97 protein-coding genes and 2 pseudogenes (2 of these 99 cut by a window edge) are annotated in these 115,343 nt (G+C 47.3%); 27 read left to right on the forward strand and 72 right to left on the reverse strand.

Annotated elements, in window-relative coordinates:
* The 4 genes from gpAD87_RS20830 to gpAD87_RS20845 all read left to right on the forward strand — a co-directional run.
* Positions 1-540 carry the 3' portion of an iron-hydroxamate ABC transporter substrate-binding protein gene (locus gpAD87_RS20830; RefSeq protein ID WP_064640354.1) on the forward strand. It extends 408 nt beyond the left edge of the window, so 540 of the gene's 948 nt are visible here — the last part of the coding sequence; its start codon lies off the left edge, out of view; its stop codon occupies positions 538-540.
* A 202-nt stretch (positions 541-742) separates the two neighbouring features.
* Positions 743-1,177 (forward strand): MarR family winged helix-turn-helix transcriptional regulator, encoded by a 435-nt coding sequence (locus gpAD87_RS20835; RefSeq protein ID WP_064640356.1) that lies wholly within the window; start codon positions 743-745, stop codon positions 1,175-1,177.
* Between the two features lie 71 nt (positions 1,178-1,248).
* The gene (locus gpAD87_RS20840) at positions 1,249-2,970 is read left to right on the forward strand and encodes an ABC transporter ATP-binding protein (RefSeq protein ID WP_064640358.1); all 1,722 of its coding nucleotides are present in this window, start codon (positions 1,249-1,251) and stop codon (positions 2,968-2,970) included.
* Entirely contained in the window at positions 2,963-4,789 is a 1,827-nt protein-coding gene (locus gpAD87_RS20845) for an ABC transporter ATP-binding protein (RefSeq protein WP_064640360.1), read from the forward strand. The genes gpAD87_RS20840 and gpAD87_RS20845 overlap by 8 nt, the downstream gene beginning before the upstream one ends.
* Positions 4,790-4,889: 100 nt before the next feature.
* Here the strand turns inward: gpAD87_RS20845 and gpAD87_RS20850 are convergent, their stop codons facing one another.
* Positions 4,890-6,446, reverse strand: coding sequence for an ATP-binding protein (locus gpAD87_RS20850; RefSeq protein ID WP_064641088.1), 1,557 nt, complete (start codon positions 6,444-6,446; stop codon positions 4,890-4,892).
* A gap of 274 nt (positions 6,447-6,720) precedes the next feature.
* On the opposite strand from gpAD87_RS20850, the gene gpAD87_RS20855 reads away from it, so the two are divergent.
* Entirely contained in the window at positions 6,721-7,056 is a 336-nt protein-coding gene (locus gpAD87_RS20855; RefSeq protein ID WP_064640362.1) for a hypothetical protein, read from the forward strand.
* 63 nt (positions 7,057-7,119) lie between these two features.
* Here the strand turns inward: gpAD87_RS20855 and mglC are convergent, their stop codons facing one another.
* From mglC to gpAD87_RS20885, 6 genes are all read right to left on the reverse strand, one after another.
* The gene (gene mglC / locus gpAD87_RS20860) at positions 7,120-8,139 is read right to left on the reverse strand and encodes a galactose/methyl galactoside ABC transporter permease MglC (protein WP_064640364.1); all 1,020 of its coding nucleotides are present in this window, start codon (positions 8,137-8,139) and stop codon (positions 7,120-7,122) included.
* A 14-nt stretch (positions 8,140-8,153) separates the two neighbouring features.
* A complete protein-coding gene (locus gpAD87_RS20865) occupies positions 8,154-9,659 on the reverse strand; it encodes a sugar ABC transporter ATP-binding protein (protein ID WP_064640366.1) in 1,506 nt (501 codons plus the stop codon).
* A 65-nt stretch (positions 9,660-9,724) separates the two neighbouring features.
* Positions 9,725-10,786 carry a galactose ABC transporter substrate-binding protein gene (locus tag gpAD87_RS20870; protein ID WP_063567849.1) on the reverse strand — a complete coding sequence of 354 codons (1,062 nt, stop codon included), beginning with the start codon at positions 10,784-10,786 and terminating at the stop codon, positions 9,725-9,727.
* 121 nt (positions 10,787-10,907) lie between these two features.
* A complete protein-coding gene (locus gpAD87_RS20875; protein WP_197521453.1) occupies positions 10,908-12,086 on the reverse strand; it encodes a sugar ABC transporter substrate-binding protein in 1,179 nt (392 codons plus the stop codon).
* Complete coding sequence (locus tag gpAD87_RS20880; RefSeq protein ID WP_082935204.1) at positions 12,076-13,890, reverse strand: cache domain-containing sensor histidine kinase; 1,815 nt, start codon at positions 13,888-13,890, stop codon at positions 12,076-12,078. The genes gpAD87_RS20875 and gpAD87_RS20880 overlap by 11 nt, the downstream gene beginning before the upstream one ends.
* Positions 13,887-15,506 carry a response regulator gene (locus gpAD87_RS20885; RefSeq protein WP_064640367.1) on the reverse strand — a complete coding sequence of 540 codons (1,620 nt, stop codon included), beginning with the start codon at positions 15,504-15,506 and terminating at the stop codon, positions 13,887-13,889. Before gpAD87_RS20885 ends, gpAD87_RS20880 begins: the two co-directional genes overlap by 4 nt.
* A gap of 324 nt (positions 15,507-15,830) precedes the next feature.
* Here gpAD87_RS20885 and gpAD87_RS20890 point away from each other — a divergent pair, with 324 nt between their 5' ends.
* The gene (locus gpAD87_RS20890) at positions 15,831-16,100 is read left to right on the forward strand and encodes a hypothetical protein (RefSeq protein WP_064640369.1); all 270 of its coding nucleotides are present in this window, start codon (positions 15,831-15,833) and stop codon (positions 16,098-16,100) included.
* A gap of 66 nt (positions 16,101-16,166) precedes the next feature.
* On the opposite strand, the gene gpAD87_RS20895 is transcribed toward gpAD87_RS20890, so the two are convergent.
* Positions 16,167-17,093: a tyrosine-type recombinase/integrase gene (locus tag gpAD87_RS20895; protein ID WP_064640371.1), complete on the reverse strand. Its 927-nt coding sequence runs from the start codon at positions 17,091-17,093 to the stop codon at positions 16,167-16,169.
* A gap of 170 nt (positions 17,094-17,263) precedes the next feature.
* Between gpAD87_RS20895 and gpAD87_RS20900 the strand changes: the two genes are divergently transcribed.
* Both gpAD87_RS20900 and gpAD87_RS20905 read left to right on the forward strand, forming a co-directional pair.
* On the forward strand, positions 17,264-17,464 hold the full coding sequence (locus gpAD87_RS20900; RefSeq protein WP_062320808.1) for a cold-shock protein: 201 nt from the start codon (positions 17,264-17,266) through the stop codon (positions 17,462-17,464).
* Between the two features lie 74 nt (positions 17,465-17,538).
* On the forward strand, positions 17,539-17,811 hold the full coding sequence (locus gpAD87_RS20905) for an HU family DNA-binding protein (RefSeq protein ID WP_053783990.1): 273 nt from the start codon (positions 17,539-17,541) through the stop codon (positions 17,809-17,811).
* 271 nt (positions 17,812-18,082) lie between these two features.
* Here gpAD87_RS20905 and gpAD87_RS20910 read toward each other — a convergent pair whose 3' ends face one another.
* From gpAD87_RS20910 to gpAD87_RS21000, 19 genes are all read right to left on the reverse strand, one after another.
* The gene (locus gpAD87_RS20910) at positions 18,083-18,883 is read right to left on the reverse strand and encodes an ABC transporter ATP-binding protein (RefSeq protein WP_063567845.1); all 801 of its coding nucleotides are present in this window, start codon (positions 18,881-18,883) and stop codon (positions 18,083-18,085) included.
* 60 nt (positions 18,884-18,943) lie between these two features.
* Positions 18,944-20,080, reverse strand: a complete 1,137-nt coding sequence (locus tag gpAD87_RS20915; protein WP_082935205.1) for an ABC transporter ATP-binding protein — start codon at positions 20,078-20,080, stop codon at positions 18,944-18,946.
* 4 nt (positions 20,081-20,084) lie between these two features.
* Positions 20,085-20,921: an ABC transporter permease gene (locus gpAD87_RS20920; protein WP_063567844.1), complete on the reverse strand. Its 837-nt coding sequence runs from the start codon at positions 20,919-20,921 to the stop codon at positions 20,085-20,087.
* A gap of 1 nt (position 20,922) precedes the next feature.
* On the reverse strand, positions 20,923-21,933 hold the full coding sequence (locus gpAD87_RS20925) for an ABC transporter permease (RefSeq protein ID WP_064640373.1): 1,011 nt from the start codon (positions 21,931-21,933) through the stop codon (positions 20,923-20,925).
* Between the two features lie 89 nt (positions 21,934-22,022).
* Positions 22,023-23,834 (reverse strand): ABC transporter substrate-binding protein, encoded by a 1,812-nt coding sequence (locus tag gpAD87_RS20930; protein ID WP_064640374.1) that lies wholly within the window; start codon positions 23,832-23,834, stop codon positions 22,023-22,025.
* A 203-nt stretch (positions 23,835-24,037) separates the two neighbouring features.
* Positions 24,038-24,724 carry a response regulator gene (locus gpAD87_RS20935; protein WP_064640376.1) on the reverse strand — a complete coding sequence of 229 codons (687 nt, stop codon included), beginning with the start codon at positions 24,722-24,724 and terminating at the stop codon, positions 24,038-24,040.
* Complete coding sequence (locus gpAD87_RS20940) at positions 24,724-25,941, reverse strand: sensor histidine kinase (protein ID WP_197521454.1); 1,218 nt, start codon at positions 25,939-25,941, stop codon at positions 24,724-24,726. The genes gpAD87_RS20935 and gpAD87_RS20940 overlap by 1 nt, the downstream gene beginning before the upstream one ends.
* A gap of 54 nt (positions 25,942-25,995) precedes the next feature.
* The gene (locus tag gpAD87_RS20945; RefSeq protein ID WP_064640380.1) at positions 25,996-26,502 is read right to left on the reverse strand and encodes a DUF1453 family protein; all 507 of its coding nucleotides are present in this window, start codon (positions 26,500-26,502) and stop codon (positions 25,996-25,998) included.
* Positions 26,503-26,690: 188 nt separating this feature from the next.
* Complete coding sequence (locus tag gpAD87_RS20950; RefSeq protein WP_063567838.1) at positions 26,691-27,335, reverse strand: Vat family streptogramin A O-acetyltransferase; 645 nt, start codon at positions 27,333-27,335, stop codon at positions 26,691-26,693.
* A gap of 105 nt (positions 27,336-27,440) precedes the next feature.
* Entirely contained in the window at positions 27,441-29,426 is a 1,986-nt protein-coding gene (locus gpAD87_RS20955; RefSeq protein WP_064640382.1) for a CotH kinase family protein, read from the reverse strand.
* A 226-nt stretch (positions 29,427-29,652) separates the two neighbouring features.
* Entirely contained in the window at positions 29,653-34,011 is a 4,359-nt protein-coding gene (locus gpAD87_RS20960) for an alpha/beta hydrolase fold domain-containing protein (protein ID WP_231952694.1), read from the reverse strand.
* 64 nt (positions 34,012-34,075) lie between these two features.
* Positions 34,076-35,626: an extracellular solute-binding protein gene (locus gpAD87_RS20965; RefSeq protein ID WP_197521455.1), complete on the reverse strand. Its 1,551-nt coding sequence runs from the start codon at positions 35,624-35,626 to the stop codon at positions 34,076-34,078.
* A 135-nt stretch (positions 35,627-35,761) separates the two neighbouring features.
* Positions 35,762-38,131, reverse strand: coding sequence for a DUF4962 domain-containing protein (locus gpAD87_RS20970; RefSeq protein ID WP_064640386.1), 2,370 nt, complete (start codon positions 38,129-38,131; stop codon positions 35,762-35,764).
* A gap of 34 nt (positions 38,132-38,165) precedes the next feature.
* Positions 38,166-38,933 carry an SDR family NAD(P)-dependent oxidoreductase gene (locus tag gpAD87_RS20975; RefSeq protein ID WP_063567834.1) on the reverse strand — a complete coding sequence of 256 codons (768 nt, stop codon included), beginning with the start codon at positions 38,931-38,933 and terminating at the stop codon, positions 38,166-38,168.
* Between the two features lie 30 nt (positions 38,934-38,963).
* On the reverse strand, positions 38,964-40,802 hold the full coding sequence (locus tag gpAD87_RS20980; RefSeq protein ID WP_064640387.1) for a cache domain-containing sensor histidine kinase: 1,839 nt from the start codon (positions 40,800-40,802) through the stop codon (positions 38,964-38,966).
* On the reverse strand, positions 40,799-41,836 hold the full coding sequence (locus tag gpAD87_RS20985) for a response regulator transcription factor (RefSeq protein ID WP_064640389.1): 1,038 nt from the start codon (positions 41,834-41,836) through the stop codon (positions 40,799-40,801). The genes gpAD87_RS20980 and gpAD87_RS20985 overlap by 4 nt, the downstream gene beginning before the upstream one ends.
* Positions 41,837-41,878: 42 nt before the next feature.
* Positions 41,879-42,757 carry a carbohydrate ABC transporter permease gene (locus gpAD87_RS20990; protein WP_064640391.1) on the reverse strand — a complete coding sequence of 293 codons (879 nt, stop codon included), beginning with the start codon at positions 42,755-42,757 and terminating at the stop codon, positions 41,879-41,881.
* A gap of 12 nt (positions 42,758-42,769) precedes the next feature.
* Positions 42,770-43,687 (reverse strand): ABC transporter permease, encoded by a 918-nt coding sequence (locus tag gpAD87_RS20995; protein WP_063567852.1) that lies wholly within the window; start codon positions 43,685-43,687, stop codon positions 42,770-42,772.
* A 56-nt stretch (positions 43,688-43,743) separates the two neighbouring features.
* The gene (locus tag gpAD87_RS21000) at positions 43,744-43,953 is read right to left on the reverse strand and encodes a tautomerase family protein (RefSeq protein ID WP_064640394.1); all 210 of its coding nucleotides are present in this window, start codon (positions 43,951-43,953) and stop codon (positions 43,744-43,746) included.
* Between the two features lie 280 nt (positions 43,954-44,233).
* On the opposite strand from gpAD87_RS21000, the gene gpAD87_RS21005 reads away from it, so the two are divergent.
* Together gpAD87_RS21005 and gpAD87_RS21010 are read left to right on the forward strand one after the other, a co-directional pair.
* On the forward strand, positions 44,234-44,812 hold the full coding sequence (locus gpAD87_RS21005; protein ID WP_063567826.1) for a TetR/AcrR family transcriptional regulator: 579 nt from the start codon (positions 44,234-44,236) through the stop codon (positions 44,810-44,812).
* A gap of 80 nt (positions 44,813-44,892) precedes the next feature.
* Positions 44,893-47,079 carry a YhgE/Pip domain-containing protein gene (locus gpAD87_RS21010; protein ID WP_064640396.1) on the forward strand — a complete coding sequence of 729 codons (2,187 nt, stop codon included), beginning with the start codon at positions 44,893-44,895 and terminating at the stop codon, positions 47,077-47,079.
* 126 nt (positions 47,080-47,205) lie between these two features.
* On the opposite strand, the gene gpAD87_RS21015 is transcribed toward gpAD87_RS21010, so the two are convergent.
* The 7 genes from gpAD87_RS21015 to gpAD87_RS21045 all read right to left on the reverse strand — a co-directional run bounded on the left by gpAD87_RS21015 (position 47,206) and on the right by gpAD87_RS21045 (position 51,811).
* Entirely contained in the window at positions 47,206-47,544 is a 339-nt protein-coding gene (locus tag gpAD87_RS21015; RefSeq protein WP_082935206.1) for a DUF4190 domain-containing protein, read from the reverse strand.
* Positions 47,545-47,719: 175 nt separating this feature from the next.
* Positions 47,720-48,475: an amino acid ABC transporter ATP-binding protein gene (locus gpAD87_RS21020; protein ID WP_064640399.1), complete on the reverse strand. Its 756-nt coding sequence runs from the start codon at positions 48,473-48,475 to the stop codon at positions 47,720-47,722.
* A 62-nt stretch (positions 48,476-48,537) separates the two neighbouring features.
* Positions 48,538-49,197: an amino acid ABC transporter permease gene (locus tag gpAD87_RS21025; protein ID WP_064640401.1), complete on the reverse strand. Its 660-nt coding sequence runs from the start codon at positions 49,195-49,197 to the stop codon at positions 48,538-48,540.
* 109 nt (positions 49,198-49,306) lie between these two features.
* Complete coding sequence (locus tag gpAD87_RS21030) at positions 49,307-50,077, reverse strand: amino acid ABC transporter substrate-binding protein (RefSeq protein ID WP_064640403.1); 771 nt, start codon at positions 50,075-50,077, stop codon at positions 49,307-49,309.
* Between the two features lie 131 nt (positions 50,078-50,208).
* Complete coding sequence (locus gpAD87_RS21035) at positions 50,209-50,766, reverse strand: DUF4825 domain-containing protein (RefSeq protein ID WP_064640405.1); 558 nt, start codon at positions 50,764-50,766, stop codon at positions 50,209-50,211.
* Positions 50,763-51,455: a permease prefix domain 1-containing protein gene (locus gpAD87_RS21040; RefSeq protein ID WP_064640407.1), complete on the reverse strand. Its 693-nt coding sequence runs from the start codon at positions 51,453-51,455 to the stop codon at positions 50,763-50,765. The genes gpAD87_RS21035 and gpAD87_RS21040 overlap by 4 nt, the downstream gene beginning before the upstream one ends.
* Complete coding sequence (locus tag gpAD87_RS21045) at positions 51,452-51,811, reverse strand: PadR family transcriptional regulator (protein ID WP_064640409.1); 360 nt, start codon at positions 51,809-51,811, stop codon at positions 51,452-51,454. The genes gpAD87_RS21040 and gpAD87_RS21045 overlap by 4 nt, the downstream gene beginning before the upstream one ends.
* 299 nt (positions 51,812-52,110) lie before the next feature.
* Here gpAD87_RS21045 and gpAD87_RS21050 point away from each other — a divergent pair, with 299 nt between their 5' ends.
* Positions 52,111-52,545, forward strand: coding sequence for a hypothetical protein (locus gpAD87_RS21050; protein ID WP_064640411.1), 435 nt, complete (start codon positions 52,111-52,113; stop codon positions 52,543-52,545).
* A gap of 48 nt (positions 52,546-52,593) precedes the next feature.
* Here gpAD87_RS21050 and gpAD87_RS21055 read toward each other — a convergent pair whose 3' ends face one another.
* Together gpAD87_RS21055 and gpAD87_RS21060 are read right to left on the reverse strand one after the other, a co-directional pair.
* On the reverse strand, positions 52,594-54,099 hold the full coding sequence (locus gpAD87_RS21055) for an alpha-glucosidase/alpha-galactosidase (RefSeq protein WP_064640413.1): 1,506 nt from the start codon (positions 54,097-54,099) through the stop codon (positions 52,594-52,596).
* A 231-nt stretch (positions 54,100-54,330) separates the two neighbouring features.
* Positions 54,331-55,290, reverse strand: a complete 960-nt coding sequence (locus tag gpAD87_RS21060; protein ID WP_064641096.1) for an AraC family transcriptional regulator — start codon at positions 55,288-55,290, stop codon at positions 54,331-54,333.
* Between the two features lie 227 nt (positions 55,291-55,517).
* On the opposite strand from gpAD87_RS21060, the gene gpAD87_RS21065 reads away from it, so the two are divergent.
* Positions 55,518-56,123, forward strand: a complete 606-nt coding sequence (locus gpAD87_RS21065) for a histidine phosphatase family protein (protein ID WP_064640415.1) — start codon at positions 55,518-55,520, stop codon at positions 56,121-56,123.
* Positions 56,124-56,370: 247 nt separating this feature from the next.
* Here gpAD87_RS21065 and gpAD87_RS21070 read toward each other — a convergent pair whose 3' ends face one another.
* The 8 genes from gpAD87_RS21070 to gpAD87_RS21105 form a co-directional block, all read right to left on the reverse strand.
* A complete protein-coding gene (locus gpAD87_RS21070; protein WP_064641098.1) occupies positions 56,371-58,713 on the reverse strand; it encodes a rhamnogalacturonan lyase in 2,343 nt (780 codons plus the stop codon).
* A 797-nt stretch (positions 58,714-59,510) separates the two neighbouring features.
* The gene (locus tag gpAD87_RS21075; RefSeq protein WP_064640417.1) at positions 59,511-61,664 is read right to left on the reverse strand and encodes a glycoside hydrolase family 6 protein; all 2,154 of its coding nucleotides are present in this window, start codon (positions 61,662-61,664) and stop codon (positions 59,511-59,513) included.
* Positions 61,665-62,214: 550 nt separating this feature from the next.
* Complete coding sequence (locus tag gpAD87_RS21080) at positions 62,215-63,306, reverse strand: efflux RND transporter periplasmic adaptor subunit (protein WP_082935207.1); 1,092 nt, start codon at positions 63,304-63,306, stop codon at positions 62,215-62,217.
* 93 nt (positions 63,307-63,399) lie between these two features.
* Entirely contained in the window at positions 63,400-64,764 is a 1,365-nt protein-coding gene (locus tag gpAD87_RS21085) for an ABC transporter permease (RefSeq protein WP_064640419.1), read from the reverse strand.
* A complete protein-coding gene (locus tag gpAD87_RS21090; protein ID WP_064640421.1) occupies positions 64,761-65,465 on the reverse strand; it encodes an ABC transporter ATP-binding protein in 705 nt (234 codons plus the stop codon). Before gpAD87_RS21090 ends, gpAD87_RS21085 begins: the two co-directional genes overlap by 4 nt.
* 234 nt (positions 65,466-65,699) lie before the next feature.
* Positions 65,700-66,857: a hypothetical protein gene (locus gpAD87_RS21095; RefSeq protein WP_064640423.1), complete on the reverse strand. Its 1,158-nt coding sequence runs from the start codon at positions 66,855-66,857 to the stop codon at positions 65,700-65,702.
* On the reverse strand, positions 66,854-68,317 hold the full coding sequence (locus gpAD87_RS21100; RefSeq protein WP_064640425.1) for a sensor histidine kinase: 1,464 nt from the start codon (positions 68,315-68,317) through the stop codon (positions 66,854-66,856). Before gpAD87_RS21100 ends, gpAD87_RS21095 begins: the two co-directional genes overlap by 4 nt.
* Positions 68,314-69,027, reverse strand: coding sequence for a response regulator transcription factor (locus gpAD87_RS21105; RefSeq protein WP_064640427.1), 714 nt, complete (start codon positions 69,025-69,027; stop codon positions 68,314-68,316). Before gpAD87_RS21105 ends, gpAD87_RS21100 begins: the two co-directional genes overlap by 4 nt.
* Positions 69,028-69,234: 207 nt before the next feature.
* Between gpAD87_RS21105 and gpAD87_RS21110 the strand changes: the two genes are divergently transcribed.
* Together gpAD87_RS21110 and gpAD87_RS21115 are read left to right on the forward strand one after the other, a co-directional pair.
* The gene (locus gpAD87_RS21110) at positions 69,235-69,711 is read left to right on the forward strand and encodes an RNA polymerase sigma factor (RefSeq protein ID WP_064640429.1); all 477 of its coding nucleotides are present in this window, start codon (positions 69,235-69,237) and stop codon (positions 69,709-69,711) included.
* A 204-nt stretch (positions 69,712-69,915) separates the two neighbouring features.
* Positions 69,916-72,726, forward strand: a complete 2,811-nt coding sequence (locus gpAD87_RS21115) for a chitinase N-terminal domain-containing protein (RefSeq protein ID WP_442950726.1) — start codon at positions 69,916-69,918, stop codon at positions 72,724-72,726.
* Between the two features lie 95 nt (positions 72,727-72,821).
* Here the strand turns inward: gpAD87_RS21115 and gpAD87_RS21120 are convergent, their stop codons facing one another.
* The 5 genes from gpAD87_RS21120 to gpAD87_RS21140 all read right to left on the reverse strand — a co-directional run bounded on the left by gpAD87_RS21120 (position 72,822) and on the right by gpAD87_RS21140 (position 77,057).
* Positions 72,822-73,235 carry a hypothetical protein gene (locus tag gpAD87_RS21120; protein ID WP_064640431.1) on the reverse strand — a complete coding sequence of 138 codons (414 nt, stop codon included), beginning with the start codon at positions 73,233-73,235 and terminating at the stop codon, positions 72,822-72,824.
* A gap of 228 nt (positions 73,236-73,463) precedes the next feature.
* Positions 73,464-74,270 carry a phosphonate ABC transporter, permease protein PhnE gene (gene phnE, locus gpAD87_RS21125; RefSeq protein WP_064640432.1) on the reverse strand — a complete coding sequence of 269 codons (807 nt, stop codon included), beginning with the start codon at positions 74,268-74,270 and terminating at the stop codon, positions 73,464-73,466.
* Entirely contained in the window at positions 74,267-75,136 is an 870-nt protein-coding gene (phnE, locus tag gpAD87_RS21130) for a phosphonate ABC transporter, permease protein PhnE (protein ID WP_231952695.1), read from the reverse strand. The genes phnE (gpAD87_RS21125) and phnE (gpAD87_RS21130) overlap by 4 nt, the downstream gene beginning before the upstream one ends.
* Positions 75,133-75,933, reverse strand: a complete 801-nt coding sequence (phnC, locus tag gpAD87_RS21135) for a phosphonate ABC transporter ATP-binding protein (protein WP_024628881.1) — start codon at positions 75,931-75,933, stop codon at positions 75,133-75,135. The genes phnE (gpAD87_RS21130) and phnC overlap by 4 nt, the downstream gene beginning before the upstream one ends.
* Positions 75,934-76,106: 173 nt before the next feature.
* Positions 76,107-77,057 carry a phosphate/phosphite/phosphonate ABC transporter substrate-binding protein gene (locus gpAD87_RS21140; RefSeq protein WP_411836508.1) on the reverse strand — a complete coding sequence of 317 codons (951 nt, stop codon included), beginning with the start codon at positions 77,055-77,057 and terminating at the stop codon, positions 76,107-76,109.
* Positions 77,058-77,342: 285 nt separating this feature from the next.
* On the opposite strand from gpAD87_RS21140, the gene gpAD87_RS21145 reads away from it, so the two are divergent.
* Entirely contained in the window at positions 77,343-78,989 is a 1,647-nt protein-coding gene (locus gpAD87_RS21145; RefSeq protein WP_064640436.1) for a bifunctional metallophosphatase/5'-nucleotidase, read from the forward strand.
* Positions 78,990-79,361: 372 nt separating this feature from the next.
* Here gpAD87_RS21145 and gpAD87_RS21150 read toward each other — a convergent pair whose 3' ends face one another.
* From gpAD87_RS21150 to gpAD87_RS21160, 3 genes are all read right to left on the reverse strand, one after another.
* Positions 79,362-80,372 carry a Gfo/Idh/MocA family protein gene (locus gpAD87_RS21150; protein WP_064640438.1) on the reverse strand — a complete coding sequence of 337 codons (1,011 nt, stop codon included), beginning with the start codon at positions 80,370-80,372 and terminating at the stop codon, positions 79,362-79,364.
* 62 nt (positions 80,373-80,434) lie between these two features.
* Complete coding sequence (locus gpAD87_RS21155; protein ID WP_064640439.1) at positions 80,435-81,277, reverse strand: sugar phosphate isomerase/epimerase family protein; 843 nt, start codon at positions 81,275-81,277, stop codon at positions 80,435-80,437.
* A gap of 50 nt (positions 81,278-81,327) precedes the next feature.
* Complete coding sequence (locus gpAD87_RS21160) at positions 81,328-81,861, reverse strand: carbohydrate-binding family 9-like protein (protein WP_231952696.1); 534 nt, start codon at positions 81,859-81,861, stop codon at positions 81,328-81,330.
* 295 nt (positions 81,862-82,156) lie between these two features.
* Between gpAD87_RS21160 and gpAD87_RS21165 the strand changes: the two genes are divergently transcribed.
* The 3 genes from gpAD87_RS21165 to gpAD87_RS21175 all read left to right on the forward strand — a co-directional run bounded on the left by gpAD87_RS21165 (position 82,157) and on the right by gpAD87_RS21175 (position 85,368).
* Entirely contained in the window at positions 82,157-83,062 is a 906-nt protein-coding gene (locus tag gpAD87_RS21165; protein WP_064640442.1) for a helix-turn-helix transcriptional regulator, read from the forward strand.
* A 628-nt stretch (positions 83,063-83,690) separates the two neighbouring features.
* Positions 83,691-84,224: an RNA polymerase sigma factor gene (locus gpAD87_RS21170; RefSeq protein WP_064640444.1), complete on the forward strand. Its 534-nt coding sequence runs from the start codon at positions 83,691-83,693 to the stop codon at positions 84,222-84,224.
* On the forward strand, positions 84,211-85,368 hold the full coding sequence (locus gpAD87_RS21175; RefSeq protein WP_064640446.1) for a DUF4179 domain-containing protein: 1,158 nt from the start codon (positions 84,211-84,213) through the stop codon (positions 85,366-85,368). The genes gpAD87_RS21170 and gpAD87_RS21175 overlap by 14 nt, the downstream gene beginning before the upstream one ends.
* Before the next feature lie 550 nt (positions 85,369-85,918).
* Here the strand turns inward: gpAD87_RS21175 and gpAD87_RS33000 are convergent.
* The 5 genes from gpAD87_RS33000 to gpAD87_RS21195 all read right to left on the reverse strand — a co-directional run bounded on the left by gpAD87_RS33000 (position 85,919) and on the right by gpAD87_RS21195 (position 88,382).
* Complete coding sequence (locus gpAD87_RS33000) at positions 85,919-86,023, reverse strand: YvrJ family protein (protein ID WP_082935209.1); 105 nt, start codon at positions 86,021-86,023, stop codon at positions 85,919-85,921.
* 297 nt (positions 86,024-86,320) lie between these two features.
* Complete coding sequence (locus tag gpAD87_RS21180; RefSeq protein WP_064640447.1) at positions 86,321-86,629, reverse strand: hypothetical protein; 309 nt, start codon at positions 86,627-86,629, stop codon at positions 86,321-86,323.
* A 238-nt stretch (positions 86,630-86,867) separates the two neighbouring features.
* Positions 86,868-87,461 carry a ZIP family metal transporter gene (locus gpAD87_RS21185; protein WP_197521456.1) on the reverse strand — a complete coding sequence of 198 codons (594 nt, stop codon included), beginning with the start codon at positions 87,459-87,461 and terminating at the stop codon, positions 86,868-86,870.
* A gap of 116 nt (positions 87,462-87,577) precedes the next feature.
* Complete coding sequence (locus tag gpAD87_RS32640) at positions 87,578-87,958, reverse strand: helix-turn-helix domain-containing protein (RefSeq protein ID WP_082935210.1); 381 nt, start codon at positions 87,956-87,958, stop codon at positions 87,578-87,580.
* Positions 87,951-88,382 carry a sigma-70 family RNA polymerase sigma factor gene (locus tag gpAD87_RS21195; RefSeq protein WP_064640451.1) on the reverse strand — a complete coding sequence of 144 codons (432 nt, stop codon included), beginning with the start codon at positions 88,380-88,382 and terminating at the stop codon, positions 87,951-87,953. Before gpAD87_RS21195 ends, gpAD87_RS32640 begins: the two co-directional genes overlap by 8 nt.
* Before the next feature lie 492 nt (positions 88,383-88,874).
* Here gpAD87_RS21195 and gpAD87_RS31565 point away from each other — a divergent pair.
* Positions 88,875-90,205, forward strand: a pseudogene (locus gpAD87_RS31565) (IS3 family transposase).
* 91 nt (positions 90,206-90,296) lie between these two features.
* Here the strand turns inward: gpAD87_RS31565 and gpAD87_RS21205 are convergent.
* Positions 90,297-90,605, reverse strand: coding sequence for a hypothetical protein (locus gpAD87_RS21205; protein WP_064640447.1), 309 nt, complete (start codon positions 90,603-90,605; stop codon positions 90,297-90,299).
* 364 nt (positions 90,606-90,969) lie between these two features.
* On the opposite strand from gpAD87_RS21205, the gene gpAD87_RS21210 reads away from it, so the two are divergent.
* Entirely contained in the window at positions 90,970-91,149 is a 180-nt protein-coding gene (locus tag gpAD87_RS21210) for a hypothetical protein (RefSeq protein WP_064640452.1), read from the forward strand.
* Positions 91,150-91,297: 148 nt separating this feature from the next.
* On the opposite strand, the gene gpAD87_RS21215 is transcribed toward gpAD87_RS21210, so the two are convergent.
* On the reverse strand, positions 91,298-91,567 hold the full coding sequence (locus tag gpAD87_RS21215; protein WP_197521457.1) for a hypothetical protein: 270 nt from the start codon (positions 91,565-91,567) through the stop codon (positions 91,298-91,300).
* Between the two features lie 552 nt (positions 91,568-92,119).
* On the opposite strand from gpAD87_RS21215, the gene gpAD87_RS21220 reads away from it, so the two are divergent.
* Entirely contained in the window at positions 92,120-92,719 is a 600-nt protein-coding gene (locus tag gpAD87_RS21220) for a hypothetical protein (RefSeq protein WP_064640454.1), read from the forward strand.
* A 713-nt stretch (positions 92,720-93,432) separates the two neighbouring features.
* On the opposite strand, the gene gpAD87_RS21225 is transcribed toward gpAD87_RS21220, so the two are convergent.
* The 5 genes from gpAD87_RS21225 to gpAD87_RS21245 all read right to left on the reverse strand — a co-directional run bounded on the left by gpAD87_RS21225 (position 93,433) and on the right by gpAD87_RS21245 (position 98,977).
* A complete protein-coding gene (locus gpAD87_RS21225; RefSeq protein WP_064640456.1) occupies positions 93,433-94,461 on the reverse strand; it encodes a LacI family DNA-binding transcriptional regulator in 1,029 nt (342 codons plus the stop codon).
* Positions 94,462-94,714: 253 nt separating this feature from the next.
* Positions 94,715-96,058, reverse strand: a complete 1,344-nt coding sequence (locus gpAD87_RS21230; RefSeq protein ID WP_064640458.1) for an ABC transporter substrate-binding protein — start codon at positions 96,056-96,058, stop codon at positions 94,715-94,717.
* A gap of 70 nt (positions 96,059-96,128) precedes the next feature.
* Positions 96,129-96,962, reverse strand: a complete 834-nt coding sequence (locus gpAD87_RS21235) for a carbohydrate ABC transporter permease (protein WP_053784043.1) — start codon at positions 96,960-96,962, stop codon at positions 96,129-96,131.
* 12 nt (positions 96,963-96,974) lie between these two features.
* On the reverse strand, positions 96,975-97,865 hold the full coding sequence (locus tag gpAD87_RS21240) for a carbohydrate ABC transporter permease (RefSeq protein ID WP_064640460.1): 891 nt from the start codon (positions 97,863-97,865) through the stop codon (positions 96,975-96,977).
* An 11-nt stretch (positions 97,866-97,876) separates the two neighbouring features.
* A complete protein-coding gene (locus gpAD87_RS21245) occupies positions 97,877-98,977 on the reverse strand; it encodes a Gfo/Idh/MocA family protein (protein ID WP_064640462.1) in 1,101 nt (366 codons plus the stop codon).
* Between the two features lie 643 nt (positions 98,978-99,620).
* Between gpAD87_RS21245 and gpAD87_RS21250 the strand changes: the two genes are divergently transcribed.
* Positions 99,621-101,612 carry a DUF4832 domain-containing protein gene (locus gpAD87_RS21250; protein ID WP_064640463.1) on the forward strand — a complete coding sequence of 664 codons (1,992 nt, stop codon included), beginning with the start codon at positions 99,621-99,623 and terminating at the stop codon, positions 101,610-101,612.
* A gap of 138 nt (positions 101,613-101,750) precedes the next feature.
* On the opposite strand, the gene gpAD87_RS21255 is transcribed toward gpAD87_RS21250, so the two are convergent.
* Positions 101,751-102,314 (reverse strand): TetR/AcrR family transcriptional regulator, encoded by a 564-nt coding sequence (locus gpAD87_RS21255; protein ID WP_064640464.1) that lies wholly within the window; start codon positions 102,312-102,314, stop codon positions 101,751-101,753.
* Positions 102,315-102,489: 175 nt separating this feature from the next.
* Between gpAD87_RS21255 and gpAD87_RS21260 the strand changes: the two genes are divergently transcribed.
* Entirely contained in the window at positions 102,490-103,506 is a 1,017-nt protein-coding gene (locus tag gpAD87_RS21260) for an NADP-dependent oxidoreductase (protein ID WP_064640465.1), read from the forward strand.
* A gap of 59 nt (positions 103,507-103,565) precedes the next feature.
* Here the strand turns inward: gpAD87_RS21260 and gpAD87_RS21265 are convergent, their stop codons facing one another.
* From gpAD87_RS21265 to gpAD87_RS21285, 5 genes are all read right to left on the reverse strand, one after another.
* Positions 103,566-105,407, reverse strand: coding sequence for an ABC transporter ATP-binding protein (locus tag gpAD87_RS21265; RefSeq protein WP_064640466.1), 1,842 nt, complete (start codon positions 105,405-105,407; stop codon positions 103,566-103,568).
* Positions 105,388-107,151 carry an ABC transporter ATP-binding protein gene (locus gpAD87_RS21270; RefSeq protein WP_064640467.1) on the reverse strand — a complete coding sequence of 588 codons (1,764 nt, stop codon included), beginning with the start codon at positions 107,149-107,151 and terminating at the stop codon, positions 105,388-105,390. The genes gpAD87_RS21265 and gpAD87_RS21270 overlap by 20 nt, the downstream gene beginning before the upstream one ends.
* A gap of 312 nt (positions 107,152-107,463) precedes the next feature.
* Positions 107,464-108,363: a hypothetical protein gene (locus gpAD87_RS21275; RefSeq protein WP_064640468.1), complete on the reverse strand. Its 900-nt coding sequence runs from the start codon at positions 108,361-108,363 to the stop codon at positions 107,464-107,466.
* A gap of 337 nt (positions 108,364-108,700) precedes the next feature.
* Positions 108,701-109,435 carry a nuclease-related domain-containing protein gene (locus gpAD87_RS21280; protein ID WP_064640469.1) on the reverse strand — a complete coding sequence of 245 codons (735 nt, stop codon included), beginning with the start codon at positions 109,433-109,435 and terminating at the stop codon, positions 108,701-108,703.
* A gap of 249 nt (positions 109,436-109,684) precedes the next feature.
* Entirely contained in the window at positions 109,685-110,578 is an 894-nt protein-coding gene (locus tag gpAD87_RS21285; RefSeq protein ID WP_064640470.1) for an NAD(P)-dependent oxidoreductase, read from the reverse strand.
* A gap of 196 nt (positions 110,579-110,774) precedes the next feature.
* On the opposite strand from gpAD87_RS21285, the gene gpAD87_RS21290 reads away from it, so the two are divergent.
* The 4 genes and pseudogenes from gpAD87_RS21290 to gpAD87_RS21300 all read left to right on the forward strand — a co-directional run bounded on the left by gpAD87_RS21290 (position 110,775) and on the right by gpAD87_RS21300 (position 114,534).
* Positions 110,775-111,911: a GerAB/ArcD/ProY family transporter gene (locus gpAD87_RS21290; protein WP_064640471.1), complete on the forward strand. Its 1,137-nt coding sequence runs from the start codon at positions 110,775-110,777 to the stop codon at positions 111,909-111,911.
* Positions 111,912-111,984: 73 nt separating this feature from the next.
* Positions 111,985-112,884, forward strand: a pseudogene (locus gpAD87_RS32825) (spore germination protein); the annotation flags it as partial.
* Between the two features lie 70 nt (positions 112,885-112,954).
* On the forward strand, positions 112,955-113,374 hold the full coding sequence (locus gpAD87_RS32830) for a spore germination protein (protein ID WP_269453518.1): 420 nt from the start codon (positions 112,955-112,957) through the stop codon (positions 113,372-113,374).
* Positions 113,371-114,534 (forward strand): Ger(x)C family spore germination protein, encoded by a 1,164-nt coding sequence (locus tag gpAD87_RS21300; RefSeq protein WP_064640472.1) that lies wholly within the window; start codon positions 113,371-113,373, stop codon positions 114,532-114,534. Before gpAD87_RS32830 ends, gpAD87_RS21300 begins: the two co-directional genes overlap by 4 nt.
* A gap of 148 nt (positions 114,535-114,682) precedes the next feature.
* Here the strand turns inward: gpAD87_RS21300 and gpAD87_RS21305 are convergent, their stop codons facing one another.
* Both gpAD87_RS21305 and gpAD87_RS21310 read right to left on the reverse strand, forming a co-directional pair.
* Positions 114,683-115,012, reverse strand: a complete 330-nt coding sequence (locus gpAD87_RS21305) for a hypothetical protein (protein WP_064640473.1) — start codon at positions 115,010-115,012, stop codon at positions 114,683-114,685.
* Between the two features lie 193 nt (positions 115,013-115,205).
* Positions 115,206-115,343, reverse strand: the 3' portion of a protein-coding gene (locus gpAD87_RS21310) for a hypothetical protein (RefSeq protein WP_064640474.1). The gene runs 234 nt beyond the window's last position; 138 of the gene's 372 nt are visible here — the last part of the coding sequence; its start codon lies beyond the right edge, outside the window; its stop codon occupies positions 115,206-115,208.

A 115,343-nucleotide genomic window follows, 5' to 3' on the forward strand; every position in this document is an offset into this window, starting at 1 on the left:
GTACACGTCTTCAATCTGGATGATGGCACTTGGCGCGACCACCTGAAAGACATTGGTAAACTGGTCAACCGCGAGAAAGAAGCAGAGCAATACATTCAGGATTATGCAACTGAAACGGATGAAGTGAAATCCCTGATTCACGATACAATCGGTGACGGTACCGTAATGGCTATCCGTGTTACCGCCAAAGAACTGCGTGTATTCAGTACACGCCGTCCAATGGGCCCAATTTTGTATGAAGATCTGGGGTTAACTCCAGCTAAAGGCATTGAGGAATTCGATTCGTCCAAACCGTATCAAGTTGTTTCACGTGAAATACTGCCGGACTTTGATGCAGATGCAATCTTCGTTGTCGTGAACTCGGATGATGAAGCTCAGAACATGTTCAAAGAACTGCAAAACAATCCGATCTGGCAAGGACTGAAGGCTGTCAAAGCAGGTCATGTCTACCCAATCGGTGCTCAACCTTGGTTGGACTATTCTTCAATCGGCAATAAAATGGCCATGGATGAAGCCAAAGAAATGTTTTCTAAGAAATAAATGATCCTTACCCACGACATATAAAAAAACACCAAAAAACCTCTCTTTGTAGATAAGAACAGAGTCAGCTAACATGCTCTCTTCATCCACTCAAAGCAGAGGTTTTTTTGAATCCATTTTAAAAAAATCAAAATCACTTGACGATATGTCAAATGAAACTTATCATTTAGTTAGTCGACTAATTAAAAGGATGGAAGCGCTTATGAAATCAGATCGAGATGAACGGTTAATGGGACAGTTATCAGAACTCGTCAAGCTACAGCGTTACAAGGTTCATGAGAAGCTTGTCAACCACCCTGAGTTATATCCTGGACAACCGCCGCTGCTATTCCAGCTCGAACGGGAAGATGGTCAGACCCAGAAACATCTGGCCGAACAGCTTCGCCGTGCCCCTGCAACGGTAACGGTAATGCTGAAACGCATGGAAAGCTCGGGGTTTATACGGCGTGAAGCCGACCCGAAGGATCTGCGCAGTCTGCGTGTCTATCTGACCGATCAAGGCCGTGCTGCGCTTAAGGAACTGAGAGAAGTATTCCAGGAGCTTGATCGCCAAGCACAGAAAGATTTTACACCTGAAGAATCGCAACTCATGGCAGCGCTCGCCCAGCGTATGGTTCAGAATCTGCGAGAATATTAATTGAGAATTCATCTGTCTTCATCAATATTTGCAACATGATTATTTCATAACGAATGAGGTGATTTTTCCCATTGTGGACGTTAAAACGATTTCTTACCCCGTATAAGTCAGCAGCTATTCTTGCTCCGTTGCTCATGGTCCTTGAGGTTGCCATGGATCTGCTTCAACCCAAGCTGATGTCCAGCATTGTGGATGATGGTGTTCTTGCAGGGAACCTGTCCCACATTATGACTACAGGTTTGTTTATGCTTCTTTTTGCGTTAATCGGATGGGTTGGCGGTGCAGGATGTACGCTGTTTTCAAGCAAAGCTGCCGTTGGATACGGCACCGATCTGCGCCAGGAATTGTTTGATCATATCCAGAAGTTCTCGTTCCGTAATCTGGATACCTTCCAGGAAGGCTCGCTTATTACTCGCCTGACGAGTGATATCACCCAGATGCAGACCTTTGTACAGATGCTTCTGCGTATGTTTATCCGTTCGCCGATGCTGATCATCGGCAGTATTATTATGGCGTTTACGATCAGTGTCAAACTGGCGCTCATTCTCATTTTGTCCGTGCCGATTCTGTTTATCATCTTATATATCCTGATATCCGCTTCCTATCCGCTGTTCGCCAGCGTTCAGAACAAACTCGACAAGGTGAACGCGGTTCTTCAAGAGAATCTGGCCGGCATTCGTGTCGTCAAAGCTTTTGCACGCGCACGTCAGGAGAAGAAGCGTTTCCAGCAAGCCAATGAAGACTATACCCATACGGCAGTGAAAGCTTGGCGCATCGTATCGCTGAATGCACCGGTATTAAGCCTGATGCTGAATGCGACCATTGTAGCGGTGCTGTGGTTTGGGGGCTTTCAGGTGGTAGGAGGCGATATTGCCGCCGGGGATTTGATTGCTTTTATCAACTACGTAACGGTTGTACTCTCGTCGCTCACTTCAATCGGCATGATGATGATGAGCTTCTCCCGCGCCAAGGTATCTGCAACACGCATCAACGAGGTGCTTCACACCCAGCCTGATATTCAATCGGGAGATGATATGTCTCGTAAAGGAGCAGGTCAGGTGGAATTCAAGGACCTATATTTCCGCTATGACGGAGAACATACCCTCTCCGGAATTACACTGACGGCTCGGCCGGGAGAAAAAGTGGCCCTGCTCGGATCTACAGGATCAGGTAAAACCTCACTTGTACAGCTGATCCCCCGCTTGTATGATGCCTCACAGGGTGAAGTGCTCGTGAATGGAGTGAACGTGCGTAACTGGGATCTCCAGGATCTTCGCAGCCGTGTGTCCATCGTATTACAGGAATCCATCCTGTTCAGTGGCAGCATCCGGGATAACATCTGCTTCGGCAGACCTGATGCAACGGAAGCTGAACTACGTGCCGCAGCTCAAGCGGCGGCGGCCGATGATTTTATTATGAATCTGAAAGATGGATATAACACGGAGTTGGGCCAACGTGGGGTCAATCTCTCAGGTGGGCAGAAACAGCGGATTTCTATTGCCCGTGCCCTGCTCATGCAACCGGAGGTTCTGATTCTGGACGACAGCACCAGTGCCGTTGATCTGCGTACCGAAGCAAGCATTCAGAAGGCGTTGCATTCACTAATGAAAAATAGTACGACCTTCTTGATTGCACAACGGATCTCTTCTGTAAAAGATGCAGACTGTATTTACGTGCTTGATGAAGGAGAGATCGTGGCAAGTGGTACACATGAACATCTCATGGCCCATTCGCCACATTACCAATCCATCTATTATTCGCAGCAACGGAAGGAGGATGTTCAATTTGGCTAAAAACGCTTCTTCCTCCAACCATCAGACCGTTGTCCCACCGATGATCGGAAGACCCGGGCCACCCGGCCGAGGTCCGGTTCCCAAAGTAAGAGCCAAGAACGCCCGGCACGCGATCATCCGAGTATGGTCATACATGGGACGTCATCGTAAAGGGGTTATCACCGCTCTGATACTGACGGCTCTTGGAACGTTACTTAATCTGGCAGGACCTTATCTGCTCGGCCGTGCGGTCAATGAACATATCGTTCCCAAAATTACGGACGGTCTGCTGAAAGACTGCATGTTATTACTGACCGTATACGTTCTCGGCTCATTCATGATGTGGGCTCAATCCTATGTCATGATCGGTGTCTCTCAACTGACTGTGAAGGATTTGCGCCATGCTCTATTTTCACGGCTGCAGCAGCTGCCGATCAGCTTTTTTGACAAAAATCAGAGCGGAGATCTGATGAGCCGGGCTACCAATGATATCGATAACGTGTCCACGACGCTGAATCAAAGTGTAACTCAATTGATGTCCAGCGCCATCTTGCTGGTTGGCTCCCTGTCGATTATGTTAGCCCTGGATGTCCGTCTGACACTGCTCAGTCTGGTCACGGTTCCACTGATTACGATCGCCACTCGGCTGATCGCTTCAAGAACACGCAAACATTTTACCGCCCAGCAAAAGTTGCTTGGTGAGCTTAATGGCTACGCTCAGGAAACCATTGCCGGACAAAAGGTGGTTGCAGCCTATAATCGTCAAGAGCAGGCACAAAAACATTTTCAAAATTTGAACGAAAAGCTTCGCACATCCAGTACCCAAGCTCAGAGCGTATCTGGTCTGGTTGGGCCAACGATGAATGTTATGAACAATATCGGCTTTGCCATACTGGCAGCCGTAGGTGGATGGATGGCTTATCATGATCTGACGTCCATCGGGCTGATTGTAAGTTTCCTTGCTTACTCCCGCCAGATTGAGCGGCCCATCAATGATTTGGCGAATCAGTACAACCTGATTCAGGCAGCTATTGCAGGTGCTGAACGTGTATTCCACATTATTGATACACCAAGTGAATACGTGGAAGAACAGAAGAAACAACTGCAGCAGATTCAGGGTAAAGTTGTATTTGAAGATGTATCCTTTGGGTATAACTCCGAGAGGGAAATCCTGAAAAAGGTAAGCTTCACCGCCAAGCCAGGCGAGATGATTGCACTTGTGGGCCCGACTGGAGCGGGTAAAACGACCATCATCAACCTGCTGCCGCGTTTTTACGAGATTACGGGCGGACGGATTACCATTGATGGCTGTGACATCTCCGAACTGGAGAAAGACCAGCTAAGGCGCGAACTTGGCATTGTGTTACAGGATGCCTATCTGTTCTCCGGCACCATTCGTGACAATATTGCCTACGGCAAACCGGATGCAACGGACGAACAGATCCAGCAAGCAGCGAATTTGGCAAACGCCCACTCCTTCATCCGCAAATTATCGCAGGGCTACGATACCCCGATCATTTCCGGTGGCAGCAATCTGAGTCAGGGACAGCGCCAACTGTTAACCATCGCTCGTGCCATTCTTGCTGATCCGTCAATTCTTATTCTGGACGAAGCAACCAGCAGCATCGATACACGCACCGAAATGCAGATTCAGGAAGCGATGCGCACCTTGATGAAGGATCGCACCAGCTTTGTCATTGCCCATAGGTTAAGCACGATTCGTGAGGCCGATCAGATTCTCGTCATTGATGACGGCAAAATTGCCGAACGAGGCAGCCATGATGAGTTGATGCAACAGCAAGGTTTCTATTATCAGTTGCATCAGGGACAGCTTACCTAATTGGGTTCTTGTTTATGATTGATCAAAACACAGCACCACAAACAAAAACGCCGCAAACGGTTCTTCTCGAACCCGAATGCGGCGTTTTTGTTTGTTGGAATTATGCTCCCATAGGTAAATGAAGGGTGAATGTAGAGCCAATCCCCATTTCACTATGAACGGTAATTTTGCCATGATGATCCTGAGCGATTTTCTGACAGAGTGCCAGTCCAAGTCCGGTACCTTCCTCCTTGGTCGTATAAAATGGATTAAAGATCGTCGCCAGAGAGTTCTCCGGGATGCCACTGCCCGTATCGGTGATTGAGATAAGCGCTTTCTCTCCATCATGTAACAGATCAATATGCACTTCACCCGGATCTTCCATCGCTTCAAAAGCATTACGAATCAGATTAATCAGAACCTGTACGATCTTGTCCCGATCCATATTGACCACAATCGGCTCGCTAGTCATCTCCAGTGTAATTCGATGCCCGCGTGACGCTGCATCCGATTCGGTTAATGACATGACCCGTTCAAGACAGAGCTCCACTCGTTCAGGTTTCATGTGATTGGTGTGTGGTTTGGAGAACTGTAAAAACTCTGCCGTCAGCTCTGTTACACGTGTGATCTCACCCATGATAACTTCATACCACGGGGCGATATTGAATGCCTGTCCTCGTGACAGCTGCAGGAATCCACGAATGGCAGTTAGCGGGTTACGAATTTCATGAGCCATGCCAGCCGCTAGTTCACCTACAGCCCGGAGCCTTTCGGAACGGAAGACCTCCTCTTCGTTTTTCAACCATTTATTACGCTGCTTCTGGAACAGCCTGTCCTCCGCCACCGTAATAAAGTGCTGTAACGTCTCAGACATTCCCGGATACAAGGAAATACTGTAGTTCACCTGCAAACCCCGCAACTCCCCTGACAGCAGTGACGTCATGCGTTCTTCAATATTTTGTATTTCAGGCAATATGACGGCATAGCGATCTCCTGCATAGCGGGATATACCGTATGCATCCGAAAACTGTGTTGTAATACTCTCGCCTGTATTTCTGATTACGCTACACCAGTTGTCTTCGACCTCTTTGTCGAACCCGTTGAAATTCTGAATATTCAGGATAATCAGTAGAAAGGAGCGGTGCTCCTTCACCGTTTTATTAAGGGCTTCCATGTAACCATCGTAATTCAGCAACCCGGTGAGCGGATCATGGAGGGTGAGAAAGTGGTTTTTCTCCCGAAGCCTGCGCTTCTCTGCCTCGCTGTTAATCAAAGTATGATATAAAAATATAATGACAATCGCAGTTAACATGTCAAACAGGGACACTAACAAATTATATGTATCAATTGGTACATACGAAAGCCGAATCACGGTATATTCAAACACAATCAACATTGAAATGGGTAACGTCTGCGTAACACGTTGTTTATCTTGAATCATCGACATGATGAGCAGGTAATACAGCATATTGCACCAGTTCAGTTCACTGAAATAGTGGAATATACCAAGAAAAAGCCAATGGATATTACGCAGTGCAGGATAACGTTTCTCCCCATATATACTTGCTACAAATAACACACCAGCACATATCATTAACGCGAGATGGGGAGTAAGCCCTAGAAAATAAGAGGACAGGATAACAAGCAGACATCCCAGCGGGAAAATAAGCATTTTCATCGTGTAACTTAGCAAAAGGCCTCGCCCCCTTTGACATTTTACTCACATCAATACCTCAATTACATGTATTATATCGATTATGTTTAGCTAATGTTGTCGATTAGTGGAAGCTTGTCAAATTCACATGAATGTATAAATTTATAATTAAAATAGGACAAACGGTTTATAGGAAAACGGAGATTGCGAAACTATCATACATCACATTGATCAATACTGTGTTACAATACATTAATGGATTTATTTAGGATAAAACCTTGGTTATGGAGGGATAAGCATGATACAACAAAGAAAACCTTTGGGCATCGGGACACTTTCTCTGCTGGTGCTCGCAATGGGGTTGGCCTTTAATTTTCCCTGGGGCACAGAAAAGGTACAGATCAGCCACTATTTGTTTAATCTACTGAACGTGCCTATCTATAGTAATGGAGACCAGGGACTTCACCTTCCCTTTGTGGCGGCGGCAATCTTCTGGATACCTGCTGTAATTATCGCTAGCAAGTATCGTTCGCACTATGGTACAAAGGTAGCCTTTAACGTAGCCGCGTTTATGCTGCTTCTATGCATCGTTGGTCCTGTGGTTAATATGGTGGACAGGTTTGTAAATTCATAAAATAAAGAAGCCAGCACTCTTGAATGACAAGAGTGCTGGCTTCTTTGATTCAATTCTACACTTCTATTTTTTCGCCATATACTTGCGGATATCAAATGCCACAGCAGCCACAATAATCAACCCTTTAATAATCAGCTGCCAGTAAGGACTTACACCGATAAAGGTCAGACCATAGTTGATGACTCCAAAGATCAGCACCCCTGCCATGACTCCGGGCACCGTACCAATACCACCCGCAGTGGAGACGCCCCCCACGACACAGGCCGCAATCGCATCCAACTCATACATATTGCCGTAATTGTTCGTTGCCCCGCCCGTACGTGCGGCTTCCAGCACACCGCCCAGTCCATACAATGCACCTGCAATGGCATACAACGCAATCAGGTTGCGGGCTACATGAATACCGGACACATGCGCAGCCTGAATGTTGCCACCGATGGCATACATGTTCTTCCCGAGGCGGGTCTTGTTGAAGACGACCCAGCAGATCAGCGCAACCGCTACAGCAATTAATACGATATACGGAATGGAATAACCACCGCCAAGATCAATGTAACCGGAACCAATAACGGTAAAATCGGGTCTCAGTCCTCCAATGGGTTGTGACTGATTCGGCTCTGTATCAAAATAAATCGAATTCAGACCGTATACCGCAACCATCGTACCCAGAGTCGCGATAAACGGTGGAACATGTAATTTGGCTACAATGATGCCGTTGACGAGACCCACTGCCAAGCCTGCAATGATCCCGACGATCATGGGCGCCCACACCCATAAATGTGGCAGATCAGGAAAGAACCGATTGGCATATTCATCAATTTGCAGCATGGATGCGGATACCACAGCCGTTAGCCCAACGACCCGCCCTGCCGATAAATCGACCCCGCCCGTTACGAGGATAAACGCCGCCCCCAGCGCAATGATGGCCCGTGTGGAGGACTGTTGTAATATATCCCGAAGTGTAGAGAAAGCAAGAAAATGCGGATCGGCAATGGCAATGCCGATGACGAGCAGGATCAGCACAATAAAGATCGCGCGCTGCGCCACATACTGTTTCACCTGATTGATAACCTGTGTATTCATATGTTCCCTCCTGACTAAGCCATCCGCTGCTGTGCGGCCAGCCTCATGATATCCTGCTCTGTTGCCTCGGCTCCGTCCACAATTCCGGTGAGCCGTCCTTCGCTCATGACCATAATTCGATCCGACATACCCAGCAGTTCGGGCATCTCCGAGCTGATCATAATAATGCTTTTGCCCTGGCGGGCCAGTTCCGTAATAATGGTGTAGATTTCAAATTTGGCACCTACATCAATCCCACGTGTTGGTTCATCGAGCAGTAGAATTTCCGGGTCAGTTAACAACCATCTAGCCAGAAGTACCTTCTGTTGATTACCACCGGAAAGGTTGCGAATCAGCGTGTTAACTGAAGGCGTTTTAGTTCTAAACTTCTGCGTTTGCTCGCGTGCCTCATCACGGCCTTTCTTCTCATCTAACAGACCAATCCGATTTTGGTATCGTCCGAGACTCGCAATAATCGTATTTTCATATACAGACAGCACCGGAAAAATTCCCGTGACTCTTCGTTCTTCGGTCAGCAGGGCAATGTTATGACGCTTTGCTGCGGCAGGTGACTTGATCTTTACCTTGCGCCCATGAATGGAGATCGTCCCTGAAGCAAGCCCGCGTAAGCCAAAAAGTGACTCAATCAATTCCGTCCGCTGTGCCCCAACAAGGCCGCCGATTCCAAGCACTTCACCTTTCCTCAATTCAAACGTCACATCCCGGAACGAATTCGGCTGGCTGGAGGTTAAGCCTTCTGCCTTCAAAATCACTTCTCCAGGTACGTTCGTGCGTTCCGGGAACCGTTCATCCAAATCACGTCCTACCATGCGGGTAATGATCAGGTCGGTCGTTAAATCGGCAGCATCCCAGGTACCGACCACAAAACCATCCCGCATAATCGTGACCTCATCCGAGATCGTCAGAATTTCCTCCATCTTGTGCGAAATGTAGATAATAGACACCCCGCGACTGCGCAGCTGATTAATAATGGCGAAGAGCTGGTCTACTTCCTTGCCCGTGAGCGAGGAAGTTGGCTCATCCATCACGATGACTTTGGATTGGAAAGAGACCGCTTTGGCGATTTCCATCGATTGTATTTTGGAAACGGATAAAGTCCCCGCCTGAGCCTTCGGATCAATGTCCAGATTCAGGTCCTTGAACAGAGCCAGTGTATCGGAATACATTCTTCTCTCATCCACCAGCAATCCCCTCATCGGAAACCGTCCCAGCCAGATGTTCTCCATCACCGGACGGTGTGGCACCGGGTTCAGTTCCTGATGAATCATCGATATTCCATGCTGAAGCGCCGCCTTCGAACTCGGAATCTCCACCTCATTGCCGTCCATCCGAATCGTCCCTTCATCCGGGCGATACATACCGAATAGACATTTCATTAGCGTGGATTTGCCCGCTCCATTCTCTCCCATCAGCGCATGAACGGTACCCGGCTTTACTCTCAATGTGACCTGACTCAGTGCCTGCACACCCGGAAATGCTTTGGATATTCCGTCCATCTCCAGCAGGTAAGGTGCTTCCATCTTTCATCCTCCCCTTCGGCAAAAAAAGGACGCCATCTCATGACGGACGTCCCTGTTTGCTGCTGTTATTGGGCGTCGGCAATGTTGTCTTTCGTAATTTTTTTGTAGGCAATCCAGACGTATTTGCCATCCGTAATGTCATAACCCGTATTTTCCTTCGTTGGCGTCTCACCCTTCGCGAGTACGGAAGCGAGTGCAACCGTTGCTGCGCCCTGGTTCTTGGCATCATTCAACACCGTGCCCAGCATCGTTCCGTCCTGAAGGGCCTGAATGGCCGGAGCCGTTGCATCGACGCCGACAACCGGCATCGTTTTGCCGTCTTTGAAGTATCCCGCTGCTTTCAACGCTTCAATGGCTCCAAGTGCCATGTCATCATTGTTAGCCAATACCGCTTCAATCTTGTCTCCGTGGGAGGCAAGGAACGCCTGCATTTTCTCCTGTCCTTTGACCCGATCCCACATTGCGGTGTCTTCCGCCAGCGCTTCCACTTCAATTCCGGCATCCTGGATGGCCTGAACGGAATATTTGGTCCGCAGCTCAGCATCCTGGTGGCCTGGCTCGCCTTTCAGCATAACGTATTGCAGCTTGCCGTCCCCGTTTTTATCTGCTTCCGGGTGGGCCTTCCAGTAGTCCACAATGAGCTGACCGGAGATCGTGCCGGACTCTTCCGCCTTGGCTCCAACGTAATACACTTTATCCCACTTGTTCATGTCTTCAGCAACCGGCTCACGGTTCAGAAAGACAACTGGAATGCTGGCCGCTTTGGCTTTATCAATAATGACACCTGCTGCGGTCCGGTCAACCGGATTCACAGCCATTGCGTTGTATTTCTTGGATACAAACAGATCGACTTTCTCATTCTGGGTCGGCTGTGCGTTCTGGCTATCCACGATATCGAGTGTGGCTTTGCCTTCCGCTGCTGCGGTCATTGCATTCCGCACACCCGTCATGAACGTGTCATCGAACTTATAGATCGCCACGCCAATCTTCGGCGTTTCCGTCCCTGCCGCCGTCTTGCCTCCTGTATCTGTTCCTGTACTTCCGCCTGCGCTGTCTCCGCCACTGCTGCACCCCGCCGCCGCAACCATACACGCTGTAAGCAACAATGTCATCCACGTTTTCTTCATATCCTAATGACCTCCCCCAAGTTCATTCGGCTTTACCGATGTCTTTATTATGAAAGGGTTTACAATAAATTCGAATACAATATCTTCCTCTGTTTTATCGAAATCTTCCTCAATTGAGCCTTTATTGTACAAAAGGAAACAACAACTTCTGATTATCCATCCAGAACATATTGTCCGTACTGACAAGCTTCGTTTCTAGCGTTACCCTGGCTTGCACCTGTTGATTGTTCAACCGTGCAACAGCCTGATTCACACCAAGATAACCTGCACTGAATCCATTTTGCACGATCAAGTGTTGAATTCTGCCTTCCTGTAACTGCTCTAACTGCTGCTGTTCACTGCCAAATCCCACAATCTTCACCATGTTCCCATTGTTCTCGGACGTACGTCGATTCAATTCATCCGCTGCCCCCAGAGAAGCAGGTTCCTGAAGGGCAATCAATCCATCCACCTGCTGCTGGTCAAGCAGTTGCTTCGACGCCTGCCAGCAACTATCACGCGTGCTGCATACGGATTGGGTCTCCACATGAATGTCCGGATATTGAGCCAGTGATTCCTCTACCCCTAGCTCCCGGTTAATCAGAACAGGATTTACAGGATCAGGACCAAGCAAGGCTATACGTCCTCGTCCACCCAGAAGCACAGCCATGGCCTGACCCGCCTGCCGTCCAGCCTCAACGTTATCTATCGAGATAACACTTGTTATACCTTTTACAGGAAACTCGTCATTCAACAAAATGACGGGGATAATCACTCCGTTGGCATCCTTAGTCTGTACCTTCTGGATGATGTCGCTGAGTGTCTTCTCACTCAAGGGATCGATCAACAGGGCCGATGCTCCCTGTTCCAGTGCCAGTGATACCGCATCCACCTGGGCTTGTTCACGCTCGCTCAGTGGATAAGTCCCATTTTGCAAGTGCTCTTGCTTGACCTTTCCCTGTCCTGCTGTAAAGTCGGGGTTAGATGGCGCGTAAGTTAACCCCTCTGAGGGAAAAGCCTCCACCGTAATGAGCTCCGCTCCCGCTTCTTTGGCAGCCGCTTCGGCCCCAAGACGTATCGCTTCTGCAAGTTCTCCGGTTCCCGCTGGCGTAATCAGTGCAATACGCGGCGGTGATCCCGCCGGATCAGCATTGGACATACTGCACGCCATACATATCAACAGGCAGCAGATTGCTGCTGACATGCCCATATAACGAAGGATGGGGACTCTCATCCGTATGACTTCCACGCGATTGCAGATTTTTATTTTCAAAACCCAATTCGAGATCCCATCCGTTCTATCGATGTTATTAACTTTCATGAGCATCGTCCTCCTCTCGTTCCGATTGGATCGGAATCCGAATCCAGACGGTTGTGCCTTCTTCCAGCTCACTCTCGAATTCAAGACCGTAAGCTTCGCCATAATAAAGCTGAATCCGATCATGTACATTGCGTACAGCTACACCTGATCCTGCACCACTTTTCACGATAGGACTGCCCATTAGAAGTTTCGACATCTGCTCTTCCGTCATGCCGACCCCATTATCCGTAATGCGAAATACCAGCTTGTCGTCCTCCCGGTATACACGAATCTCAATACATCCCTCGTCCATATGATATTCAATGCCATGCACAATCGCATTTTCAATGAGTGGCTGAAGCACCAGCTTAAGGGTCAGGCAGTCCAGCGTATCCTCATCTGCCTTCATGCTAAAATTAAATTTGCGCTTGAACCGCATCTGCTGAATCGTCAGGTAATGGTGGGCGTGCTCCAGTTCTTCCCTGACCGTAATAATCGTCTTGCCCTGACTGAGACTAATGCGAAACAATCGGGATAACGAAGTGATCATCGTAATGACTTCCTCATTCCGGCTCATGCCCACCATACGCACGACCGAATTTAACGTGTTATATAGGAAATGTGGATTGATCTGAGCCTGCAAAGCTTCCAGTTCGAGACGACGCTTCTGTTCCTGTTCATGAATGATTTCATTCATCAAGGTCCGGATTTTATAGACCATCAGGTTAAAACGACGGGATAAACGTTCTACTTCCAGCGGCCCTTCGATCGGTAGCTCCACGTTAAAATCCCCTCGCTCCACAGCCTTCATCTTTCGTTCCATCCGCCGGATCGGACGTGTCAGACTGGAAGAGAGGAACAGCGAGACGAGGATGACCAGTACCAGCACAACCAGCAGTACCCGAATCAGATATCCATTGACCTCCTGGCGGGTTGTCATGATCTCATCCAGATAGGCCACACCTACGATTTTCCATCCGATATTAGCGACAGACTTGACCGCATTCAACCTTTTCTGCCCATCCGCCTCATCTTCATAACTGCCGGTTGCAACCAGTGCCTGTTCGATATTTTCACTTTTGAGCCCCATGTACATTAATTGCTGCTGCGGATGGTAGACGATATTGCCCGCACTTTCGTCGATAATGTAGACGTATCCCCGCTGCCCCAGACTGACACGACGGCTCAGTTCGTCCATTTGTTTGAAGTTGATATCCACCAGCAGAATGACCTGCCTATCCTGACCATTTTGGCGTACGGTAATGCCTTTGCTCATAGAAACGACCCATTTATATGGGCCTGTGTACATGTTCTGGATATGAGGCAGCGAGAAACTAAGGTGATCCGGCACGCGGAGTGCAGATTGAAACCACCCTTGCTGTGTTACATGCGCACTCGGTTTTAATTCAGCTGAAGGTCTGTTCTTGAGCAAATGCCCTGTTGAATCCAACAACGTAATGGAGATGATATCTTCGCGGCTGCTGAGCAGCGTATCGAGCTGTTTATCTACCTGATCCCCTTCCCACGTGCCATCCCGCAGCATATGTTCTTCGATGGCTCGATACAGATGCGACATGCTGCGAACATAATCCTCCAGATTGTAGCTGACCTGATCCACGATCTGTCTCGTCGTCAGCTCTGCACTTCGCTCCGCGGCCTGCGTGAATTTGTCATGCAGCAGCATCGCCATGATGGTCAGCACCAATACAATGAAAACAGAGAAGGACCACGTAATAATAAAGCGGATACTGCTGACTCTGGATGAACGCAGCCTGGACCGAAGCTTGAGCCAAAGGGATCTTATCCATCCGGCAAAGGTTCTCATCGACTTGTGCCTTCACTAGCTGTTAGTGCAGTCTGTTTGCGATATTCTTTGGGCGAGACGCCGATATGTTTTTTGAAGCAAAAACTGAAATAATTCGGTTCTGCGAAGCCTACCTGACCAGCAATCTCAAACGACTTCATCTCTGTGGATCGAAGTAATTCCTTGGCCGCCTCCATCCGGATTTGCATCAGATATTGCAGAAAGGTAAGCTGTACTTCTTTTTTGAAAATGCCACAAAAATAACCCGAACTGATATGCAGATGCCCACATACTTTCTGAATGGACAGATCCGGATCGGCGTAGTGTTCTTTGGTAAACGACAATGCCTGTTCCACAATATCCTTGTATACATGCTGCCTTCCGCTGGCAATGCGATGTTGAACGAGCAGACAAACCTCATGCACCTTACCTTGTGCCTCAGACAACCCAGGCAAACGGAACAAATCGGCATACAACTGGAACCCTGCCCCAAAAATGTCCTCCATGGCCTCGCCCGATGCCTGAGCTGCCTTCCAAACGTTTGTTAAAACTTCAATCAGATACAGTTGAATGTCACTTCGCCCATGCTCCACCGTAATTTCCCGGAAAATGATCTCTAGCGCGTCCTCCAGCTCCGCCTGCGTACCCGCTTTCAGACAACGTGTCAGCGTTTGCTGCTTCAACTCGTCAAAACGCAATTTGCCCGCCGTCTGCCGCTCCACATCTGCAATATAGATAAGGGGATCGGTCCCCGGTACAAGTCGATAATCCAGTGCCAGTAGTGCATCCTCATAGGCATGCTTCACACCTGCCAGTGTGTTCACGATTGAGCCCGATCCAACAGTGGCAGGAATACGCAAATAATGATTGATGCTGCGCATTACATTTTCCAGCGCCTGCTGCTGTCGTTTCTCCCCATCTTCTCCACCCCACCGATCTACATAGAGCAGCACAATCGTCTCCTGATGCATAAAAGCATGTCCGGCCCCGTGTTCCGTCCATACCTCTGCAGCAATGTTCAGCGCAGCGAACTGCTTCAACTCCGCATCCTCGGATTGGTCTCCGTCCATATGCAGGGTCAATACGGATACACCATAGCGGTCACCATGCAGGTCTAGTCCGCATTGCTTTGCTTTGCCATGGATATATTCCGGTGATTTTTGCCGATGTAGCAAAGTGGCCATCAGATCCGCCTGTAACAGGGGCAGGCTTGTATAATAATGGTCGCGCAGCTGCTGTACATCCTCTCGTTCGGCCACTTCAGCCGCCATCTGTGCACGCAACCTTGTAAGCAGTTCTGTCAGATGTCCCGCCGAGAATGGCTTCAGTAAATATTCATCCACACTCAGCGAGACCGCTTGTCGGGCGTAGTCGAATTCATCATATCCAGTCAAAATCACCACTTTCACAAGCGGATTGCGCTCCCGCAACCTTCGAGCAAGTTCAAGTCCATCCATAAATGGCATGCTGATATCCGTTACCACAATATCCGGCTCCACTCGTTCGGCCATCTCCAGTGCTTCACGTCCATTCTCCGCCAGACCAACTATGCGCAGATCGAGCGCTTCCCAATCTACCTCTACAACCAACCCTTCGCGTACATCCTCTTCATCATCCACCAGCAATACCCGGTACACGTCAGATTCCTCCTTTATTTAACGGGCCTTAAGCCCAAGCAATAATGTATATGTCGATATGATCCAAGGTTGCCATCATAATATACAATATAAATTTAATTATGTAATCGCTTACTTTTAAGATGAAAAGATTGATATAATGTGCGCTCACAAACGAAATATATGGTAAATTATTGAAAGGAGTAAATTAAGAAATAGAACCAACCTCAAGAACTTCAGGAGAAATTAACAAAATCATGGAGCGGAGGAATAGAAGCGATACGTAACACGCTGAATGAGAATAGTGAGGAGGAGAATATAACTGAATGGAAACTGTTTTACAGCTTGGAGGATTCATTAAACACCCTTTCCCATAAAGATCACTCTTCCTTCATCGCTGCCTATTATAGTAACGAACGAAGAACCATGCTGGAAAACGGAGATGTCATGCCTGCCTTGCTTTTACATCCCGATCATACAAAGGCGATACTTTTTTGGGAAAAGCTTGATGGAACCTATGCCATTATTACATTAGAATCGCAAATTAATGCAAACAACAAGTCTGAATGGAATGTAAGTCATTCTTGGATAACCAAACAACCCTCATCCACTTGAAGTGGGTCAGGGCATCATTGATCCTATATCCATTCGTAATCCCTCATAAAGAGTACTGTATGTACTTTAATGAGGTTCCGTTTCTCCATCCTCTTCTGCTGACAAAGATAAATTGGCATTTAACCCCTTCACATAAATCATCGTGGTATCCGGATTGATATGCCCCATCATTTCTGCCAAGCGATGCAGTGGTGTATGCTCAGCCATAGCGTATCCGAACCGATGACGCAGATCATGGGAACTTAGCCCTTCCAGACCGGCTGTAGTCATCACCTTTCTGATCAAATGGCGCAGCGCCCTCTCCGTTAAGCGATCACTGGTTTTCTCGGAAGGAAACAGGTAAGGACTATCCGGTGCGAGGCCAACCATGTACATCTTCAACAAAGCAATACATGTCATGTTCAGCGGAATTTTCCGTTGACCGTTTCGTTTATCGGCCCGCACGGTAAGTTGCCCGCTTCTTTTGCCCAATTCAATATCACAAGGAGCGAGGTTGCATATCTCCATCGTTCGTATACCGGTATGAAACATGAGGGTAAGGATGGTCTGATCCCGAAGCGAGTTACCGTCTTCGACGGCAGATATGAATGATCTTTCTTCCTCGGTGGTCATTCGGCGGGGGCTAACCTTGTCTTCCGGAATGAATTTCAAAGGTTTGGAAGGATTACTGCTAATCCTGGCTTCCGATGAAGCCCACTTAAAAAAACGCTTCAATGTAATCAGTCTGCGATTAATGGTAGACGGCTTCAATTGCATTACCTTTTGTGAATCTTCCCGATAACGGACCAAAGTCGATGTATGCACGTCTTCGATTCGAAATGAGATCTCTTCACTCCGAGAATCGTTCCCCATATACCATTCGGTAAAATGCTTCAAATCACTCGCATATTCCTTCAAGGTTTTGGGAGTCAATTCTCCCTGGTTCGTAAGCATATGTATGAATTCCTGAACAACCATTTCCCCTTGTACCGAAGTACCAGAACCCTTATCCATTAGAAAAAACCTCCAAATCTTGACTTATATTAGCGGACATGGTATTATCATATTAATCGATACATTAGCGGACATCAAGTCTGTGGGTTGAATATACCTGATTAGCGTTGATTTTTAAAATTAACCTTTTCAAAATGGTCGTTTAAAAACTTATTTTTTGGAGGAACTACATGCAAACAGGTACAGTGAAATGGTTTAACGCGGACAAAGGATTTGGCTTTATCGAAACTGAAGAAGGAACAGACGTATTCGTTCATTTCAGTGCAATTCAAGGCGACGGTTTCAAAACATTGGATGAAGGACAACGCGTCCAATTCGAAGTAACTCAAGGTAACCGTGGTCCACAGGCTGAGAACGTTACTAAAGTTTAATTATATTTAAGCTGCCTTGTACAAGGCAGCTTTTTGTTTTATTTCATCCAAAAACGAAAAGCGAGGTATGACAAATGGATAAAGAACAATTGATCACAGAAGTAGCCAAAAACGGCGGATTCTCCAAAAAGAACGCTGAAAAGGCCGTAACGGTTGTACTGGATTCGATTTTGGAAGCTTTAAAAGAAGGTAAAGAGGTTCAACTGGTTGGATTTGGCAAATTTGAAGTGCGTAATCGTGAAGCACGTATGGGTAAAAGCCGTCGAACTGGTAAGGAAATTCAACTTCCAGCAGGTAAAGTTCCTGTATTCACAGCAGGATTAACAATGAAAGAAGCTTTAAACTAAACAGCAACAACAAGATCGGAAAAGAGGTTTTTATTCAAACACACAACGAACATTTTGATGTAAATGTCGTGTTTTCTACGGTTGATGATATCATTAACTTTTATTCGGGCAAGCAGACAAACCAGAATAACGCGGAAGATCACACCCATTCAACACCCCCATCAACAGAGTCTGCACAGACACCACAACTACCCACTCGCTAAAACGAACCTTTCATCTTGGACAATAAGAAGCCCTGTTCCGCTCAAAACGGTCCAGGGCTTGATTTGTGTCAATCGAGCACCCAGGGAGAATGAATTTTGGGTACGTCATTGATTAATTGTTTGGTATAGGGATGCTCCGCATGGTGAATAACTTCCTCCGCTCTCCCCGCCTCCACCATTCGTCCATGCTCCATAATACAGATCGTGTCGCTCACATAATAAGCCAGACCCACGTCGTGCGTAATAAACACAATCGTCATGCGGTTCTCATCGCGCAGCTTGAGCAGCATATCCAGAATCGTTGAACGCGAGCATGCGTCCACCATGGACGTTGGTTCATCGGCGATCAACACCTTAGGATGCAGCATGAAAATGCGGGCAATCATGAGCCGTTGCATCTGTCCACCGGACAGCTCAAACGGATATTTGTTGTATAACTCTTCGAACTTCAAGTTGACGAAAGAACAGGCTTCCTTCATTTTGGCATATTCCTCGTCTTTGTTCAGCTTCAATCCTTGAAGTTTGATACAGTCCACCAGCAGCTTTTCCACCCGGTGAAATACGTTGAACGAAGAGAACGGGTCCTGGAAAATGGCCTGTATATCCTTCCAATAGGCTTTACGCTCACGGTACCGCTTCATTTGTCTGGGCTTGCCATCGTATTCAATCGCTCCACCCGTTTCCTTGAGCAAGCCCATGATCATTTTCGCGAGTGTCGTCTTGCCACTGCCGCTCTCTCCGACAATGGAGATAATCTCCCCTTCATGAAAATCAAAGCTCACATCGTCCACGGCTGCCTTTTTGCGATTGCCTGTACCGTACACCTTGGTCAGATGGCGGCCGCTGATCAGCACCTTGCCCATCGCCATACTACTTCACTCCTTTCGGGGAGCCTTGATCCGAGCCCATTACGCCCAGAAAGAATCATTTCATTGGTCTGCGATATCGTCTGTGTCAGATCGAACATCTCGGACATCTTCTTTATTTGAGCCGTTCTCCTCCTGATTTTCTTCCCTCTCCTGGGGCTCTTCGTTCATGCTCTCCTGCTGTACGTGACCGTCCTGCTCCTGCTCCCTGATCTGCTCCAGCATTTCTGGTGTCAGGAGACAGCGATATAGGCGCCCATCGACATGAATGTTCTCGATTTTGCCCTGGCGGCACTCGTCGGTCACCAGTGTACAGCGCTCTGCAAAGCGGCAGCCTTCCGGCACATTCTTCAGATTTGGTGGTGCACCAGGAATGGCAGCCAGTTTGTGCTCCTTCATGCCCTCTTCCGGCACAATGATGGAGCCCATCAGTTTGCGAGTGTACGGATGCAGCGGATTGAAAATCATCTGCTCTGCCGTGCCTCGTTCCACAATCTCACCGGCATACATCACCATAATTTCATCCGTGACATGGTAAAGTAGCGGCAGCTCATGCGTGATGAACACCAGTGATTTGATTACTTTGCGCTTCAACAAATCCTTCAATAGACGAATGACCGCCTTCTGGGAGGTTACATCCAGTGCCGAAGTAGGTTCATCCGCAATGAGCACGTTGGGATTCAGAATTGTTGAGATGGCGATAACCGTTCGCTGCTTCATGCCGCCGGATAATTCATTTGGATACATATCCAGCACATCCGGCGACAAGTTCAGTGATTGGAAGCGCTCCGTAGCCATCTTCCGCACATCCGACCGTTTCATCTCCGGACGATGCTCCTTCATGATATCTTCAATAAACCTGATAATACGCAGCGTTGGGTTCAGTGCATTCATGGCAGCCTGCGGAATATAAGCAATTTCCTTGCCCAGAATGCGCGAACGAAGCTGCTCTTTGTTCAGCTGCATAATATCGGTACCATTAATCCGGATCGAACCACTGCCATAATGAAGCGGCGGGAAATAAAAGCCCATCAGGCTGAGCGCCAGCGTCGATTTTCCACAGCCCGATTCACCTGCAATGCCCAGCGTCTGCCCTTCTTTCAGTCCGAACTCCACCCCGTCGACGGCAAATACATTCTCCTTGAGCCGGGTACGGTAATAGGTTTTCAGACCGCTGACCTGAAGTATAGGTTGGTTCATGGTCTTAGCTCCTTATTTTCGGATTAAAAATTTCGTCCATGCCCGTATTCATCAGATAAAGCGAGAAGGTAATGACGGCAATCGCCAGCGCCGCAGGAATGAACGCCCACCACGCCCCTGCTACTGGCGCTTCAAACACCAGTGCCCAGTTCATCAGGATGCCGAGCGAGATCGTATTATACGGCCCCAGTCCCAGCATGGAGATGGATGCTTCGGACAGAATGCCCGATGCCGTCTGGAGCACAAAAGCCATCACCACATAAGACGCGATATAGGGCAAAATCTCATGGATAATGATACGCGGCGTACTGTGTCCCGAAATTTTTGCAATATGCACATGATCCCGGCTACGCAGAGATGTCGTCTGGGCTCGCACAGCCCGGGCCGTCCAAGGCCAGCTAGTTATACCGATAATGATCGCCGTCACCAGGGAACTGCGTGAATCAATGCTGACGGAGATCAAGATCAGGATGATGAACGAAGGAATAACAATGAAAATATTGGTGATCGCCGTCAGAAAGTTATCCAGCATTCCCCCGATATATCCCGACACCAGACCCATAACCAAACCGATAACGGTCGCAAACACACCTGCAATTAGCCCCACACGTACGGATGTCTGGATGCCATACATCAATTCAAGGAAAATATCCCGTCCAAAATTGTCCGATCCTAGCAGCAGGCCATCGCCAGGTGGCTGGAACGCCATCGCAATCATCTCGAGTGGATCACTGCGATTAATGAGTGGATAGATCGTAACCAAGAGCAGCATGCCGACAAAAGTCACCGCACCGATCATGAATTTGGGTGACTTCAGCAAAATAGAGATCGAATGCTTCATATCACTGTTCCTCCATTTGAGCGGCCTTGATGCGCGGGTCAATGAAACCGTAGATGACATCAATAGTGAAATTCGCAAGCAATACAGCAATGGCAATCAGCAGCGTACACCCCGAGATTAGTGGGTAATCCAGTTGCCTTATGGCCGTGAACAACCATGTGCCGATGCCTGGATAACTGAAGACAATCTCACAGATGAGTGACCCACCGACCATCGTACCGATGGAGAGCGCAAGTCCCGTAATTTGCGGCAGCATAGCGTTACGGAACACATAACGCGCAATTCGGCCGTCGCGAATACCCAGCAGTTTACTGTATAACACATAGTCTGAATTCAGCTCATAGATGGACATCTCCCGCATGCCAATGGCCTGACCACCAATGGTCACAAGCACGATGGAGAGGAACGGCAAGGTATGGTGGCGAACCACGGACATGATAAAGTCGAAGCTCAGCTGCGGTACCATCTGGAAGTCATATCCGCCCGATAAAGGGAACCATTTCAGTGATAACGCAAAGACATACAGCATAATAATAGCCAGAGTAAAAAAAGGAATGGAATTGATAAATAAAGCTACCGGAAACAGTACTTTATCAAAAACACCTTTCCGGTACGCTGCAATCGCACCGAGCAAATTACCAATGATCCAGCCGACCAGGATGGCCGGAAGTTGAAGCCCCACCGTCCAAGGGACGGCGGAGGCCAGAATGTCCGTCACAGGCTTCGGATACAGTCCAAAGGACGTGCCCAGATTACCTGTGAACAGATTTTTCAAATAGATGCCGAATTGGGTCCATATTGGCTGATCAATGCCGAATTCAACCGTAAACGTCTCATACACCCGCTTGATGGAATCCGAGTCAGTCATCCCTGACGTCATTTTGGAAGCGATCATGCTCACCGGGTTACCTTCAATCAGTCTAGGCAAAATAAAATTCAGTCCGATGGCAATGACCAGGGTCAGGCCGTACCAGAATACTTTTTTGGCGACATATCTGGAATAGGCATTCATAGGATTTAGCACCCCCGAGTTTAGCGGATAAGGGCTTTATGTCTGAAGTGGCGTGTCACTTCATCGTGTCCTGATTCAATATGAGTTCCTTAATTGTGGATCTGATACAATGCCTTAATACCTGCGCCGTCCATCGAGATTTGTGGCGGAATGTTGGTGCCATCTCCTTCGGTCGGGAAGCCTTTCCAGACCGATTCGTTCACGGTGTCAAACACCCATGGTCTGTACATCAGCGGAATGGAAGGGATATCTTTCAGCCAGATGGTATTCAGTTCAGTGTACAGTGACTTCAGCTTCGCCTCGTCAGACACGGATGGAATCTCTTCAATAATGGCGTCTGCACGGTCATTCTGGTACCGTCCCCAGTTCCAGAAAGCCATCTCACCCATTGGGGCAACCCCTTTGGAGTACATGATCGTCATCGCACGGTTCCACGGCTGGCTTGGGCTGACCCCGCCTGCAGGCGTGTTCATGATAATATCGAATTTGCCGGTTTGCAGATCATTGGTCCATACCGGGGATTCCGGGAATTTGGTGCGAATCTCAATCCCTATGGCCTTGGCGCTCTGCGCTACGATCTCCAAGGCAGCGTTCCAGTCAGACCAGCCGTAAGGACATTCAACCTCGAAAGGTCCAAGGCGTTTGCCGTTAAGAACACGGATGCCGTCTTTACCTTTGGTTGCTCCAATCTTGTCGAGCAGAGCGTTGGCTCCTTCAATATCCATCGTCCATTGCAACGACTTGATGGCATCTTGGTCAATATATTTGGACTCGGCGTCCGAGTTCAAGGTCAGGGAAGGCTGCATTGGCGCGGAATATCCGCTCATAGCCAGCTCCGAGATTTTGTCATAGTTGATGCTCATGGCTATCGCACGGCGAACGTCAGCATTATCGAGTCCGGCTTTAGACAGATTGAAGAAAATGCTTGGCATGGAACCGGGCAGATAATACGGCGCATCCTTCAGATACGTTTTGACAGCAGCACCGCCTTCCCACATCTTCCACACTTGAGGGATAAACTGCTGGGAGACGTCCACTTGCCCACTCTTGAACGCCAGATCTCCTGCGGCATTATCCTTGTAGATCACGTGAGTGATGTACTTCGGTGCGGGCAATTTGCCGAACAATTTCTGCCCCCAATAGTTATCGTCACGGACAATCGTAATTTTCTGGTCGTTGTAAAAATGAAGCTTATAGGCTCCGGTTCCCACTGGATTATCATTAACCTCTTTACGAATCGCGGTCAGATCATTATTGTTCTTCTTCTCGATCTCTTCCCAGATATGCTTCGGCAGCATCGGGATTAGTTCAATGCTGTCCAGTACGGTAAGCTTGTTAGGGTTTTCAGGGTTCAGCTTAATTTCCACGGCCTGCGCTCCATCCGCTTTCACTTCACTGATGTAGGCCCAGAAGCTGCTCCAGTTGATATCGTATTTTTTGCCCAGTTCATAGGTGTATACAACATCATCTGCTGTAAAAGCCGTTCCGTCGCTCCACTTCGCATCCGCATTCAACTCAATGCGCAGAGTCGTTTCATCCGTCCATTCATACGAATTGCCCAAGAGAGGTTCAAGGCCACCGTCCAGCTGGTTTACCATAAACAGGGTTTCGTACACCAGTTCCCTGGAGTTGCCGTAATTCACTGGAAATGCGGGATTTCCGCTCAACAGATTGAAGTTGGTTGGTGGCCCCCATTGCAACCCATTGATATACAAGGTCTCATTACGCGGTGTCTCCTTGTTGGTCTGAGGTGCAGGTTCGTTCTGGGTTGTCGTGGTCGGTGTATCCACCGTCCCTTGTGGTTCACTTACTGATGGCGGCTGAACACTTTGGCATCCGGCAAACAATGTGACCGACATGAACAGAGCGACGAGCGGTGTGGCAGCTCTCTTAAATCGCATTCTGAACCCCTCCGTGAATTCATATTGATGTTATTGGAAGCGCTTACTTAAAGTTATTCTATGACTTATCTCACACAACATTCCATCTCTTTTCTCAATTTTGAGACATTGTTTTTGAGGTCATACAAAATAACCAGCTCCGCATGGGGCAGCTGGTTATTTGCTGAATTTGGATCACTACTCCACAGAAGATCAAGAAAGGTTTACTTGACGAATCCATTACGAATGGCAAAGACGACCGCCTGTGTGCGGTCTTCCACTTGAATCTTTTGCAAAATGCGATGTACATGAGTCTTGACCGTACTCTCTCCGATAAAAAGCTTGCGAGCAATCTCCTCATTCCGTAATCCATATGCCATCTGCTGCAAAACCTCCAATTCCCGTCCCGTAAACGGTTCCGGCAATGGTTCGTTTGCTACCGTTTCCTTCACTGAATCCGAATGACTAGGAGTTGAACGAATAGCAAGAGCGATCACCTTGGCTGCCACCGCCGTGCGGTAGATCGCCTCCCCCCGGTATGCAGCACGAACCGCATCAACGAGTTCGTCTGGCGCCGCATCCTTGAGCAGATAACCAACAGCTCCGGCACGTATTCCTTTGTACACATAGTCCTCATGATCGAATGTGGTCAGGATGACCACTTTGCAGTCAGGCAGTATCTTCATCAGCTCCGCTGTCGCTTCCAGTCCGTCTCCTGCTTCCATCTGCACATCCATCAATACGACATGTGGACGAACCTCTGCTGCCAGAAGGACTGCTTCATGTCCCCCGCTCGCTTCGCCTACCACTTCCATATCCTGCTGTGCATTAATAATAAAACGTAAACCATGCCGGACCAGATGCTGGTCATCCACGAGGAGTACACGTATGTCCTGTATTTCCTGCTCCATTACTGTTCATCACCTCCCATAATCTTCTTTACATCTTGAGGAATGGTAAGGGTTAACCTCATTCCATGTGGATCGACTGCATCAATGGATAAGGAACCGCCTGCCCTTTCACATCTTGCTCTCATACTCGACAGTCCGAAACCGGGAGAGATCGGATTTTCTTTGCGATACATTCCGTTGTCCTCCACAATCATATGTAGCTGATGCTCCTTCTCCAAGATGTCCACCTTCACTTGCGAAGCCTGGGCATGACGAATGATATTCGTTAACGCTTCCTGAAGTACACGATACAATAATTCAGACGTTTCTGGCGTCCAATGACTCGTCTGCTCTTGGGGAGTGAGTTTGATCGTGAAACCTGCCATCTCCCGTATCTCATTCACCAGACTCGTCAAGGCGACCAGCCCGAGGCCTGCTTCATTGCTGCCCATCTGATGAGCAACGGTCCGAACCTCCTGGAGACATTGTCGAACTACTTCAAGCACCGTACCCATCGCTTTGTCGGCTTCGTATGCATCCATCTTCATCATATATGGCAATGCCTGAAGCTGAACAATAATGGATGTCAATCGGTTACCAACACTGTCGTGCAAATCCATTGAGATTCGGCTTCGTTCTTCAAGTACGGCATACTGCATCAATCGCACGGTAGCCTGCTCCAACTCCTGATGTGTATCCTGAAGCTCCTGATGGGCATGTGTCAGTTCAGCGTGCACCTTCTGCAATTCCTCATAATGTCGTTTGCTGTCCTGTCTGCTTTCCCGCCTGATTCTCGCAGCCCAGCATAGAATATAGGTTACAGCGTGAGCCATCGAATACACCAGAATCTGATTGGGTTCGTATTCATCCATATAGAGCAGCGCCGCATTCCCAATGATGATAACGAAGCCAAGCAACGAAGAACGATGGATGGGCAATTTCAGCGCAGTATATCCGATGAGATAAAAGGTTAATTCAAATATGCGATACTCGGCCTGGAAGAACTGGGCATAGAGCAGCGTCACCATCCAAATCACCAATATCCCTAACGTTCGCATCCGCTCATTTCGAAGTGACTGTGGAACCCAAACCAATATAAGGTAGGGCAGTCTAACGATCAGTCCTGCACCCAAATCGACCCACGCCAATTCTTTGAAGGGCTCAATCAGACTGGAGAGCAGCAACAACGTTAAAATAAGATCTGCTGTATGATCCAGTACCACCTTTCGAATCTGCATCCATTTCGAATCGTTCTGCATAGCTCTCCTTTCCAATCCTAAAGTTTGAAAATATTATATACCTCTGCCTTGAAAGCGCTGGACTTTGGCATACAGAAAATAACGCCGGGCAGCAATACTTCCCAGAGGTAGAAACAAAAGAGCATTGCTCAGTGAAACCACCGTATGATGCACATCCCATTGGCTGGCGAGCTGTCTTAACACCATAACCGCGATCAGAAGCAAGCTGCTGGCCAGCGATCCCTTAGACATCATTTTACCTGTAGTTGGATGGATTCGAAGCTGTTCCAGATGTACCCGCCACGCACCAATCCCGCAACCTATAATGAGAAAAACAATATATAACAGAATGTTGCCCACCGTTAATGGTGTATTTACTACGCTCGAAAGCACCCAATACGCAATAATCGCTGGAAAGACCCATAAACGGGATGTCTTCACTTCCTTCTCCCTTAGCGATAACAATAGAACAATGACAGCTACAATAACAATATTCATCATGTTTTTTTCCTCACCTTCTCCACGTGTTCTCTGATCTACATTCAGTGTAGCCGAATTCAACGGGAGTTAAGTCCACCTACAGATGGATTGGCTCTCTTAACTTCTTCCATCCAGGGGCTTAGTGTGGATATGCAAGATTCCATGAAGTGTGATGATGATGAGCATATGGAGTGCAAAATAAAAAAACTGGCTCCATAAGGAACCAGCGATAGTCTCGTTTTTTTGCAAATCAATTCACGTACACCAACCTACTTACTCTTCAGAAGCTCACGCAATGTCTGCGGATCGTATGTAGAGACCAGTCGTTCCAAATGTGTGTCCAACCACGCCTCATCTTGATCCCACCATTTCAGTTCCAGCAGTAAAGCAATGATCTCGTCGTCGAAACGCTTTTTGATTGGTTTGGCCGGATTGCCACCCACAATGGTGTAAGGCTCGATATCCTTGGTGACTGTCGCATTGGAAGCGACGATGGCACCGTCTCCAATCGTGACACCCGGCATGATGGTTACATTTTGCCCAATCCAGACGTCATTGCCCAATACTGTGTCACCCTTAAAAGGCAGTTGATCCAGCGTAGGGGTCACTCTCTCCCAACCACCACCAAAAATATTGAAGGGATAGGTTGTCATGCCCTCCATCCGATGATTGGCACCATTCATAATGAATGTCACACCTTCAGCAATTGCACAAAACTTACCGATCACCAGACGATCGCCTAGGAAATTATAATGATGCTGAATGCGGTCATAAAATTGTTCGGGTGGACGACTGTTGTCACTATAATACGTATAATCACCGATCAGCACATTAGAGCGCGGCGGCAAATTCTGAATGTAACAAACGGTACGAATATTATCGTTAGGGAAAAGTTTTGTTTTATCGGGAGCCATATGTGTTCCCTCCTTTTCCCTCATTGTACCAGAAAGGGATTCGATCTGATCATCGAATCCCTTTTCTCGTTCTCCGTAGAACAACGTTTCTCTACAAGAGAGATATTATTTAGATGTAAGTGTTACTTGTGCAGCCGTTTGATTCCAATCCACGGTCAGTCCCAGTCCTTCAGAGATGAAGCGTACCGGCACAAGCGTGCGACTGTTTTTGATAATGGCTGGTGCATCAATTTCGAGCGTTTCACCATTCACCGTTGCTGTGCTGCTTCCGATCTGGAGCACAAGCGTCTGGTCATTCAGAACAGCTGTTACAGTTTTCGCTGTTTTGTCCCACGTTACTTCTGCACCCAAAGCTTCAAGGATGGCGTTCACTGGTACCATAACCCGGCCACTTTGCTCTAGCGGGTCCTGATCCGGGAACGTAATCGCTTTGCCATCGAGAGTTACGGTAATCGCTTTGTCCGTCGTTCCTGTTCCGTTATCCGTGCCTGTATCTTCTGAAGTCTCTGGCAAAGGCGTTACTTCACGTCCAAGCTGCTCTTGCAGATTGGCAAGTCGGTTCAGGGCAAACGTCGTCAGCGATCCCGCTGCCATGGAGCCCATGCCTCCACCTCCGCCAAAGTTACCGCCCGGACGTGTTTGGGTATTGCCTGTGTTGTCTGTTGTTTCTGTTCCCGTTGTGCCATCCGGCGGTGTTGTACCATCGGGAGGTGTCATGCCTTCAAAACCTTCCGGAGGCGTCATACCTTCCATGCCCTCTGGTGGTGTCATGCCTTCGAATCCTTCTGGTGGTGTACCACCCATGCCACCTATACCACCTGTTGCATCAGCGTTGGCAGAGTATGCAATGTTGGATTCAAACTGCTCTGTTGTGTAGAACTTCGTTGGATCTGCTTCAACATATGGACGAATGATGTCAGCCAGACCTGTGATGCGGTCCTGGATGCCTTCCATATAATCCGTCAACTCATTGACGTAGCTCAAGTATTTTTCCTTATACTCAGGCACGGCCAACAGGTTGTTGATCATCGGTACATTTTCCATGCTAATGCCCAGTACTGGCTCGTCCACGGATACGTTCGTTGCATTGGTGTTGGTCGTGGTTGATCCAGTTGTTGTTGTACCACGTCCGCCTCCACCCGAGTATCCATTAAAGGACATGTTAAAGTCCCAAGGTACAACGGTGAATTTGCCAGCCGCATCTCCGTAAAGCATGTAGTTATGCCCTTTGTCGCCGCTATAGCTGTCATAGTTACCAAAGACCATGTTGCCCGCGATATATTTCAGTGCCGAATCCACATCCAGCACACTCTCGATATCGCCTTTTTCACCTTCAGGCATGTCGTTCAGCGTTTTGATGAAGTTTTTGAGTTTGGTTTTATTCTCGTCCGTACCCAAATCTTCGGTGATGGTGCTGTAGTCACTGCCTTCTGAATATTGCAGGTAACTCTTCTCATCCGTATCGTAGAGGACACCGTCCTCATAATCTTCACCGTAATTGCGTTCCAGGTAGCTGTCATCTACTGCTTCAACCCCGGTATAGAAACCAACCAGTTCGCCGTTGATATACAGATTAACGTAGTTCGTCATCGGTACATCCATGCCAATGCTGCGCAGCGCTTCATAGTGAAGAACTTCACGCATGTACGATGGATCGGAATAGTTGTTGTTCAGGACCATTTTATCCAGACCGAGCAGGGTTTGTGTTTTGTCGTATTTATCGAACTTCAGTCTGAAGCTGTAACGGTCAGAATCTTGCATGGAGGCTACGGATTTCAAAGTCAGATTACCCTTGGTGGAGAAACCAACGTTATCTAGCTTGTTGCCGTCCACTTCCACACTTACCTTCTTATAATCCTTATCCAGCGGGCTTTCGAGCATGCTCTTCCAGTCTGCATCATCAATCGTAACATTCACATCAATGACGTTGTCCGTTTGGAACAACGATTCATAGGCTTGCGTGACGCCTGTGCTGGTGCTTGTATTCTCTGCGGCAAACGCAGCGTTCGGGCTTCCTACCAGGACAAAAGATGATGTTACCATCGTCACGGACAAGGCCGTTACTGCAACTTTACGTAGTAAACTATTCAAATGATGAATCCTCCTTCTTGGTTTCTGTTAAGCAACTTAGGCTTATGAAACCATGGTAGAGGACAAACCTTTAATGAATCTTAAATAAGTGATTCACAACAAAAAGTAGCCCATCAGGCTACATAAGTTGAACTATAAATGTTACACCGATCACTCCGATTGCAGTATGGTGTACAATTGAGCCTCAACTTATATAAACGCCTGCTAGGCTACTTGCTCTGATCCTTTACAGCTCGGTAACTGTAACACCTGCTGCTTTGTAATAGTCCTCATTCACATTGTTTAGAATGTTGGCCTTCAGCAGAATACCGACTCCGGCAAAGAGTCCGATTCCGTTTGTATTACCTTCGATTCGGTTATTTTCAATTAACACATTCTCGGGGTTTCCTTCGCCAATATTGCCGGCTCCGGCATCACCTTTGTCGCGCTCAAGACACACGCCCCAGTAGTCGCTGGCGGTATTGTTACGGATCACATTGCCTCGAACCACCGTGCCCGGTCCATTCAGCACTTTGATTCCTGACGCATCTGCAATCGTGGTTGTATTCTCGATGAGATTATCCTCGATTAGAGTATCGGGGGTGCCCATGGTTACCGAAATGCCGATTTGGCTGTTCCTGATCGTGTTGTCATGAATGTAGTTTCCTTTGCCCGACTTGCTGTGGTTGCTGGGTGCTGAACCCCCTGTATTGCCAAGTCCAATCCCTGCGCCTGTCAGCACATCCGTAATCACATTGCCCGAGATTTCATTCAAATACTCCAGTTCACCATGAAGATCAATAGCATCCAGCTTTGTTCCGTTAAATGTATTGCCACGCAGTACGTTGTTATGGGCAACAAACTGGATCAACGCTCCATGTCTGAGATAAGGGCCCTCAAACGTACTATCCTCCACCACATTCCATATCGTATCATTGTCAAAGCCGAGCCGATCAGTCTTGGCCGTTCCCTGAATGGATATTCCGTAGCCTGAACCCCCAGGGCCCAGATCTGTTGCATTACGGAATGTTGCATGCTTCACAAAGACATCTCGGCTGTGTTCGATGCGGATAGCCATTCGTTTAAATTTCTCCACAATTACACCGTCGATCGTAATGTCATACGATGGTTCCTCACCATAGTTAGCGATGTGAATCATGCTATCCGGCCCCCCTGCGGAGGGATTGTTGAATTTGTGATCGGTCGTGTAACTGCCAGACCAGGATGAAGTTAGGGTCATATTGGATACGAGAATGCTGTGCTGAGCCGATGCTTTCAGGACGGCGCTGCCCGTCACCTGATCCAACGATGTCTTAAGCACGGTCCCTCCACTGCTCTCTCCTCTCAGGTTCACCCCGGATTTGAGCATCAGGTTGGTAGTTCCATCCGGCCCGGACAACAAATTGTACACTCCATCAGGCAAAAATACTTCATCACCAACGCAGGCCTCATCAATGGCAGCCTGTATTGCAGGTCGGTCATCGCTCGTATTATCAGCCAGATCTGCTCCGTAATCCCGTACATCAATCGTACGTCCGGTTACAGCATGAGGAGGATGGACTGCATGTGGTGTTCCATCTGTCTCCGTCAGACCTGGAGCGATAAAGGGCTCCGTTCCCTCCGGTGGTTGTGGCTCATTGTATGGAATCAGGGCAACAGGCGTCCCTCCCCCTGCAAAAGGAGCATACAAATGCACATCGGTCAGACTTGTATAAATACTTGAATCAGAATTGCCATGTCCGGTGATCCGTACATAACGTGCAGAAGTATCCGGGATATCAAATGCCTGCATTTCTGTAGTATCCCCGCTGCTTTCGCCGCCATATACCTGGGTCCAATGATCACCGTCAACAGACGTTTCTATTTCAAAAAAGGTCTTCCTGACATCCCCTTTGTAAAAACCAATCCCAACATAGCCCACTTGCTGTGCCTGCCCCAGATCAAATGTGATCCATTGCCCCTCTCCGGCAACAGACCAGCGTGTATAACTGTTATTGTCGATGGTATTAGTCGCCAGGTTGCCGTCGCTACCGCTTGCCGAGACGGAGGCAACAGGCATGGACGATACCGGAACGGCAAGGGTGATCATATCAGTTGATAAAGCACTGCTGTCGTTGCCGGCTTCATCAATCGCCCTCACTTGAAACGTGTACGATGTTCCGGCTGCAAGTCCGCTGTCATGAAATGACTGCTTACCTTGTTCTGCCAGCATAACTCCATCCCGATAAATCCGGTAGGCAGATACAGCCGTATCATCGCTGGCCGCTGGCCATCTCAGTTCCGCAAAATCCGTTCCCCAGTTGCGAATCTCAAGTATAGCTCCCTGTTCCCATTCTGGTGACTGCGTGTCACTGCCTTCTTCGATTAAAGCAATGACCGATAACTGTGGACGCGGATTGCTCGTTCCGTTGGCTTCCTTGGTGTATACGTTCACGGAAACACCTGTTGATCCCGCATCCGCGAGCAAAAATGCAACCTGCCCCGCATCTGGACGACTCTTCACAACATCGGTTACATCAATTTCATAGACGGCTGGGCTTCCATTACGATCTGCCGTAACCTGGAATGTGCCAACGAGCGAAGCTTCGCTGAGACTTTGAACCGGAGCATTCGACCAGGTTAACGTTGATTCGCTCCAGTCCGTTGCATTCAAACCATACAGAGACAACTCTGTATCGATATTCGATGTGCCTTTCTTGGCTGCAATCCGAAGTCGATACCGATCTCCTTCGGGCTCATTTCCGGACATATCAAATTTGAAATATACATATTTCTTGGTCGATGAAGTGGAAGAGATGCTTAGTAATCCGGTGCTGGAACCCGTTGCCTGATTGAAATTCAGATTAGGCTTTCCGCTGTCAATCGCCGCATCGTCGGTTGGAAGCTTGCTGGCGATGACCTTCTCAATCAACGGTTTTTCTTCTTCCTCTTCTTCGGCTCCAGGCGAAGTGTCTTCGGGATTGCTTTTGAAAATAATGGGCTCCGTAACGATCCGGTTCTTCACATGTTCATCAAGAAAGGCCCATGCCTCCGCATTGGCAACCTCGGAAGCCGTCCCTGTAAATCCATGGCCCTGACCAGGTACGACTTTCATATCCACAATCGGGACACCCGCAGATTGAAGCTGTCCCGCGAAAGTAACACTGTCGGTATAGGGAATGGTGGCATCAGCATTACCGTGCCGAATCCAGAACGGTGGATCATCCGGTGAAGCATACGTGCCCGGCATGGCAAGTCTGGCCTGCTCCGGAACATCAAACGCACGTTGCCCACCAAGCAGAGCCGTGACCGAGCTATAGTTATTGGCAAATGTCGTCGTAAAATCAGCGGGTCCGTACCAGTCGGCGACCGCCTGCACTTTGTCGGAATACTCAGGCCATCCGCCAGAACCTTCAAGATCAGGTACATCTACCGTCACCCCTGTATCGAGCATTACAGTGTCACCAGCCACAATGTCCCCTGTTGTACCGAGCAATGCAGCCAGATGGCCGCCCGCAGATGATCCCCAGACGCCTATACGACTCGGGTCCAGGTTGTACTGCGCCGCATGGGCCCGCAAATATCGGATAGCAAGCTTTACATCTTGAATCTGGGCAGGGAAAGGCGCCTCAGGCGTCAGCCGGTAGTCCAGAGATACACCGATGTAACCGCGTTTGAGTACATAATTGCAAATGGAGTTCAATGCCTGCTTTCGGTCCCCGTGATTCCATCCACCTCCATGGATATAGACCATGACCGGCATCGGTTCAGCTGCCGCTGTCTCAGGAACAGCAATGGATGAATAGATTGCTCGCCCACCAGCCGTGCCAATCTCCACATCCTCGTATAAAGTCACTCCTTGTGGTGGCGTAAATTCAGTATTCTCCTCTCCAGGCGGAACTGGCGATGGGGCAGGCGTTATACCGGGAATAGCCTGACCATAAATGGCAACATTGTCGATATACATGTTGGCCTGCATGGCATCTCCTGTCCGAAAACGAATTTTCACCGTGCTGTTATTGTTCGCTTCCGAACCCAGCGCCCAGCTTTTTAGCGTATTACCTTCCTTGTTCTTCACATCTGGAGTGCCTGGGGGAAGTTCAAATGTCTCCAGCGTTGCCCAGGAACTGCCCCCGTCCTTCGACCATTCGATAATAATGCTTCCGCTGATATAGGACGAGGCGCGTGTATAGTAGCTCAGCCGGATATTTCCGTATCCAGTTAGATCAAGTGGCAGCGCGAGTGCATCGGTTCCGTCAATCTTGATCATGTTGGGCAGCGAGGGTGCAGTTGTGGAAGATGATGTTTTGGCCTTGCTTCCACCTACTCCTTCCTGCAGCCAGGGAGCTCTCAGTGCAATTCCGCCTGTAGAGCCAAAATTGTCCGGGTCATCAAAGTTTTCCGCGTAAATCTCCAGCTCCGGGCCCTCCGGATCTGGGATATTTTCTTCCTGCGTAGTATCTAAAATAGAATGAGGATCAGCGTCTTCCATCGCCCGGACTTCATGCACGGGAACGGTAATACCGCTAATGAGTATGACAGACATGGCAACAAGTACAACCCGCTTCTTCCACGTTTTGAACACGTCATTCACTTGTATCCCCTCCGTATTCAGCTGACTTGCCACTCCGATGACAGAACAACCTTCCGATCGCTGTTATCGTGTAAAATGTATAGTTCAACTTAAATCGTTAGCGGCGCGGTGCCGACACTCCCTCACCCTTATTGAATTTCTCGGTGGCTTCTTTGATTGCCTGATCGCCACCTTTGGATTTCCATTCCTCTACCACTTTCGGCCAATCAGAGATCGGCTCCTTACCATAAACCATCTTGATCATGTGTGTGAGCAATACCTGAGGAGGTGTATCCGAATTGGGAGCAATATCAGGATTCTGTACAAAAGCTTCCAAACGCGGATCAAAGTTGATGCCATCCCGACCTTCTTTGGCTAAGATGGTATCGTAAATATTCATCAGCTTTCTGCCTTCTTCTGTCAGCGATAACGAGCCTTTATTGTACGTCGTGTCCTGTACGAACCATAAGAACGACTGACGGTAACGCTCTTCGTCCACGCCAGCGGAGTCTGTTGGCGCTGTGTATGAAATCACGCCATTATCCTCTGTGTAGGTCTCTCCTTCTGTGCCGTATGTGAAAAACTTCTCGGCTTCGTCTGACACCATCCAGTTGAAGAAACGGATAATGGAAGCTGGATCAGCCGCATCCTTATTAATAAAGTAGGCACGTGTCACCGGACCGTACAAATAATAACCGCCCTTTCCGTCGGGGCCGACAGGGGAAGGGATAATCTCGATTTTGGCATCGGGAACCGACGCTTTAATCTGCTTCTCCCATTGGATCAGTTCGTTGGCGTTCATGGACCACATACCTGCCTTGCCCGAGAGAATCGTATTTTTGAATACGGTGGAATTGATGGTCGCGAACTCTTTGTTGATCAGCCCTTCCTCGTACATCGTCTTATAGACAGTTAGGGCTTGCTGCATATTCTCATTATCCATGAACTTCGGAACAACCTGGTCGCCCTGCTGCTCCATCATGGACAGGAACTGCTGTACGTCATAGGCACCGAAAAAGGTATCTGCATATTTGAAATCCTCACGTCCCATATAGGGATTCTCCACGCCGAGCTTCTTAAAGGCGCGCAAAACGTCCATCGTTTCCTCAACTGTAGTTGGCACCGGTAGTCCCGTTTGATCCAGAAGATCTTTGCGAATCCAGGTTGCCCGGCGGGATGGATTGGATAAATATTCAGGGATGGCATAGATATGGCCGTCATGAGTTACCTGGTCCCAGGCTTCCTTCGGCACGGCTTTCAGCAAATCTTGCCCGTACTGCTGTAACAGTTCATCCAGCGGCTGAAATACTCCAGCTTCGACCGAGCCTGCCATCTCTTTGCCGTTGACGCCGCCGTCACCCTGCACCACGTCAGGAATATCATTGGTGGCAAACATCTGGACCATTTTCTGTTCATATTCCTTGTGGGGCACCAGGACAATTTTCAGATCGGTATTAGTCAGATCCTCCAGTTTCTTCACCCATTGATCCTTGTTAATGTCCGGTGACTTCTCCACATAGGTATACGCCAGCGTCCGTAGTGAAATGGAGAATTTTGTTTTGCCGTCTCCCCCGCCCTCACCGGATGCTGCTCCACTCCCTTTGTTGCACCCCGTCATGACAGCTGCCGCCAGCAATAGCGCCATGCCTGAGACCATCCACTTTTTCATGCTACCCCTCTTTTCATCCTGATTTAGGTACCACTCATTGGTGAAGCGCTTTCAAATAGATGTTAAAACATCCCCACCGCCTGCAACAATGGGGATGTTTTAGATGAGATTGCGTTTTCTTTAGGTCAGCACTCCCTAGTACGTCTTGGATACCTCGATCTTCTTCGTTACACCGTTGTCGGTAAAATAGAGATGAATGCCGTGATCCTGGTCATCAATGAAATAAGGGACATACTTCGGCTCCTCGATCTTATATGGCACAAGCAGCGTTACAATTCTATGGCTTGAGGCAGGCCGCGTTTCTGCGCTCAGATGATAATGTCTTTCCAACCCTTCGTACTCTGCCGGGTCCACCTCTGCGAATTGATCCGTCTGGCTGAGCGACAACTCACCGGAGGAAGCATATACAAACGTCCCTTCAAGCCCCGCCTTATTACCGTTCAGAAGGAAGCTCTGCCCTTTCAGCTGTAGCGGGTGCAGTGCATGGAACAGCCATTGAACGCTGTCCGGCTTCTCCAGATCAATGTGGTCCACAATGACGAAATAGGAGGATTGCAGAAAATGAATCTCCCGTACAACACGCTTCACATGGGGTACGGTGCTGGCATAGGCATCGGTCGCTACCGCGCGCACATAACCATCGCCATCCCGCCAATAGGCCTCTTCGATCTGCCCGGTGGCAGCCATGTTCAGCACCTTGTTGTTCTCGGCATACTGACCTGCTCCGCCAATCAGCAGGTTGTTTTTGGAGCGTGTCTGCCTGCGCCATTCCCGGTGAAAGGAGCTGCCGTGCGCGATATAATAGCCCGTATCCGCCGCAAGCGGCTCACCAAATGCATGCAGGGTAAAGCTGTTCTGATCCGCATGACTGTGGCTGATGGAGCCATAACGGCTCGATTTGAGCAGCAGCATAACATGCTCATCCGGATCGTCCATCCGGTGATGCATGGCTACCCACCCCACATCACGGAACCACTTAAGCGGCTCGATGTCCACAGGCGACTCTTCCTCCACCTGCGGATAATCGTGGCGGTATACCAAGTCGTCAAAGTTAAAGTCCCACCAACCGTAGTTATAAAAAGCTCCCTCTGTCCCCGGATCGGATTGGCGGACACGCTCAAAGTACCACTGGTACCAACGGTTGCCTGTAACACCTGCCAGTTGGCGGACAAGATAGCCTGTTTTCAAGTTTACCGGGTCACCCAGCGTAGACTGATCTCCAAAGCTGGCGCGACGAGCATCGGGCGGGTACACATAGAGTGGAAAATCCCCGGTACGCTGGAAGAACGGCCGACGGAAGAAGTCGATGCCCGCATAGTTTCGCAACAAATTCATCGCTTCGGTCACATAGGCCATGCCTGTTGTCCAATACATTGGACCTTCAGCCCAACCTCCATCACTTCCTCCCCAAGGGGAGTACAGACAGGCATAATAATCGATCGCATAATCCAGCCACTCTGCAGCCTGCTGCTCCTCATGCAACAAAGCCATACAGCAGGGCACAAGCACGGAAGACAATGAACGCACAGCATGGCTGTCATAAGGCACATGATGGATCTTCGAACGGACCATCACATGCTGGGCCACCTGTTCTGTCCGCCGCAGCAAGCTGCGCCTTACCACCTCTTGCTCATCACTGGTCAACTCATCATGCAGCCAATCATAGCCCCAAGCGAGCGCGGCGGCGACCCGAAAAGCCGCCTCATCGTTATAATCACGGGAGGTCGTTCCCTCCGTATCCCAAGCCGCCACATGTAATAGCCAGGTTTTGGCTGCTCCAAGCAACCGTTCGTCACGTAGCACCCGCCCCGCGATGCTGAGATGCCGAATCGCATATAACGTTTCCTGACAGTCAATGTACATTTGCCTCCACAGCGGAGCGACACGTTTGTTCTCCGGGTAAGGCAGCGGTTCGCTGATCGGCTCGCGGCTGGCCCATGGCTCCACGGATTTTGCCATAAACACATCCCAGCCGCAATATGTAGCATCTGACGCAATGCCATCCGCAAGTGCCCTTAGCCCACTCTCTCCGAGCCATAACCGGGGGTGAGACGTGTCCGTGGCAACATACCGCTGGGCCCGAGAAGGTATCGGTGTGTCGGGTAATCCCGCTGGTACCGTGAACCGCCTCACCTCACTCCATGCCGACATTTCCTGTTGCTTACCCAGCACAGCGTCCGCTTTGGCTTCGCTATCTTGCTGCACTGGATGATCTACAAGCAGCGCATATCTCCAATAATATTCCCCAGGTTCAAACACCCGGTCAGGCGTGAAAAAGTTATACGGGAGCGGCACAAAGGTCATCGTCCCTTCTTCCTGAAAAGAAGGCCCCACCGACACCTGCAGCAGATAGGCATTCTCATCCTCCTGCTGTGCCGCCATCCAGGTAAACCTTGGCGGATTTTCTGTCAGAACAGTATGTTCGTCAGGTGCATAGTCCACATGGAACGGCCCGCTGATTGGTTGGTACAACGGTCTTTCTGCAAGCTTCCGCTTCACTTCCATCGTATCTTCGCCTCCTTATCGTAATGGTGTAGCATCAACGCATGTACATTCCGCCATTGATTTCAATCGTTTCTCCGGTTATAAAAGAACCCAGCTCGGAACACAGGTATAGCGCCGCTCCTGCGACATCATCGGGAGTCCCTTCCCGTCCAAGTGGGATGCTGCTTACCGCAGAAGATCGACCTTCCGCCGAGGTGAACGTTGCGTGGAATGCCGTTTGCCCGATGAAGCCCGGTGATAGGGCATTAACTGTAATCCCGCCAGGAGACAGTTCTTTGGCAAGTCCTTTGGTTAACGCAATGACAGCCGCCTTGGAGGCTGCGTAAATAGCTGCACCCGGACCGCCCCCATTATGAGCCGCTACCGAGGTCAGATTGATAATTCGGCCGCCTCCAGCCGCTTTCATACCAGGAATGACCGCTTTGGAGACAAATACGGCGCTCTTCAGATTGACATCCATAATCCGGCTGTAAAGCTCCTCGCTCATCGTTTCAATGGGGCTTCGTTCCACCAGATGCCCTGCATTATTAATCAACAGATCAATCGGACCGCCAAAGCGGAGCGTAATCTCCCCAACCATTGATTCTATGGCATTCGTATCGGTCACATCTGCCTGAAATGCAGCTGCTTCACCGCCAGCATCCCGGATGGCGGCCACTACCTCCTCCGCCCGATCCATATTATGCAGGCCATTCACAGCCACCTTTGCTCCGCAACGAGCCAATGCCCCAGCAATGGCAGCACCAATTCCTCCGCTAGAGCCGGTAACCAGCGCAATTTTGTTCTGCAAGTTGATATTCATGTTCTATCTTCCTCCCTGTTATAAATTTAATTAAATCCGCTTGCTATGCTGATCTGCGGGAAGCGCCATCGTAATGGTCGTTCCCAAACCTCGCTTACTCTCAATCATCAAGCCATACGTTTCTCCAAATACAAGCTGAATCCGCCGATGGACATTCATGAGTCCGATGCCTCCGCGATGGTAGACATCATCGGAATCTTCGCCTGCCAGACGATTCAATTCCAGACGGTCACGCAGCTTCTCCAGGCGTTCCTCGCTCATGCCCATACCGTTATCCTGGACAATGACAAGAAAGCGATCTTCCAGGCGCCGAGCATCGATACGGATAAAGTGACCGGGCTCCATGCCTCGCGGAAATGCGTGTTGTAACACATTTTCCACCAGTGGCTGAAGGGTGAGTCGAACCATTTTTTCCAACAACAGATCCGGCGCAATGATAACCTCCACTTCAAGCTCTCGATCCATGCGATGTTTCATGATGGAAAGGTAGGCGAGCACATGCTTCAGCTCATTGGCAACCGTAATTTCCTCCAGATTGGTCTGAATGGAATAACGGAGCATATGAGCCATGGATTCCACCATCTGTGCAATTTCTTCGGAGTCTTGTACGACGGCATAACATTTGATCGTTTCCAGTGTGTTGTAGAGAAAATGCGGATTGATCTGCAACTGAAGCGCCTGAAATTCCGCACGGTGCCGTTCCAGCGCCTCCTGCTGAAGCTCGATTTCCGACTTCTGGCGGCGCAGCTCCGACTCGTATACACTCTCAATCATGTCCGACAGGCGGCTGACCATCAGATTATAGCTGCGGATCAGCACACCAATTTCATCGCGCCTTTCCTTCATCTCCACCTTGTTCCAGATTCCCTTCTCCGTCTGTCTCATTCCGTTCATCAGCACACGAATAGGTTCCACTTGAGATGCTCCAATCCGGTAGGCCACGACAAGCGCGGCGAGCAAGGTCCCTGCACCAACCCATAATGTGGCTGAACGGATCGTTGCAATCGGTCTTTGCAGCTCCGACAGCGGCACGGAAGCGACAAAACGCCAACCCGAATATGCAGAAAGCTCCGATATGAGCAGCCGTTTGGTGCCATCCGTGTTCTGTTCCAGTGATCCTGCCTCCATGTGCATAAGCCTATTCACAGTGTTGGACGCCATCGCTGTCTGCGCCTCTTCGTCCCCGGGTGTGTAGATTACAGTTCCGTTCTGATCCATCACATACTGATACCCACCTTGACCGAGGTCGAGTTCTCCCCATATTTTGTCAAGCTCCAGCACATTTACTTCCATCGCCAGTACTCCGTTTGGCGTATAGGAGGATACCCCTCTAATCCGGCGAGCGATCGTAATCACATTGGCGCTCTGTCCACTGCGAATACTGCGGGTAAGCAACGTCGATTCTCCATTTGCAGGGGTTGCAGCCAGCAACTCCTTATATTGCTGTGCCGCGTCGATATCCGGTATGCCAGCTGAATTCTGGTTGTCATCAATCACAACACGCCCGTTATCCCCGATAACATACAGGAACTTGATCTGTGGGTATAACATAAAAACAGGCGGGAACACGTTCGTCTTAATCTGACGGCTGTACTCGTAATAGGCATAACTGTCCTCCGAATTCATATCGAGGAAATGCTTCACACTTCCGTTCGAGAGAATGGAGTAGGTTGCACGATCATAATTTTGCAAATACAGATCAGTCTGGTACGCCGTATTGCGCATCGTTTGGGCGATGTTGTCCGCAAGCTGGTCGTTCATTTCAGTCGAGGCATAGGTATAGGTAAACAGGCCGATGGCGGACAGAGACAACGTAATCACGACGGCAAAATGAAAGAACAGGCGGATGGACAGGCTGCGCTTCATCATTCAATGCCCAACTTGCTACGATATTCGGACGGGGTCAGTCCGGTAATTTTCTTAAATGTCTTCGTAAAATGGGGATGGTCCGCATACCCCACTTCGTAGGAAATATCAGTAATCCGGTTGCCCGGCTGTTCCAGCATGCGTTTGGCCAGTTCCATTTTGCTGCGTATCCGGTATTGGATAAAGGTCTGGCCTGTCGTCTGCTTGAATAGTTGGCTAAAGTAGGACGGGTTAAGGCCCAGCTTAGCAGCAATCTCGTCCAGTGAAACTTCGCGACGCAAGTGCTTCTCCAGATAGGCTTTTGCTTCTTCCACTGGATGCTTGCGCTTGCCACTGCGCTTTTCCTTGATCGTCTTCATTAACGTGTGGATCTCGTTGCCCAGCGCCTCAAAGCATTCTTTAGAGGAAGCGCTTTCATTCATCTCGCAGGATGTACTCATCGTTCCGTTGCCACGTGCGTTCATGCGGGCCACAATCAATTCCAGCAATTCCTGAAAAAGCTCCGCTGTCTGCTCAGGCATCAAGGAATATGACGGGTAACGACCAGACCATGCTGCGAGCAGCTCCGTGACATCTGATTGTCTCAGCTCCCATATGGCCTCTTCCAGACGCATCGCCCAATCATTCAGCTCTCTCACGGGTACAAGGGAAACCGTAGGTTTATCTTCTTCGGTTGCCAACAATTTGAGCAGCAGTTCATGCAGCTCCTGTCGTCCCACAGGCTTCAGCAGATATCGCTTTACTCCATAATCCATACAGGCTCTTGCATATTCAAAGTCCGAATAACCGGAAACCACAATAATGCGCATCGTACTGCCTTGCTCGGATAAACGTCGACATAGCTCAATACCATCCATCGTTGGCATGCGGATATCCGTAAACAGGATGTGTGGCCGAAAGGCCTCTACCACCTGAAGGGCCTCTTCCCCATGCGCAGCCTGCCGAATCTCACAGTCGAACAGTCCCGCTTGCTTGATCATCTTCGCCAGACCCATCCGAATCATCGGCTCATCGTCCGTAATCAAGATTCTGAACATCGCCATTCCCCCGTTTCCGTCAGATCTGTATGCTTCTTGTACTTAAGATTTGACGGAGCCGACCATGATTCCTTTTACAAAATGCTTTTGCAGGAAAGGGTAAATGATAATAATCGGCAAGGTGGCGATGATGATGGTTGCCATTTTGATGCCTTCCGGCGATGTATGTGCAAGGGTGCTGTAGACGGCAGAACCTGGGTCGACGGAAATATCGTCACTCTCAAACAGCTTCTTGAGTGTTACCTGGATCGGCCACCAGGCCGGATCATTCAGATAATAAAGCGCGGTGGAATAGGCGTTCCAGTGGCCCACCGCATAGAAAATGCCGAGTGATGCCATGGCCGGTTTGGACAATGGGATGACGATACGCCAGATGATGCCGAATTCTCCACAGCCATCGATGCGGGCAGCGTCGATCAGTTCACCCGGTAGCTGTGCGAAGAACGAGCGCATGACGAAAAAGTTAAAGGCATTAATCGCTCCTGGCACAATCAGTACCAGCGGATTGTTGACCAGATGCAGTTCTTTCATCAAGATGAAGTTCGGAATGAGCGGCGCCGAGAATACAACGGTCACCAGGACAAACATGACGACTACAGAGCGTCCCTTGTACTCTGGACGGGAAACGGGATACGCCAGCGATGCCGTTGCAGCGAGATTGACCAGCGTACCAAACAGCGTCACACCAACGGATACCGCAAAGGCCCGCCAGAACGAAGCATCGCCGAATACATATTCATAATTGATCCAGGTAAAAGCAACAGGCCAGAAGCTGACCTTTCCGCCCATGATCGCTTCCGAGCTGCTAAGAGATTGAGCCAGCACATTAATGAAAGGCAGAATCATCGTCAACGAGAGCAGCGTAAGAAAAACGAGATTTCCAATGCGGAATATACGGTAACGGACACTGGGGGTATGCATCAATCTCGCCTCCTAGTACAGGCTTTCGCCGGTTGTTTTTTTGCTGAAAAAATTACCGAGTAGAACAAGCATCAAACCCACGACCGACTTGAACAACCCGATGGCCGTTGTATAGCTGTATTGCTGTGAGAGCAGGCCAGCTTTGTAGATATACGTATCGAGAATTTCACCCGATTCCAGATTGAGTGGATTCAGGAATACGAACACCCGCTCAAAGCCCAGATCGAGGAACTTTCCGATGTGCAGTAGCAACAAGATCATAATTGTCGGCAGTAATGATGGCAGAGTAATCGACCATATTTGCTTCAAACGTCCGGCTCCATCCACCTCTGCCGCCTCATACAGATCGGGATTAATTCCCGCAATGGCAGCCAGGAAAATAATTGTGCCGTAACCGGAATCCCGCCAAATCCCCGAACCGATCAGAATGGAACGAATGTAAGAGTCTTCTCCAAGAAAGTAGATCGGTTGCATGCCCAGAAATCCAAGTGCCTTGTTCACCACCCCGGCATCCATCGAGAAAATACCCATGAAGATACCACTAATGACGACCCAGGACAGAAAGTGAGGCATGTAAACAATCGTTTGCAACAAACGCTTAAACACAATCATGCGTACTTCATTCAGCAGAATGGCCAGTAAGATCGGAACCGGGAATGCAATCACCAGATCATATAGTCCGAGCAGAAGTGTGTTGTTGAGAATTCGTAAAAAGTCATAATGGCTGAACATCTTCTGGAAATGCTCCAGGCCTACCCAATCACTTCCGGTGATGCCTTTGAAAATGTTGTAGTTCTGAAAAGCAATGATCGAGCCGAACAGAGGCACATATTTGAAAAGGAAAAAATACAGGATGCCCGGTACGGAGAGCAGATATAGTATCCGGTATCGCCAAAGATAACGTCCCGCATCTCCGAGCCGAGTGCCCAGACCAGACGAGTGAAGTCTGGCTGTTCCCCGGCTTGGCGGCCCGATGTCCGCCGGCTTCACGTCTTCTCCCCTCCTTGCTTCTGTGATTGCATGGCTTTCAAATTATCAGGAACGTTCTCGTCCCATGGGATTTCATTGAATTCAACAGAAATATAATCTGGCTCACGGTCGATAATACGCGAGAGCTCGCGTGTGAACACCTCCACTATCTCCTGCTTTTGCTCATCCGTCCTGCCTTCATACAGCTTGATCGTAATTTCTGGCATCCGAGTTAAGCTCCCTTCACCATATAATGTAAACGCTTCAACAACCTCATCTTAGCGTTCCTGTGAGAGAGCAACAATGGACTGTCTTTTCGTTCACTTGTGTTTTCTTTAGGTGGGGATGATGGTAGAGGGCTAATATTTCGGATGGGCTTATGACAAACATCACTTCCTTCCTCCCCATTCAATGATACATTTGTTTACGACCAATTGACCAAATAAGTAATTCGGTCAACTCTGAGTTGTCTTTTATCATTGCATACGATCAGGAGGTGCATATGCCATGAAAACTATCGATCGAAGGCAGCAGGTCATTGACTCTGCTGAGAAATCGTTCGCGTTGTTTGGATACAAAGCCACCACAATGGAGCAAGTTGCGAGACTGGCCAATGTGGGCAAAGGTACGATCTATACTTTTTTCGAGAATAAGGAAGAACTGTTCGGAGAAATCCTCCACTCGATCATTACTGATATGAAGCGGATTACAGAGCAAACTGTGCAGGACGACAAACCATTTCTTGAGAACGTACACCAGAGCATGGACGCTTTGCTGGAGTATAGAGAGGAACATGAGCTGTTAATCAAGCTGTTTCAGGAGGTGAACGAGTTCGGCACGCCTCAGGCGAAAGAAGGTTTGCAGAAAGTAGAGACAGCCATTCTCGAATATTTAGAACGTCAAGTTCAGCGCGCCATGGAACTAGAGCAGATTCGTGAAGACGATCCCAGACTGGTCTCTTTTGTCCTGCTGAAGCTGTATGTCACCTTAACTTCCGATTGGAACAAAGCGCATCCTTCGCTGCATAAGGATCAGATCAAGGATTTCGTGGGCCTCTTTCTCAAAAGTGGACTATCCCCTACATAAAGAAAGATGTGAATATGAATCCTTTATCGATTAGAGATAGATATAGCAACCGAGTAGCGTAATGATGGGGAGAGAACATGATGAAATCATTCACTGTATTTGGGCAGGATTTGAAATCCGCCTTCAAGAAGCCAAAAGTATTTATTCCGATTCTCGTGGTGCTGTTCATTCCGGTACTGTATAGCGGTCTGTTCCTCAATGCGTTCTGGGACCCTTACGGCAAAATGAATGAACTGCCTGTCGCCGTGGTCAACACGGATCAGGGGGCAACCTACAATGACAAATCGCTGGAAGTCGGACAGAATCTGGTCGATGAATTGAAAAAAAGTGATGACTTCAACTGGCAATTTGTGACCCGAGAAGAAGCCGAGAAAGGCATGGAAGACAACACGTATTATATGACAATTGTTATTCCGGCGGATTTTTCCGCAAAAGCAACCACTCTGATGGATGACCATCCACAACCGGCAGAGCTGATCTATGAACCCAATGAAGGATACAACTTCCTAGCGGGGCAGATTGGCGGGACAGCGGTCAAACAGATTAAATCCAAAGTCTCGGCCAAAGTGACGGAATCGTATACTGAAACGTTGCTCGACCAGGTGGAGAAGATCTCTAGCGGTTTGGCGGATGCCGGAGATGGCGCAGGTCAAATTAATGAGGGTGCGGTTAAGCTGGATGAAGGTGCCTCGAAGCTGAAAGAGAACCTATCCAAACTGGCGGATGGAACCGACCAACTCGAAACAGGCATTGCCCCGTTAAAAGAAGGCACGGACACCTTAGCTCAGGGTATTGGTGAGCTTCATACGGGAGCCAGCTCCCTTTCCAATGGTTTGTCCCAATTGGCGGCAGCAGGTACGAAGCTTGGTGACGGAGCAGCACAGGCTGAAGCTGGCGGCAAAAAATTACAGGCTGGGATTCAATCTGCTCAGGAAGGAGCCGCAAAATTGGATGCTGGACTGGCAGCAACCGAGGAAGGCAGTGCCAAGCTGACCGCTGGATTGCAGACTTCAGTCGGAGGCAGTGGCAAAGTAAGTGAAGGTGCCAAGGCCGTTGCGCAAGGTCTTGTCCAATTAGCTGAAGCCAGTCCAGAGTTAGCTGCTAACCCGGCTGTACAGCAGTTGCTGGCAGCAAGCCAGGCCGTTGCCGCTGGTAGCGAACAGGTATATCAAGGTGGACAGCAATTGCTCGAAGGCAGCCAAAACCTGCAAGCTGCTCAACAGCAGCTGCACCAAGGCAGCAGCCAGTTAGTGCAGGGTGAGCAGCGGCTTCTAGAAGGAGCATCGCAATTATCCGCTGGACAGGTACAGCTTGCGACTGGCCTCCAGCAGTTCAACTCCAAGTTGTCTGAGGCTGCCGCTGGCGGAGCCAAACTTTCAGAGGGTTCGAGTCAATTAAACGCAGGTGCAGGAAAACTGGTTGATGGGTTGAACCAACTTTCAGACGGAATCACCACCATTGCAGACGGTTCCCGCAAGCTGGATGATGGCGCTGGAGATTTAAAAGAAGGTACCTCCAAATTGACCGACGGCTCTGGTGAGCTTGCCACCAAACTGAATGATGCCGCCGATCAAACGGGTAGTGTGAAAAAGACGGATGAACTCGTAACGATGTACGCAGAGCCCGTTCAGGTGGATGAACATAAACATAATGAAGTGCCCAACTATGGTACAGGATTCTCACCATACTTCCTGTCATTGGGACTGTTTGTCGGGGCGTTGATTGCAACGCTGGTTGTACCAACACGCAGCAGCTCGGTTACCGATGCGAGTGGCTGGAATCGTTTTGTGAGCAGAACGCTGGCTTTCACGATCATGAGTGCCGTGCAGTCCTTGCTCGCTTCCTGGCTTGTCTTGTCCGGCTTGGGCCTGGAAGTCCAAAGCGTGCCTTTGTTCCTTTTATTCAGTTTCGTTACCAGCCTGACCTTCATGTATATCATTCAGGCTCTGGTTACTTGGTTAGAGAATCCCGGCCGCTTCCTGGCGATTCTCATGTTAATCTTCCAACTCACCACCAGTGCAGGTACATTCCCGTTGGAGCTCATTCCGAACTGGCTGAAAGGATTCAATCCATGGCTGCCGATGACCTATTCTGTAACCGGGTATAAAGCTGTTATTTCGAGTGGACAGTTCAGTGTGGCGTGGGATCAGCTCGGAATTCTGTGCATCTTTGCTGTGATTGGCCTGACAGCTACCTTTGCCTATTTCATGGTGCATCGCACGAGTGAGGTCGAAGAAGTAAATAGTGAGGCAGTGCTTCACGTATAAGATGGAAAATAAAAAGCAAGGCATGTTGTAAGCAACGTCCTCGCCACAACAACAGCGGGTGTTTGCTTATACATGGCCTTGCTTTTTTAGTAAAGAGGCAATTTTTTATCCACTATCCTTATCATTCTAATATGTAGATATATCGGTGCTAACGTAGAAGAAGGCGGCAGCCAGGATGAACAAAATGATAATTGCATAAATCGCCGTGCCGATGATGCCACAGACGAGACCAGCAATAGCGAGTCCTCTTCCTTGTTCCATACGAAGCTTGATTTCTTTAAGAGAAATAGATGCAAATACGATAGCAACAATACCTATCAGAAATCCCAAGTATGGAATTATCACTGACAAAATCCCCAAGACAAGAGCTGCGATAGACTTGCTATTGGTTTTTGGTACTACATAAGGTGGTTGCGGAAGCGGATCGCTATAATAACGATCCACATCATTGTGACGTTGATCCAAAGGTAAATCCTCCCTGTTTATTAAGTAGTCTTATTATACTTGATTAACTGGAAAAATATGCTCCATTATTTGTAAATATTCCGATTTTATTAAAAAAATCCGGATCCATCGTCGACTTTCGTCGATCTAACGAATCCGGATCTCGTTAAATCCATATCTTAACTCATCTTAACCTCTACCCTTCCACTTCCACCCGCTGCAAGAACGTTCGCGTGCGCTCCAGCTTGGCATTGCCGAAGATCTGCTCCGGCGGACCCGCCTCGGCGATTTCGCCGTTATCCATGAAGAAGACGCGATCCGCAACATCGCGGGCAAAGCTCATCTCATGGGTGACGATCATCATCGTCATATTCTCCTGTGCCAGCTGCTTGATGACACGCAGCACTTCTCCGGTCAGCTCGGGATCGAGTGCCGAGGTCGGCTCGTCGAACAGCAGAATGTCGGGTTGCATCATCAGTGCGCGTGCAATCGCTACGCGCTGTTTCTGTCCACCGGACAGGTTAGCGGGATAAGCATCCGCCTTGTCAGACAGCCCTACTTTACCGAGCAACTCCAGACTTCGCTGCCGGATGATCGCTGAGCTTTCTTTTTTCAACGTCTTCGGTGCCAGTTCCAGATTCGCCTGTACCGTCAGATGCGGAAACAGGTTAAAATGCTGAAAGACCATGCCCATACGATCCGTAATCTTCCGAATATCCGCGGCACCTGCATACGATCCGTTCTCAGCCAGCGCCTGCCCTTGAATGCGAATAGTCCCACCTGAAATATCCTCAAGATGAATCAGGCTGCGCAGCATCGTACTTTTACCCGAACCGGAAGGTCCGATCACGGCAATGACCTCACCCGGCTCCACGTTGAACGTTACCTGCTTCAGCACATCAAGTGTGCCGAATGATTTTCTTATTTGATTCACTTCTATAATATGTGTCATATGCAGACAGTCCTTTAATTGATGAGATTGGATAACTTCATAAACTTCTGTTCCGTTCGTTTTTACTCAAATGTATAACGTTTCTCCAGTGCCTTGAAGAACAAGGTGAGTACCATGGTCAGCAACAAATAAATAATACCTGCAACCAGGAACGGCGTCAGACGGAAATCCCGGTTTACTGCGGCCTGTGCATAATGGAGCAACTCGGGTACGGCAACTGCATACAGCAACGCCGTATCTTTAATTAACGTAATGGACTCGTTCGCCGTCGCAGGCAGTACAACCCGGATCATCTGCGGGATGATGACTTTCGTCATCGTCTGCCATTTGCTTAGACCCAGTACCTGTGCAGCTTCATGTTGTCCTTTATCAATCGAGAGCAATCCACCTCTGAAAATCTCGGCAAAGTACGCACCATAATTCAAAATAAAGGCCAACGCTGCCGCCGTAAAGCGGTCAAATACAAGATACTCCCCTACCCCTGGAAGCAGCGGCAGACCGAAGCAAAAGAACAACAGTTGAAGCATAAGCGGCGTGCCCCGCATCACATATACGTACGTATGAGCGATCCATGCCAACGGCTTGAATCGGCTTTTCATCAATAAGGTTACTCCAAATCCAAGTGGTACAGACACTATAATGGCCAGCAAAAATAAAAAGATCGTGGTCTGTGCCCCTTCAAGCATGGGCTTCATGACGCCCAACAAATACTCCCAGCTCATCGCAATCGGCTCCTCTAATCTGTTAACCCCGCATTCCGCAGGAGAGTTGCTCCTTTTTGGAATCCGGGGTCATGTTGTTTACTACATATGTCAGGCAAGTGGCCTGATCCTATTTCAAAACTTCATCTTCACCAAACCATTTGGTGGAAATCTCGGCCGCTGTGCCATCGGTATTCAGCTCATCCAATGCTTTTTGCAGCTGATTCAGCAGTTCTTCATTGCCTTTTTTCACACCAATGCCGTATTGTTCCGGAGCAAGGGATTCATCCAGCAGTTTGAACGTTCCCTCTTCCTTGGACATGTAATATCTCGCGACCACTTCGTCGATGATGACAGCATCCAAACGTTTCGTCTTGAGATCGGTCAGGGCCAGTACGTTGTCCGGGAATTCGGAAGCATTCACTTTATCCTTCAGAGGACTTGCCGCGAGTGCATCTGCCGCAGAAGACAAGGCCTGCAATCCTACATTTTTGCCATCCAGTTCATCCAGCTTCGTAATCGGTGAGTCCGCGAGTGTGACTGCAACCTGACTGTTCTCCAGATATGGCTTCGTGAACAGCACTTTATCTTTCCGCTCATCCGTAATTGTGTACCCGTTCCAGATCAGGTCGATGCGGCCGCTGTTCAACTCCGATTCTTTGGAAGACCAATCAATGGGCTGGAACGTAATTTCTTTACCCATTTTCTCTGCTGCCGCTCTGGCATAGTCAATATCAAAACCAACAATTTCATTCTTGTCGTCCCGGAAGCCCATTGGAGCGAATTTATCATCTATCCCCACAATAATGGCATTATCATCTTTGCTTCCCGAGCTGGAACATCCCGCAACAACAATCATGCATATGCTGATCAATAATAGAAATATCGCTTGTTTTCTCATCTCTCTAACCCCTCCATGTCTATAACCAAAACCCAAACGCTTTAGTTCGTTACCACGTTATCAGAGTCTTATAATAACATAGCATAGGAGAAGAGTCGAGCCTCTTACCTTTTCCTTATCTTTGAACCAACTTAATTGTCAACAATTTGTGAAAAAGCCTCGTTCACTTGCGCGGGCTCCACCAGCTTCTTACGCACCAATGTATCCCACTCCTTAGGTTCCTGAAGGTTCTTCAATTCCGTTCCAGCCCATTGCTGGGCAGCCTCACGGCTCAAAGTATATTGAACATCCTCCAATGAATAAAGCACATGCTCCAAATTATCAATCCATACAAAATTGGCAGCAGCATTATAAACAAGTATTCGTTCCAACTCTTCGGGCTTCATCTCGCTGGTATCTATCCTGTAATTGATTTGAGCCGTAAATGTCTCTGGAACCAACTGATACCCATTCAATCGGCCGTTTAGAGGCAAGGCTTGATTCAAATGGCTGAGATTAGAGAAGTCGCCCATATAAGGACTGCGATATTTCGCCAATGCCGCAAAATCATGGGTCAACGGATCTTGCTGCTCTGCTTCATACTGCGATTGCTTCGCCTCTATTCTGGGATTAACGACGCCCTCAACCACAATAACACCAAAAATGCCGAGCATGACCAATGCAATAATCCATTTATTCTTTCCCGTCATACGACATCACCTGCCTCATACTTGCCCACGATCCGATACGCCCTCTGCACGATCAAAGGGATAATAATACTTAATAAAGGTATGGCAAAGGCAATCGCGATTACCGTAAATTGATAGGGCCCCTCTACCTGAATCGGTCGACTATACCAGATGTTGCTTCCAAATCGCAGCGCCGCCTGTGTACCCCATAACACAACGATGAGCCCTGCCCATAACCACCACACTCTGCGCGTCCATTGCAAGAACACAGGTGTACGAATAACGGTAGTGTCTTCTGGATCAGTCGAAGTATTTCTATTTTTCATCATGTAAAATACATACGCTCCACCAACAATCACACTCATGATCATAAGCAAGTTGTTAATGGTTGCGCCCTGGACCATGACTCTCATTGGAATCGTAATGATCCAGGCAATAAGACTATAGATCAAGGCAGACTGCAACACCGCCGTCCAATAAGGAACGCGTCGAACTCTGCGATGATCACTCATGATCTGATCCATGCCAACCACATGCTGAATGGCAGTCTGAAAAGCCTGATCCTCGTCCATCCCCTGCTCCATATAATCTTCAATTCGTGCAGCGAGATTACTGTGAATCTCTTCTTTTAACTCCTGATTAGCTAATGTATCCTGCGCATGATTGAACAGACGATTCACATGGCGGGTAATGCGAGCTTCCAATGTCATATCCCTTCATCTCCCTTTTCCCCGGAAATAATCATGCAGTCAATCAATGTTTTGGCTGCGTGCCAAGCGTGAACTTGCTGTGTGTAAGCTTCCTGCCCCTGTGTTGTAATCCGGTAATATTTGCGTCGTCCTCCCTGGGTCTCTTCCCCCCAGTAGGATTCCACATATCCACTCTTCTCCAGCCTTTTCAGACTGGAATAGAGTGTCGGTTCCTTTAATTCAAACCGTTCTCCACTCTTGCGATAAATTTCCTTAATAATGCTATAGCCGTAGTTATCCTTCGGTATAAGTACACTCAGAATAATGGGGTCAATGTTGCCTCGAATCAGGTCACTGTTAATCGCTTGTTCATCCATCTGCCAGCTTCACCGACTTTCTTCAATCCTAGGTATACTATAAGACATATTACTATGTCTGTAAAGGTAATATGTATCGCATGGTAAATATACATTTCAATGAGCAACATTCCTCTCTTGTTCTTCGTCTGGAAGATATTAGGGAGGTGGGTAAAATAAAATTTATCATTACTATAAGAACGTTGGCTTCACTCGTGTTCCTTACAACTTTGCTGATATTATCCGGCTGTAATCCTACTCCAAGTAACGGCACAAACGAACCTCCCTCTCTCCCATCGCCAGATACAAAGGAAGCTGAATTGAGTTCACTAGAGGAGAACGCTAAGGAATCTGGACCCAACTTACCCCAGGAACTGCCTACGCCAACTATCCAGAGCGAAAGCGGCATCTCTATTCCAGCTGTACAGGGCAGTTATTGCTGGGGAGGTATGTGTGCTGACTATGCAGGTGATGTGGAATTGCTGGAAGGTAAAGTACCTGTCTCGGTGTTGGTGGGCGAGAACATATCTATTAACTTGAGTACGGATGTACCGCCTAACGAATTCACTCTGGTTGAATATGTGAACGGGGAGGCACGTCCCATCTCTTTCCGAGAAGGATCATTCCAGTTTGCACAGGAAAAAGGTACTCATTATTATGGAGCCTTTATCGGCTGGTCTTCCCCAAAAAATTCGCAGGTTTCCTTGGGTGATTCCTCTTTTGCCTTTGTAATCCGTGGTGTCGAAAAAAAATAGAACCAAACAAGGCCCCTCCAATTTCGGAGAGGCCCTACTCATTTTTATCTATTGCTGCACTTTCTCGCGGTCTTTCCCTTTATCCGATTCACCCGCATTTTTGTTGGCGGCATCGCGATCCTGCTGCATCTCCTCAACGGTTTTCACTTTGAGACGTGCAGCACCTTCATATTCCTTCGTTGGAATCAGGTTGCCTGCAGCAAGTCTTGCTTCTGCCGCAGCAATCGCATCACCATATTGTGGCAACCATTCGGCTTGGGCGACCAGCATCTCGTCAACCATTTGCCAGATCTCTTTTGGATTACATACCGCACCTACGAGTGGGTCCATCATGAACGCCTGACGCAATAGTTTGTCGTCACCATGTACCGCAGCTTCAACCGCAAGCCGTTGTACGGAAATGCTCACATTACACACGGCAGCCGGGCCGAGTGGCAGGTCGCCTACATGTGGCATCGAAATGCCGTTACGGTCCACATATCCCGGTGCTTCGATGATCGCATCATCCGGCAGATTGGAGATCACACCGTTATTGACGGTATTGAAGTGTCCGCGGTATACGCGTCCCGTTTCCAACCCTTCTATAATGTAGGAACCATGTTCTCCACCTCGTTTTTCCGGGGCAAATTGCATCGGTTCATCCTTCATCCAGTTCGGGAAATCAGTCTCAAACCAATTTCTGCCCTCTGTACACACACGCAAATATCCACCTGTCTCGCCATTAATCCAGCTGTCCAGATCAATCCATTCCTTGATCTCCTCTGGACGTTTGCGGTACCAAGGCACATATTCGCTTAGGTGACCATTCGATTCCGTACTGTAATAACCAAATCGGCGCAGCATATCAATCCGCACTTTCTCGGTACGGCTATACTCTGGATGTTTCTCGAAGGCTTCGAGCAAATCACCCGTAAGGTCTTTACCTTCATGGGATGCCTTGATGTACCAGGTCTGATGATTAATCCCGGCACATACGATATCCACTTCATTCATTTTCAGTCCAAACGCTTCAGCAATCTGGTGATGCCCGTGCTGTACGCCGTGACATAGTCCAATCGTGTTAACACCGCCATACTTGTTGCAGGCCCAAGTTAGCATAGCCATTGGGTTGGAATAATTGAGGAGCAGCACATCCGGTGCGCTTTGCTCACGAATATCTTTACAGATGTCGAGCATCTCAGCAATTCCGCGCTGGCCGTACATAATCCCACCTGCACACAACGTATCGCCAACACATTGATCTACCCCATATTTGAGCGGAATATCCACATCGGTTGCAAAAGCTTCCAACCCGCCCACACGGATTGTACACAGTACATACTTCGCGTCCTTGAGCGCTTCTCTCCGGTCTGTTGTCGGCTGAATCTGAATATTCAGTCCATTCTCGCGAATATCGCGCTGACACAGCTCCGTAACCATGTCCAGATTGTGCTGATTGATATCACAGAACGCAATCTCAATATTGTTGAATTCAGGTACCGCGAGTAAATCCCGCAGCAACCCCCGGGTAAATCCGATACTACCTGCCCCGATAAATGCCACTTTAAACGACATGCACAGTTCCTCCCGTAATCCGAAACGATTGGCTTCGGTTAATGACTTCATTCAGTAACACTTGCATTGAATTGAAGTTGCCTGATGAAATCATTGTAACAACGGTACATAAGGAAGCGTTATCAAAATCATGACCAGTTCACGAAGTAGCTGTCAAAAATCCTCACTTTTGTGTCCGAAGATCATCCAGCCTATCCTGCTCAGATAAAAACAGAGTATCTATTCCCCCTATTATTCCAGTGGATAATGACTGACATGTCGCTCCATCGAGGAACGGAATTCAACCGGAGTTCGGCCTGTATATTTCTTGAACAACATATGAAAATACTGTCTGCTCCCCACGCCCACGTAATCGGAAATTTCGGAGATTGGAATATCGGTCTGTTGCAGCAGCATCTTCGCCTTTTCCATTCGGAGCATCGTGAGATAATCGGTAGGCGTGCGCTTCGTGTATTGGCGAAAAATACGGTGCAAATAGCCTGGATGCAGATTCACCGCTGCCGCGATATCCTTCATTTGAATATTGCGATCCATATTGTGATGCATGAATTCAATCGTCCGTTTCACGTACAGTTCCGTCTGATCCAACGCACTTCGGTTGATTTCCCCGCGAAGTCGTGCGACCCGCACCAGCAGTTGGATAAACAACGTGCGTACCAGCGTACCTTGTTCAGGCGACTTTAGATCACGGGATTCGCGATGATGAGAGCGTTCCTCCGGCGGAATAATCCGCATAGGTGCAGAAGATCGTCCCTGCTCCATCAGTCCACGCTGATCCAGCTCCAGCACTAGGCTTTTCATAATGTGGTACACCTCTTCCGGGTCAGGCAAAACCAGATAAGGCGTGGCTTGTGCTAGAAAAGCATGGACTTCCTCCTCTTCCAGTGCGAGCTGGCGAATGGAAGGCTGGCCTGGCTGCGATCTGGAAACTCCAAATTCCACATTGAGCATGCGGCACGGGACGCCATCCTCTACCAGCAGACGGTGTGGAACCCCCGCGTCCAGCAGAATGAACTGCCCTTTTTTCAATACTGCCTGTTCCGAGCTGCCATCCTGCATCTGTACATCGACCCGGCACATTCCCGAAATAATGTACATGATCTCCGTGGAATCATGATCGTGATAGGACATCTGGTAGTTGTCCCATTGCTTGTAATAATACGCGTAGAAACGCGGTCCATAATCCTCCATGCGCAGTTTCTCCTGAAACAGACTGCCTGTCCAATGTTTTGCTTCCAATGCCTGCACCTCCGTTGCTGCAACGATCCTCACTTTTCTCCATTGTAGCAATTCTCAGCGATGTATTTCACCCGTGCAAATGAAAAAACATTGCGATCATAAATTAGATGATTATATAATTAGCTATAAATCTAATTAATTTTGTTTTATCCAATCTATAATAAGGAGGTCTTGATACTATGAAAACTACATTTTATCTGGTGAGGCATGCATTAAAAGAAAAGCGTATCGGTGATGTTCCCATTACATCCGAAGGAGTAGCACAAGCTAAGTCGACAGCACTTCATTTGGCTAACGTACCTGTCACCAAAATCATTGCAAGCCCACTTCGAAGAGCGATCGACACTGCGACGCATATTGCTCACCAAACAAACGTTACAGTGATGGAAGAACCGCGTCTGCGGGAACGCGCCAACTGGGGTGACCTGCCTGAACAAACCTTTGAAGAATTCATCGCGATGTGGGACAGATGCACAATTGATCCAAACTACCTCCCACCTGTGGGTGATTCCTCTAAGCAGGCAGGCGAACGTTTGGCCTCTTTCCTAACGGAATTGACGAATGTAGTGCCACCAGATAGCCACATCGTTATCGTTACTCATGGCGGGTTAATTACGGATTTTCTAGTAAACTCATTCCCAGAGCATGAACTTAACGTCTGGCATCCTGATTTTATCGCCATGCAAAGTCAGCTGATTCCCGAATGCTCCATCACCACATTGATTCATGAAAACGGGAAGTACACCATTCAAGATTTTGCATCTGTAGCACATTTGGAAGGATGATTCCGTCTGTTGCTTCAGTATACCCATATCAAAAAAACTCCGGGTAACCTCCCGTACGCCTAACGCACTGAGGTTACTCCAGAGCTTCTTAATACAACAGTAAACAATTTCTATAACGAAATAATACTGTTGGAAACACTTGGATTTAGGTTTTCCAAATACGTTCAACAGTATCAACATACTGGTATTACGTCCTCAAACCCCAACCATCATATGATCATCTGAGGATTGGGACACTTCTCAAATCTCACTTTCCACCCTTACCCGACTTGGGCGTGTGAAACTTCGGCAGCGTAACCTTCGACCAATCGATATCCGATGCCATGTAGAAGGATGGGTAGGACGGCTGATTGTATCCACTGTTCTGTCCAGCAATGCCGACACGATACATCGCATCGTGCATCAGCGTGTACAGTTTACGGTCAGTCTTCTCGGTGCTCAGGTAGATGCGGATCGCCGAGCTGTCCTCGGTTCTCACCAGCATCTCTTCCCGCCAGTCCCCGAAGATATCCGCTACGAGAGATGGCGTACCCTTGGTATAATTGTTGGTCAACGTGCCGTTCGCGGTCAGCAGAGTTCCCCGATTACAATCCTTAATCGTAGGCGTGACATTAATGGCACCGTCCACGATTTGAGTTGTCATATCAGCGGCCCAGCGAATATTCATATTCGTGCCGGGAGCCTTATCGCTTATTTTCTCACCGCTGGCTGTCCACAATCCTACAGCCCATGTCTCCAATCCGCGGAGGGTTGGGTCCACATCACCGATCATGCCGCGTCCAGTGTCTTTGCCCGTGTACCCGCCATAGATCACTTCCCCAGTCTTCGCATCCCGCAGGGAATATCCGTATGGCGCCCAAGGACCACCCTCATGCACCATGAAAATCTCCAGCCCCGGACGATCCGGATCGATATCCGCTACATGAAGCGCATCCCCATGGCCCAGACGTGCAATTGTTCCCGGAGCAGCACTCTCCGCAGGCATCAGATCCTTGGAGCTGTACAGCACACTGCCATCATGATCAATCGTGGCTGAGCCGTACACAATCTCCTGTTTACCGTCTCCATCCACATCAGCGACACTGAAATAGTGCGCGCCTTGTGTTGTAATTGAGCCATACACCGGATCTGTACCGTCCACCCCATGCGGACCGTCATTGAATGGGTTCTTCATCGGTGTCCAGCCACTGTCCACTTTCCATTCACGCTTGAGCTTTTTGCCATCCCAGTTGTAGGTAACCATGGTCGAACGTGTGTAGTACCCGCGTGCAAAGATCGCAGACGGTTTCTTTCCATCTAGATATGCCACGCCTGCTAGGAAACGATCTACCCGGTTCGCTGGTTCAATACGCGCCATTGCGTAATCACCCCACATCAACCCATCGTCCTGCCGTCCCGGCTCATAAGGAATGGTCTCCAGCTCTTTGCCTGACTCTCCTTCGAACACCGTTACATACTCAGGTCCATCGACGATAAAGCCTTCGAACTTGCGCAGCTCGTTCTTGTCACTGCGGCTTGGTGCATACACATCGATGAAGTAATCGGCCAAGCTCTCAGCATCCTTCTGAGACAATGGATAACTATACTTTTTCTCAATCCCAAAAGCTTCCTCCAACGTAGCAGGCCAGTTTCCCTTCACAACTTCTTCATGTTTATGCCAGTTTTTGAACATATCCACGACATGATCATAGTAGCCATCTGCACTTAAACGGTAATCATCTTCGTTGGAATAACCTGCCTTACGATCCTGCTTCGGAAGGGTGATGTATTTCTCGGAAGTGACCTTTCCTTTTTTGTTATATTGAATAATCTTGGTTCCCGGTGCGGTCTTGAACATCATCTCAGCCTTGCCATCCCCGTCAAAGTCATAAACGAGCATCTGTGTATAATGAGCACCCGAACGGATGTTGACCCCGAGATCGATCCGGTACAACAATTGTCCGTCCAGCGTGTAACAATCCACGTACGTTTTACCGGTGTAGCCTTTTTGCGAAACATCCTTGGAGTTAGAAGGGTCCCATTTTACAAAAAACTCATACTGACCGTCCCCGTCCACATCGCCCACACTCATGTCATTCGCAGAATACGAGTACGCTTCTCCCACTGGCGTCACACCATCGGCCGGTTTTTGCAAAGGGATATCGACGTAGCCGTTCGCCCAAGGTTTGACGGATGCACTGTGTTTACTCTCCTTGCCCTTCTTGCTTACCGATGCCACTTCATAACGGGACGACGATTTGCCTAAGGCATCAACATAGTTCGTGCTGTCAGTGACCGTAGCAATCTTCTTGCCATCCCGATATACGTTGAAATCCGTGCCTGTCAGACCTTTGTCGCTATACCCTGTGGCCTCGTCACCAAGCAATCTCCAACTGAGAAAAACACCCTCGGAAGTAGAAGCCGCGACCAGACCCCGATCAAGATACTCAAGCTGAATGTCTTTCAAAGAACTACCTCCCTTATGTGACTGCACGCTGGCCTCAGCGGCGCTGTTCTCATTGGAAGCTGCTGCTCCGCTCGCACCCGCTGTTCCCGCAACGAGCAAAGCAACGCTTAGTGCCGAAGACAGCATTTTGACTGCAAGTGGCATACGCACCTTCCTGCGATTGGAGTGCATACCTGAAACCGATCCTTTATGTATCGGCGCTAATGTTTTGGATTTCATCTACCTTCACTCTCCTTGAGACAGAATAGGTGATGCTATGGCTGTGCTTGGATCGTGGCGACATCCGTCAATCCATACAGACGTTCATATCCTTCAAATTTTACTGAATGCGCTTACAAAAATATAAATGAATAGCTCTCCTGAACAGACTTCCTTGACTCCGTCCCCCTTCCATTCCCTCTCCATTAGAGCAGCTTCATCCTGCCCATCGGGTATTATTATAGACATCCCACCTGCTGTGACATAGGCAAATATCCGTCCAAAACGATCAATATTCAGTGTTGTTCAGAGGAAATTTAGGAAATCAAACCGACGAACGAATCCGTCCGAAGTAAGATTCAGGCAGGCACATCGCCAATTCTTATCTAACGAATCTCACACATCCTATTAGGGCGTAAAACTCCAACAACGAATCCTAACGAACCTCAGTAACCCTATTCGGGCCAAAAAGATGCTAAGCGGGGCTAAAACCACCCAAATTTACTGAATAACGTGTCTAGGATTCGTTAGAATTTCCAACTGCACCAAATCACCTATATAGCGTCTGCTCTGTTCGTAAGAAAAAAAGAGGGCTGTCTCCAGATCATTTCCATGATCAGAGGACAGCCCTCTTTCATACGTCCGTTTACACATCCCTAATTTCAGATCTTCAAGCGGCTCTTAAACGCTTCCATCAGCGAACTTCATTTTTTCACTACCGAATCAACTGTATAACATTCCTTTTAAGGCTCAATGCCCCAGACCAGGGTACCGCCTTTGTAGAGGGTCACCTTGTTCCAGTCCTGATAGGATGTTTTGGTTGGATCGTAGGAATAATCATTGGTTTCATCAAAGTTGCTCCAGTCCGTTTTGTACATGCGGAGCTGGATGTCCCCAGACTGTCCACCTGCCTGGATCGCGCCTGCTCCAGAAGTGAAGCTCAGCTCTACATAGGAATCGGTAAATGTGCGTTGGATGTTATCTCCACCGACCTGAGCCCAGTCAATTGCAGAGTCCATCGCTGCGGTACCTTCTTTGGAAAAGTAATAACGGATTTTCAAATCACTCAGGTTTACAGCCGTGTTACCTACGTTTTTGATATTGAAATACGGTTTGATTTGATTATCTGCCGCGTTCGTATCTCCCGCACGATATTGCAGAACCAGATCACTCGTCGGAACAACTACACTTTGCGGCGTTGCAGAAGCTGCGGCAGAATTGACACTTTCCCCGGCAGCGTTCACGGCACTAACTACATAATGATAGGTCGTTCCATTGTTCAGCCCTGTATTCGTGTAGGATGTACCGCTCACGCTCGCAGCAACCGTAGTGAATGGACCCGATGCACTCAACGCCCGTTTCACGTTATAACTGGTCGCACCTGTGGAGGCTGTCCAGCTCAGGGAAACCTGTGCGTTACCTGCTGTCGCAGACAGTGTTGCCGGAGCTGCTGGAGCTGTCGTTCCACCCCCTCCACCATTGCTGGCAGGAAGAACAGGGAATGAGTTTTGCACCAGCATGACGAATTGGTCATGGAACCAGTGACCTGACACTGGTGCGTTAGGCAGTGCACCCGTCAATACACCATCACGAGTTGTAAAGGTTGGATCACACATCCGGTCGAAGCCTTTTCCTTCGTTGTTCGGAATTTCCGAGCTGGAGCCATCAGACTCCCCTGGAGGTTTGACCCATACATAGGCATCCAGATGGGCTGGTCCTGGTGCAGCTTTAGGTGCTTCACCTATGCCTGCTCCACTGTTATTACACCAGTTCCCCCGGTGATCGCGCTTATCCACACGCCCGGAGTTCACGTACGTGTTAATATCACTGCCTGTGGCAAACGTTGGACGATTCACCCCGCCCCATCCATTACGGCTGGTATCAATGAGGAAGCCCGTGCTGGCCGGCCAGCCAGCTTGTACAAATCCGCTATACAGTGCCGCAGTGAAATCGGTTTCGTCAAAGTAAGGGTTCCACTCATAAAACTTGGAAGACTTGATCGGTTGTCCGCCGATGTTCAGATCGGGATTAGGCAGATTCGGTTCATTCAGCGGTGTGCTATTCGCTGTGTTCGTAATGAAGCCATCGGCGCTATTCAGACCTGCTGCTGTTCCTTGGACAACGCTGGTATACAGCGAGATTGCACCTGTACGGTTGTTATCCCAACCAAGCCAGCCGGAGTGACCAATATCCAGGTAGTTGTACACATTCGGAATAGCATGCAGCTTTTCCAATGCGTATTTCACGCCAGCTTCATAGATTCCTGTTGAACTCGCTTGGGCACAAGCTGGTGTACTGAGATTAGTTACCAGATTGGGCAGACTGTCCGGCTCAATGATGGCGATGATGCGAATGTCCTGATACTTGGGCTTTGCAAAAATATCGGCGATTACATTGATATAATCATTTTTATACGTCTGTAGGGCCGCCTGTGTTAGTGGAAGTTCACCATTGGATGCAAGGGCATGACAATCCCGCCCAGGCAAGTTGTAAATAACGAATGAAGCGGTAATTGGAGAACCTGCCTTCTTTTGTGCCAAGGCGGCATCCAGATGCTGCTCCACACTTTTGCGTCCAGCATTGTCTGTTCCACCATTAATGGCGGCAATACGGTCGATCCAGACTGCCGTTGGATAGGATTTCACCGTTTCCATCTTGGCTTTTAACGCTGCATCACTGGTGAGAGCAATGGACGTATCCACGAGAGCGGAATAATCCTGGTTTAAATACGACGTAGCTCCGACAAACGGATTATCCACATGCGCTTCAGCCGCCTGACTCACTCCTGGAGCCATGCCCGGGAAAATGCCCGCCGCGAGCAGCGTTGCTGCCAGCATTTGTTTTACACTTCTGCGAAGCACCTTTCCGCCTTTCGATAAGGTTTTCGATTTAGTCATTAGGGTTCCACCTTTCCTGTACTTGGATTGGGTATATACTCATGTCTGATCCTCTGTGTCGGCAAGATGCTATGCACGGTAGAGAACGTATGGATGAGCTGTAGGGACTTCACCTCCATGAATGTAGTTCAATTGGGACAAGCCAGGTCAACAACAATAAGGTGTGAAACAAGAAACAGAAATGGTGTCTTACACTGAGGTTAAGGGACAAAGCAAGGGGGATAACATCTGTAGGTGTGTGCGGGTGATCTTTGGTGAACGGCTTTCAAGGCATTGCTCAGACTCAATCAAAGTAAGCGCTTACTTTTAGAGGTTTTAAAAAAAGGCTTACCCTCGATACAAACCTCACATCGCGTGTCCACCTCCTTATGAATCGATTATACTCCATGAAAATATTACTGTAAATTGAATTTATTAAAATTTATTATATTTAATTCCATAAATCAGGCAGGAATTCTGAGATGTGCCTCCCCAAGCCATAAAAAAGGCTCATCACGGGTTTATCCCCCGTAATGAGCTAATTGACATAGCATATTCTCATGCTCTTTTTTTATGGAAGCACTACAATATCTCCTGGTTTCAAGCCGTTCAATACTTCAGTCTTGTCATCTGTCTCGATGCCTGTTTGAATCGTCTGCTGTGCATATTGCCCGTTGCCCTGATCCAGCATCACATATGCCGTATCCTGATCTCGCATGACCGCCAGCGTGGGAACGACCGTCGCTTTCTCCTTGCGCAGCGTTTCAATCTTGCCCTCCAGACTTAATCCACCGATCAGCTTGGCGTTCGGCTTCAAATCAATGACAATATCGAATTGGGAAGGCTGCTTCAGATCTGTTTCCGTTCCCTTTTTGGCAAACTTGGAGATTTTGCTGACCTTTCCGGTTAACGGAACCTCCTTATTTCCCGTCATATGTACACTTACAGGCATGCCTGTTTGGATTTTGAATAGCTCCTGCTCGCTAATCGCCGCCACAAATTGTAATTTGCCTGTGTCCACAATGGTACCCACATACTGACCTTCGCTCACCATACGTGTCTTGGTCTCCGTATCGTTCATCAGAAACACACCGGATACAGGCGCGTACACGGTGGATAAACCCATGACCGCTTTCTTGGCCTGAACCTCCTGCTCCTTTACGGCGATGGATTCCTTGTTCATTTCGTTGGTCAGTCGTTTTGTTTCCCGCTCGGCGAAGGCTTTCTTCCGTTCTTCTTCAGTAACCCCCAATTGCTCGGGACCCTCTCCCTGAGTAAGACCAATCTCATTCAATTGAGCTTCCAGCCTCGATTTCTCAATATCGGTCTCCAACTGCTGCACTTCCGTCTGCAATGCTTTCGAATCAAGCGAGAACATTACGGCTCCCTTGTGAATGGGCTCCCCATTCTCCACATTCCACTGCTTTATCTTCGAGGCAAAAGGAGCGTACACATCCGTCTGTTTGGCATAAGCCGACTTGCCTTTGACCTGAATTTCCTGCGTGATCGTCTCCTGTGTGACTCCAAATGTAATGGGCTGCGGAGCCTCGATGGGCACTTCGGGTACCGGTTTATATTGCTGGTACAGAAAATATCCAGCGCCTGCGAGCAGTCCGATCATGATGATTCTCTTTATCCATTTGCCTATTGCCGAATTCTTCATTGCCGTATGTCCCTTCGTTAAATCTGTCTGTTGATTCTGTCTGTTAAATCCTTAAATCCCTAAACTGTGCTTTCCTGTATCTCTGCTTTATATTTATGCCGATTTAATTACCTGCAACGCATTTGTACGCGAGGCGCTAATCGCCGGATAGATTCCCGAGAGTACTCCGGTCAACACCGCAAACGCTATACCAGCAGGCAGGGCCGACGTCTCAATAACCACTTGGAGAGGTGTGCTTGCCTCCATCGAGATTTGTCCTTGGAGTAGTCCATTTACCCCCTGAATGGCTCCGTAAGCGATGAAGACACCAACAATGCCGCCCAACACTCCAAGTACAGCAGCTTCAGTAATGAACATCTGCCTGATCTGCCACAGATTGGCTCCCAGCACCTTCATGACGCCAATCTGTTTGCGGCGCTGATGTGTGGACATGATCATCGCAACGATAATGGATAGAGAAGCCAGCAGCATAACGAATATCCCTATGCCCATAGCGGCCTTCTGGTACATGCCAAGCTGTTCCTTCATCGCCTGCTCCTGATACAGATTGCTGTCTGTCATCAGCGTCAGCTTCTGAATCTGCTCCTGCACCTGTGCCACATACTTCTTGTCCTCTACCTTCACGAGCGCCGAGTTCAACCGTCCTGCTGCCGCGGCCTGTGCCTGACTGCTCTGGAACTGTTCAGCGAGCATTCGGGCGGTTTCGAGGGAAACATAGACCTTTTTGTCATACATGGCATTGTTCTCACTCATGCCGCCAGGCACCTTCAGTACACCCGTCACTCGCAAAGGGGAGCTTGTTTTGGCTTTGGACGAATCATTCATGTCCTGATATTTCAGGTTAAACTGTGCCTGAAACAGCTCGGTTTGGGTAGACATCAACGCCATGTATTGCTGTAGAAACTCGTCATTAAACGAATCCTCCATGAGCTTGTTGTTCAGTTCGCGGATCACCTCGGCGTCCACAAGTCCGAAGGTTGCACCGTAATTCACAATAGCGGCTCCGCTGATCCCCGATGCCCCGCCTTTGTCAAAACGGTAGCCGAAACGGCTCAATGATCCAAGCTCTGTACCGATAACTTCCACATTGGAGCTTTTGCCATCCAATGTAGCCATCTCCAGCATATCCAGCTTCAGCATCGGAGCAACGGCGACGACATGCGGAAGGCTGGCAATAATATCGATTTTTCGAGCCGTCAGCGCTCCTCGCTCGAAGGTGGACGTCTGCCCATTGCTTCCGCTCGAACCGATTCCCTCATTGGGGGATACTGTAATCTCATCCATTTTGTAATTCTCGTTTAACGTTTTCTCACCATAGACCTGTACCGACTGCCCCACGCTTAACGCGATAATCATGGCCGCACAGCCGATGGACAGGCCAATCATGCACAGAAGAGTAACCACCTTTCTACGCACAATCTGTCCCCATGACATTCGCAACACATCCAGAACTCTCACAACCGCTCTCCTTGCTCTACTGCCTTGGACTGGCCGCTCTCCACCAAGCATCCGTCCTGCAATGTAATGATAACCTGCATCTGCTCCGCCACTTCAGCCTCATGCGTGACAATAACGAATGTTGTATGCATCTCCCGATTCAGCTGTTGCAAAATGGAAATGATCTCTTCCTCCGTTCGCGTATCCAGGTTCCCGGTAGGCTCGTCCGCGAATATGACGGACGGCTCCGTAATCAGTGAACGCGCAATGCTGACGCGCTGCTGCTGCCCTCCTGATAGCTGGGAAGGGAATAATTCGGACTTGCCGACAAGGCCAACCTGTTCCAGCAGGTGCATCGCCTTTTGCTTACGCCGTGATGGGCGAATGCCCTGAAATACGAGCGGCAGCTCCACATTTTCCCGAATTGTCAGGTTCGCCAGCAGCTCATACGCCTGAAAAATAAAGCCAATATGTGTCCGGCGGAATTCCGCCAGTCGGTTCTCACTCATACGCACAATATCCTGATCTGCAATAAGGATCTTGCCTGTGTCCGGCTTCATCAGACCTGCCATCAGATGCAATAACGTCGATTTGCCTGAACCGGAGCTTCCCAGCAGTGCAACCATCTCACCCTTACCCACGGATATGTTAATGTCCTGCAATACGGGAACAATCCCTTGTGCATTGCGGAACGTGTGTGATACCTGTTCAACTCGCAGCATGAATCCGGCTTCCTCTCATCGATGTAATAGAGGTAATTATAGCCATCAGATGTATCGGTCCAATCTGGACTTGTATCCAATTTGTAAAATCAGCCTTTAGATGCATTGGATTGAAAGGCCTTCTTTGGATTTATGCAACATGTTCAAATCACAAAAAGACCCTATGGGTTCAGTCCTTAACATAGCGACTTCATTCCATAGGGCCTAATTTCTGAGCATTCCATATTCACATCTTTACCAAGCTCGGAAGCTAAACCGATATAACTCGCTTTTTTCCATAGAGCTCCCGACAACAAAGAGATTGCTGTCATTCCATTTCAACTTGATAAAGTAATCAATATTCCGGTAGATAACCGTATCGGACCCCAGCTTCCGGTCATTCAGATAGGCAATGTGCACCTCATTCTTCTGTCCTTCGAGTGTCAAAAAATAGGCAATGCGGGACTCCTCCTCATCCAGATCGAAGCTCCAGATGGGCCCTTTGACCAGCAGCTCAAACTTCTTGGTATCCGCTCGATATCTGTACAATCCCTGTTCGTTGTTGATCATGCCCTGAATCAGCATGTCCCCATTCTTCAAAACCTTAAACTGCTGTATATCCTGGGCAGGGGTGTATGCAGTGATATCATTTTTGTCGTTCAGAGAGAAGCTATAGACCGCGTAATTTTCTTTCAATTTAACCAGCACATACACCCGTGATAAATCCCGGCTAATCTCATATGAATCCAGCATAATCAGGGTATCATCCGGACTGGAAATGTTGCTCGTCTGTGCGACCTTGGCAACTAACTCATCATAACTGTACAATTCATGTTTCTTTCCTGACTTTAGCTCCACCATGTTGAACACCAGGTCATCATATCCGATGTAGGATTCATTACCTACAAAGACGCGTGAATAGGAGTTGTCATTCTTCAGCTTGAGATGTTCTCCTGTTTTCAAATCATATTCATAGGTTGTCTTCTGCGCCTGAGTCGATCGGTATTGGGAATAAATCAGCTTGCTCTGATCCGGACTCAAAGTAATCCCATACTCTGTATTCGTGGCGATGTCCTTCAAGAGATTATCATCCATATGCAGCTGTGACAGCTTGATCCCGGTATAGGAACGGTCCGGCCGATTCAATATGACCGTGTTGGGATCAGCTACCTCAAAATCATAAATGGCAAAGTCATTGGGCAGCTTGGTAGCCGACTCAATCTGAATGGTGCTGCTTGGCGGCGGGGCGAGGCGGCTGTTGAACTGTTTATCCGGCAGAATGACGGTTCTGGGCTTCCCATGTCCAATGCTGAACAGACTACCAATGCCAAAGATACCTCCGACAAATACAATCAGCAAACCGGATAACATAAGCATATCGCGATGTCTGCTCCAAAATCCTCGTTTCTTCATACGTCCGATTCTCCAGGCAGACTGATATTCACCTGTGTTCCCTTGTTCAATATACTCTTCATTTCCACCGTTCCCCCATGCTGCTCCACCGTGTTTTTCACAATTGACAAGCCCAGCCCGGCGCTTCCCTTCTCTGTCCTGTTCATCCCGTTATCCCGGTAAAAGGGTTCAAATACATGCTTCAGCGCTTCCTCCGGAATGCCTTCTCCTTCATCACGAATCAGTATGGCTACCGAATCCCCCAGCCGAAACGATTGGACCTGAATGATGGAATTCACATTCCCGTATTTGACCGAGTTATCCAGCACATTCAAAAAAACTTCCTTGAGCTTATTCCAGTCTCCCTGAACATACAGCAGTTCTTCCAGCTCATAGCGAATGCCAATATTGTACTTGCCCGCCTTGATGGACATGTCTTCGCATGCTTCCCGAATAATATTCGATACATTCACCCGCTCAAAACGGAAGGTTTGAATCGGTGTCGACGATACGGTCACTTCCAGGATATCCGCAACCATGACGTTGAGGCGCTGGCTCTCATTGATAATATATTTCAACCCTTTATCGAAGAACGCCTGATCCGTAAATCCATTATCCCGCAAAATCTGGGCATACCCCAGTATCGTGGTCAGCGGTGTCTTTAATTCATGCGTCACATTGTCAAAAAAAACCTTGTTGCGTGCCTGCAAATGCTTGACCTCATCCCGTTCTCTCTCAATCACGTCAATCTGCTCCTTTACCCGAGCAATCATGACCGTAAAGCTGGAAGCGAGCTCTCCAATCTCATCCTTCGTCGAGATGTGGATATCTGCATTCAGGCTGCCTTGTGCAACTTCGGCTGAACGTTTCGTCAGCACACGAATCGGCTTCGTAATCTGGCGTGAAATAAAGACAGATCCTATGAAAACAAACACAAAAATGACGGCTGCAAAACCCTTGATGGTGTTCTGAAAGCGCAGATGCCGTTTGAACAGATCCGTATAATCCCTTTCCAGCTGGATAATGCCAAGGATGCTCCCATCAGACAGCACAGGGAAGGACAGATTCCCTGTTACTCTGCCTTTATCCACAACGGTTGTATAGGCAATCTTTGATTTCATGGCAGCCTGTAGATCCGAGGTTTGAGCAGCACCCGGCTTCCCTTCCAAACCCGCGCCGCTGAACGGAGTGCCATCAGATCGATAGACCACGACCTTTCCGCCTACCGCGGAGCCGATCTGTTCTGCGAGATCCCGATTCCCTGTTCCCAGGGAGTCCTCACTAATGCGCTTGTTATGAATCAGAAAGTATTGATTGAGCGCGATATCCAGATTTTTTTTGGATTGCACCATGTCCTCCTGCACTTCCCTGTACATGTTCTCCTCACCCACTTTATTCGAAATAATGAGCAAGGCCGAAAAACCGATAAATACGATGACCGAGAAAAGAACGACCATTTTGAACTGGATCGTCCACTTCATGTATGCACCTGAATATTCAGTTTGTACCCTACGCCGAAGACCGTCTCGATAAGTGAAATCCCCTGCTCCCCACTATCCAGCTTCTTGCGGATGCGCTGAATATGAATGTCTACCGTCCGGGTATCTCCGGGAAAATCAAATCCCCACACTTTATCCAGCAACTCGGACCTTGTATGTACTTTGCGATGATGGTTGACCAAATATAAGAGCAGATCATACTCCTTATTGGTCAGTCCAGCGCGTTCCCCATCTTTCCAGACTTCACGCTCATCCTTGCGTACTTCAATGTGTCTGCCAAGGCGTACCACTTCATAGGACTGATTCTCCAGCGTCTCGCTGATTAGATCAATCCGGCGGAAAATGGCCCGAATGCGCACAACCACCTCACGAATGTCGAATGGCTTGGTAATATAATCGTCCGCCCCCAACTCCATGCCGAGCACCTTGTCCAGCATATCGGATTTCGCCGTAATCATAATCACGGGAATCTTTGAATTTACGGAAAGCTGTCTGCACACATCGAATCCGCTCATATCCGGCAGCATCAGGTCCAGCAGGATCAAGTCTGGTCTGGACTCTCTGAGCAACTCCAGGCCCTCTCTGCCTGTTGCTGCTTCGGCCATCTCAAATCCTTCCTTGCGCAAAGAATAGGACAGGATGTCGCGAATGGACTCTTCGTCTTCAATAATCAAAATCTGTTTCGGTCTCATGATGAATCTTAATCTCCCTGCTCTATGAATTTCATCTGCCTTATATTTTGTATCTCTGCTTCATGATTGAACAGAGGTTCACGAAAAATGTTACAACTCGGATACAAGTCTGGCGTCTTTGGAAACATCATCCCGATATACTATGGAACATAGAGAACAAACCAGACCGGAAAAGGCCAGATCGGTATCCAAAGGGGAAAACATCACGTGAACAAAACAACCATTCATGATGCTTATGTAAACTATAAATCAGAAGTGACACGGTATCTATCTCAGATCGTCAAAAATCAACAGGATGCAGAGGATCTCACGCAGGAGTGCTTCATTCGAATGATGAATGTATCGGCAGACATTCCGGAAGAACGGCTACTCTACTACCTCAAAAGAATTGCCCGTAACCTCGCCATGGATACATTCCGCAAGCGAACCCGTACATTAAGGCGGGACAGTAGATTGGAGATGCAAACGTATCACTGTGATACGTCCGAGTTGGAGATTTCCGAAGGTGTTAACGACCTTGTGTCGGTCATTAACAATACAGAACATCGCAAAATTCTTGAATTACGCGTGATTCACGGGTACAGCATCAAGGAAACCGCCCAGCTCGTCAACCGCAGTGAAGGCATGATCAAATCCTCGGTATTCCATGCCGTCAATCGAATTCGGGCCAAAGTCATCTCATAAGAGATGGCTTTTTTCATTGCAGGAATGACGTGAAATCAACATCTGATGTTAGAAAGTATCAAAATTTGCTTTATCGAGCATGACAAATGACTCATTTTTACAAAAGTCGAGTTCGTTTTTACAAATTGTTATGACTATGTGAGATTTTGGTGTGTTAGAATATGGACGAACTCATGTTTCAACTAATATTTGGGAGGGATTTGGTTGGGTAAATTGACACGTATGCGAGGAGTATGGGTAAAATCACTCCTGGCATTGTCCATGGCATTGCCGCTTCAGATCGGATTGTGGAACGGAGATGCAGCGGTTCAAGCCGAGTGGGCAACAGACCCTGCACCGTTCATTCAGGCGAAGGTTGTTAATGGAAATGCAGGCAAGAAAGTATTGTTCGACAATACTCATGCACAGACAGCCGGAGCGGCTGACTGGGTCATTGACGGAGGCTTCTCGGACTTCGGCAATGCACTCGCGAATGATGGATATTATGTAAAGGAACTGCGCAAGACGACTCCTTTTACCTATGACGATCTGAAAGAATATAACGTGTTTGTCATCGCTGAACCCAATGTTCCCTTCAAAACGACAGAACAGGCAGCCATGAAAGAGTATGTGGAAAAAGGCGGAAGCATCTTCTTCATTGGAGATCACTACAATGCTGACCGTAACAAAAACCGCTGGGACGGTTCTGAAGCGATCAACGGCTATCGTCGTGGCGCGTTCGAAGATCCAGCCAAAGGCATGAGCACAGAAGAGCGTAACTCTGAGGCGATGCAAAATGTAACCAGCACGGACTGGCTGTCCGATAATTTCGGTGTACGCTTCCGTTACAACGCATTAGGCGATATTAACGCTACTAACATTGTGCCTGCTGGACAGGCATTTGGTATTACGGAAGGTGTATCCGCTGTAGCCATGCACGCAGGGTCCACACTTGCGATCACCGATCCAACAAAGGCTAAAGGTATTGTATACCTGCCGAAAACGAATGCAGCTTGGCCAAACGCTGTTGACCAAGGCGTATACAACGGCGGCGGAGTTGAAGAAGGTCCTTACGTAGCCGTATCCAAACTGGGTGCAGGTAAAGCAGCGTTTATCGGGGACTCTTCTCCGGTTGAGGATGCTTCACCGAAATATCTGCGTGAAGAGACTGGCGCTCGCAAAACAACGTATGACGGCTTCAAAGAAGTGGATGACGGCAAATTGCTGGTCAATACGGTCAACTGGCTTGCTACGCAAGAAAATTACACTAGCTTGACTCAAGTGAACGGACTTCAATTGGATAATGCAACAGCATTGCTTCCGTTCGAACAACCTGCGGCTTCCACTGAACCACAGGCTGAACCTTGGGCCGCACCAGCTGCCGGATACAAGTGGTATGATCGTTCCACGTTCAAAGCAGGTTCTTATGGCGGACCAGCTTCAAGCGCGAATGCTTCCTACAGCTTCGTGAAGCAGGACACCCTGCCTAATGCGGAGGATTTCCAGATCCGCGTGGTTGTCGAGAACATGCCTGCTAACACAACCGTTTCCGGTTACAGTGCAGGGATTTACCTGACTGGTGGAACACAGGTCGCCATGATTCAGAATGAAAGTGGTACATGGCCGACTTCATACGGTTATAGCTCCAACTTTAGCGTAACTTCCGACAGCAAAGGTCGCGCAATCAAAGACCTGAATGTCCGCATTAAATCAGGTACAACGGGCGCTGCCAGCCTGCGTCTGCGTCTGAACGGCAGCAACCTGATAACAAATGCAGTTACCGTCGGCAATGTTCCGGCTGAGCAGCTTCCGGAAGAAGAAGGACCTATCCCGGCAACAATCAGCATTGCTGATGCTCGCACCAAAGCAGCTGGTTCAACCGTTACGGTTGAAGGCGTAGTTACTACAGAGCCGGGTGCTTTTGGTGGACAATCCTTCTACCTTCAAGACACAACTGGCGGCCTCTATGTTTTCCAAAGCACTGGCGGCTTCCACGCTGGAGATGTGGTTAAAGTAACCGCAGCAACGGCGCTGTATAACAGTGAATTTGAGCTTACGGATATCGTAGCAATCGAGAAAACGGGTACAGCTTCCATCCCTGCTGCCATTGAAGTGCCAGCAGTTACGGCTGCAAACCAGGGTCAACTCGTTCAATTGAAAGAAGTAACTGTTGAGAACATCATTAGTGCAACACCTGCAGGTTCGTTTGAATTCGACGCAGTTGCAGCGGACGGAACAAGCACGCATGTACGTGTGGATACACGCACAGGTGTAACGCAAACGACCTTCCCTTATGCAGCAGGCGATAAAATCAGCGTGACAGGTGTTGCCGCTATTTTCAAAGATGTATTTCAACTGAAGCCTAGAAGCTTGAACGATTTCGTAAAAGTGGAGGAAGGCGGCGAAGAAGGACCTTCTACGCCAGCTGTTGGCGCACCAGGCAAACCGGCGCTTACATCCAATAATGGTTACAGCAACGGTCTGTCTGAAGGATCTTATACGGTTACGATGAACCTCTGGTGGGGTGACAATGGCACAAGCTATAAGCTGTATGAAAATGGCGTGCTGATTGACACACAAAAGCTGACTGATGCTACACCAGCGGCGCAATCGGCCCAAACTACGATTAATGGGAAAGCTAACGGGACTTATTCCTATGTAGCTGAGCTGACGAACTCCAAGGGGACAACTCGCAGTGAAGTACTCACGGTACAAGTTGCGAATGCTGCCCCTGGCAAAGCAGTTCTCTCCCAAGACAATTGGGATGGGGACGGCAACTACAAAGTGACGATGAATCTGTGGTGGGGAACAAACGCATCAGAATACCGTCTCTATGAGAATGGTCAACTGATCGATACCAAAACACTGAACGCCGTAACACCTAATGCACAAAGTGCTGTGACAGATGTATCCGGTCACGCGAATGGAACGTACACGTACCGTGCCGAGCTGATCAATGCAGCGGGTGTGACAAGCACGGAAACGATTACGGTACAAGTAACGAAATCCGCTGTATCTCTGCCAGCAGCAAGCTAAGTCTCACAAAGGAATGCCTGACGTTTAACCAAGCATTGAAAAACCGAAGCAAGTTTGCCGGGACTCCAGGCACCTTGCTTCGGTTTTTTTCTGTTTTATTTATCACTTAAGATCAGTTTTTCTTCAAAGTTGTTACCATTCATATCTGTCCACTCAATGACAATAGTTTGGTCTTTATTCCTACTGACTTGTGAACCTTTTGTTCGTATTATAGGAAAATTTATCGATTTCGAAGTTAAATCGCTTTCCTTTCTAATTATTCTTCCTTCATTAATGTTAATTTTATATCCTTTAATATCTTCCAAATTATCTTTTTTATAAAATATAGTATACTCTCCATTTTCCGAGCTTTCATTTGTTATTGTCGTATCTAGCTCGCCTCTCCAATGTTCACTCTCTCCCATGAGATTAATTCTTGTTTGCATTTTTGAACACCCAGTGAGAGACATGGCGATTATTAGAATAAGTATAGATATAGACACCCATAGTACGTTATTGTTTTTTCTCATAATTTACCTCCACTACTAAATTTATAATTATACATTATCATAAGATGAGACTACTTCTAAAACAGTAATTTCATATAGGTTCAACATTTTGCTGATACTAACTTCCTACAAAACACAAAAAGCAGCACCTGCTAATGCATGGGCTGCTCTTCCGATAGATCAACAATGGATTGAAACATATCCATCATGTTCTTTATTTTATTCGTCTTTATTAGTACTTTTGCTTCTCTATACCAGCTTCTTGCGAATGTATCCAGAGATCAGATCAATGATCGTAATCATCACGATGATCCCAAGCAGGATAATCCCTACTCGCGGCCAGTTCCGAGTACTGAGTGCAAAGATCAGCGGTGTACCAATCCCCCCTGCCCCGATAACCCCCAGAATGGTTGCGGAACGCACATTAATCTCGAACCGATACAACGTGTAGTTAAGGAATCCAGGCAAAACCTGTGGCAGTACAGCAAACCACAGCTGCTGCATGCGAGTCGCTCCGGAAGCGAGCAACGCTTCAGAAGGACCATAATCAATATTTTCCACTTCATCAGCGAACAGTTTACCTAGCATCCCGATGGAATGAAGTCCAAGGGCGAGTACACCCGCGAAGGAACCCGGACCCACCGCCTTGATAAACAGCAAAGCCATAATAATCTCCGGGAACGTACGGATAAAGCTGAGCACCATTTTGCCCGTACCCGATACAGGACGGAAGCTGCTCATATTCCGGGCAGACCAGAACGCAAACGGGATACACAGTACAGCGGAAATGACAGTACCCAGCACGGAGATCGCCAGCGTATCCAGCAATCCTCGCAGCAAATCTTCACCCTCAGGCAGATAAACAAAGTCCCAATCCGGGGAGAAAACCCCGGCAATAATTGCCTTCATGATCTGACCAGCGGTTTCCTTCAAACCGGTAAACGGTACGCCGGCAAGTGCCCAAGCGTACACAAGAATAAGCAAGATTACAATGACCCAGCGAAGCGGGTTCTTCCGTGGTTTGCGCCGGATTACGCTTGTTTCATTTTTCATCATAACAATTTCTCCCGCAGCTTAGTACTTACATAATCAATGATCAGAACAATGACAAGGGTAAACAGAATGATTACACTCGTTTTGTCATATTCCAGGAATCCAAGTGTTGCTTCATAATACAGTCCGATACCCCCAGCTCCAACCAATCCGAGAATCGCAGCGGCACGCACATTAATCTCAAAGGCATACAGGACATAGGAAGTAAACTGGGCGGCCAGTTGCGGCACCACACCATAAACAATCAGTTGAATCCGGTTCATGCCGACAGCCGTCATCGCTTCAAGCGGTCCCTGATCAATCGTTTCCAGCGTTTCGTAGGTCAGCTTGGCAATCAGTCCCACCGAGAAGACGGCGAGTGCCAATATACCAGGAATCGGTCCCAGTCCAAACACAGCAACGAACAGCGCCGCAAGTAGCAGGTCAGGCACGGTACGGATCAGGTTCAGTACGAAGCGAGCCGGATAGTAGATCCAACGGCTAGGCATTAAGTTGCCTGCACAGATGATGGAGACCGGAATTGCAATAATCGCACCGATCGTTGTACCGATCAGAGCCATACGAATCGTCTCCAGCATGCCCTGAACGATGTTGTCAAAGTAACTCCACCGCGGCGGGAACATCTCACGCAGCAAATCCAGCATGTTGGGTAAACCTTCAAACAGCTCACTGAAGCTGGCATCAGTCTGTTTGGCACTTGCCCACAAAAGCAGCAGAATGATGACTAGCGTGAGCAGATGTTTGGTACGCCCCGGTGGTTTGGGACGGTTGACAGCTGAGCCTGAGCCTGAACCTGTGCCAGGACTCTTTCCCTTTCCTGATCCGTTCTGCAATGATCCATCTATCGATACGTTTACGGGTTGCTTCATACCAGAACTTCTCCCCGCTGTTCCTGTACAGCCTGTTTATCCAGCAGCTCGTCTGCCAGAATAGGTCTGCCATAAATTTCTGCAAAACGCTCATCTGTTGCTTCGGATACCGGACCATCAAACACCACTTCGCCGGCACGCAATCCAACAATACGGGTCGCATACTCTCTGGCTAGGTCGATAAAGTGAAGGTTAACGATCGTTGTAATGCCGAGATCCTGGTTGATGCGTTTCAGATCATCCATTACCTGCTTCGTTGTTAGTGGATCGAGTGAAGCGACAGGCTCGTCTGCCAAAATGATTTTGGCTTCCTGTGCAAGTACTCGGGCTATAGCCACCCGCTGCTGCTGCCCACCGGACAACTGATCTGCACGTGAATAGGCTTTTTCCGCGATGTTTACCCGTTCCAGTGCTCCAAATGCGAGTTCTGTATCTTCTTTTGGGAAACGACCCAGAATGGTACGCATCGTGGAATGATATCCCACGCGTCCAGCAAGCACGTTACGAAGCACACTGGAACGTTTCACGAGATTGAAACTCTGGAAGATCATGCCGATATCCCGGCGGATCATGCGAAGTGACTTGCCATGGGCTTTCGTAATCGACTTGCCATTAATCAAAATCTCCCCTTCACTGATATCATGAAGTCGGTTAATGGAACGCAGAAGCGTCGATTTTCCCGCACCAGACAAACCAACGACGGCAATGAATTCCCCTTGTTTAAATTTCAGATTAATATTATTCAGGCCCTTGGTGCCGTTAGCGTATGTTTTCGTTACATTGTGAAGCTCAATCATGGCAGTAATCCTTCTTTCATTAATATGGTATTTCGCAGGGTCACGCTGTAATGGGACAAGCCAGCGCAGCGTATGTCACGCTGAACTGGCCTGCCCGCTGATACGATGAAGTTATCCAATGAAAAGATAATCAATGCAATGCAATCATTAACGATCTTTCTTTTGACAGAAAACTACTCGGTTTTTACTTTTTCGTTGTATTGACGAACGATATCAAACTTGCTGTCATCAGACTCTACATAACCTTCGTGTGTGTAGATTTCTTTGATAATTTCGTGACCTTGTGGATCTTTACCGATGTCGATGAATGCTTGTTTGATCTTCGCTGTCCAATCTGCATTCATGTCTGTACGTACTGCGATCGTATCGTTAGGAATGGGCTCAGTGAACGCCAGTACACGCGTATCTTCAAATACAGTCGGGTAGTCTTTCGCTACAGTGTTACGAGCATCTTGGAAAATTGCTGCAGCATCAACGTCACCGTTCAGTACTGCCAATACGCCTTGGTCATGGCCTTTAACCGTAATTGGCTGTACATCTTTCAAAGGATCAAGGCCTCTGTCGAGCAACAGGGCTGCCGGCCATACATAACCTGCGGAAGAAGTTACGTTCTGGTAAGCGATTTTTTTGCCTTTCAGATCCTCAACGGATTGGATTGGCGAGTCTTTTTTCACAATAATCATGGATTTATACGAATCTGCCAGTTCCTCAGTTGGAGCACCAGTCTCATCATTTACACCAAAACGTTGTGCCTGAAGGATAACTTCAGCTGCGCCTTTTTCTTTGGCAAGTACATAAGCCGTCGGAGGCAGGAAACCTACGTCCACTTTATTGGAAGCCATTGCTTCAATAATTGTGTTGTAGTCTGTGGATACGCTGACCTTCACCGGGATACCCAATTTGTCACCCAGCAGCTTCTCGAGCGGTTTTGCTTTGGCTTCGAGTGTATCTGCATTTTGTGATGGAACAAATTGTACAGTCAGCTCAGTCGGCACATAACCTTCAGCGGCTTTGTCTGTCTCTGCCGTGTCAGTACTGGATGAATTCGAGCTCGTATCAGCCCCGTTAGCCGAACCTGTTGTACTACTGTTAGACCCACAAGCACTTAGAAACAGAACCAAAATCAACAATGGTAAAAATAAAGCAGACTTCTTCAAGCGAACACCCTCCAAAGAGTTTCTATTTTTCATTACTTGTCTACTATAGTCGTCAATTATTTGCGCGATGTGAAACGAAATTTGGAGTTTTGTAAAGTTTCCTGTCAGGCTGTCAGAGCGGCTTTGATCTGTTAGAATAGCCTCATTACAGTTGATAATACAAGTAGAAATGGTGAATTCCCTTGTACTCTGCCGCTAGAATGTCCTGTGATTTGATATGTTTAAACTTATATATTTAGAGGAGATTGTAAAATGACATCCATAACAACTACGGCAAACTTCGACATCATGGTAACCAGTGACCTTCATGGGGCCATTCGTCCCATACATTACAACACCAATGCCTATCGTCCAGCCGGACTTGCTTTGCTTGCTTCGCTGATCCGGCGTGAACGGGATCGTTCACCCGAACTGCTGCTCGTGGATAACGGTGATCTGTTGCAGGGCTCTCCTTTGGCCTCGTATGCTGCTTCCTTTGTTTCGAATCACGAAGTGCATCCCTTCATTAATGTTCTGAATGAACTGGGCTATGATGCTGCCGTAATGGGCAATCATGAATTCAACTACGGCCAGGACTTGCTGCGTAAAGCCGTTGAAGATTCCCATTTCCCTTGGCTATCCGCAAATATTGTTAATGAAGGAAAGCCTGACGAAGAGGTACTACACACTGCACCTACTGGAGCAGCCATTCCCGCCTTCGGTCCTCCCTATCTGATCAAAACCTTGTCTTCAGGCGTTAAAATTGCTTTGCTGGGCGCAACAACGCACTATATTCCGAATTGGGAGCATCCGAAAAATATAGAAGGTTTACAGTTCCTTGATGCTATGGAGACTATTCGTGCGTGGGTTGGTTATATTCGTGAACATGAACAGCCGGATGTGCTCGTGGTCAGTTACCATGGTGGTTTTGAGAGTGACCTGGAGACAGGCGAACCTGCTGAACGGTTAACCGGGGAAAATCAGGCGTACGCGATCTGCCGTGACATTGAAGGGATTGACGTTCTGCTTACCGGACATCAACATCGTCAGCTTACCGCTGAAATACATGGTGTGACCGTGGTTCAGCCTGGATTTAGTGGGAACGGTGTAGGTCATGTATCCACCCAGTTGGACCGGTTATCGAATGGAAAGTGGCAGATTGCCGGAAAACAGGCTCGCTTGTTGCTCTTGGATGAAGATAGTGATGTACAGCCCGATGCGGCTGTTATGAAACTGACGGATGAGTTGGAAGCAAAAGCACAGGCATGGCTGGACCAGCCGATTGGCGAGGTGGCCGGAGACTTATCCATCACCGATCCTGCCGCATTGCGGCTTGCGGCGCATCCCTTTATTGCTTTTGTACATCAGGTGCAGATGGAAGCAACGGGAGCACAAATATCGAATACCGCATTACTCAGTGAAGAGGCCCGCGGTTTCGGTTCCCTCATTACCGTTCGGGATGTGCTATCTAACTTTATCTATCCCAATACACTGACGGTGCTGGAGCTTCATGGTCAGGACATTCGGGATGCATTAGAACAAACGGCGCGTTACTTTGAAGTGGAGACATCAGGCGAAGTTGTCGTTAATCCTGCTTACATGCAGCCGAAACCACAGCATTATAATTACGACATGTGGGCGGGCGTCGAATATGAGCTGGATATCTCCAAACCTGTGGGAAGTCGTGTGGTGAAGCTGGAACGTGAGGGCATACCTGTTGCTATGGACGCGACGTACTCTGTAGTGATGAACAGTTATCGCGCAGCAGGTGGCGGTGATTATGCGATGTATCCAGGCAAAAAGGTACTTCATGAAGGCGCCACGGATATGGCGGCACTGGTGGAGGATTATATTCGCAGACATCAACCACTAACAGTGGAGCAGGCGAATAACTGGCGGGTTGTTGGTCGTACTGAGTAATTACTCTAATTGAAAGAGTAAAATCATTACCACAAGATCATAAAATTAATTTTCTCATCGTACGCCTCCCAAATTATGTATAATTATAGTTAATCAACAGAAATTCGGGAGGTGTACGAATGAGCTTTATATGGTCTGCAACTATAATTCAATTCGTTTTTATTATAGGCATTATATCTCTAGTTTACTTTTTGATTACTATGAATAATAAGATCAAGAGAATTAATAGTAGACTTGCCGAAATTGAACGCGCAATGAATAACGAAAGTTTAAAAGAATATAAATAAATTCATAAATCCTCTCTTTTTAAAGACCCGTACTACTTCAGAAATGCAAAGAGCAGAACCTGCATCACAGGTTCTGCTCTTTCTATTATAATGAAACCAAACCCCCACGCTCATCCGCCGAGCGCATCTCCGCTTCAATTAACTCAAGCGTGCCTGTTGCACTCTCCGGTGTACATACAGATACAGGCGTACCTGCTTGAACAGATTGGATAAAATATTTGAGTTGGTGGTAATATCCCGAGTCGGGTGACAGCTCAGCGACGAAACCGGGAGCATCGTTCGGATTTACTTTCAGCTCACCATTCTCAAAGACCAGATTCCCCTGCTCCAAATTAACGCGATAGGTCATCGAGAAACCGTAGTCTCCCCCCAGCGTCCAGTCCGCTTGGGCATTCAGTACTTTTCCGTCAGGGTATACATAATTGGTCGACACGGTATCATAGCCGCTTCCCGGAATGACGTTGCGAGCCAGCGTGGATACTTGATCCGGTTTGCCAAACACCCAGTGAATAATATCCGCATCATGGATGTGCATATCTAATATGCAGCCACCGCTTTTCTCCCCATCCAAAAACCACTCTTGAGGCAAACCTGAACCCCTGAAGAAATAACCTGCGTTGACCGCTCCATAACGACCGTCTTCTACTACGGATTTCAGATAGGCATAGGCTGGCCAGAAGCGTAAACATTGACCAATCATCAGTGTTTTCCCGGTCTCTTTGGCCGTCTGTGCCATCTTCCAGCCTTCCGCCGAATGACGCGCAACCGGTTTCTCACACAGCACATGCAAGCCTTTCTCCAGCAAGGAACACGTTAGTTCAGCATGCAGTGGGGTAGGCAGCGTAATATCAATGATATCCAGTTCTTCTTGCTCCAGCATTGCGTCAATGTTGTCGTACAAACGATAAGGTGTGAGATCATATACCTCTTGCTCTGTTGCCATATTGCCGGCTGCTTTACCGTTCTTCAGTTCCTCTATTCTCAGATCGCAGATGGCTACCAATTCCACGGGTTCCCCTTCTGAGGCAAGGCGTACATAGTTATCAAAATGCATACGTCCCATAAACCCAAATCCGATCAATCCCACTTTCAACATGTTTTTACCTCCCACAAAAAATAGATTATATATCGTATAAACGTTGTTATCTGTACTTACTCCTAAGAACGTCCAAGAATGGCATCCATCGCATTGGATGTATTGAATATGATCTGTTTCGAATGATGAGTGTAAGGCGGAATCATCTCGGCAGTCACGTAGTTGTCGTAACCAATGGCCTGTAATGCCTGCATCACCGCCGGATAATTCACATCTCCAGCCAGCAGATCCACAAATCCATGAAGTCCTCCCGCTTGACGACGGTAATCTTTGAAGTGTACCTTTTTGATCCGATGACCCAGAATGCGAACCCACTGCTCTGGGTAACCATTCTGCACCACATTGCCCACATCGAAATACGAACCTATATAATCCGAATTAAAAGAATCAATAAAGGTACGCATCTCTAGCGGCGACACCAGAAATTTGTTCCATACGTTCTCAATACCAATCGATACTCCGGCACTTTCCGCATACGGCAGCAGATGCGCAAGGGCTTCTTGCGCTCGTTCGTAAGCAACTTCATAATCCGTTACTTCGCTGTCTGGAATAAAGTCCACACCCACCGCACCCGGAATGACCAGAATGGTATCCACACCAAATGCCGCGGCAAGCTCCAGCTGTTTTTTACACACATCCAGAGCTTTCGTTCGGATCTCTGGACGAGCGCTCGTCATCGGGTAATCCCAGTACAATCCGGTTGCTAGTCCCGCGATTTCGAGTTCGGCCTCTTCTAGACGTCCCTGAATATCACGAACCTCCTGATCTGTGGCAGACAGACTCAGCTCGCCTTCTCCATTAAGCGAAAGTTCAATCCCCTCAAAGCCAGCTTGCTTCGCCGTCTGAATACAATCCGCAATAGAGGCATCTCCTGGAAAAGACCATATGTTAATCCCTTTTTTCATCCGAATACCCTCCTTCAAAATATGAATACCTGTTCTTCAGCATCGCATCGCTATCCTAATTGAAAATGACCAAATCGGGCAGGCAAATGAAAGTTTACAGCCCCCGTGGGCTGCCATGCCTGATACTCCCGATCTCCCTGCACATTCTCATCAATGCGGTAAACGTTGACCCTCCAGCATACGCCTTTAGTCAGGGGCGACTTGAAGTTACTCGCTGGAATATGGATCACATACACCCGATGGCCCTGACGATCCACTTCTACAGCCGTTTGCAACCCCTCCAGCTGCCAGGTTACATCTGCCTTCAATTCGGAACCTTCGCTGTTATTGTGAATGAGTGCATCAAATATTACGTTGTGCGGACTGACCTCCAGTTCGATATAATTCCTGCCATCGCCCTGTTCATCGATGAACAGTTCAACCACATCCTGCTCATACAATGGCTGATCCCTTTCCGTGAAATCAGATACAACGTGATCATCCTGGCATATAAAGCGAATATGCAAATATTCGGGACTCCAGCCAAAACGGACTTCTGTGGATTGATGAGGTGGCCTGCCTGTTACCGTGTCCACCAGCTCCACTGGAACACATCGTTCCCAATCCGCAGTCGAGGGGAATCCACTCTGTGCAACTGACCTGAGTGATTCGCAGCAATAACTCGTGCTCCGTTCCACAGGGAGAGAGCGCATCTGAATCCTCTCCTTTTTTAGCTTAATCCGTGATGTTGTCTCTCTCGTAAGAACATGTGATAATACATATATTATAAATATTTTACGTGATCATTTATTTAGGAGATAAAGAGATTATTTGCACAATTCCGTTCAGTTTTAATTAAATCTGTTTGTGCCAATCTCATTGAAAAAGGAGATGGAGTTTATGTCTCTCCAGCAAGCGGTATATCCTCTGCAACGAACCGTCACTTACAAAGAATGGTCTCCCAACGTGCATTATGCTCAGTTCCAGAGTCTTCCTCCCGGCAAGCTGGCAAAGCGGCGTCTGTATGATTTTGAACTTCTGTACGTCTCTCAAGGTGAAGCTGCAACATATATGAACGATAAACACCATATTTTGAAGGCGGGTCAGCTAATTTTGCTACCTGCCGGTGTCTATCATCAGAATGAGGTGGTTTCCAGCCCGGAAGCACGTTTCATTGGCATTCATTTTGATTTCTTTAACGAATTGACCATTCTAACCGAGGCAGATATGGTTGTTAACGAAGAGACTGTTCTGCATCAAAAATTCGCAGTGGAAGCTTGCGTAGAGGGCATGACGCCGCTATCTATCAACCCGGTGTATACCCCTTCTCCAGCTACCGTTCAGCTTATGGAGCAATTGGTACATGAATTTACGATGCGCCCACCGGGATATGAACTGGTGTGCAAAGCCTTGATGCTGCAAATATTGACCCATCTGCTACGTTCATCCTGGCGAAGTTCGTCACGCCATGATTCGGTACACGGAGAGAAGCTGCTCGAACTCATGAAACGTATTGAGGCCGCCCCTTCCGACCCGTGGACCAATTCGGGCATCGCCAAACAATTGAACCTGAGTGTGGATCACATGGCCAAATTGTTCAAACAGATTGCGGGCATGCCGCCCAACGAATACATTCAATCCATCCGCCTGAGCGAGGCACGCAAACTATTGCGGGAAACCGATCATTCCATTGAGGCTGTCGGTGTACAAAGCGGTTACCCGGACATTCATTATTTCAGCCGTATGTTCCGCAAATATGAAGGCATTTCCCCCCGGGAATACCGGAAGTTGTCCAGAATGTTATAAAAAAAGGAGCAGCCTGCCAATCTGCAGTCTGCTCCATGTGCCTTATGTTACCCGTTAGTTTCATCAATGAAGCTTTTCATTTGATTTAACTTAGTGTCCACTTATTTCAATTATAATTTTTCACTATTCGGTGCTTGACTATGTAATCTCTTTATTGCAGAAAATAATGATGTTTTTCCTACAGTAGACATCCCTTCGATAATTGCTCCTTGACTCATCTTCCTTCTCCTCCTATTTCGGTTAGCCGTAAACAGATTCTTGACATTGACCTCTGACAAGAATCTGTACCACTGAAAAAAAAACCCGCAATTAATGCGGATTCAGTGCAGACCATATCCTTGTTATGAAGAAGCTCATTACAATTGTTGGGAATGTGATCATATTCCTGTCATCCGAGACTCAAGCCTGCACCGTCAGTCTTCCACATCACAGCATGCTTGTGCGGAGCTTTTAGACTGGATGCAATTTTGCTTATCTAGCCCTGTTTTGGTCCCTGTCTCACAAACGGGATGCAGTCCTAGAATACGTTAGTTTTTTTCCACGTAACCTTTTAGCTACCTACCCGATCTAATATATAAGTAACGTTACGAACATTCGAATACTTCTAGTCAAGAAAGCAGGTAAATCTTTGCATATTAATCCTATTGTCATCAAAGCCAAAGCTGGGGACTCTGAAGCATTCGTACAGTTGATGCAAGAGATAGAGTTACCTTTGTATAGAACTGCAAGGTCCATCGTCAACAAAGACGAAGATTGTTCAGATGCCCTGCAGGAGACGATGCTTAAAGCCTTTAAGTCCATCCATACACTCAAAGAGCCCGCTTTTTTCAAAACGTGGATCTTCCGGATTCTGATTAATGAATGCAACAAAATGATCAAAAACAATTCAAGAGCTCTCCCTTATGGAGAGCTTCCCGACGTCCCTTCCATTTCCAAGGATTATGAGAAAATCGAATTATGGGATGCCGTTCAACATCTTGAGGAGAACCTACGGATTGTTATCCTCCTTCATTACCTACAGGACATGCCGATCAGTCAAATTTCCGACATTCTCGAAATATCTACGGTAGCCGTAAAGACCCGGCTGCATCGCGCCCGCAAAAAGCTAAAACATTCATCTCAATTCAATCAAGAAATGGAGCTGCGACATGGTAAACACTAAGTTAGAAAAACAATTAAAGAATTGCCAAAGCCTACTTCCCGAACAGTTATCGGATATCGTCCGCTCCAAGCTGAATGAGACTTACCAAATCATCAGGGAAACTGATAATTCCAATTCCCACGTTCAGAAAAAGAAACATGTATCAAAAAATTTTAATAAATGGTGGATTTCCACTGCAGCCGCTGGAATTCTTGGAGTTACAGTCCTTGCTTCCGGCTTTGTATCGCCCGCAATGGCTGATGCACTCAAGCAAATTCCGGTTCTGGGACAAATCTATTCATTATGGGGCGAAAACAACGAAGATTCCGGTGTTCAACAAGCCAAGGATTTCATTACAAACGTAAACCAAAGCGTGACCCATGGCGATGTGACTATGAATATTCCAACGTTGTTATTTGACGGAACCCGAATTCTTATGAATATAACCACTCCTGGAAATCGCCTGGATTCGGAACCCAATTCACTGCCTTCTGATGCCAATAGAGGGGCAGTGGACACGTTAGAGGTCCTCTATAAAGGCCAGCCTCTGAGCTGGAATTCCGAATTTATGGACGGTAAGACTGCTTCCAGCTTAATCGTTCAGGTTACCAACACTACTGGCATAAACCAGAATGTCCAGTTCCCTGATCAGTTTGACTTGAATGTAATTGTAACGTTAAAGGGTTACGATATCCCGTTCCAATTCGTTCTGCCTGTTAACAAAACTACGCCCGTTACCGTTCTGACTTCAGAGGAGATCAAGCATCATGATAACATTAACTTGCAGATCAGTAAGCTGGAAATCACCCCAATCACAACGCAGTTATCCGTTGAGTACAAAACCAAACCGGGCCAGAGGATGGAAAAAATGCTCGCTTCTATCCCTTCGGAATACAAGGGTGCTAACGGGGGCATCATCGCTCTTCAATATGATATTGTGGATGAACATGGCGTTCAACTGAAGCCCATAGGTTCTCATCCCATTAGCGAATCTTATAATATTCGCTTTGAACCCTTCAAGACGCTACCGCGTACCGTAACCATCAAACCGTATTTAGTCGTATCCGAAGGTCAAGCCCCAGCTGGGGTTATAGGACGGTGGGAAAACAAAAATATGATAAAGAAATACATCCCTGAGCTAGAGACTGTACTTTCTGTGCAATAGTTTTGGATATAAACAGATTTTCTAAACATTTTTCAAACCAACTATCAAGTCTATACCTAAAGAAAGTAGAGAAACCAATTAATGATAGTAATTCGGCCTATGCCTATATTATTTATATTCGCAATAAGAGTGATAATTCGGAAGTAGTGAGCTTTGGGGTTGATAATATTAAACCAATCACAATTGGCAATAATAAAGGTTATCAAAGATACAAAGTAACTAACTCTTTTGACTATGAAACATTCCGTACGTCTGTTGATAAACTTCTTACTGAAAACTAGAACACAACAAAGTAAGGGAAAAGTCTGATCGTTTAGACTCTTCCCTTACTTTGTTGTATTTCGAATTAGTATATAACATTAACTGCGAGGTGATTTTAATGTGGCAAGGATCGTGTGCGGAACATTGAACAGAATATGAAACTGCAATTGTAGATTGCTTTAATTCCTGTAAGTTTGGATAGATATTATTTCTAATACGCAGTTATACTCATGCTTTCCCTCCTTTTGAATCATTTTTAATAACTTCAATCCACTTGTTAATGGTCTCACTAAGCATCTATTTTCTTTTCAAATCGGAGAAGTAAGTACAAGGTTACCCCAATGGGAAACCAGACATTCGCGATGAGTTGTCCCCAAGTTGGAACATCATCCATATTGGTTCCTCCTATCTTATAGGTTAGAAAAACTTCACTAGTGTGTTTTGATAATTAACAGCATGTACTTGAAGGTTTTTTTTTGATTAAGAGGGTTAAGGAGTTCATTGTTAAACGAGTTTAAAACTCTATTTTAACAATTTATCCCTGTTTTTAAGTCTTCTCCTTCCTAACAGAAACTTTTGGGAGATCATTTGAGTGTTACCAGTTTCAGCGGAGAATCTACGTTTAAGAGTTGAGAAGTTTAGAGGGGGACGTAATGATTAATCATTACGTCCCCCTCGTTTAGTTCGTTAATTATAGGAACAAGTAACCAGGAAGTGTGGTACTGTCTGTAAATCGAACCATACTGCGTACTACTCGGAACCCAGATACCCCCGAGGTTCCACCAGTCACGGCCTTAATCGCTCCCTCCGTTACATAGTAGGTGATAGGGAGACGAGAATGTGGTTGTCCCCAGCAAATAAATCGTTCGCCACAACCACATTTATACCATCCTCCACCATTTAGTTCCTGAATTTTCACCCCACTTTCATCGGAAACCGATGCAAAGCCTTGAGTTCTCATTTGATGTTGCGAATACAGTGGACATGGATTATCAGCCATTTGTAATTCCTCCTCTTTATTTTTTTAGTAACGCTTGTTTGGCGTTCTGTACTATAAAGAGAAGTGAGACCGTTAATTTACAACCTAGTCGCAATCTTTTGTACTCATGATCATAATAAAACTTCGAAACTTAAAAAAATAAAAAGGGCCATGGTGAGATTCGCTTAGAATGAAGTCATCACCATAACCATTCACACAAGGAATCTATCACGGGCCGTAAAAATAAAGGTCATATTTCTTAATGAAGAAATAAATGAAAACTAAAATACAGTGCACAACCAACGAAAGGATATATGTGAGTATGTTTAACCTTGGCGGACTCTACTACTTCGAATAATGCAGTTAGAGACATAAAGATAAAGAAACCAGATGAAAGCGAAAGGGCAATACCCGACAAATTTTCGAAGCCACTCCAACTTCCGTTTAAAAACAGCGGTCCCACCATCCCTAGTATTGTAAACATACTTAAATACAAGAGGTAAATCATTAGTCGTAATGTTGAACTCACCCATGTAACTAGAATCATGGCGAACATGAGCATCTCTGTAAACTTATGTATTATCATTGTTGTTAAGAGAACAGCTCCAGTGTTGTCTTCCATGATAAATCCGATAGCCATCAACATACCATCAACCAAGCTATGAATACCTGTCCCGATCATGATAAACATCAACGCTTGACTTGGTACCTGGGCTGCTTCGTGCCGATGGCTAATGTTATGCATTAGAAACGGAATTAAAATGCCAAGAACAATAAATATTAAGCCTTCATGCGTAAACTCCACCGCCTGAGGTATAAGTTCCATAACGGTAAAAGTTAACAATACACTCATATTGATCGCAACAATTGGAGTCTTATGCTTTACAATCCATCGGCTATACCGATTCACTACCATGCTCGAAACAACAGCAACTGTGATTAGAGCTATTGTGATTAATATATAAGACATCAGGCTCTCATCCCTTCACTTTGTCCTTCTAGTTCAAACATATGAACCACTTCGATAAATTTAACAATCAGTTCTTGCTTCAAATCTTCTCGATTTTGAACATTCGTTTGGTATAATGTTTTTTTGATTTTGGGTTCAAATCGGTAAATCATTTCTAACATTGCCTCTGGGTTATTTTGTTTTGCTTGTTGAATGAGTTCTTTCCATGTTTTACTCATAATTGTCCTCCTTATATACCGTATTTGAATTTCAATCCATTTTTTAATGGTCTCACTTAGGATATCTATCTTCTTTTCAAAGGGAAGAAGTAGGTATGGTGTTACACCAATCGGAAAACCAATATTAGTTACAATTTGTTCCCAAAAAGGTATATTATCCATATCCAACACCTCCGTTCTTGATGATAGCTTTACGGAGTTTTTCTAATGCTTTTTTTCTAGTTTTCGAAACACTTTGTTGTGAAACTCCGAGGACATGAGCAATCTCCGTATCACGCAGCAACCTACAGATAGAAAGATTAACTACCTCTCGTTCTCGAGTAGTTAGACTCAGAAAAGCAGCATAAAGTGAAGGGTCACTGATTTGCTCTTCTAATGGTTCAGATATCGATTCAGTATCGCTTTCCTCCATAGCCTCATCTTTCACATCAATATCATCCAAAACCAAAGCGTAACGCTCGGTTATTTTCCTTATTTTTTTGTCAAAATGGATGGAATTATAGTGAAGCATACTGGAGATGTAGCCAATAAAACGTTTCTCCTCCTCAGAAATTCCTGGTTGATCTACCTTATTTTCTTGGAGCATACGGCCCCCTCCCCTATCCTATAAAGATATATTACTGGAAAGATTAACAACACATATAAGAACATTTGTTCTTATTTTATCATAACATTTTATAGGTTTTATTACGTATAAAAGGAGGGGATTTTAGGGATGAAAAAAGACGATAAATTGGAGCCAACTATTCCTGAAGGTATTTAATGAAAGATTAAGCCTGGTTATATTGCATACTAATAAGAGTGCAATCAAAGCACAGTGAGTGAAATGAGGCAAGGCATGGAAACAATAAATTAAAGATGGCTGTACGTAAAGTCAACAAAAGTTTAAAGGTTGGAGTATGGAATCTGGCTTTTTTAACGATGTTTTGGTCCTATTACTGAAAAAAGCAAACGTTTTAAAAATAACAAAAGGACGCAAGGAATACACTGGTACCCATAGACTGGACACTTTGAAAAAAAGGTGTTGGACTGTGGGTACCTTTTTGTATGCTGAAGCAAGCAATGGGGGGATTACATCATGAGCAAAAAGCGATTCACAGAAGAAGAACGTGAACAGATATCAAAGAACAGATATGTAAGGAATGTTAGTGACAAAGCCATAACCTATGCAGATGAATTTAAGTAGTTATTCATTGACGAATATATGATGGGAAAGGCACCTAGAGAGATCTTTGAAGCTCACGGGTTTGATGTTACCGTAATTGGAATGAAACGACTAAAACAATCTGCCGGCCGTTGGAAAAAAGCCTACGATCATGGAGGGATTATTGGGTTGTCTGACTCCCGAAAAGAAGCCTCGGGTCGCCCTTTACAAAGAGAGTTATCGCAGGAAGAAATCATTGCAAAACAAGAAGCACGGATTCATCTACTCGAATCTCAAGTAGAACTGCTAAAAAAGCTAGATACGAAAGAAAGGTTGCTGGTAGCAAAGGGAATGAATCTAAGTAAGATTAAGTTGTTCGAGGTCATAAAGGAAGCCATGGATCAAGGCTTGGGACGTATGACAGGATACCTCTGCTCATTGCTTAACGTATCTCGTTCGGGGTATTACAGCTACTTACAAGCTGCAGATTTACGTTTAGAGCGGGTTCGTTCGGATGCTGAGGCAGGGAAGCTGATTAAAAAGACTTTCGAACGAAGGGGTTACAAGAAGGGCTCACGCTCCATCAAGATGATTCTTGAGCACGAGAGTTTGGTGTCATCTATAACCTAAAGAAAATCCGTAGATTGATGAAGAAATTTAACATCATATGTCCGCATAGAAAAATCAACCATTATAAACGCATGGCCAAAGCTACGCTGGAACACCGGACCTTACCCAATACTCTACAGAGGGACTTCAAGAGGGGCATACCCGGTCTGGCCTTGCTTACGGATATCACGTACCTTCCATACGGCCGATCCGGGATGGCCTATTTGTCGACCATACTGGATGGCTCAACGAATGAGGTCCTCTCTCACAACATATCCCATCGGCTGACATTAGACATTGCCACGAATACTGTTGACGCTCTCAAGAAACAGAACCGTCTAAAGCTCCAAAAGGATGCTTTCATCCACTCGGATCAAGGCAGCCATTATACCAGTCCCATCTATCAGGAGTTGCTAAAGAAGCATGGGTTAGGTCATTCGATGTCCAGACGCGGAAACTGTTGGGACAATGCTCCCCAAAAATCGTTCTTCGGCCACATGAAGGACCATGTCGATCATCGTAGTTGCCGTTCCCTTCAAGAGTTACAGCAAGAAATCGATCGTTACATCCGCTATTACAACAACCGCAGATATCAATGGGGATTAAAAAAGATGACCCCTTTTCAATACAGGAATCATCTATTGTCCGCTTCTTAAACGATTATTGTCACTCTTTTTTTAGTGTCCTTGACATGGGGTCCAGATTACTATTTTTACATGATTAGTCCTTATTTTATTTCTTACTTTGTTATAGGAATAGATAGCCAGGAAGTGTGGTACTGTCCGTAAATCGAACCATACTGCGCACTACGCGGAAGCCGGATACTCCCGAAGTTCCACCAGTTACAGCCTTGATTGCCCCCTCAGTGACGTAGTATGTGATAGGAAGACGTGAGTGTGGTTGTCCCCAACAGATAAACCGTTCACCACAACCACATTTATACCATCCACCGCCATTGAGTTCTTGAATCTTTACTCCACTCTCATCGGAAACCGATGCAAAGCCTTGAGTTCTCATTTGATGTTGCGAATACAGTGGACATGGATTATCAGCCATTTGTATTCCTCCTCTATATTTTTTAGTAACGCTTGTTTGGCGTTCTGTATTATAAAGAGAACTGAAGCAGTGATTGTACAACCTTCAAATAAAAAAATTAGAACATACTTAGGTCATTGCTATCCAGAGATCAAAAATCAATAATGTATTGTATCTGTCTCCCATGACCATATTCCCTTAAAGTGACATCTTCGATCTACTCAATTTCCATCATTGGACCGGGAAATTTAATCTATTCTTTTAAACGGGGGAATCAGGACTAAAAAAGACTTTTATTGGGGAGTGAGACCTATTATGGGCAAATCCACTACATCCCCCATGGTAATTATGGTAAACTATAACTACAGAAGGGAGCTGTTTCTTTATGAATATGAGACCGAATAACTTAAATGGTTCCGAGGATGAAGCAACGAAAAGAAGAGCAGAGGAACTCGCTCGCCAAGCTAAAGGAAGCTCACTGAAAAGTGGAATTATAACCACCTTGGTCTTAGCGGTCATTATTATTGGCATATTTTATGGTATAGCTTACTTTAGAACCAATTAAAATAGGTAAGTATAACATCGTGTCTTTCTTTGTGAGTGCTTTGAAACCCAGTCTTTTGAGACTTGGGTTTCTTCTCATTTAATTAACGTACTAATACAAGAGGACGTAATGAAAAATCATTACGTTCTCTTGTATTATTCTTAATGAGTTATAGGAACAGATAGCCAGGAAGTGTAGTACTGTCTGTAAATCGAACCATACTACGCACTACGCGGAAGCCGGATACTCCCGAAGTTCCACCGGTCACAGCCTTGATTGCTCCTTCAGTGACGTAGTATGTGATGGGAAGACGAGAGTGTGGTTGTCCCCAACAGATGAATCGTTCGCCACAGCCACACTTATACCATCCACCACCATTGAGCTCTTGAATTTTTACTCCACTCTCATCGGAAACTGATGCAAAGCCTTGAGTTCTCATTTGATGTTGCGAATACAGTGGACATGGATTATCAGCCATTTGTATTCCTCCTTTTATTTTTTAGTAACGCTTGTTTGGCGTTCTGTATTGTAAAGAGAAATGAATTGGTGAATATACAACCTAACAGCAAACTTTTATAATTCTACAAGTAATCCATCGTAGGGAACTATGGTTACGCATCTGATTTGGCTATCTTTTTCTCTAATTCCATATTTAATTTCAAAGAAGACCTCCTGAATAATGACAAGCTAATTAGACTTGCAAAGATGGCTTAGGCTGTTCGAACTGCTATGTCTTATCCCTCGTCAAGAATATTGTCGATTCTAATCTCAAGGGAAGTAACAACACCAGGAATTCTTTACATTGCTTTTTTTTTGCTTGTATAGCTGGTTTTTCTACCTGTAGTCCCCAGATGATACCTTATCACTCTAAGAAAAAAACAAGATTTCTAATTTCAACTTTAAGTCAAATAAGATTTTACGAGCCAGGAAATTGAATTAAATAAGTAACATATGGTAAAATTATCCTTAACCAGAGGAGGTAATTAACATTATGAAAAAGTTTTCGTCCATTCTTGGATTAACTTTATTATCCGCCATCTTGGTGACAGGATGTATGCAAGACAACACATCTAGTGAAACTGAAGCAGAGTTGCCTGTTGAAAGTTCAAAAACAGAAGCCGTTGATGAAAGTTTACAGACTCCTGAAAAAGACCAGGTAAATGAACAGGAAATCGAAGAAGCAACCAAGGTAGCTGAAAACTATAAGACGAAGGAATATACGATCAATGATATTCCGGAAACTTCAGAAGAAATAGTTGTTGAACGAAATAAAGAAATAGAACCATTTTTTGCTGAGAATCTGAAAGAAAAACCGGTTAATGCAAGCAATATTGCACTAGCTTTACAAGCTGCCGAAACTCAACAAGCTTCTTTGAATCCTGAGAATATGAAGTTTACGGTCTATCAGGTACTAGAAGATTACGTTGATCTGGATTACACGATGGATCTTGTCTTAGAAAAACAAGATGGACAGAGTGAGCGTGTCCCTTTAGAGGGAAGGTTGACGCTCATAAATAAAAATGGCGAATGGCTTATTCAAGCTGACGATTTTGATAAAGCTGCTTTTACAAAACTAACCCAGAAAAAATAATCAACAAAGGGTGCCAAACATGGCACCCTTTGTTGATTATTCTAGTTTTTTCGGTTTTAGAGTCGGATTATATTTGCTCCGAGCTTTTTCCTTTCTAATTCTATTAATATCATTATAAAAAAAGTCGACCAATGAAAAAACCGACGTCTTTTTTTCGTATTTAACTCCGTATCTCTCTTTATTCTTTACAGTTAATAGCAACCAATCACGTCAAAAGCTAAATTCTTGATTTTATTGATCTATCGTCTCTCGTTAGCGTAACGGCGTATAAAGCCTAATATAATTTAGATACACGTCTAACGATACATTTGTACATACCACACTTTGAACCCATGCCGCTCATAAAAATCGATTCAATCCAAATTTGATGAACTTGCAAGTGCGTGAGTTACACCGTCACTTGTAGCTCAATACATTCAATAAAGTTATTCCACGTTATTTCTCTAAATTCCACTAAACTTTACCCTCCACTTGCCTTTCTGTCCTATACTATAGAAATTGAATAATAATAAAACCTGACCATGTATAGTGATTTTTGTATATTTTTATTAAACTAACCTGCCCGTTAGCTTAACCTGAAATTATAAGGCAGTCCACTGGTGCATACTGCATCAATTCGATAAACAGTCCTTATATATTTATTTCTAACTTTCATACATTTGTTTTGCAGTTATTTTGGTGCTTGAATTCAGAATCCATGAAATTACCAAAAGCTATTCTCGCTTGCCATTGGAAGACTGGCGGAATATGCAGCGGTACGGGACGATCATTTTGACAGCCACTTCATACGGATGATCCAGATAATCGAGCAGCTGTTTAACCGCGAACATACCCATCTCCAGCTTGGGTACATGAATGGTCGACAACGGGGGAGAAGTGAATTCGGATATTTCAATATTATCTACCCCAAAAAAGGCGATATCCTCCGGAATGCGGAGCCCCTGTTCGGTTGCAGCACGCATGGCCGCAATCGCCATCATATCACTGGCTGCAAAGATGGCTGTAGGTCTGTTCGCATTGTTGGTAAATGCCTGCTTGGTCAATTCATAACTCAGCGAAACATCCCATTTCACATCGATCACCCAATCATGATCAATAGGTAATTCCGCATCAGTCATGGCACGCCGATAACCAAGAAACCGTTTTTCCTCCAGAAAGTCATTCTTGAATTCTGCTCCACCAATGTAGGCAATGATCCGATGACCTTGGGCAATCAGATGATTCGTTGCCTCCCTCGCAGCCTCTTCACGATCATAACCGACGACCGGAATGTCCGGGTCCGTAATATCCACACCCACAACAGTCCTTACATTGGTCTTAAGCCAGCGATAGGCTTCCGGATCAATCCGTTCCACCACAATCATGCCATCAATCTGATGTTCCTTCACCAGAGACTGCAACTGCACGATATCCCCATCGTTTTCGATGCTATACACAAATTCCAGGCGCATGCCTGCTTCAGCAAGCTGCTTCTCAATCCCTTCCATAATGACTGAAAAATAAGGACTGTTGTATTTATTTTGGGGAATAGCCACCACACAGCCGATCGCATATGCCGTTTTGGGCTGGACCTTCTTCTTCTTGGCCGGACGCTGTGAACGATAGCCCAGTTCCTCAGCGGTGTCCCATATTTTTTTGCGGGTTTCATCGCTGACTGATCGATTGACATCGTTCTTCATCACACGTGAAACGGTAGAGATCGATACACCAACGCGGTCTGCAATATCCTTCAATTTTGCCATGTGAAGTCCCCCACCTTTCCTCAACCTATGTATTTAAACCCCATTCGTATTGGGGCAATTTCATCTCTGCAAACACAAATTTGCGGCAAATATAATTCTATATTTCTACTGGACAGAAGTCAATGAAATGGTGCACAGGCGCAGTCTTTTATAAAACAAAAGCGGCAGTCAGGGAGCTTGCTGTCCCCCATAACTGCCGCGATTTTAATTCTTTTTAAGAAAACGTATGAAGCATTGCCACCTCTTTATCTGCTTATTGCATCTTTGAGGCCAAATCCTTAAGCGCTGCGTTCAGATCACCATCTCCGGCAAGTGGAAGTTTGAGTGATTGCTCACCATACGTCCAGACCAGATCGGTTTTCTTGGTTGTAAAGGGAGATACAATGCCATACTGCTGCGCATCCAGGAAGATTTTATTATCTTCACCTACAGTGGCAATATAAGCATCCGCTGCGGCCTTGTTCGCGGGAATCGAGTATCCCTGTTTCGCCAGTTCTGTCTGTCCTTCCGGACCTGCTAGCCAAGCCAACAGCTTGTAAGCTGCCTCTTCATGCTTTGTATTGGAGCTGATTGCAAGACCTGCTGGCTGAACAACGGTTTGGTTGGTTTTGAATTTCGGCAGATAGGAGATACCGTAATCCACGCCCGCCTCCTGGTAGTTGGTTGTATTCCAGCTGCCACCCGGATTCATCGCTACTTTGGATGTAGTGATCGCAAGATTCACCTGTCCACCTAAACCTTCAATCTGTGCAGGTGTGGTGTTAATCTTTTTGTTTTTGGTCATATCGATAAAATAGTTTAGCACTTCCATCGCTTCAGGTGTCTCAAGCGCAAGGGAACCATCGTCATTCACCAGCTTCGCTCCGTTGGACCACAGCTCTGGCTCCAGAAACCAATCCATCGTTGATCCCGGTGAAATGGACAAGCCCCACTGCACAATGTTTCCGGCATCAAAACCCGCTTCGTCTGCGCTTTTCCCGTTCTTATCCAGCGTCAGCTTGGTTGCAATGTCGGTAATTTCATCCCAAGTTGGCTCAAGCGATGGAACGGGAGCTTTATGAGGGTTCGTGGCTTCATTCTCAAAGATCGCTTTGTTGTAATACCATACGATGACGTTGGCATCGATAGGCAAGGATACTTGTTTGCCCTGATATTGGTGAAGACCGAGCAGACTTTTGTCCACATTGTTCAGATCAAACTGATTTTCCGCGAGCAAGCCGTCCAATTCCTTGAAAATGCCCAGCTCGGCGTATTTCTCCACGTATGCATAACTCGTTTTGAACACGTCCGGAAGTGTGCCCCCTGCTGCATTCGCTGTCAGTCCGTCCCAGTAGCTGCCCCAATCCTTGCCTTCGAGTTTGACCTTAATATCGGTATTGGCCTTCATGAACTGATCCAACAGTTCCTGTGTACGATGAAGCTCTTCTGCCGTCCCCCACTGGGAGTATGTGATTGTTACAGGTTCACTCTGGCTGCCGCCGGAACCAGAAGAGTCGGCGTTTTCGGACGATCCCCCGTTTCCACATCCACTGATCACCACCATTGTAGCAAGTACAAGTGCCCAAACATTGAATAGCCGTTTACTCTTCGCTCTCATATACACAGCTCCCCTTTAAGTCATATCAATAAGTCCTGTTCACCTGAAAACCGGAAAGCAGGCAGCCACTCTACCCTTTGGTGCCCGTAAGCACCACCCCCTCGACGATATAACGTTGTGCAAACAGATACAGCAGACCGATAGGTACAATACTGATAAATGCACCCGCAGCGAGCGCCGGTAGATCCTGGCTCGTCTGACCAATCAGCAGCTGCAAGCCCACACTCAGCGTGAACATTTCTGGGTTTTTGATATACAGGAACGGCCCCAGAAAATCGAGCCAAGAGTTCACAAAGGCAAAAATAATGGTCGTCATAATAATCGGTTTGGACAGCGGCATAATGACTCGTGCATATACCGTCCAGCGATTGCCGCCGTCCAGATATGTAGCCTCGTCCAGCTCCTGGGGAATGGTCATGAAAAACTGTCGGAACAGGAAGATATAATAGGCGCCTCCGAGCCAGGCTGGCACAATGAGAGGCAACCAGGTATCAATCCAGTTCAGTTTGGAAAAAAGAACGTACGAGGGAATCATCATAATGGATGGAGGGATCATTAAGGTAACAAGTACAACCGGGAACAGAATATTCCGATACTTGGTTGCAAAACGGGAGAAACCATAAGCGACAAGTGAACTGGACACCACCGCTCCCGCCGCAACAAAAAAGGAAATGATAAATGAGTTCTGAATCCACTGCCACATCATCGGCTGCACAGCGAACAACCGTTCAAAGGCTTCCAGACTGAATGTGTCTGGCAGGATGGTTGGAGGTACCTTGTAGGTTTCCGCTTTGGTTTTCAGCATGGTCGAGAGCATCCATACAAGAGGCCCTGCGAACAGCATTAATGCTACAATCAGCATGGTATATTGGGACGCTTTTACCGCTATTTTTCGGCTGTTCATGTAACTCTCCTCCTATCGTTCTCCCTCGTAATACACAAAGCGGTTTGATACTTTCATCAGGATCAGGGTGACAAGCGAGATCACGGCGAACAGGAAAATCGACTGCGTCATCGCCATGCTGAATTTCAGATCGGTAAAGGCCGACTTGTAAATATTGTAGACAAACGTATAAGCAGAGTAGTTCGGACCACCCTTAGATAGCAGCAGCGCTTCCGTAAACATCTGAAAGTTATACATCGTCTGAATAATGATGACAAACAGGATGGAAGGACTGATCATCGGCAGTGTAATCTGGAAAAATCGGCGAATCCCGCTTGCACCGTCAATGGCAGCAGCTTCATACAAATGTCTGGGTACATTTTTCAGTGCAGCCAGGAAGATCAGAACCCCACTGCCCGAGATCCAGACTTGAAGCATGATGATGACCGGCTTGATCGTATGCTCCCCGCCAATCCAGTCCACTTTGCCTATACCCAGCGCGCCAAGTCCGGCGTTCAGGATGCCGAATTCGGAGTTGAACACCAGCCGCCAGATAATAACTGTTGCCACAATGGGCACTAGGGTCGGTAAATAGAAGAAAGTGCGGAACAAGGCAATACCTTTGACATTGAAATTAAGCAGCATCGCCAGACCCAGCATACCTGCCGTTACGATCGGAACACCGAATACAACGAAATACATCGTGTTCATCAAGCTTTTCAAGAAGATGGGATCATCCATCATGTGCGTAAAATTATCAATGCCGACAAAGTTGAAGTTGGTCGCTCCCGGAAGTCTCGCATCCGTAAAGGCGTAGAAAACCGAAGTCCCAAAAGGAAATAGGAAAAAGGTGATAAATCCGATAATCCAAGGCAAAATGAAGAGAAAAAACAGCAGTGTGTCATATTTCCTCAACCTGTTCATGATGACACCCCTCAGCCTGAAATTTCTTCTAAATAGACGTACCGTTCTTCCAAAATGGATTTCTCTGCCGCCAGGGCAATAAGCAACGCGTTACGACCAACCTGCGCACTAGCAAAAGGCTTTCTGCCTTCCTTTACACATTTCAGAAAATCAATGCGTTGGGTCTGTCCACCCGTGTGTCCACCCATAATGGAATCCGAGGTCACATCAATCTCCAGATGGTCCTTCGTCCAGTCCTGCCCGCCAACGATGTCAATCGTCTTGTCATTACGGGCAACCATCTGGCCACCGTTCTCTCCGATCAGGCCAATCTCAAGCCCTTCTCCCATCAGATTGCGCGGTTTCAAATACATGCACAAGCCCAGATTGGCCTTACTGCCGTTATCATAATCAATGGTGATAAATGCATGGTCGACGATGGAGGTATCCGAAATTTCTTTCGTCGGATAGTGACTGTATGAATTCTGAATCCGATTGGGCTCTCCTTGCTTCATGACATGCTGGCCTCCAGAGGCAAACACGCGGACAGGCTTCGCCTGGATCATCCAGTTGAAAATATCGAAGTGATGACAATCCTTCTCTACAATCGCTCCCCCAGACTTGGTCTTGTCATAGAACCAATCCGCAGGCGGGAACGGGTCACGGAATTCCTTGCACCACATCAATTTCACGTCACCAAGACGTCCGTTCTCCAATTCCTTCTCCATTCGGCGATACAGATTCGAATATCGATAAACCAATCCGATCTGCAATACCCGTCCCGAGGCTTCCGCCGCTTCTATAATGGCATCACAGTCCTCAATGGTATGGGCAACCGGTTTCTCCAGAAATACATGCTTACCAGCTTCCAGAAAAGCGACTGCCACTTCGCGATGCAAATAGTTCGGAACACTGATAACCACCGCATCCAAATCTTCCTTAGCAAGCAGTTCACGATAATCGCTAACTATGGTGGGGTTGCTATTCTTGAGTTCAGCCAGCGTACGTGCCACATTGGCTTCATTCATATCACAGATATAACGAACCTCACTATCCTCGAGCAAATCAAAACCAATGCAATGATGTGACCCCATGTCTCCTACACCGATAAAAGCCATTTTTATCTTCCCCATGCTTACACTCTCCGTTGCTCGTAAATTTGCGGCAAATGCCATGAAGCCAATTCGATGTTAATAAATCTAACAGGACTGTGACTATGTAACGATAGTAAAATAGTTTTTATTCCTTGTCAATTGATTTTGGCTAAATTTTAAATAATTTTGCGGCAACATATTTGCGCTGTATTTTATATACTACTAAACAGTATAACTCTTTATTCATCATAAATTAAGCGTTTACATTTTTGTTGTATTATCATATACTTTAATTTGCATTCATTTTTATTTGCGGCAAATATTTTATTCCAGTTATGAATACTCATGTTCAAAATTCAATGAAACACGCCTATTTTCAATAGAAAACACAATAAATCCTGGAAAAATATCTGTTGAATCTCCTGTATTCATCCCCTATAATGCAATTTAGACACGGAATCCAAGAACCAAAAACACATTTTATATTTGCCGCAAACCAAATTCACACCTTTTTAGTTGTTTATTTCCCGATTACTACCATGACTCTTACATAAAACGTTACTATTCCGCTACTTCATGTGGATCAGAAAGGAGTTGAGCTCTCCTAACTCTCCCCTCATAACGAAATTCGGGGTGGGCAGAACGAGTTATCATTCAAAATCCATTATTCAGGAGGTATACCATGACAAGATTATTTGATAGAAGCAAGCGGAGCTTTGGACTGTTTTTGGCTTTTGTCCTCATGATTACTCTGCTATTACCTGCGGGAGCCTTGCCCAAAGCCTCTGCTGCAACCATCACCATTGATGGCAATGTCAGCGACTGGAGTAGCGTTAGTGCTCTCACCACCAATAGTGGCACTGCCCAGACGCTCAAAGTAACCAATGATGGAACCAACCTCTATCTGCTTATTCAAGGCTCTGGTCTGAGTACTACGATGGGCAACTTCTGGATTAATACCGATAACAATACTTCAACTGGTTACCAGGCTGCGGGCTGGGGAGTTACAGGTGTGGAGTGGCTGCTTGAAAATACGGGGTTATACCGCTATAGTGGCAGCGGAACCGACTGGGTCTGGAACTTCAACAGTACGTTGACCAGCTCTCAATTCTACCGCAGCTCCACCGTCATTGAGGTCGCTATTCCTCTCTCTACACTGCAAATCAGTGCAGGCAGCACCGTGCGAGTCGGGTATATCGACAACAGCTCGGATACGTCGAGATTGCCCGCGGCTGGACAAACACTGCCAGCTTACCTTCTGACCTCGGCTGGATCAGGTGGTGGTACGGGGAACAATACTGTGGTGAATCCCGTAGAGCTGGACAGCCCACTCAACAATCCATTCAAGGGCTGGGCGCCTTCGGCCAAGAGCACAACATATGCACAGCCACACAGGCTTGTATATGCCGGAGTGACTTGGAAGGAGCTTGAATCCACCAAAGGCACATATGATTTTAGTGCGATTGAAGCCGCCAACAATTTTGCCTACTGGAAAAGTAAAGGCGTCAAAGTGGTGTTTCGCTTCATTCTGGACAGCCCGACAGGACAGGCCCACAGAGATATTCCCGACTGGCTCTACAATGAGATGGTAGCCCGCGGAGAATCACCTGGAACCATATACAACGATACAACCGGAGGCATGGGTACGGGCAACAACATGGGCTTCTCTCCCAACTACAACTCCACCTATCTGCAAGAAAGGCACAAATTAGCCATCGAAGCCATTGCGGCAAGATACAACACCAATGATCGTCCGGTCGCCTTTGTCCAGATCGGTTCCTTCGGGCACTGGGGCGAGTTCCATACATGGCCTTATGTCGGACCAAATGGTGAAACCAATTACACAGGCGCTTTCCCTACCAATGACATCTCGAACAAATACGTTCAGCATTATATTGATGCCTTTGCTGGCAAAGAGGACAAAATGCAGGTTCTGATCCGGCGCAGTATCGCCCTCGCCAAAACCAATAATAAAGGCATGGTCATGGGCATGTTCAACGATGTATTTGGACATAAAGACAGCTTCGATGCCGATTGGGGCTGGTACACTGGCACCCAGAATGGCTATTGGGATGATATTGGTCAGCAACAGCCTGCACATGCAAACTTCTGGGAGACACGTATCTCAGGCGGCGAATTTTACGGAGGAGCTTCCGGCATGCTTGCGGCATTAACCAACGGTAGCGGATTTACGGAAACGTTGCGTCAAACGGAGCTAAGCAAACCAAGCTGGCTGGGACCGAATTCCCCTGCCTCGCTTCCTCTGAATCATGCCTTACAGGCCAATATCGATGCACTCAAGAAACGAATGGGTTACCACTTTGTGGTGAAGGAAATCTCGCACCCATCCACCATTAGCGGAAGCACGTTCACTACAACGATTAAGGTGGAGAATAAAGGTGTACAGCACTTCCCGTTTGCCTGGCCGGTTGAAATCCAACTGCGCAGCGGCAATACAGTGGTCGCCAAGAAAACAACAACCGTCAATCTGACCACGTGGAAAACGGGTACCTACACCCTGACCGATTCCATTCCGGTCTCCGGTCTTGCTGCCGGAACCTATGATATCGCGATAGCGATCATTGACCCAGAAACGAATAAACCTGGCGTAGACTTTGCCAATACAAACAAGCTGACCGACGGCTCGTTCAAGCTGAGCAGTGTAACGAAGTAATCTGTGATTGATTCGACTAGTGAAAATGCAAAGAGCAGGAATGCAGGGCACTATGCCCTCATTCCTGCTCTTTCTTTTTTTTGATGATAACTATATATCAACCGAACACAACAATCAGTAAACCCCAGCAACTCTCCTCTATACGTGAGGTACAGGTGTCATTTGATTGCGTTCCATCAGAATCCATAATTCATCAACCAATTCTTCTACGGAGTACGGTTCGGCTGAGGTAATCCACCATTCAATCATGCCAGCCAGCGCGGAAGCAAGGAATTGAATCATAATCCCCTTGTTCCTTCCCTGATTGATGCCACTCATGTCGATTTGTTTATCCAGTCCTCTCAACAGAGCAGCTTGCAAGCGGGTTCGAAATTCCGGGACACTTTGATCAGCCAACACTGCACCATAGAATAGGTCATGTTCTTTCAGATACCGAAAACTGTGCAGCAGAGCTTCTTTGGAAGGAAATATACCAGTGACTCCGCAGAAGAGACTGCTCTCGATCAGTTCCACCAAATGGGATTTTATACACTGATCCAACAAATCAAACTTGTCCATAAAATGCAAATAAACCGTTCCGCGACTTACATTCGCTCGCTCTGCAATTTGATTAATCGTGATTTGCTCAAAATTCTTCTCGGACAGCAGTTGAATAAAGGCATCTATAATCGATTCACGTGATTTTTGTATTCTTCTGTCCATTTTTACTCCTTTTATTATCGGATCTGAGATTGAACAAAACAGTAGATAGTGTTCAATATTATACACATTCCACTGTTTTAACAATTGTCGTCCAATCCCATTATAAGTACGATCATTATATTGAACGGCTGGGAACAAATCAATGACAGCCAGCAATACCGAATGGAGGACTATGATGAAAGCAGTAGTGATAGAAAATTATGGAGGCTCTGAGGTTTTTGCGGAGCAGGAGCGCGATATACCACATATTAGTGATACACAGGTGCTCGTGGAGATGAAGGCGACTACAGTATCTTCAGCGGATCAACTGATTAGGAGCGGAACATTCAGGCATTTCATGCCCACCCAATTCCCTTATGTTCTTGGAGTCGATATAAATGGAATCGTTGTGGCCACAGGGGAAAAGGTTACTCGTGTACAAACCGGGGATCGCGTTATTGCTGTGTCTCGTACAGGAGGTGGTTACGCTGAATATGTCGCAGTGGAAGAATCCGATCTTGCTGTGATAACGCAGTCCCTTTCCGATGCAGAAGCTGCTTCGGTCTCTGCGTCCGGCATGACGGCCTGGCAAGCCTTATTTCACTATGGTAAACTTCAGCCGGGACAGCGTATTCTGATCCACGCCGGTGCAGGTGGCGTAGGACATATAGCCATACAATTAGCCAAACAACACGGCGCTTATGTGATCACCACGGCTCGGGCCCATAATCATTCATTTGTTCTTCAGCTCGGTGCCGACGAAGTCATTGATTATACAACAACCGACTTTGCTGAGATTTTGAGTCCTGTTGATGTCGTGCTGGATATGGTTCGTGACCCGGTTGTCGATAAAGTCACGGAAATCGGAGCAACAGAACTGAAAAATTACAGCATATTAAAGGATAATGGGACGTTCATTTCCCTTGTAAATCCGGCGATTGTTAAGCAACCTCTCATCCGAGGAATTGATGCCCAGTTTGCCTTAATCAGCCCCAATGCTAACGACTGGGAAGCGTTTATCCAATGGATTCAGACGAATAAGCTCGATATACATGTAGACAACGTATTCCCCTTTACCCGCCAAGGTGTAGCCGAAGCTCATAAATATTACGACACCCGGAATATGAGAGGAAAAATAGTCATCCAGAGGGATGTTATCACAGATGATCTATCTTCCATAGTTGCTCAAGAAACTGGGATGTCCGACTTGTAGCAGCAAAAAGAGCAAGTACTCGAACCCTTTTGAGGTTCAGTTACTCGCTCTTTTTTATTCTATTGCGCCTTGTTCCGCAGCTGGCTGTAATACAGTTCGCTGTAGAAGCCACCTTGTTCGAGCAATGCATCATGCGAACCTTGCTCCAAGAGCTGACCATCCTTCAGTACAAGAATACGATCGGCTTGGCGGATCGTGTTCAGCCTGTGAGCGATAACAAAGCTGGTGCGGCCTTGCATCAGGCGCTGCAGCCCTTCCTGGATTTTGATCTCCGTGACGGTATCGATACTGCTGGTCGCCTCGTCCAATACAAGGATGGATGGATCAGCCAGAATTGCCCGGGCAATCGCAAGTAGCTGCTTCTGTCCCTGACTGATGCCACTTCCGTCGGCCTGAAGCACTTTGTCATACCCATCCTTCATCCGTATGATGAACGAATGCGCATTTGCCAGCCTCGAAGCAGCTTCCACCTCTTCGTCGGTCGCATCCAGGCGGCCGAAACGGATATTTTCCCGAATCGTGCCCTGGAACAGGAATGAATCTTGAAGAACAAATGCCATATGTGAGCGCAAATTCTCGCGCCGAATGGTCGTAATGTCACGTCCATCCACCGTTAGTGTACCGGATGTAGGATCATAGAAGCGGGATAACAGCTGAATCAATGTTGTTTTCCCTGCCCCGGTCGGACCTACCAGAGCAATCATCTCGCCCGGCTTGGCTTCAAAGTTAATTTCATGCAAAATATTGCGTCCTTCATCGTATCCAAAGGATACCTTGTCGAAGCGAACGGCTCCCTCCACCTTTTCAAGGGATACTGCCGCGCCTTCATCCTTCGCTTCCTCATCCTCATCCAGCACCTCGAACACGCGCTCTGCCCCAGCAATCGCAGACAGCAACGTATTCCACTGGTTAGCCAGATCGTTGAGCGGACGGGTAAACTGACGGGCATATTCTACGAAGATGATAATTACCCCAACTGTAACGGAACCTTGAATCGCCAAGATCCCGCCGATGCCCGCAACAATTGCAAAACTAAGGTTATTCAGACCATTCATCAGCTTTGGAATAAAACCGGAGATGGTCTGTGCCCAGAAACCGGACAACCGGATTTTCGTATTTCGTTCCTCAAAGCCGCGAATGACCCGCTCCTCCTGAGAGAACGCCTTGATAATCTTCTGTCCGGACAAGGTTTCCTCAATGTAACCATTGAGTTCGCCGAGATTACGCTGACGTTGTTTGAACAACGGCCCGGTTCTGCGCGTAATCCAGCGCATACCAATGGCCATCAACGGTACCACGATAAATGTAAGCACGGTCAGCAGCGGACTTAACCAGAGCATCACGCCAAACGTTCCGATCAGTGTTAACACACTGGAGAAAATCTGGATGGCCGAGCTGTTCAGTGTACCGCTGACATTCTCAATGTCGTTGGTAACCCGGCTCATGATCTCCCCCTGCTGACGCTTGCCGAAGAATGGAATCGGCAATTTGTGCAGATGGGAGAACAGATCATACCGCATGCGGAATACGGTCTCCTGTGCAATTTCAATCATCCAGATATTTTGAAGCCATGACGACAAGGAGAAGAGAACATAGACTGCCAACAGGCCCAATAAAAATGTCGTCCAGCTGGAACTCGTTGCTTCTCCATCAATGAATTTATCCACAGCTACACCGACCATATAAGGTCCAAGCAAAGCGAGCGCGGAACTGGCAAATACCATCAACAGCACCATCGTCAGCTTGACCTTGCGACGGGCCAGATACGCCCAGATCCGGCCTAACGTACCGGACCAGTTCTTCGCCCGTGCCTTCGGCTTACGACCTCCACCTGCCTTCAGCGTCTCGGGATCAATCGGCGGTGGGGGCTGACGGAAAGGTTCAATGAATGCTTTGAACATGTGGTGTACCCTCCCCGTATTGTGATTCATAGATTCGGCGATACAGTTCAGATGAATCCATCAGATCCTCATGTTTCCCCTGTCCAATCAGACGTCCATCGTCCAACAGCAGAATCAGATCGGCAGAGGTGGTTGAACTGATTTTCTGCGTGATAATAAACGTTGTACACGATAACTCTTCCAGTGCACCCAGCAGCCTTGCTTCCGTGGCTACATCGAGAGCACTTGTACTGTCATCCAGAATCAAGATGCTTGGACGACGAATCAATGCACGAGCAATCGAGAGCCGCTGCTTCTGTCCACCTGACAGATTGACTCCCCGCTGACCCAGCTGTGTATCGTAGCCATTCGGCAGCTTTTCAATGGTCTCGTGAATCTGTGCACGCCGCGCTGCTTCCTTAATCTCTTCGAGCGTTGCGTTCTCCCGTCCCCAGGCGATGTTATCCCGTACCGATCCGGTAAAGAGGACCACTTCCTGCGGCACATAACCGATAGCTCCGCGCAATGTGGCTATTTCCAACCGTTCTGCGTCATTACCATCTATACGAACCTCACCTTGATCTTCGGTATAGAGCCTTGGAATGAGCTGTACCAGTGAGGATTTACCCGAGCCCGTTGCTCCCATGATGGCGATTCGCTCACCTCGTTTGGCTGAGAATGTAATGTCCTCCAGCACGGTAATTTCACTGCCCGGATAGCTGAATCCTACACCCCGAAAATCAACTGCACCCTGGATAACAGAATTGCCTTTACCCGTTTGTGCAGTACGGTCTGTGTCCATCGATTGACCTGCTTCCGAGACTTCCTCCGTATCAAACACTTCATTAAGCCGCTGTGCCGAAGCACTCGCTCTGGAGAAAGTCACCAGAATCCATGACAGTGCAGACATGGCGCCAATGGTGCGAAGCAGATAGTTAATGACGGCGACCACTTCACCCACGGTTGCACTTCCGGTAGTGATGTCACGTCGTCCAAACCATAGCACGGCGATGATGCAGCCATTCATCATGAGCAGCATGAATGGCATCGTCGTCTCCGTCAGGCGCAGCGCGGAGATCGTGCCTTTCATCAGCTTGCCGCTATACCCGGCAAAGCGTTCAATCTCGTGGCCCATCCGGACGAAGACACGGATCAGCCGAATGCCTGTCAGATTTTCCTGGATGACACCGTTAACGGCATCCAGTCTGCGCTGCACATTGCGGAACAGCAGCGCTGCCTTTTTGATCATCCAGATAACAAACACGAGCAGCACAGGCACCATCACAACGAGCAGCAGACCCAGCTTTGGATTCACCACAACCGCCATAATCATGCTCCCAATCACCACCAGCGGCACACGCGTCATGAATCGCAGACTCATAAACACCGTATCCTGCACCTGTGTAACATCCCCGGTCAATCGGGTAATCAGGGATGATGTGGCAAAACGGTTAAACACTGCATAAGAGAACGCTTGCACTTTATCATACAGCTTCTCCCGCAGATCGTAACCGAAGCCGAGGCTCGCATGTGACGCAAAAAAAGAACTCGCAATACCCGCGGCAAACGCCACGACGGCACTGCCCACAAGCACCCCACCCCATAGCCAAACCACTGACAGATCTCCTTGCTGGATACCGTTATCAATGATCTTCGAGATCAAATAGGGTTGAGCCAATTCGACCGTCAATTCAATCAGCATCATGACCAGTGCTGCGATGGCGGCGACTCGATACTTCTTCAAGTAGTACAACAGCTTGATCATAACCATTCCTCCGGCCCAGAGCGTTTAATCTTCGTGACGATTTGGTATGTTCACGCAGCCAGCTCCGTTAGTCTCTTTCCATAACTCTATGTAAAATTTCACGTATCCAATACGCTTATTATATCGCATTTTGAACCTTCAAATCGCTAATATCTTCTTTCCTTCTGAATTATTAACCTGAAATAGACTTGGAGTGAACATTCATCTGCAACAAAAAACCTGGGCAGATTGCCCAGGTTCGATGATTTTGGTTTACGATTTTTTTGATATGTTCCATTCACACAAACATACCCTTACAACGATACATCATATTTATTTACCGTATGTCTGCTCCAAACGTTCTTCTTCATTGGTAGATAGCAAAATATTCAGCAGCCCCATCACGTTATTCGCTTCTGTTCTGGCTTCCGTATACTTCTCGGCAAATGCAGCTTCGTCCTGTTCCGGATCTATTGCAGCCAGTTTGGCCCACGACTCGCGGGCTTTATCGTAAAGTTTCGTTAATGTGATGTCATACGTATGCTGCGCGACAGGTGCCATGGAGTCAAACTCCGCTGCATTCTTGAAAAATTCCATCGAGTCCGTAAAGGACTGACTGGTGTAATCCTTGTTCTTCATGGCATCCTCCGTAAGTAGCAGCGCCTGACGAGAGATAAACAACGTCTTCACCATGGCACGCTCCAGATTGGTTGCTTCTTCCCATGACACATAGGAGACTTCTGGTGCCTGAACGGTTGTGAAAAAAGGAAAGGCATCATCGATCAAACGCTGTGAATCGGAATGGATGGGAATTCCTGTGTTCATAATCACTACCGCATCACTGTAGTTGGCGATATTAATATTTTTGGAGCCTTCTTCACTTACCCTGCGTACCGGATGATCGTTAAGCGGGACACGGATATAGCCAAGCTTGTCTGCATACTGCTGCTTCAATTCCTCCAGTGTAGAGTCCACTCCGATCTTGCCTTCTTCAGATGAAGCCCCTGTTGTATCGGAAGTTGAGGGGGTGTCCGCAAAGTCTTCTGCATTCGTATCTGCTGCCGACGAGTCAGTCGTCGATGTGTCCGAGCTATTGGTCGCTGTTGCTACTGTACCAGCATCCTGGGTTGGCTCCTTCGTTGTTGCTTCCTTCGCCCCACCGCCACATGCGGTCAGAACGGCAACCAAGCTGAAAATGGCCGTAAACATTTTGATTCTATGATTCCATCTCATATCGTATAATCTTCCCCTTATCTTATGTATGTACCTGTATTACATCCACCTCTACTTCAATCCATGAACAGTTCACTCCATAAATATCCTTTCGGATAACATAGATAGATCACTATGAAATCTGGTCTTTATTTTATCATAAGTTAAATACTGGGTGTATAAGACAATGTGCCTGCATGCTCATGCTGCATTTCTGCCTGTCCTATTCTCAATTACGGAGAGAACAAAAAACACGGTCATCCATGAAGGACAACCGTGTTGATAAGTATGACTGGCTATGTTGCATTATTCGTTTCAATTCATCGCGCATGGATGATGTAACAGGTTCAGATTCCTCTTATTTAATGCCTTTAGCCTTTTCCATATGGTCAGCCCGAATCTGGGGATCCGTGGAATTGACTGCGGACAGCATGTTGTAGATCGCCTGAATATCCTGTTCCTTATACAACGTTTCGGGGACTTCGGTCTCAAGCCTTTCCGTTTTGCGCAGAATGGTCTCCACCAATTCATGATCATAGATAATCAGTTCATCCGAATTGACATACCGCACAGCTGGATCAACGCTGATCCGGCAGCGATTGGTAAAGGTCACCATGGAGACGAGACGAACCCGTTTATAATCGCCGAGGTGTGCCTGAATGGCCTCCACATGCCCTCGGTGTTGCATGAGTGGGTTATACATCTTGATTCGGCTGCTGCTGACTGTCCAGTTGGCCTCTCTTCGGCCGCCACGAATCTCACCCGTCGTCAGGTTTCGTGTCTCAATCACGAAGATTCCCCGCGGACCGATGACGACATGATCAATCGATGAGTAACCCGAGCGGGACTTGGTATTGGCAACAAGTAAGTCGTTCAGCACTTTGTATTCACCCGGAAGAGCATGCAGCTGCTGGGCAGTGCTTGGTTCCTCTGGCTGACGGGTCCAATCTCCATCTGATTTCGTTTTTTTGCGTCTACTGCGGACCATACGCGTGGGAATGGGGGCCGTTGACGGTAAAGATGAAGCGGAAGCTGATATCTGGTTCGCGAGCTCTGGCTGTGACTTGAACAGAGACAGGATTTTTTTGAACATGGGCAAGCTCCGTTCTATGTAGTGTGGGTTTCGCACATCCATTATGTATACTTCTATTACTTATGTCGGATAAAGAGGGGCAAAAATAAAGGGAAGAGGACCAAAAATCCATTGTTCAACTAAAGTATATACGATTCTTCAACCAATACTGTGACTTTAGACGCATGAGAGAAGGGGATCTTATAAAAACAGCGTATTCCTTTCCTTTCTATTGAAGAAAAAGAACACGCTGTATCTTGGGTGTGACGATTAAGCCTGCAAATAATATGTGTAAAGCACCTGTGTACCCTTCTCATCCAGACCGTTGCTGGATATTTCCTGATACAAGGATTCAGCCAAGGCCAACCCTGGCGTCTTCATACCCATGGCTTTGGCAGATTCGAGAGCGATACCCATGTCTTTGATAAAATGTTTCACATAGAATCCAGGCTCATAATCGCCTGCGATCATGCGCGGACCTAGATTGCTAAGTGACCAGCTTCCGGCTGCACCGGTAGCGATGCTCTTCAGCACATTCTCCGCGTCCAGACCGGATGTCTTGGCATAAGCCAGTGCCTCGCATACACCCATCATGCCTGAAGCAATGGCGATCTGGTTGCACATTTTGGTATGCTGTCCTGCTCCGGCCTTGCCTTGCAGCACAATATTGGTGCCCATTTGCTCGAACAACGGACGAACCGCTTCAAAGGCCTCCGTACTACCACCTACCATAATGGAAAGTTTGGCATCCCTTGCTCCGATATCCCCACCGGAAACCGGTGCATCCAATGCATGCAGTCCATTAGCCTCCGCGGCTTCATAGATCCGTTCAGCCAGCAATGGACTGGACGTGGTCATATCAATCAGGTACGAGCCCGGTTTGGCGTTTGCCACGAGACCATCCTCACCAAGATAAATCTCCTCAACATCCTTCGGATACCCCACCATCGTGATGATGACATCACACTCGGCTGCCAGTTTGCCTGGTGTGTCATGCCATACGGCACCTTCCTTCACCAACGCTTCCGCTTTGGCGGCCGTGCGCGTATAGACATGCAGCGGATAGCCTGCCTGCTGGATGTGCCCTGCCATGCTTTTGCCCATAACGCCTGTACCGATAAAGCCAACTTTCGTCTCTCCAGGTGCCTTCGTTGTATTTGTCATCGTAGGTTTCCTCCTATTTCTCTATACTTCGTTTGGAGCTTGTCTTCTAAACTTGCTATATCTGTATGTTAATGCTTTCTGTCTCTTCCGTCTATCTTGTTTCGTCTTCTATTGTTCAAAAAAATAAAATAGGAATCGAAAATCCATTTCCTGTACAACCTAACGGAAACTTCCTTGAACGGAAAGGAGGATTCCCATGAGCCGTGAAAAGGGAGAAATCACGATATGGCTGTCCTTTTCCATCATTTTGTTAAGTGCAGGCCTTGTGTGCCATGTTCTGTCCATTCCGGCGATTCTGGATTATGCAGGCAGAGATGGCTGGCTATCGGTAGTCGCTGCTGCTCCTTTCTTTATGTTGTTCCTATGCATGATGTTCGTTATTATCCGACGGGTACGCGGGCAGCGTTTGACTGACTGGATCACGCGGGAATTTGGTGCAGTTCCTTCATGGATTTTCCGTATCACTGCCTCACTTATGCTGCTTGCACTTGGATCACATACCTTATATGAAACAACGAACTGGACGGTATCCACTTATCTGCAATTCACCCCACCCTATGTGCTCGCAGGCGTGGGAGCACTGGTTGCTGCCTGGGCGGCTGCCAAAGGTATCCGTTCCATTGCCATGACTTCAAGTCTTCTGCTTCCATTTGTGATCCTGCTTGGATATTTCGTGATGTCAGCCAACATGAAATATAAGGACTACGGCCAGTTGTTTCCTATCATGGAATATGGCGCTGGTCCCGTCCTGAGAGGCATGATCTATTCGCTTGCCGGACTGATGGAAATTTGGATATTGATGCTGTTTCAACATGACATTAAAAGCAAAATTCGCTGGTGGCATATTCTGCTGCTCGGGTTATTCATGCTCAGTATGGCGATCGGCCCAACGCTGGGAGCAATCGTAGAGTTCGGTCCAGAGGAGGCAGCGAAACAACGAAATAGCCCCTATGAGCAATGGAAGCTGGTGAACATTGGGAAGTTGCTCCAGCACGTGGATTTCCTATCCATCTATCAATGGCTAAGCGGTTCATTTGCCAGAGTGGCAATCTCCATCTATCTTATCGTCGATCTGCTCGATTTTCGCAGACCGAAGAAAAGGTACGTTGCCGTTCTAATTGTCACCTTCATCATGTGTGCCATAGCTGTACAGTGGTGGAGAATTGATTACGTTGACTATTATGTAAACCATATTCAATTTCCCGTGATGCTGGCCTATGTATCCACGGTTACAGTCCTGTTGACCCTAGCCGCATTCATACACAAAAAAGATAAGGAGGCTCCCGCTCATGCCGCTCACAACCACACCAAAGAAGAACCCCCATCTGGCTGAACCATTCCGAATCAATGAGCATAATCTGACGACGTTTTTTGCAGGTTCAGACGATGTGATCATCAGCAGCCATATGATTGGGGAGTCTCCGCAGCAGATTGTCATTGTGTATTGCAGCGGTATGGTCGACAGCAAATCCATATATGATATTATTCTTCCCGAATTGACGCGAACGTACGAGAGTACTCACTTTGTTCGTGCATCGGATATTGAGAAGTCCATTACCTTGCAATGGACAAGTATAGACATACAGAACAACCCACTGGGAAAGGAACTCATGTCCCTGCGGGTGTTTGAGGGACATATGCTCATCTGCATTCCTTCTATCCAGAAGATGTGGAGCATGGATATATCCAACATACCTACACGATCGCCGGATGAATCCACTACAGAAGTATCCATCCGCGGGTCACGAGATGGCTTTATCGAACGTCTGTCAGTCAATATTGCCTTAATTCGTACACGCCTGCGTACAGCTGAATTAGCCTGTAACATTGAATTAATCGGTTCTCGCTCCGTGACCAAAGTCGCCCTGATGTATATTAAGGACATTGCCAATCCCGAACTGATTGATGATGTCAAGAATCAGCTGCGCAAAATCGACATCGAGCGCATTATGACCGCCAATGAACTGGAGGAATTATTGTCCCCTTCCAAAGTCACATTGTTTCCGGTAACCCATTACACGGGCAGACCTGATTTTGCGGCGGAATGTCTGCTGAACGGACGTTTCGTCATTATCGTGGATGGCAATCCCAGCGTCATCATCGGACCCGTTAATTTGTTTCTGCTTCTCAAATCACCCGAGGATGCCAGCTTCCCGTTCCTTCCGGTGAATGTGGGCCGTATGCTGCGTTTTATCGGGCTATTAATAACCGTATTCTTGCCTGGTTTCTATATTGCGCTGACTTCTTTTCACATGGACCAGCTACCCTTTCCGCTTGTAGCTACGATCTCAGTTGGGCGCATGGGTCTTCCTATGGAGTCTGGTGTAGAAATGTTTCTCATTATGCTTCTGATGGAGCTGTTCCGGGGAAGCAGGTGTGAGGCTTCCCAGCGCCATTGGTCAGACGCTGACCGTTGTTGGCGGATTGATTATTGGGGATTCGGCCATCCGTGCAGGCATGGTTTCCCCGCTCATGATTGTCGTCATTGCCGTAACCGTAGTGGCCGGCGCAACGATTGTGAATCAGGTCATGACCAGTTCTGTTCTGATTCTGCGTTTTTTCTGTTTTGTACTGGGGGCATCCCTTGGCATCTACGGGTTCATTCTGTCCATTATCCTGTTCCTGATCTATCTGACCGATCTGAAATCGTTCGGCATTCCTTATCTGACGCCGCTCAGTCCGCTTAATTTCAAACAGGCACTCGCCTCCTTGTTCAAACTTCCGAAAGGATGGATGAAACGTAGACCTGTCTATCTGGAAACGCAGGAGCCACGTAAAGAAGGGAATGAGCGATGAAGCGGCTTATACAACGATGGTTGCTAGGGCTGCTAAGTCTCTCTCTTTGTTTCGTGACCAGCGGGTGCTGGAGTGCATATGAGATCCAACAGGTGGATTATGCCAAAGCGATCGGGATCGATTACAAAGACGGGTTGTACCATATGTATGTTCAGAGCATGGACTTTACCAGTGTAGCCAAAAGCGAAAGTTCAACCAAAACTGCGGAAGCTCCACCTGTATGGGTTGGACATGCGTCGGGGAAAACATTGAATCTGGCGGTAAACGAACTGTTTCGAAGTTCCCAACTGCATATTGCCTGGGGCCATGTGACGGCCATTGTCATGGCCGAAAGTATCCTGACAAGCAAGCATATTAAGGAAGTGTTTGACATGCTTGGACGTTTTCCGGAATCACGTTACACAACCTGGGTATACGGCACTCGCGATCCACTGGAAAATATTCTGAGTGCCACGTCCATATACAATTTGTCGCCGCTGGATAGCATTCTGCATAACCCTCTTCCCTCGTTCCTGGAAGAATCGCTGTTTCCTCCAGTGCTCAGTTTCAAACTCATTGCCACCCATAACAATGCGTCCACGACAACTTATCTGCCTTGCATCACCTTGAACAAGGAGCACTGGTCGCAGAACAAAAAGAATTATGAGCTATTTATGATTGACGGTGCTTTTTTTGAAAGAACCGGGGATGACTTTGAATATTTGCCCCATAGCAAGCTTCCTGGATTTCACTGGTTACTTAAGGATATGCGGCGTGCGCCATTGATCATTGAAAACGAAGGAACCATCTATGGCGCGCTCAGCGTTGGTTTGCCCAACGTCAAAATTGTACCCGTCATTCGTGGGAATGAGGTTCATTTCAACATCGATGCCAAATACCTGACCGCCTTGTATGAATATCTCACCCCTGTTTCCTATGACGAGATGGTCCGATTCAGCGAGAAGACATTGCGGGAGCAAATCTTGCAAACGTATCGTGAAGGTCTGAAGCGTGGGGTCGATGTCTATGGACTTCAGGAGAAGGTTTATCGCAAAAATCCAAGCCTGTGGCGCAAGCTGTCCAACAACGGTACAAAGATGATCCTGACGGAAGATTCCATTCAGAAGCTGGACATTCATATTACCATTCCATATACGGGAAAATTCCGTAGGAAAGTGTAGCCATAACAAATCCCCTGCCGTATGAAACGGACTATGGGATTGTTTGGGTTGATGCTGCTATTACTTTGTGTAGGGGTTGAAACGTTTCATAACATTCGTCAGATCATCTAATCTTCGTTGTCCAGGGATGTATGCAACCCTCTTTTCTTTAAAAGCTAAATTTTAATCCTAAATATTCTACTACGATCCATGAAACAGGCCAAAGTAATGGAACATGAACGACCCAGTAAGGGGCTTTATATCGCCCGTTCTCGTAACTAATCCCACAATAAAAAATCGCGAATAATACACCCAAAGGATAGGTGAAAAGAATTTTAACCAATAGATCACGGGAAGTATCATATGTGTGTGGATACGGTGCCGATAAGGACATACCAAGTCCAAAAAGAGCCATAGGCCAAATAAACAAAGTAACTCCATACAAAATCAAAAATAATAATAAATAATTGTATAACTTCTCATTTTTCCTCTTGCTCATATGCCCTCCTGATTGCCTGAACGTAATCTCCCAACTTGAATAACCTTATCAGAAGATTTTACAGGATGGATATGGAAATATAAATGGTTTATTCCTTACTGATTAATAAAAAGACCTCCAACCATACAGGTTAGGAAGTCATTAATGATGTTAAATTATCGTATCCATCACTAGGCAGCGGCCGCCAATCAGACTATTTTCCATTCTGCCTATAGTACTCCATTATTCGCATACGTGTGGTCAAAATCAGGGTCTGTGGCAGTAGCACCACAAATATAAAAAGCGGCACGATCATCACCAGATGAGCGGCAAAATTCTCTGCGCCAAACGA

It is taken from the genome of Paenibacillus sp. AD87 (assembly GCF_001659845.1).
GTDB classification, from domain to species: Bacteria; Bacillota; Bacilli; order Paenibacillales; family Paenibacillaceae; genus Paenibacillus; species Paenibacillus marchantiae.

What these genes read in the sequence shown, in the direction of transcription:
- gpAD87_RS20835 (WP_064640356.1), top strand. Translation starts at nt 743, where the DNA reads ATGAAATCAGATCGAGATGAACGGTTAATGGGACAGTTATCAGAACTC.
- gpAD87_RS20850 (WP_064641088.1), bottom strand. Translation starts at nt 6,446, where the DNA reads ATGAAAATGCTTATTTTCCCGCTGGGATGTCTGCTTGTTATCCTGTCC.
- gpAD87_RS20855 (WP_064640362.1), top strand. Translation starts at nt 6,721, where the DNA reads ATGATACAACAAAGAAAACCTTTGGGCATCGGGACACTTTCTCTGCTG.
- mglC (WP_064640364.1), bottom strand. Translation starts at nt 8,139, where the DNA reads ATGAATACACAGGTTATCAATCAGGTGAAACAGTATGTGGCGCAGCGC.
- gpAD87_RS20865 (WP_064640366.1), bottom strand. Translation starts at nt 9,659, where the DNA reads ATGGAAGCACCTTACCTGCTGGAGATGGACGGAATATCCAAAGCATTT.
- gpAD87_RS20870 (WP_063567849.1), bottom strand. Translation starts at nt 10,786, where the DNA reads ATGAAGAAAACGTGGATGACATTGTTGCTTACAGCGTGTATGGTTGCG.
- gpAD87_RS20875 (WP_197521453.1), bottom strand. Translation starts at nt 12,086, where the DNA reads ATGAAAGTTAATAACATCGATAGAACGGATGGGATCTCGAATTGGGTT.
- gpAD87_RS20880 (WP_082935204.1), bottom strand. Translation starts at nt 13,890, where the DNA reads ATGAGAACCTTTGCCGGATGGATAAGATCCCTTTGGCTCAAGCTTCGG.
- gpAD87_RS20895 (WP_064640371.1), bottom strand. Translation starts at nt 17,093, where the DNA reads ATGGATAAGGGTTCTGGTACTTCGGTACAAGGGGAAATGGTTGTTCAG.
- gpAD87_RS20900 (WP_062320808.1), top strand. Translation starts at nt 17,264, where the DNA reads ATGCAAACAGGTACAGTGAAATGGTTTAACGCGGACAAAGGATTTGGC.
- gpAD87_RS20905 (WP_053783990.1), top strand. Translation starts at nt 17,539, where the DNA reads ATGGATAAAGAACAATTGATCACAGAAGTAGCCAAAAACGGCGGATTC.
- gpAD87_RS20910 (WP_063567845.1), bottom strand. Translation starts at nt 18,883, where the DNA reads ATGGCGATGGGCAAGGTGCTGATCAGCGGCCGCCATCTGACCAAGGTG.
- gpAD87_RS20915 (WP_082935205.1), bottom strand. Translation starts at nt 20,080, where the DNA reads ATGAACCAACCTATACTTCAGGTCAGCGGTCTGAAAACCTATTACCGT.
- gpAD87_RS20920 (WP_063567844.1), bottom strand. Translation starts at nt 20,921, where the DNA reads ATGAAGCATTCGATCTCTATTTTGCTGAAGTCACCCAAATTCATGATC.
- gpAD87_RS20925 (WP_064640373.1), bottom strand. Translation starts at nt 21,933, where the DNA reads ATGAATGCCTATTCCAGATATGTCGCCAAAAAAGTATTCTGGTACGGC.
- gpAD87_RS20930 (WP_064640374.1), bottom strand. Translation starts at nt 23,834, where the DNA reads ATGCGATTTAAGAGAGCTGCCACACCGCTCGTCGCTCTGTTCATGTCG.
- gpAD87_RS20935 (WP_064640376.1), bottom strand. Translation starts at nt 24,724, where the DNA reads ATGGAGCAGGAAATACAGGACATACGTGTACTCCTCGTGGATGACCAG.
- gpAD87_RS20940 (WP_197521454.1), bottom strand. Translation starts at nt 25,941, where the DNA reads ATGCAGATTCGAAAGGTGGTACTGGATCATACAGCAGATCTTATTTTA.
- gpAD87_RS20950 (WP_063567838.1), bottom strand. Translation starts at nt 27,335, where the DNA reads ATGGCTCCCGATAAAACAAAACTTTTCCCTAACGATAATATTCGTACC.
- gpAD87_RS20965 (WP_197521455.1), bottom strand. Translation starts at nt 35,626, where the DNA reads ATGAAAAAGTGGATGGTCTCAGGCATGGCGCTATTGCTGGCGGCAGCT.
- gpAD87_RS20970 (WP_064640386.1), bottom strand. Translation starts at nt 38,131, where the DNA reads ATGGAAGTGAAGCGGAAGCTTGCAGAAAGACCGTTGTACCAACCAATC.
- gpAD87_RS20975 (WP_063567834.1), bottom strand. Translation starts at nt 38,933, where the DNA reads ATGAATATCAACTTGCAGAACAAAATTGCGCTGGTTACCGGCTCTAGC.
- gpAD87_RS20980 (WP_064640387.1), bottom strand. Translation starts at nt 40,802, where the DNA reads ATGATGAAGCGCAGCCTGTCCATCCGCCTGTTCTTTCATTTTGCCGTC.
- gpAD87_RS20985 (WP_064640389.1), bottom strand. Translation starts at nt 41,836, where the DNA reads ATGTTCAGAATCTTGATTACGGACGATGAGCCGATGATTCGGATGGGT.
- gpAD87_RS20990 (WP_064640391.1), bottom strand. Translation starts at nt 42,757, where the DNA reads ATGCATACCCCCAGTGTCCGTTACCGTATATTCCGCATTGGAAATCTC.
- gpAD87_RS21000 (WP_064640394.1), bottom strand. Translation starts at nt 43,953, where the DNA reads ATGCCAGAAATTACGATCAAGCTGTATGAAGGCAGGACGGATGAGCAA.
- gpAD87_RS21005 (WP_063567826.1), top strand. Translation starts at nt 44,234, where the DNA reads ATGAAAACTATCGATCGAAGGCAGCAGGTCATTGACTCTGCTGAGAAA.
- gpAD87_RS21010 (WP_064640396.1), top strand. Translation starts at nt 44,893, where the DNA reads ATGAAATCATTCACTGTATTTGGGCAGGATTTGAAATCCGCCTTCAAG.
- gpAD87_RS21020 (WP_064640399.1), bottom strand. Translation starts at nt 48,475, where the DNA reads ATGACACATATTATAGAAGTGAATCAAATAAGAAAATCATTCGGCACA.
- gpAD87_RS21025 (WP_064640401.1), bottom strand. Translation starts at nt 49,197, where the DNA reads ATGAGCTGGGAGTATTTGTTGGGCGTCATGAAGCCCATGCTTGAAGGG.
- gpAD87_RS21030 (WP_064640403.1), bottom strand. Translation starts at nt 50,077, where the DNA reads ATGAGAAAACAAGCGATATTTCTATTATTGATCAGCATATGCATGATT.
- gpAD87_RS21035 (WP_064640405.1), bottom strand. Translation starts at nt 50,766, where the DNA reads ATGACGGGAAAGAATAAATGGATTATTGCATTGGTCATGCTCGGCATT.
- gpAD87_RS21040 (WP_064640407.1), bottom strand. Translation starts at nt 51,455, where the DNA reads ATGACATTGGAAGCTCGCATTACCCGCCATGTGAATCGTCTGTTCAAT.
- gpAD87_RS21045 (WP_064640409.1), bottom strand. Translation starts at nt 51,811, where the DNA reads ATGGATGAACAAGCGATTAACAGTGACCTGATTCGAGGCAACATTGAC.
- gpAD87_RS21055 (WP_064640413.1), bottom strand. Translation starts at nt 54,099, where the DNA reads ATGTCGTTTAAAGTGGCATTTATCGGGGCAGGTAGTATCGGATTTACC.
- gpAD87_RS21060 (WP_064641096.1), bottom strand. Translation starts at nt 55,290, where the DNA reads ATGGAGGATTATGGACCGCGTTTCTACGCGTATTATTACAAGCAATGG.
- gpAD87_RS21065 (WP_064640415.1), top strand. Translation starts at nt 55,518, where the DNA reads ATGAAAACTACATTTTATCTGGTGAGGCATGCATTAAAAGAAAAGCGT.
- gpAD87_RS21070 (WP_064641098.1), bottom strand. Translation starts at nt 58,713, where the DNA reads ATGCCACTTGCAGTCAAAATGCTGTCTTCGGCACTAAGCGTTGCTTTG.
- gpAD87_RS21075 (WP_064640417.1), bottom strand. Translation starts at nt 61,664, where the DNA reads ATGACTAAATCGAAAACCTTATCGAAAGGCGGAAAGGTGCTTCGCAGA.
- gpAD87_RS21080 (WP_082935207.1), bottom strand. Translation starts at nt 63,306, where the DNA reads ATGAAGAATTCGGCAATAGGCAAATGGATAAAGAGAATCATCATGATC.
- gpAD87_RS21090 (WP_064640421.1), bottom strand. Translation starts at nt 65,465, where the DNA reads ATGCTGCGAGTTGAACAGGTATCACACACGTTCCGCAATGCACAAGGG.
- gpAD87_RS21095 (WP_064640423.1), bottom strand. Translation starts at nt 66,857, where the DNA reads ATGAAGAAACGAGGATTTTGGAGCAGACATCGCGATATGCTTATGTTA.
- gpAD87_RS21100 (WP_064640425.1), bottom strand. Translation starts at nt 68,317, where the DNA reads ATGAAGTGGACGATCCAGTTCAAAATGGTCGTTCTTTTCTCGGTCATC.
- gpAD87_RS21105 (WP_064640427.1), bottom strand. Translation starts at nt 69,027, where the DNA reads ATGAGACCGAAACAGATTTTGATTATTGAAGACGAAGAGTCCATTCGC.
- gpAD87_RS21120 (WP_064640431.1), bottom strand. Translation starts at nt 73,235, where the DNA reads ATGAGAAAAAACAATAACGTACTATGGGTGTCTATATCTATACTTATT.
- phnE (WP_064640432.1), bottom strand. Translation starts at nt 74,270, where the DNA reads ATGATGAAAAATGAAACAAGCGTAATCCGGCGCAAACCACGGAAGAAC.
- phnE (WP_231952695.1), bottom strand. Translation starts at nt 75,136, where the DNA reads ATGAAGCAACCCGTAAACGTATCGATAGATGGATCATTGCAGAACGGA.
- phnC (WP_024628881.1), bottom strand. Translation starts at nt 75,933, where the DNA reads ATGATTGAGCTTCACAATGTAACGAAAACATACGCTAACGGCACCAAG.
- gpAD87_RS21145 (WP_064640436.1), top strand. Translation starts at nt 77,343, where the DNA reads ATGACATCCATAACAACTACGGCAAACTTCGACATCATGGTAACCAGT.
- gpAD87_RS21150 (WP_064640438.1), bottom strand. Translation starts at nt 80,372, where the DNA reads ATGTTGAAAGTGGGATTGATCGGATTTGGGTTTATGGGACGTATGCAT.
- gpAD87_RS21155 (WP_064640439.1), bottom strand. Translation starts at nt 81,277, where the DNA reads ATGAAAAAAGGGATTAACATATGGTCTTTTCCAGGAGATGCCTCTATT.
- gpAD87_RS21165 (WP_064640442.1), top strand. Translation starts at nt 82,157, where the DNA reads ATGTCTCTCCAGCAAGCGGTATATCCTCTGCAACGAACCGTCACTTAC.
- gpAD87_RS21175 (WP_064640446.1), top strand. Translation starts at nt 84,211, where the DNA reads ATGGTAAACACTAAGTTAGAAAAACAATTAAAGAATTGCCAAAGCCTA.
- gpAD87_RS33000 (WP_082935209.1), bottom strand. Translation starts at nt 86,023, where the DNA reads ATGGATGATGTTCCAACTTGGGGACAACTCATCGCGAATGTCTGGTTT.
- gpAD87_RS21180 (WP_064640447.1), bottom strand. Translation starts at nt 86,629, where the DNA reads ATGGCTGATAATCCATGTCCACTGTATTCGCAACATCAAATGAGAACT.
- gpAD87_RS21185 (WP_197521456.1), bottom strand. Translation starts at nt 87,461, where the DNA reads ATGAGTGTATTGTTAACTTTTACCGTTATGGAACTTATACCTCAGGCG.
- gpAD87_RS32640 (WP_082935210.1), bottom strand. Translation starts at nt 87,958, where the DNA reads ATGGATAATATACCTTTTTGGGAACAAATTGTAACTAATATTGGTTTT.
- gpAD87_RS21195 (WP_064640451.1), bottom strand. Translation starts at nt 88,382, where the DNA reads ATGCTCCAAGAAAATAAGGTAGATCAACCAGGAATTTCTGAGGAGGAG.
- gpAD87_RS21205 (WP_064640447.1), bottom strand. Translation starts at nt 90,605, where the DNA reads ATGGCTGATAATCCATGTCCACTGTATTCGCAACATCAAATGAGAACT.
- gpAD87_RS21210 (WP_064640452.1), top strand. Translation starts at nt 90,970, where the DNA reads ATGAATATGAGACCGAATAACTTAAATGGTTCCGAGGATGAAGCAACG.
- gpAD87_RS21215 (WP_197521457.1), bottom strand. Translation starts at nt 91,567, where the DNA reads ATGAGAACTCAAGGCTTTGCATCAGTTTCCGATGAGAGTGGAGTAAAA.
- gpAD87_RS21220 (WP_064640454.1), top strand. Translation starts at nt 92,120, where the DNA reads ATGAAAAAGTTTTCGTCCATTCTTGGATTAACTTTATTATCCGCCATC.
- gpAD87_RS21225 (WP_064640456.1), bottom strand. Translation starts at nt 94,461, where the DNA reads ATGGCAAAATTGAAGGATATTGCAGACCGCGTTGGTGTATCGATCTCT.
- gpAD87_RS21230 (WP_064640458.1), bottom strand. Translation starts at nt 96,058, where the DNA reads ATGAGAGCGAAGAGTAAACGGCTATTCAATGTTTGGGCACTTGTACTT.
- gpAD87_RS21235 (WP_053784043.1), bottom strand. Translation starts at nt 96,962, where the DNA reads ATGAACAGCCGAAAAATAGCGGTAAAAGCGTCCCAATATACCATGCTG.
- gpAD87_RS21240 (WP_064640460.1), bottom strand. Translation starts at nt 97,865, where the DNA reads ATGAACAGGTTGAGGAAATATGACACACTGCTGTTTTTTCTCTTCATT.
- gpAD87_RS21245 (WP_064640462.1), bottom strand. Translation starts at nt 98,977, where the DNA reads ATGGGGAAGATAAAAATGGCTTTTATCGGTGTAGGAGACATGGGGTCA.
- gpAD87_RS21250 (WP_064640463.1), top strand. Translation starts at nt 99,621, where the DNA reads ATGACAAGATTATTTGATAGAAGCAAGCGGAGCTTTGGACTGTTTTTG.
- gpAD87_RS21255 (WP_064640464.1), bottom strand. Translation starts at nt 102,314, where the DNA reads ATGGACAGAAGAATACAAAAATCACGTGAATCGATTATAGATGCCTTT.
- gpAD87_RS21260 (WP_064640465.1), top strand. Translation starts at nt 102,490, where the DNA reads ATGAAAGCAGTAGTGATAGAAAATTATGGAGGCTCTGAGGTTTTTGCG.
- gpAD87_RS21265 (WP_064640466.1), bottom strand. Translation starts at nt 105,407, where the DNA reads ATGTTCAAAGCATTCATTGAACCTTTCCGTCAGCCCCCACCGCCGATT.
- gpAD87_RS21270 (WP_064640467.1), bottom strand. Translation starts at nt 107,151, where the DNA reads ATGATCAAGCTGTTGTACTACTTGAAGAAGTATCGAGTCGCCGCCATC.
- gpAD87_RS21275 (WP_064640468.1), bottom strand. Translation starts at nt 108,363, where the DNA reads ATGAGATGGAATCATAGAATCAAAATGTTTACGGCCATTTTCAGCTTG.
- gpAD87_RS21280 (WP_064640469.1), bottom strand. Translation starts at nt 109,435, where the DNA reads ATGTTCAAAAAAATCCTGTCTCTGTTCAAGTCACAGCCAGAGCTCGCG.
- gpAD87_RS21285 (WP_064640470.1), bottom strand. Translation starts at nt 110,578, where the DNA reads ATGACAAATACAACGAAGGCACCTGGAGAGACGAAAGTTGGCTTTATC.
- gpAD87_RS21290 (WP_064640471.1), top strand. Translation starts at nt 110,775, where the DNA reads ATGAGCCGTGAAAAGGGAGAAATCACGATATGGCTGTCCTTTTCCATC.
- gpAD87_RS21300 (WP_064640472.1), top strand. Translation starts at nt 113,371, where the DNA reads ATGAAGCGGCTTATACAACGATGGTTGCTAGGGCTGCTAAGTCTCTCT.
- gpAD87_RS21305 (WP_064640473.1), bottom strand. Translation starts at nt 115,012, where the DNA reads ATGAGCAAGAGGAAAAATGAGAAGTTATACAATTATTTATTATTATTT.